The sequence below is a fragment of the Rhodococcus sp. SG20037 genome (genome assembly GCF_031763325.1).
GTDB lineage: Bacteria > Actinomycetota > Actinomycetes > Mycobacteriales > Mycobacteriaceae > Rhodococcus_F > Rhodococcus_F qingshengii.
Window position 1 is genome coordinate 401404 of the sequence record NZ_CP134497.1, and the last position, 115343, is coordinate 516746.

Sequence of the window (115343 nt, forward strand, 5' to 3'; positions counted from 1 at the left end):
TTCGGTTGATCAGCCATGGCTATACCTGACCTCGAGGTGAGCGGTATGGGAAGTATCGCGGTCCGGCAGGCGAACCCGGTTCGTGGCTGTGAGACTTCCGAATGCCTAGCGTGCTGGCATGAGAACAGAACTCGAGCACGCGCGTGATCGCGCGGAGGCGATGATCGGTACGCGGGAAACGCGAGAGTTGGGAACGGTGCGTCCGGCGGAGTCGGTTGCGTTTGCGGTTGCCACCGCCGAGACGGACCCCCGGTTTCTCGACCCGGAGCACCCGGCATTTGCCGTCCATCCGATGTATCTGCCTTCGCTTTTGCGAGGACCGCAAGGTGGCTCCGATCGAGAGTACCGAGCAGACGGCATGTTCCGTGACGAAGTGCCGGGCACAGACGGTATCGACGTGCGCTTGATGGCCGGCGGGCAGAGTGTGACTTTCTTGCGACCTGCCCCGCTGGGTGAGGCTGTCGTCGTAGGGCGAGTACTCGATACCGTGACGACCAAGGGCCGGGCTCCGGACGAGTTTCTGCTGCTCTCGGTCACCAAGACTTACCGGGGTGCGCAGTCCGGCGCATTCGCCGAGGTCGTCGAGAAGTTCATCGTCCGATGACCGAAACAGTAGTCGTGGGCACGCCGATCGAATCGGTGACCTTGGTCTGCGATCCGGTTCGGATCCTTCGATTCGGGGCGTCGACGCACAATTCGCACCGTATTCACTACGACGCCTCCTATGCGCAGACGGAGGGGTTGTCCGCACCGGTGGTCATGGCCCAGTTGCAGGGCACGCTGTTCTTTCGTGCCGCGTCACACTTTGCCGGTGGATACGAAGGAGTTGTGTCCGTCTCCTGGCAGAATCGTGCGCCCGCGCCCGTCGGAACCACACTCGAGGTGTCGGGTGAAGTGTCCCAAATCAACAGTGACCAACTAACTTTGGCATTGCGGGAGCATTCGGACAATGGCGTGCTGTGTGCCGTCGGAACCGCTGTGGTGGTCCGGGTCTGCTGAGCGAACCGAATCCATTGGCGTAGACCGCAATCTCACCCAAGATCTGTTTCATTCAAACGTTCAGTGTCGAGAGGACTTCACATGACTGGTGTCGAGGCGTCGGAAGCCACGTTCGCGCTGCCCGAGCGGCCACGAGCGGCCGGTCGGCAGGATTGGACGGCATGGCCGGGTTACAACGCAGCCGGCAGCGGATACCGCGGTTACTGGTACCCGGTCACGTGGTCGAACCACATCACCAAAGACCCCAAGAGCTTCACCATCTGTGGTGAAAAGCTGGCGATCATCCGCGACGCAGGCAAGGCATATGCCCTGCACGATCGGTGCCCGCACCGCGGCGTTCCGTTGTCCGAGGGCGATCAGCAGTTCCCGGGAACTGTCAGCTGCCCGTACCACGGCTGGACGTACCGGCTCACTGACGGCAAGCTGGCCGCGGTCATCACCGACGGTCCGGATTCCAAGATCTGCGGCAAGCTGAACGTCCAGACCTATGCGATCGAGGAGCGACTCGGTCTGGTGTGGGTGTACATCCCGATCGCCAACGAGCCGGCGCCGTCCATCGACGACCAGTTGCCGCGTGAGCTGGTGGAGAACAAGGGTATCGTCGGTGGTCGGATTCAGCCCCGAGAAGGCAACTGGCGCTTCGCATGTGAGAACGGTTTCGACGAGGGACATGCGAAGTACCTGCACCGCACCGCATTGTGGCGTCTGTTCAAGCCGATGCCGACGTGGAACATCACGAGCATCGTTCCGGAGGGACGCTGGATCTACCGCGTGCAGGAAGAGGTGTACTGGGAGGCGGAATTCCCGGGCGTGGGAACCTGGACGAACAAGCGGTGGTGGAAGAAGAAGCCGGACGAGACCCAGATTTCGCAGATCGGAAACGTCGGCGCCGGTCTGGACGTCAATCCTGTGATCGCAGCTCAGAACTTCCCCGGTTTTGCTTCACTGTCCATGCCGGGTGTCCTGCGCATCGCGTACCCCAAGTTCATTCACTACGAGTTCTACGTCCCGGTGGACGAAGACAACCACAAGTACGTCGGCCTCATGGTCAACTTCGTCTCCGGCGCAGCAAAATTGGGCTTCTACGCCAAGTACCTCGGCGCGATCCGCTGGCTGTTCCACGGTCAGTTCTCGGGTCAGGATGCGTGGATGGTCGAGGTCACCGACGCACCGCCGGAGAAGCTGTACCGACCGGACGTGTCGCTGACGACGTGGCGAAATCTGGCAGAGGAAGAGTACGCCGAGAAGATCGCCGACGCGGCCAAGCACACCCCCAAGGCGCCGGTCAGGCCCACCCGAGAGCGCCGGACGCCAACGCCCCGCTCGGCCCCTGTCGCCGACGCTCAGATTCCCACCGGCACCAGCGAATAGGAGAGATACATGTTCAAGATTCTGACGGCTGTCGCTATCGGTGCCGCTGTTGCAGTGGCAGTTCCCAAGCTGTGGCAGCTGGCCGGCGAGCGCAGCAATACTCAGGTACATCAGGTCAATCCATGAGCACTGCGAGGGCCGATGCTCTCGCAGGCCTAGGCGACGAGCGCCGGGAATGGGTCGAGCGAGCCTACGCCCATGTCGATCGTGCGCGATTGCGGGATCTCGCCACTTCGGTGGTCAACATTCCCAGTCCGACGGGTGACGAAGCACCGCTGGCCCGCCACATCACGGCGGTCCTGGCAGCGTCGGGCATCGAGGCCCACACAATGGATCTCGATGATCGGCAGGCGAACTCGTGGGGAAGGCTCCGCGGTGACGGGTCCGGACCGGACCTGTTGCTGTATGCGCCGATCGACACCGTCACGACCGGCGATCCGGCGGAAGACCTGCCGTGGGTGGGAAATGAGCTGCGAGCGGATCTGACGCCGCACGCCCAGTTCGACGAGAACTACGTGATCGGATTGGGTGCGTCGAACCCCAAAGGCCACGCCGTCTGCATTGTCGCGGCGGCCGAAGCAATTGCCGCAGCCGGTATTCCGCTCCGCGGTGACCTGGTGCTCGGATTCGGCGCCGGTGGTATGCCGACCAATGCCCGCCCCGGTGTCGGAAACCCCCGACGCAACACCGGCCAGGGCGTCGGCTGCTCGTTCCTCCTGGAACAGGGAGTGTGGGCGGACTGCGCGTTGATCGCCAAGCCCGGCTGGACGGTTTCCTGGGAAGAAGTGGGACTGGCCTGGTTCGAGATCACGGTGCACGGTCTGCACACCTACGTCGGCTCGCGCCACCGGTTGCCGTACCGCAACGCGATTACCGCAGCCGGCGAGGTGGTCGCCAAGTTGGAGGAATGGTTCCCGAAGTACTCGGCGGCGCATCAGGACGGTTTGGTTGCGCCTCAGGGGATCGTTGCCAACATCCGCGGCGGGTGGGAGCGAACAGCGTCGTTCACCCCCGAGCAGGTGCGCCTTACCGTTGATCTACGGCTCAGCCCGCGGACGACGCCCACCGCGGCCAAGCGCGAACTCAAAGCCGTCGTTGCGGAGATCGCACAATCGCTGGATCTGCAGATCGACGTCGAACAGGTTCTTGCCATCCCCGGTGAGGGTTCCGACCCTCGAATGTGGTTGCGCCGCGCCGCAGTCCACGCGTGGGAAGCTGCCGAAGGAGAGCCGCATCAGGACTTCTTCGACGCGAGTGGAGCCACCGACGCAAACATCCTGCGCAGCCGCGGCATCCCGACGATTCGGGTGGGTATGCCCAAGGTGGTCGACGCACCGTTCGAGGTGGACTTCGCGATGGGGATGAACACTGTGGACCTGGCTGCGGCGGAGAGATTTACGAAGTATCTGATCCGAGTGGCCCTCGACACCGTCACCCGCTCGCTCGAGGAAGTAGGAATCGACTGATGGCGAAGATAGTTCTGGGTATCGGTGCCTCCCACAGCACCTTGATGAACACCCATTGGGAAGAGACGACGCACAAGGCGGAGGCCGAACGCTTCCGGGACGCGCTGTATCTGAGCCGGGAGAAGATCGCGGCGTCGAAACCCGATGTTGTCTTGATTCTCGGCTCCAACCACTTTCGCGGTTTCTGGCTGGATCTGATTCCGGCGTTCACTCTCGGCGTCGGAGAGTGCATTTCCAGTGGCGAGTCAGGAACACCCAAGGGGCCGCAACGGGTCGACGTGGAGTTCGCCAGGCACCTTGCAAACGAGCTGATCGAAGGTGGCCGGTTCGATCTTGCCTACTCGGCGCGATTGCAGATCGATCATGGTCAGTCTCACGCGATTCAGTACCTTCTCGACGGAATCGATGTTCCGATAGTTCCGTTGGTGGTCAACGTATTCGCGCCGCCCCTCCCGACGTTCAAGCGATGTGAGGAAGTGGCGAAGGCCCTGCGGGATGCCGTTGCGTCGTATCCGGCGGATACCCGGGTCGTGGTGATCGCGTCCGGTGGATTGTCTCATCGTCTGCCCTGGCCGGACTGGCGGGATCCGCACGGTGAGGACGAGGATTTCATGGTTCAAGCCTGGCTGGACGGCCGGGAGAACTGGTCCGACTACGACGTCCGGCGACGCCAGATCATCCGCGCAGCCGATGCCGCGATCACTCCGGAGTTCGATGACCGAATTCTTGATCTGTTTGCCAGCGGCAAGGCAAGTGAGCTTGCCGAGTTCACGACGCAGCAGATCGAAGACGAGGCGGGCAACGGTGCGCAGGAGTTGCGGACCTGGCTCATGATGGCCGCGATGCTCGACTACGTTCCGGGTGAACGCCTTGCCTACGAAGCGATTCCCGAGTGGCTCACCGGTATGGGTGTCACGATTCTCGATCCAGCTGGAACAGACAGCGCAACAACATAATCTGCACCTTCAGTAAAGGAAGTTTCTCTGATGACAATCTGGAACGAACTTGCCGGGCTCGATTTCGAGTTGACGACCGTCGACGCCGGCGGTGTGCCCACGCGCTCTCTGCAGGCAGGATCCGGTGACGAGGCCGTGATCTTCCTGCACGGCACCAGCGGACACCTCGAGGCATTTGCACGCAATATTGCACCGCACGCCGAGTCTTACCGGGTTCACGCGATCGACATGCTCGGCCATGGTTACACCGGCAAGCCTGACTACCCGTACGAGATTCCGCGCTACGTCGAGCATTTGGTGAACTACCTCGACGCGGTCGGACTGGACCGTGTGCACTTGGTGGGTGAAAGCCTCGGTGGTTGGGTCGCTGCCTACCTGGCCAGCGAGCAGCCCGAACGTGTTCTGTCGCTGCAGTTGCTGGCAGCAGGCGGAACAGTCGCGAACCCGGTAGTCATGGAGCGCATCAAGACGTCGACCGCGAAGGCCGTCCAGAGTGACGACATCGAATTGACCCGCGCACGTATGCAGTTGCTCATGCATGATCTCGCCGATGCAACCGAGGAATTGGTTCAGGCTCGTCACCGGATCTACCATCAGCCTGACTTTGTCGCCAACATCCACAACCTCCTTTCCTTGCAGGAGATGGAGGTTCGCCAGCGGAACCTGCTGCGCCCGGATCGAATGGCACTCATCAAGGCGCCGACTCTTGTGGTCTGGGGTCAGGAAAATCCGTTCGGTGATGTTCCGGAAGCGAAGAAGATGGCCGAGGATATTCCGGGCGCTCAGCTCGAACTCTACTCGGAGTGCGGTCACTGGCCGCAGCACGAGCAGGCAGCGAAGTACAACCCGCTGAGCCTCGAGTTCTTGGCAAAGGCATCAGCCAGCGCGAAGGCAGCTATCTGAGAAGTTCCTGCCAAATATGCTGCTGCGTAATGGAGCCGGTCTCTCGATTGGGAGGCCGGCTTCCGCGTTTTCGAAGGTACAGTCATCGTCTTACAGCGAAGGAGTTCTCGTGAAGAAAGTACTTCTGCTGACGGCCGACGCCGACAACGGACTCGGTACCGCAATCCGTGACGCCGTCAGGGGTGAGGCGGAGGTAGTTCGATTACCTGAGCGCACCACGGGGGCGCTCCGTGCGGAGTTGCCGACATGCGACGTCGTGGTGGGGGACTGGAGTGGTGATCTGCCACTGGGCAAGGAGGAAGCAGAGCTCGGCCGGAATGTGCTCCTCGTCCAACAGCCTGGTGCCGGAACCAATTTCATCGATGCCGAAGCCTGGCGCGCCGCCGGAGTTCCGGTGGCGAATACTCCCGGTGCAAACGCGAACTCGGTTGCGGAGTGGGCAGTGCTCGCGGCAGGTGTGTTGTGCCGCTCCATGTTCTGGGCGCACAACGAGGTTACCGATGGTCGATGGCCACAGGAATCCATCCTGACGCGCGATTGCCGCGATCTGGCGCAGCGCCGGGTCGGCGTCGTAGGTGTTGGTTCGATCGGCCGCCGGTGTGCAGAATTGTTTGCCGCCTTCGGTTGCGACGTCTACGTCACCGCGCGTTCGAGACCGCGTGACACTGTGGCTGCGACGTTTGTGTCACTCGACGAGTTACTGCCTCTCGCGGATGTCCTGGTGCTGGCCGTCCCGCTTACGGAATCAACTCGGGGACTGATCAATTCCCATCGAGTTGCGCAGTTGCCCACCGGAGCGATCGTGGTCAATGTGGCGCGCGGCGCTGTCGTCGACGACGCGGCATTGGCGCGTGCCTTGCGTTCCAGGCATGTCGGCGGCGCTGCCCTCGATGTGTTCGACGTTGAACCACTACCGATTTCGAGCCCGCTCCGTGGATTCGATTCGACCCTCCTGAGCCCGCACGTCGCCGGCGGCAGCGCCGGAGCGCGTGCGTCGATCTATTCGATGACGGCGCAGAATGTCGCCAGTGCGCTGCGCTCGCAGACAATTCGGTGGACATTGTGATTCGGTGGACATTGTGATCGAGGGCCGTGTTACCGAAGTATTTCGGTCCGCACGTTCCTCCAGGTGCAGTGTTTCGCCGAGGTAAGTTCCTGTCCCCGGTCCGCACGGTGGACCCGGTTGGTTCTCGGGTGTAGGTACACACAGCTAGGTTTGCTCTCCACGACCCGCAACTGCGGCACAGATCACAAACAAAGGTGTGAGTAGATGGCCTCGCTGTCAAAGTTTGGAAGGACTGCTCTTGTTTCGGCTGCGCTGCTGCTGACCGTTGCAACCGGCGCATGCAGCCGCCCGGCGACGCAAAGCACAGCTGATTCTGCCGGAAGTGGACCACTGCGTATCGCAGTCGGAATCGATGCTTCCTACGCTCCGTTCTTCGTAGCGGATCAGGAAGGCATGTTCGACGCTGCCGGTTTGGACGTCGAACTCGTCCAGTTCGGTCGTGGTGGCGAGGCCGTCGACGCACTCTCGACCGGGCAGGTCCAGATCGCCGGTAGCTCCGATACGACAACGATCGCCCAGTTGCGTCAGAATCCGTCGTTGCGCGCGATGTACTCGTACGAGGCGTCGGGTGACTACATCAAGGTCGTGCTGCGTAACGGTGTCGACTCACCGGCTGCGATCAAGAAGATGGGCATCGTCCCGGGTCTCAGCCAGATTTCGACGGACAAGTACCTCGCTGCCAACTCCATTGCCCCCGGTTCGGTCGAGATGATCTCGGCGACCCCGACGGACATGCCCGCACTGCTCAGTCGCGGCGACATCGACGGGTTTGTCCTGTGGGAGCCGTGGCCGGCCACCACCCTGGATCAGGGAACCGGCCACGTGGTGGCAGTAACCGGAGACTACGGCTGGTTCTATCATCATTGGGCGATCACGACGGCTCCGTGGTTGTCGGCCAACGAAGAGACAGCGCGAACCGTCGCGAAGGTGCTCGACGAGGCAACGCGCAAGGTCGAGTCGGATCCGGGCGTGGCAGCGTCCGCGACCAAGGCGGCTGTGAACGTCAGCGAGGATCAGACTATTGCCGCGGTGGACGAGATCGACTTCGCCGTGGTGAATCTCGAAGCTGCGGATGTCGAGTCGGCTCAGTCGATCGTAGATTTCTACAAGTCGATCGGTGTTCTCAGCGACCAGCCGGATCTCGAATCGGCAATGCTTCTGGATTGGTACAAGGATGGTGCACAGTGAGTATCGCAACAAGTGGTTCAACGACCAGCTCGACGAATAGCGCGGGGACAGCCGGCCCCGGCAAGAAGAACACCGGTGTTGCCATCGACGTGGTCGACCTCGGAATCAGCTTCGGCGCGGCGGAGATCGTCGCCGGAATCGACATGCACGTGCAGCCAGGTGAATTCGTCTGTCTGCTCGGTCCGAGTGGCTGCGGCAAGTCGACGCTGCTGTCGTCCATGGCCGGCTTCGTGGAACCCAGCGCCGGCGAGATCGTGTGCGACGGAGATGTCGTCGCCGGCAGTAACCGCCACGCCGGCATGGTGTTTCAGAGCTCCGAAGCGTTGTTCGAATGGATGACCGTGAGCCAGAACGTGGCCTACGGCCCCAGGATGCGTGGAGCGAACCGCAGCGAGCAGGCGAGTATCGCGGCCGAGTACCTCGCGATGGTCGGCTTGCCCCACGCGGGTGCGAAGTTCCCCTCGCAGCTGTCCGGCGGTATGCGGCAACGTGTTCAGATCGCACGAGTTCTTGCCAACCAGCCGTCGTTGGTTCTCATGGACGAGCCGTTCGGTGCGTTGGACGCTCAGACTCGTCAGGTTCTGCAGACCGAACTCGACCGTATCTGGCGGCACACCCGCTGCACCGTGGTATTCGTGACTCACGATATCGACGAGGCACTGACGTTGGCTGACCGTGTGATCGTGATGTCGGCCGGCCCGCGGGCCCGGATCAAGAGCGTCTACGAGGTCAATGCGGCTCGTCCGCGAGACCGCAACGATCCCGAGGTGATCGAGCTCTACGAGAAGCTGCGGGACGACATTCGGGCAGAAGTGGTTGCGTCGCTGCGGAACCAAGGCATTGAGGAGGACGAGCTGTGACGGCTGTAGTGACCGGTGGTTCAGCCGGTGTGAGAACAGCGAAGGTGGCGGAGACAAAAAAGCGTTCGTCGGCGCGGCGATCCAAGATTGTCAAAGCGACGCTGATGTATGCAGCCTCAGCGGCAATCGGTTTGGGCATCTGGTCGTTCCTGGCGTGGTGGTACGGGCCGACCACCATTGCATCACCGGCCGAAGTATGGTCGGCGGCACAGGAACTGTGGGAGAGCGGCGTTCTGTGGTCGTCGATCACCGCATCGGGTCAGCGAATTCTCATCGGCTGGTTCCTGGGTGTCGTGATCGGTGCTCCCGTCGGAATTCTGATGGGCCGCATTTCCATCGTGCGACAGCTCCTCGATCCGTACATCGAGTTCTTCCGGTTCATTCCGCCTATTGCGTTTGTCACTCTCGCCGTCGTCTGGTTCGGCATCGGTGAGACGTCGAAGGTTGTTCTGATCTTCTACACCTCGGTATTCATCGTCACGGTCAGCACGATTGCCGCGACTGTAGCGATCAGCGAGAACAAACTGCAGGCAGCGGCAAATCTTGGTGCCAACAAACTTCAGATCATGAAGACGGTGGTCTTGCCGTCGTCGATCCCCGGCATCGTCACGGGCGCTCGCCTGGCGATGGGCAACAGCTTCCTCACCATCGTGTCGGCGGAGATCGTCGCCGCCGACCAGGGTATCGGTTCGATGATCTGGCAGGCTCGAAACTACGGCCGGATCGACTGGACGTTCGTCGGCATCATCGTCCTGGGCATCATGGGCTTCATCTTCGACCGGATTCTCCGCATTCTGTCCTCGCGGTACCTCGCCCGTTACGGCGTCAAATAGTCAGGAGCGCAGCATGAATCACCCGCTGAGCATTGCCGAGCAGGCCGGAATTCCGGGACCGCCCGAGTTCACCGATATCGAGAGTGAGCGGCGTCGTCGCAAGACCGCTGTCATCGGCGGGTATCGGATTTTGTCGAAATTCGGTTTGGACGAGGGAATCTCGGGACATATCACCGCCCGAGACCCAGAAGATCCGGAGACTTTCTGGACTGCGCCGTTCGGGCGGCACTTCTCCCAGGTTCAGCCGGAGGAATTGCTGCATGTGGCGTCGGACGGCGCGGTCATTTCCGGAGACGGACCGCTCAACCGAGCAGCGTTTGTCATCCACAGCAAGGTTCACGAGGCTCGTCCCGACGTCATCGGAGCTGTTCACGCTCACGGTTTGAACGGTAAGGCGTTCTCCTCGCTGCACACCCGCCTAACGCCGATCACTCAGGACGCGTGCGCCTTTCACGAGGATCACTCGATCTACGAGGAGTATCACGGGGTGGCGCTGGACGAAGAGGAGGGGATTCGCATCGCGGATGCCCTCGGATCGAACAAGGCCGTGATCCTCACCAACCACGGTCATCTGACCGTCGGAACTTCCGTGGAGAGCGCAGTGTGGTGGTATGTGTCGATGGAGCGGTCGATGCAGGCGGAGTTGACGGCGCGAGCCGCCGGTGATCCGGTTGTCCTGCACGAGAAGATCGCGGCGCAGACCTACGAAGCAGTCGGCACCGAGAAGGTGGGGTGGTTTGCGTACTCGACCATCATCCAGAAGATCGCAGCAGACGAACCCGAGGTATTCGCGCACTGAATTCTTCGCGCACTGAATTCCTGCGAGCATTGGGCCCGTCGACCGAGAGGTCGGCGGGCCCTTTTCGTGCTGTCCCGCAACTGTTACCGAGGTCTGTTGAGCGGACCGGTTTCATTTGCGTGAGTCCGTCGGCGCAATACCGTATCGAGTGTGAACAAAACGTCTTCCACGGCGACCGACAACGAGATCGGCGTCGATATTCTGATCATTGGTGCCGGCCCCGCCGGGCTGTACGGCGCGTACTACGCAGGCTTCCGCGGCCTCTCGGTTGCCGTGATCGATGCCCTTGCGGAACCGGGGGGACAGGTCAGTGCGATGTACCCGGAGAAGGCGATCCTCGACATCGCGGGATTCCCTTCGGTCAAGGGACGCAACCTCATCGAGGGTTTGATGGCGCAGGCTGCCCCGTTCGATCCGGTGTACCTTCTGGGCATGCAGGCTCGTGAGCTGTCGCATGACGACGACGGCCGGGTGCGGATCACCACCAGCACGGGCCAGGTCGTGGTGGCCGGCGCGGTTGTCATCACCGGCGGCATCGGAACCTTCACCCCGCGTCCGTTGGCGAAGGGTTCGGAGTTCATGGATCGGGGGCTGAGTTACTTCGTCCCGGATTTGTCGGCGCACACCGGGAAAGACGTTGTCATCGTCGGTGGCGGCGACAGCGCGTTCGACTGGGCCGTTCACCTGGAACCGATTGCCAAGTCCGTCACCCTGGTTCACCGGCGAGATCGTTTCCGCGCGCACAAATCCACAGTCGCCAAGGTGCAGGAAAGCAGTGTCCAGGTTCTCGTCAACGCCGATGTCTCGGCGGTACGTGGAAACGGGTGGATCGGCGAGGTCGACATCACCCACAAACAAGACAAGAGCACGTCCACGCTGCCCGCTCAATCCGTCATCGCTGCATTGGGATTCACGGCCGACCTCGGTCCGATGATGGAGTGGGGAATCGAGATCGACAATCGCCACATCGCGGTGAACACACGGATGGAGACGAATGTTCCGCGTGTGTATGCCGCCGGGGACATCACGGACTATCCCGGCAAGGTCCGCTTGATCGCCGTCGGTTTCGGCGAGGCCGCGACTGCGGTGAACAACGCTGCGGCAGTGCTGGATCCGGAAGCAGAAATCTTCCCTGGACACTCCACCGAACAGGAGAGCTAGGCAATGGCATTTGTCATCGGTGAAGCATGCATCGACTACACGGACCGATCGTGCATGGAAGAATGCCCCGTGGATTGCATCTACGAGGGTGATCGCAAGCTCTACATCAACCCGAACGAATGCATCGATTGCGGCGCTTGCGAATTGGCCTGCCCGGTGGAGGCGATCACCGTCGACCGGAAAGCAGACCCGGATTTCAAGGAAGACAACAAGCGCTTCTTCCTCGAGGTCTTGCCTACCCGTAGCGAGCCCGTCGGAAATCCGGGTGGTTCGGCAAAGATCGACATCGTCGGCGTCGATACCCCGATGGTTGCGGCGTTCTGATGGCTGGCGGCCTGCAACTCGGATACGTTGATTCGTCTTTCGGGCAATTGCATTACGCGCAGCAAGGTTCGGGTGAGGCGATTCTCCTGCTTCATCAGGCGCCCCGGTCGTGGGACGAGTTCCGCGAGTTCATTCCACTCCTTGCCGACGACTTCCGCGTTGTCGCGATGGACATGCCGGGGTACGGCAACAGTGCTCCGGTGCCCGGCCCGCAGACCATCGAGACCTATGCGCGAGGCGCGTGGGAATTGCTCGACACCCTGGGCGTCGATCGAGTCACGGTCATCGGTCACCACACCGGTGCGGCAGTGGCGCTCGAGATGGCGGCATCACGCCCCGAGAGGGTGCACGCTGCCGTGCTCTCGTCGTGCCCGTGGACCGACCGCAACTACCGCGAGGGGCACTCGGGACCCGGTGGGATCGACTGCGTCGACCGGGCCGCAGACGGTAGCCATCTCACCAGGCTGTGGGAGATGCGTCGCCCCTACTACCCCGAACCAGGCACCGCACTGCTCGACAGGTTCATCCGAGACGCGCTTGCCTACCGGGTAGATCCGGCGGAGGGGCACAAAGCCTGCGCCCGCTACGTCATGGAGGCGAGAGTCGGTTCGGTGACTGCGCCGGTTTTGCTGATCGGCGCGCAGAAGGATCCCTTCTCGATGCCTAACATTGCGCCGTTGCGTGCACACCTGACGGGTGCGGCAGTGGTGGAAACGGAGATCGTCGAATCGGGGACCGTCGCACTCGTCGAGGAGCACGCTCCGCAGATTGCATCCGCCGTCCGCATGTTTCTGGAGAATTACGCAGGTAGGCGCCCCGTGTAAACTCTGCGGGACGGGTTCACTGAGCGGACCGTGTGGCGTGCGTCTCATCGTGTCGTCACCATAGTGTCAGTCTCGAAGCACCTGCACCTAACGAGGACCCCGACCGATCTCGGTCGTTGTGGCACTCGGTCTCGGCAGGCTGTCACAGATCGTTCAGGAGGACACTCATGGCCGCTCCACAACAATCCGTCGGGTTCGGATCCGTACTACCCATCGCGTCGGAAACGACCGCTGCATCGCAGCCTGCAGGTGAACTGTCCTCGGTCCTGGGCAAGGCTCGAATGATCTTGGACGCTTTCGACACCGACCACAGTGACCTGTCTCTGACGGAGCTCACCCGGCGCAGTGGGGTCGCGAAAGCGACGGTTCACCGGTTGGCCGGCGAGCTGGTCGAGTGGGGATTGCTCGAGCGCGCGGGTACCAAGTACCGGCTCGGCCTGCGATTGTTCGAGCTGGGCCAATTGGTGCCGCGTCAGCGGATTCTGCGCGACGCGGCGCTGCCGTACATGGAGGACCTACTACTGGCGACGCAGGAGACGGTTCACTTTGCGGTTCGTGACGGCATCGACGTCCTCTACATCGAGAAGATCATCGGACACCGCGGGCTCAATCAGCAGTCGCGGGTGGCCGGTCGGCTCCCGCTGTACTGCACCGCCACCGGCAAGATCATCCTTGCCTTCTCCCCGCAATCGGTCTTCGACGAGGTAGTCGAGCAGGGTTTCACCGCCTTGACCAGTCGAACGACGATGTCCGTCAGCGTGCTGCGCCAGCAAACCGAGCGGATGCGTAAGGAACAACTCGCGGTGGAGGTCGAGGAGACACGGCTCGGGTACATGAGCGTCGCAGTGCCGGTGTTCAGCGGCCCGCGCACTCTGGCCGGCGCGTTGTCTGTGACAGCGCCGACGGCTCGCCTCAACGTCAGCCGCATCACCGGGGCCCTGCGCACTGCCGGCGCCGGAATCACCCGAAAACTTCATGCCATGAAGTGCACACATTCGCCGAGCGACCCGCTGGCTCTGCGCACGATCTGCAGTCCGGTGATGTGTTCGTTCAACGGTTGCGGCAAGTAGCGAGGCGCGGTCTATCGCCGGGCGCGGAACACGCTCTTCTCGCAGTCCCAGGTGTGTGGGCCGACGCCCCTCTCACGTAGCACTGCTTTCTGTACCTTGCCGGTTTCGGTGAGTGGCAACGTGTCCACGACGTCGATGTACCGGGGAAGTGCAAAGTACGGCAGCTGTTGCTGGGAGAACTCCAGAATCGAAATGGGGTCGAAAGATACTCCGGGGCGCAGTATTACAGTTGCCATGACGTCGTCCTCGGCCAGATCCGACGGTACCGGGAAGACGGCAACCTGACCGACCGACGGATGCAACGCCAGAACGGTTTCCACTTCGGCCCCGGAAATATTTTCACCGCGGCGCCGAATCACGTCTTTGATGCGATCGACAAATCGGAACCAGCCGTCTGCTTCCCGAATCACCCTGTCACCGGTCTGTATCCAACTCTCCGTCGCCGGAATCTCCTCGCCCAGATAGCCCAGTGAACAGGCGCCGGGGATCGTGCTGCGGACCACCAGTTCGCCGGGCTCCCCGTCTGCGGCCGCAGTACCGTCGTTGACGACTGCGGCGTCGTAGCCACTCATCACCCGCCCCATGTACCCGGCCCGCCGATCTCCCGGAAGTGTGCCGATCACGAGATTGGTTTCGGTACTTCCGAATCCGTCCACGAGTTCTACACCGAATCTCTGGGCAAACGGTTCGATCAGATGAGCCGGCGTTGCGGGGGCAAGTGCCACGTGGACGCTGTGCTGTCGGTCTTGCGGCGATGGGTCCGCGTTCATCAACATGGCCACCATCGCACCCAGCAGGTAGTCGACAGTTGCGCCGATCTCGCGAACTTCGCGCCAATGATTGCGGACCGAAAAGCGTTGTCCCAGGAAAAAAGTAGACCCGGCCCAAAGGGACTGAACAAAGGCATTGAGAGCATTGGTGTGAAACAGCGGCAGGCAGTTGTACAGCACATCGTCCCCGGTGAGCCCGAGTGAGGCGCCGACGCCTTTGCCCCACTGCAGGAACTGCGCGTGCGGGCATCGGACGCCTCGGGGCAGACCGGTGGTGCCGGAGGTGAAGAGTATCGCGGCCAGGTCGAGCGGATCGAGGGTCTCGGGCTCACAGCCCGGATGCGAACCGGCAGTGGGGACGCACTGTTCACCCATGACCCACACGGTGCCGTCGAATCCGGCTACAGCGCCTGAGTATTCGGGTGAAACCAGGATCCGTTGTACACCAGCCTGTTCGAGTGCGCCGGCAACACTGTCGGCTCGGAGGGCCGTATTGAGTGGGACGACAACCGCACCGATCCACGCGCATCCGAGAACAAGGTCTGCCAGTTCGATCCTGTTGCCGGACAGTGCCGCCACGCGCTCCCCACGGCCGACACCGTGATTACGGAGATCCGCCCCCATCGACGCTGCACGATCCCGCAATTCGCGGTAGGTGACCGTGATCCCGTCGACGACGAGCGCCGGGTGCTCCGGACGCTCCAAAGCTCGCCTCCGGATCAAATCCGGAAGCGAGCGCGGAATGGCATGTGCGTCGTGGGGCATGGGTAATTGTATCCCTCAGGGTACGACGACGGCCCGGCCGGCAACCTTGCCCTCACCCATCAACTGCAGTGCCGTTGCGATGTCATCCAGCGGAAACTCCTGCACTGCAACGGAAATCTTGCCTTCGATGAGCAGCCGGATCATTTCAGGTGCCAGTTCGGCTTGCCGGGCAGTCTTGCGAATCATGTTGACGGGCAGGATCCGGACATCGCTGAGCAACCAGTTCGGCAAGTCCAGGGTGAGGCTCTTACCCAAGGTATATCCGATCAGGGCAGCCCGGCCACCGGGGACAACACTCGCCAGAAGGTGCGGCAAGCCGTCGCCGCCAAGCGTGTCGATCACGGCGTCGACGGAAGGCTCGGATCCCACCACTCCGGCAAGTTCGTCGCCTTGCCCGACGACGGGACGCACACCCTCCGGAAGCAAGGCAGCCTGATCTTCGCGCGGTACAACACCGATTACCTCGGACGCTCCGGCAAGCAGAGCGAACTGTGCTGCCATCGATCCGACAGCGCCGGATGCTCCGGCGACAACAACTCGTTCGCCGGGAGCGACGGCTGCAATGTCGTTGACGGCAACATAGCCGGTTGTGCTGGGCAGGAAGAAGGTTGCGGCGACGGCCGGCGACAGTGCGGGATCAAAGGGTGTGAACGCCTTGTCTGCCGCTACCAGATACTCAGCCCAGCAACCGTTCTTGAACAGTCCGACTCCGCCGCCTCGGACCAGAAGGCGGGTGCCAGGCTCATAGGTGTCGGATTCGATTACCGTCGCCGCTCCGTCTGTTCCACCGATATGTGGCAGGTTCGGCTTGACTCCGAAGTTTCCGCTCGCGACGGTGATGTCGAGATGGCCGAGCGCGGCAGCGTCGATGCGCACGAGCGTCTGACCGGATTCACGTGTGGGAATGTCGATGTCGTCGATGACCGGTGAAGTGCCGAACTGATGGAGTCGGGCCGCGCGCATTGTGTCTCCTAGTAGCGATCTGTGAATGGATGTACTGAATATGAGTGAGGTCAGGACAGGATCGACTGGTCGCGAAGTCCGGCGATCAGTTCGTCGCTGTATCCGAGCACCGACTCGAGGACGTCGTCGGTGTCCGCGCCCAGCACCGGCGCAGCGCGTCGGATCGAGCCGGGTTCGGAGTTCCGGCGAACGGGGATGCCTTCGTGGAGGAATGTTCCGGCGAGGGGATGTTCCTGTGCCGAATAGAAACTGCGTGCCCGAAGATGTGGATCGCTCTCGACCAGGTCGCGTCCGTCCTGGACGGTGCCGGCCGCGATACCCGCCGATTGCAAGCGTTCCATGACGGTTTCGGGTGACAGAGTCCTGGTCCAGTCGGCGATGGCGTCGTCGATACGTTCGTGATCGGCTTGGCGGCTTTCTGCACTCGCGAAGTCAGGATTGCCGATCCATTTCTCTGCTTCGATGATGCGGCACAATGCATTCCATTCCGTGGTATCGCGAACGGCAATCGAGCACCACCGGTCGCTGCCGAGGCACGGGTACACGCCGTGTGGTGCCAGTTCGTGATGGCTGTTGCCGATCGGATCGGGGGACTGTGACCGGGCGGCTCGGAGAACGCTGGTACCCATGTGCGCTGCCATGGCTTCGAGTTGTGACAGGTCTACGTGCTGTCCCCGGCCGGTCCGGTCGCGGTAGTCGAGGGCTGCCAGCATCGCGACGCCGGCTTGCAGTCCGGCGACGATGTCGCCATGGCCGTAGATGACTCCGACAACGTCATCGGCGTTCCAGCCGGTCAGTGCGGTCAAACCGGTACTTGCCGAAACGATGTCGGCATACGACACCCAGTCCTTGCGAGGACCGGTGTGACCCATCCCGGACATCGACACGTAGATGATGTCCGGTTTGAGCTCCCGGAGTTGTTCGTAGCCGAGCCCCATCTTGTCCATGACCGACGAGCTGAAATTCTCGACCACGACGTCGGAGTTCCTGATCAGGTCGCGCAGTACCGAAAGGCCCTCTGCGGATCGGGTATCGAGTGTGATGCTGCGCTTGTTGCGGTTGACGTCGTTGAAGTACCCGCTGGTGTTCGGATTGTCGTGCGGTCCTCGCGAGAGATGCATGAAAGGTGCAAAGCGAGTCGGGTCCGGGCGTCCGATCGATTCGACCTTGATGACATCGGCACCGTGGTCGGCAAGGATTCTGGTGCCGTACGGGCCCGCCAACACCCACGTGAGATCCAGGACGCGGACACCTTCGAGGCTGGGCGTGCTGCCACCGCTGAACTCGTGGGTTTCGTTCACTGCCACAGGCGAGGTGGCCTTCAAGAGTTCCTGATGCTGGCCCAACCGGGCAGCCTCGAGCGTTCCGATGCGCCGGCCTTCGGGGAAAGCGAAGCCGAACCCGAGATCGCGGTAGGTACCGTGATCTCCGGTCACGTCGGTGAAGAAGTCCCGGTCGTTGAGTTGCGGGTTACGCAGCAGTTCTTCGGGCCGGTCGACCGCTGCCCACGGCAACTTGCGTGACTGCGCGCTGACCGCGAATTCTTCCTTCGGCCACTTCGCGATGAAGGCGGACAGAACGTCGAAAATGTGTTCCTGATGCGTCTTTCGGTAGACCGCGTCGGACCACTCCGGTTGATCGAGATCGTCCTGAGCATCGTTGTCGATCAGCCAGGCCAGCATGCCGTCCCACATGCGGGGGCTACCGCCGAGGCCGCCACCGACATAACCGTCGGCGGCCTGGAACAGTCCGTGCGGAACGAGCGGATGTACCCGGCCCGGACGCGGTGGTACGCGGTCCTCGTGAATGTAGGCAAGAGTGCCCGCTTCCAGCGCGGCGGCAACACATTCCTGAGCGCTGATCTCCAGCAACGGGTTGTGGCCCTTGGATTGCGAACGCAGTCCGAGAAGCACGCCGATTGCGGCATTGATTCCGGCGAGCTGCTCAGCCTGGAGTTCGGGGAGCAGCAGTGGAGGGTGCTCGGGATCGCCGACCTGGGCCATCATCCCGCCGAGTGCCGCGACGGTCAGATTTGTTGCCTTCCAGTCACTTCGCGGTCCGGTTGTGCCGAAGGGTGTCACTCGTACGTGAACGAGAGATCCTCGGTTGTCGCGTAGAGCGCCGGTCGCGCTGCCGTCGAGCAGGACGTCGGCACTGCGCAGCAGTGCTTCGAAAGCGAGGCGATCGTTGCTGTCGTCGATATCGAGGACAACGGACTTCTTGCCCGCATGCCAATGCAAGTACGAATCACCCTGGGACTCGGTGCGACTGGGGTCACCGGTGGGTGGTTCTACCAGAATGACCTCGAAACCCAGCCCGACCAGGATGCGCCCGGCGAATCGCGCAAACGGACTGGAAATCTCTACGACCCGTACCGGGGGATGCACCACAACTACTCCGTTTCAATCGAAAGATATCGCCGAACCGACTGGAGTCGAACGTAGTTCTGCGGGCCGGTGGGCGACATGATTTCGGTCTGCCCACCGGACCCGTTCTCACTCTCCGCTCAGGCGGCGTTCTGCTCGAACCATCCCGAGAGGAGGACAGCGGACGGATCGATGTCCGCGGAGATCTTGCCCTGCTCGCGGAAGAATGCAACAAGTTCGTTTGCGCGCTCCACGTCGTCCTCGGTGAATCCGCGTCCACCGAAATCGATTTGGGTCACCCGGTCTGCGGCCTCGGCCGGGTCCATCTGTATAGACGCGGCAATTGCGGTTGCAGCCCGATCCGGATCCGAGTTCACGATTGCCGACGCTTCCGAGATCACCTTGAACACCTTGCCTGCGGTTTCTTCGTTCGCGGACAACCAGTTGTCCGAAGCGATGATCCATTGGGCGTACTTGGCGCCGAAGTCGCCGGTCGTGGCAACAACGCGCCCGCCGGTATTGACACTCTGCGTCACCCAGGGGTCGAAGGACAGGAAGCCGTCGATGTCACCGCGCGCCAGCAAAGCAGGCTGTTCGGGCGGGCTTGTGCTCACGAGTGTGACCGTCGTGGGGTCGATGCCGAGACTGGCCAGGTACTGGTTCGTGAAGTAGAGGCCGATGCCGGGGAAGACGCCCATGGTCTTGATCGACTTCGGCTCGACGCCATTCCTCAGTACAACCTGGAAGTATCGGTCGGATTCCTGAAATACGCCCAGCGCCCGCAGGCTCGGATTGGCGGCCATGACGGACAGTGCCGTCGAGTCGGCATTGCCGGAGAGTTCCGAAGTTCCGGCTACGACGTTCTGGGCGCCCGCCGCCCCGCCTTCGGTCTGGATGACCTGGACGTCGAGGCCGGCGGCCTCGAACATGCCCTCGTGGTCGGCCAGGAAAATCGGGGCGTACGACGGGTCTACACCCACCGCGATCCGTACCAGGTCACCACTTTCCGCGGAGTTGTCGGTAGCGGGCCGGGTGCATCCGCTGACCGCGATCGTCAGGGCGGCGAGAGAAGCGACTGCGCCCACCCATTTCTTCTGAAATTTGTTGAGCATGATGGCCTCTCGGTAAATGGGAGCTGTCAGCGTCCCGTGAAGGTGGGGGACCGCTTGTCGAGGAATGACTGAAGTCCCTCAGCAGCGTCGTCCGTCTTGATCAGGTCGAGCACTGCCTCGAATTCGAGATCCAGCGCTTGATCGAGCGGCAACGACATGCCCTCGTCGACAATGCGTTTGATCATTCCGATGGTGGCAGTGGGTTTCGTCGCGAGTTCGCGTGCGAGGTCAGCGCAATGCGCATCGAGGTCGGCGTCCGCAACGACGGTGTCGACCAGGCCGATATCGAGTGCATGCTCGGCGCTGAGGCGCTTGCCTTCGATCATGAGCACTTTGGCTCGGTGAGCCCCGATGAGGCGTGGAAGTCGCTGGCTGCCACCGGCACCCGGAAAAAGCCCAAGTCCGATCTCGGGGAAGCCGATGGTCGCCGACTGCGCCATGATGCGGAAGTCGCAGGCCAACGTCAGTTCTGCTCCGCCGCCGAGTGCGTGCCCGTTGATCTTCGCGACGACAGGTTTGGGAGCCGACTCGAGGATCCGCTGTACGTCGACCCACGGGCGCATCGCGCGCTGAGTTTCTTCCGTCAGCTCGCGCATCACGGTGATGTCCGCACCGGCGACGAAGAACCGTCCAGTGCCCGTCACGACAATGACGCGGACGGTCTGGTCCGACGCGAGTACCGGCAGTATCTCCAGAAGCTCGGCGATCATGCTGGGGTTGAATGCGTTGGCTGGAGGTTTGTCGATAGTCACGGTGGCAATCGAGTCTGTGACGTCGACGGTGACGAAGTTGTAGGTCTGGCCGGTCTGTCTCGTCAAGTGAGCTCCTGTCAGCGGGTTGGCGGGGTAAACCGGTCGAGCCGGGGGATGTGTAGTGGGAAGTATGGTGGGGACCCTCACGCGGCGGTACCGCTCGGGTTCGGTCAGTAGACCAATGCGGATGCTGATCGCGTAGGAACTTTCTTCGCTGTGATCACGGCGATATTTGCTCCTGTGACAGGATTGAGCCCGTGACTTCTGCAGTACCGACACCGCCCGAGCCCGTCGTCGACAAGCGTCCCGAGTCGATTTTCACGATAGGGACCAGGCTCGAGGACCGGCTCGGACGAACCGGAACCATCCACACACCGCACGGCGATATCGCGACGCCGTCGTTCGTGGCCGTCGGAACCAAGGCCACGGTCAAGGCCGTGCTGCCCGAGTCCATGAAGGAACTCGGTGCGCAGTCGTTGCTCGCCAATGCGTACCACCTGTACTTGCAGCCGGGACCCGACATCGTCGACGAGGCCGGCGGGCTGGGCAAGTTCATGAACTGGGACGGGCCCACCTTCACCGACAGCGGTGGCTTCCAAGTCATGTCGCTTGGTGTCGGGTTCAAGAAGGTGCTCGCGATGGAGGCCGTCAGTGTGCAGTCCGACGACGTCATCGCGAAGGGCAAGGAGCGTCTCGCGACAGTCGACGACGAGGGCGTGACGTTCAAATCGCACCTCGACGGCAGTAAGCATCGCTTCACCCCCGAGGTGTCGATGCAGATCCAGCATCAGCTCGGCGCCGACATCATGTTCGCGTTCGACGAGCTCACAACGCTGCTCAACACCCGCGGCTACCAGGAGCGATCGGTCGAGCGCACGCAGGCGTGGGCGATCCGCTGTATCAATGAACACGAGAAGCTCACCGCCGAACGCGCTGACAAGCCCTATCAGGCTCTCTTCGGCGTGATCCAAGGCGCGCAGTACGAAGATCTGCGACGTCAAGCCTGCCGCGGACTCGAGTCGATCGAAGGCGAGAACGGATACGGCTTCGACGGCTACGGCATCGGCGGCGCCCTCGAGAAGCAGAACCTCGGAACGATCGTGCGTTGGTGTAACGAGGAACTACCCGAGAACAAGCCGCGTCATATGCTCGGCATCAGTGAACCGGACGACTTCTTCGTCGCAATCGAGAACGGTGCGGACACCTTCGACTGCGTCAACCCGTCGCGTGTTGCTCGCAATGCTGCGATTTACGTCCGCTCCGGCAGGTTCAACATCAACACCAGCCGATTCCGTCGTGACTTCACGCCTATCGACGACGAGTGCGACTGCTACACGTGCGCCAATTACACCCGCGCGTACATCCATCACCTGTTCAAGGCGAAGGAAATGCTCGCGTCGACGCTCTGCACCATCCACAACGAGCGATTCACCGTGAAGTTGGTCGACGATATCCGAGCCAGCATCGAAGGTGGGTATTTCCACGACTTCAAGGCGGACATGCTCGGAAAGTTCTACGCGGCGAAGACGCCTGCACCTCAGGCGTAGGTCGGTTCGCGCTTCTTCACGTATGCGATGACGCGGTAGGTGATCGGCATGACCAGAACCTCGACAAGCGTCTTCCACAGGAAGCCGACCAGCACGTAGTTGATGAAGTCTTCCCATGTGCTGATGCCGATGACACCGGCCGCGATGGAACAGAAGATGAGGGTATCGGCGAATTCGCCGACGACGGTCGAGCCGATCAGCCGCGCCCACAGATGCTTCTCCTGCATGCGCTTTTTCATCATGACCAGAACCAGTGAGTTCAGTAGCTGTCCGACGAGGTAGGCGGCCAAGCCCGCGACCAGTAGCCGGGGAATGACACCGACCACGGTTTCGAGGGCGGCCTGGTTCTCGTAGAACTCTGCCGACGGGAGTTGCACTGCAATCCAGAAGCACGCAGCGGCAAGAATCAGTGCGCCGAAGCCCAGGTAGATCGCGCGTCGGGTCGCTTTGAAGCCGTAGACCTCGCTGAGCACGTCACCGAGGACGTAGGCGAGCGGGAACAAGAAAAATCCACCATCGGTGATGATGGGCAGAATCTGCAAGGGACCGAGCGAGAAGTCGGAATCCGCAAAGAAGGCGACCCCCTTGGTCGCCGCCACGTTCGAGATCAGCAGCGTTGCGGTGAAGAGCGCGACGATCGTCGGGTAATAACCCCGGCTGACGTGCGCAAATTTGGTTTCGTGGGTCGATTCGTCTTGCTGATCCTGAGCTGTCACGTCCGTCATCCAAGCACCACAAGGCGCTCGGATGCGAGTTGGCGACCGTCCAGTTGCGCAGAACACACCGAAGGCCCTGCGGTTTCACGTGGAACCGCAGGGCCTTCGGTGATGCAAACGAACGGATCAGGCAGCTACATGGCCGCCGGTCAGCACGCGGTATGCGTAGGTGCTGGCGATCAACGCGACGGGCGCCGTCACCAGAAGACCGATTCCACACAGCAGCGCACCGACGATGTTGATACCGATCAGAGCGAGCGCCAGCAGGACCAACGTTCCGACGTTCGACGAGGTCAACGCGTAACTCGATTTGATGCCCGAAATCGCATCCTGATTCTTGTCCACGATGAAGGTCAGCGTGTAGTAGAGCAGGAACGCCGCGATGATGCCGGGAATGATGCAGAGAGCCAAACCGACGTAAGTTGCCACTGCTACCAGGAAACCGCCGAGAACAACTGCGCCGATGTTGGTGAATTGGAAGAAGGTGCCGAAAGCCGGCTTGATTCCATCCAATTCGCTCAACGCTCCACGAAGGAATGCGGCTTGGATGATGTAGCCGACGATAGCGGTGACCAATCCACCCACAATGGACAGCGCGCTGAACTCTGTGTTGGTGTAGTCGAAGCCGTTGAAAGCGCCCTGGATCAGTCCGGCGATCAAGAACGCGATGATCGAGATTCCGATCCAAACCAATGCGTTGTCTTTGAACTTGTTCCAGCCGTAGGTAATTGCCGCACCCACAGAAAGCTGCGGTCCACCGAATCCTGCGCCGTAGTCGTTGGCGGGCGGCGGTGGGAAGTTACCGCCTCCGGGAGGTGGCGGGTATCCACCGGGCGGTGGGTAGTTGCCTCCGGGAGGGGGATAGCTTCCACCCTGCGGAGGCGGCGGATATCCACCTGGCGGCGGGTAATTGCCACCTTGAGGAGGTGGGGGGTATCCACCGGGCGGCGGGTAGCTTCCGCCCTGCGGAGGCCCCGCCGGCGGGGGATAGCTCCCAGGAGGAGGCGTTCCCTGCTGGCCGTAGGGATCCTGGGGCGGGAATTGCTTTCCGTCCTCGGGATTCTGGTTGGGGTCGTGCCCACCGGTTGTCATATGCGCACCTAACCCTTGACTACCTGAGTTCCACCAGCGAGCTCGTCATGCTTGCCCTGCTTGGTGGGGCTGTTGTTGATCGTGACCGCGATGACGATGTAGGCGACCAACGCGAGGATTCCGCCGATGATCGGAATGATCGAGAGCAACGTGAAGGCGTTGCGAATCGCAGACTGCTGGACGGAGGGGCGAGGTGCGCCACCCGGACCGTGTACTGAAAGGCCCAGAATCATCTTTCCCAAAGTCCGACCCTGCGTTACTTCCATTGCGATGAAGTAAGCGAAGGTCAGAATTCCCGAGAACAGTCCCGAGACCAGAATCAAGCTGTCGGAGTCACTGACCAATAGAGCCAGAATCGCGGCGATGACGCCGACGATGATGCCGTCGATGATGCGGGCACCGAGTCGAATCCACAGATCGCCCGGCTGAGCACCCGAAGGCAGCCGGTTTCCTCCGCCGTACGCACCTTGGTCGTTGAACTGCGGAGGCGGCGGGAAGTTTCCGCCCTGGGGCGGCGGCGGGTATCCACCGGGAGGCGGGTAGTTGCCACCCTGAGGGGGCGGGAAGTTTCCGCCCTGCGGGGGCGGGTAGCTTCCGCCTTGCGGGGGGCCTGCGGGAGGGGGGTAACTTCCGGGAGGAGGTGTTCCCTGCTGGCCATATGGATCCTGGGGTGGGAATTGCTTCCCGCCTTCTGGATTCTGGTTGGGGTCGTACCCACCGGTTGTCATGTGTTCCCCTCAGTCGTAAATATCGCGCTCGAGTGTGACAGTGGATATGACCCTACTGGGATCAAAGAGCGATGTGGATGACATCTGCTCACTTGGATTCGGAGGTCACCTGTGGTTTAGGCTGCGTTGTATGACGAGTTCCGGGGGCAACAACGACGATTCTTCGAGCGATTACCAGGCAAAACCTGGGTACGGAGAATTTCCGAGCCTGCCTCCTGAGGGGTACGGCGTGTCCCCGTCCGAAACGCAGTCTTCACCTGAAGTTCCCGGATATACCACTCCCAACGAGCAGTACCCGGGTTATCCACCGCCGTCGTACAACCCGCCCGGTAATAACCCCCAGCCGGGCGGAATCGGTGAACCGAACCCGTACCTGCCGCCGCAGAATTTCGGACCGCAAAATCAGTATCAGCAGAATCAATATCAGCAATCCGGACAATACGGACAAGCTCAATACGGACAGCCTCAGTACGGCCAACCTCCGAACCCGTACGGTCAACCGAATCAATTCGCGGGTGGGTACGCACCGCCGATGCAGCCGGTCGGCACCAATGGTCTCGCAATTGCATCGCTGGTTGTATCGCTTGCGGGTGGTTGCTTTTACAGTCTCGGCGGAATCGTCGGAATCATTCTGGGAATTGTCGCGCTCAATCAGATCAAGCAGACAGGTCAACAGGGGCGCGGGCTTGCGATAGCCGGAATTGCGGTCGGCGCGGCCTTCTTGGCAATTTTTGCCGTGATTCTCGTGGTCGCACTCATAGCGAGTGCATCGTCGTCGTACTGAAGTGTCGTCGTGCTGAAGTGGCGAGCGCTCACACGGGAGTGACGACGGACGACGCAGGAAGTGGCTTGCCGAAGTAATAGCCCTGGCCCATGTCGCAGCCGGCCCGCAAGACGTTGGCTGCGTGTTCCGCGGTTTCGACGCCCTCTGCGATCGAATCAAGCCCTAGCTTCCGAGCGATGTCGGCGATGGACTCCATGACCATGAAGGCACGGTCTCCAGCACGACCCGCTGCGCTGACGGCCCAGGTCAAGGATTGGTCGATCTTGAGAATGTCGAGCGGCAATTCCGACAATGCGGAGAAAGACGCGAAGCCCGCCCCGAAATCATCCAGCGCGATTCGAATTCCCTCGTTGTGCAAGACGTGAAGAGTCTCGGCGGCATGCCGGCCTACGACGCCGAGTTCGGTGACTTCCACGATTATTCTGCTCAGTGGCGTTTGTGAACTGTCGAGGGCTCCGAGGATCTCGTGAGCGGCGTGCGGGGTAGCGAGTTGGCGAGGTGAAAAGTTGACCGCGACCATCATGTGCTCAGGCCACGACGCTGTTTGGGCACAAATCATTTCCAGAGCTTGTAGCCCGATGGGAATGATGAGCCCAGAGGATTCGGCGGAGCGCATGAAATCTTGAGGTTCGATCAACCCTCGCAGCGGATGACGCCAACGCAAAAGAGCTTCATAGCTGATAATTGCTGACGAGTTCAGATTGACCTGGGGTTGATACAACACCTCGAATTGATGGTCGTCGAGTGCCTCGCGAAGCTCGCGGACCATGCGTATTCCTTTTCGTCCTGAGTCGCCCGTGCCGCACGTGCGTGTCAGCGTGGATGCTGCAAGTGGGTACTGTGGTCGGATTCCAGGTTCAGATCCCGGGCGTGGTTTTGCAGGAACAACTCGCCCGGAATTTCCTTCGCCAGTCTCGACCGTACTTCACTATTCGAGAATTGCCAACGAATAGCTATTGCGGACGGCTTTGTCATATCGGACAATCGTAGTTTTGTTCCGACGAGGCACCGATTGATACGTCACTTACTTCGCCGGGAAAATCCACGGGGTCCGGGGGATCTTGCGAGAGTCGAATCGATCCGCCAATTGGGGTGATGTGACAACCTCGCCGGGTTCGGCGAGACCGATGCTCGACGCGATCATCGTCAGAACCTGCTCGGTACTGCGTCCGGCCTCGAGTTGATCTGCCAGAGTCACTGCGCCGTCGCGCTTCGCGAGTCGCTTGCCTTCACTGTTCAAGGCAAGAGGAACGTGGGCGTACGACGGTGGTTCGATGTCGAGCAGCTGGGCAAGGTATGCCTGACGTGGAGCCGAGGTCAGGAGGTCGTCGCCGCGAACCACCTGGTCGATGTTCTGTGCACCGTCGTCGACGACAACGGCAAGGTTGTAAGCGGGCACCCCGTCTCCGCGGAGCAGGACGACGTCGTCGACTGGTCCCGTCACCTCGCCGAACAGTTCGTCATGGACGGTGAACGAGTCGATGCCGGCCCGTAGCCTCAGCGCGGGAGATCGGCCACTTGCCGATTTCTCGGCGCGTTCGGCCTCCGAAAGGTTCCGACACGTGCCGGGGTAGGCGCCGTCTGGAGCATGGGGCGCTGACGGTGCCTGCAGGATCTCCTTGCGTGTGCAGAAGCAGGGATAGGTCAGGTCACGCTCGCGCAATTGGTCGATAGCCTTGTGGTACAAGGGAAGACGGTGTGACTGCAATACGACTGGGCCGTCCCACGTGAGGCCGAGCCTGCGCAGATCGTCGAGTTGTCGTTCCATCGCGCCGGGGCGGACACGGTCGAGATCCTCTACCCGAATGAGGAAGTCGCGCCCGCTGGTGCGGGCGAAAAGCCAAGCCAAGAGGGCGGTTCGGAGGTTTCCCAGATGGAGATCGCCAGACGGGCTCGGCGCGAAGCGTCCTGCTCCTTCCACGTCAGCTGGCGAGCCCGACGGAGGCGAGCGGGTTCTCGGCGTCGTGCAGGGTGAGGCGGATCTGGGTTTCCAAAGCGTGATCGAGGTACTGCGGCGGATACATGGCGGGGCTTCCGAGTGCGTCGAGTGCCAATCCATTGACGGTTGAAAGCAGAAGTGCCGCTCTGGTTTCCGCTTCGGGAGTTCCGATGCCGATCAGAACTGTCGAGATGCCGGTGCGGATTGTGAACAGGGTTGTCCGGCGGATTTCGGAGAGTGACTCACTGGTTGCGGCACGCACGGCAAACGCGGCGAGCACATGTGCCTCGCGCGTGCGTTGCTCGTCGAGGGGCAGGAGTTGCGAGAGTGCCTGGAACAGGGCGGTATGCGGGTCTGCGTCGGCGGACGATTCGGCCAGTCGCGTCAACAATCGATCGACGAGTGTTCGCAGTGCGAATGCGAACATCTCGTCCTTGGTCGAGAAATGATGTTGCACTGCGCCGATCGAGACACCCGCCCGTTTTGCGACCTCGCGAACGCTGGCATTTTCCAGTCCGGATTCCGCGGCGACATCGAACAATGCCGCCGCAAGCAGGTCTGGACTCGTGGAGGATTTTCGGCGTTCCGGCATACCGCGACATTACATGCGTATGGAAGTAATGCCCACGTCAGGGGTGCTTTTTCACGCCTTCCGGCCGAGGAAGGCAAGGAGTTTCGTCGCTTTGTCAGCGTTGTCCGGAACCTGTATTTCCGGGCCGCACACACCGCTCATGCGGATCGACTCGCCCAGGCCCGCGGCGATCTCCGACACCCACTCCACGTCCGCGTCTCGCATCGTCGTATCGGTGCCGGTTGCGGCCGCGAGGTCCCAACCGTGGATGACCAGATCGAAACACAAAAACCCTTCGACCGTGGCCCCGAGGTTGGTCCTGCCGAAGTGTCCGTCGTATTCCAGGGTGGACTTTGCCGGATCGTCCAGAATTTCCTGCATCGAATCGCGGACGGCCGCCCAGGCTGCCGACGGGTCGTCGTCGACCGACGGACCGGGTGCCAATTCCAGGCCGACTACCTTGACCATGTCTCGTTCGCTGTCGAGCACGTGTCTCACCACGTCGCGGGCGGTCCAGCCCTCGCAGGGGGAATCGTCGTCCCAGCGGTCGGCGGGTACGGCGTCGATCCGGGCCGTGAATCCGGCGGCCAGATCCCGATAACGCTGGGCGGGGGAGATCTCTGTTGAAGTCATGACAACAATCCTTCACCGCCACAGCGCATCGTGATTGATTATTTCGGACATTCACTCGATCTCCGGGGCTTCCGCCCAGATGTCCATCGGTACAACCCCGGCACTCTTGCCCTCGTCGTCGAGAAGTCGGCCCACCCTCTTCATCGATCGCAGCACCACTGACCTGTTCAGCACCACCAGGCCCGGTGCCTCTTGTGCGAGTTGTACTTCGGTAATGGGAGTTTCGCGAAGGGAGTGTGCGGCGATCGCGAGCAGTGTGTTGGCGCGTCCACCGGATATCCGCATGCACACCCGCGTTCCCGGCACTCGCTCCACCAGGGCACGAATCGTCGACCGGTCCGTGGGATCGACATATCCCCACACCCAGGTCACGAGGGGCCAGCCGGACAGTGGCAGAGACACGTCGCAGCGGAACACGATCTGGTTGCGCGACGTCAATTCGGCAAGTCGCCGCCTGACCGTACTTTCGCTGAGGCCGGTACCGACCGTGAGCTCGGCAATCGAGGATCGACCGTCCTCGCCCAGCTTCAATATCAATTGGCGATCGACCGCGTCGAACGTCTTCCCGTGATGGCGCTGATCCGTCGGCGCGTATTTGTATCGCACAGGCCGGTCTGTCATCGTCGCTCGCTGCGCGGCATCGAGTACCTGCAATTTCCAGTCGTCTCCGATCGCGAAGACCTCGGTGACGAGGTGTGCACGCGAACTGACGATCCCGGGTACCGACGCGAGCGACCGAAGCAGGAAGCGCGACAGGAAAGCCATGTCTCTGACCTCGACGAGAAGTGTCAAGTCGCCTGGGCCGCTTGTGTGTTCGACGCTCAGTACGTGCGGCCAGCGGGCAAGTCGTTCTGCAATCGTCAACGCGTTCGAAGTCGTGCAGTCGACTTCGACAAAAGCCAGACACGACTCCGGACGGCCATGGCCGGTTGCCCTGGCAGAGACCCAGGCGGTGCCGGAATCCTGTAACCGCTGCCAGCGGCGAGCCACGGTAACCGGATCCACTTTGAGCGCGTCGCCAACCGTGCGCCACGACGCTCGCGGGTCGAGTTGCAGGCAATTGATCAGGGCGAGGTCGACGTCGTCCAGTACGGCGGAATCCTGCGTTTCTTCGATCATGGTGCAAGTATCGTGCATCTTCATTGTGTCTGGGATCACTTCATTCATGCTCGAAGGGCAGAACGCGGTGGCGAGTGCCCACCGCGTTCATGCTGTGAAAGGAGAAACCAGATGTCATCGACCACGTTGCCCGCTGTTCCGACAGAGAGAAGCCTCGAGTGGGTGCAACGCCTCATCGGAATCGATACGACGAGTGCCGTGAGCAATCGACCGTTGATCGATCTCATTGCGGCGGAACTACGTCGCCATGGGGTCGAGCCGGTACTTGTTGCCGATGACGAGGGAACGAAGCTCAACTTGTTGGCAACGTTCACTCCTCCTGACGGAAGTACTGCCGGCGGTGTGATGTTCTCCGGCCATACAGACGTAGTGCCGGTCGACGATCAAGACTGGAGTAGCGACCCTTTCGCGCCCGACGTTCGCGACGGAAGCCTGTACGGACGTGGCACGTGCGACATGAAGTCGTTCATCGGGATCGTCGTCGCTGCGATCCCCGACATCGTTGCTCGGCCGCTGGCGAAGCCGATTCACTTTGCATTCTCCTACGACGAGGAAGTCGGCTGCATCGGTGCGGCCGGGTTGGTCGAGGAGGTTGTTTCCCGGAACCTGCGCCCTGATGTGTGCGTCGTCGGAGAGCCGTCGGAGATGCGGGTCATTCGCGCACACAAGTCGATGAACGTCATACGTGTTGATCTGCATGGTGTTTCGGCGCACTCGTCGCTTACTCCGAAAGGAGTCAACGCGATCGAATACGGCGCGGAGTTGATTCGATTCGTCAGAAGCGCGGCCGACGAGCTCCGTGCGTCCGGCCCGTACGACGACGCATTCGACGTGGCCTGGACGACGTGTTCGGTCAATCTCGTATCCGGCGGGATCGCAGTGAACACTGTCCCCGAGGATTGCTCCATCACTTTCGAGTTCAGGAGCATCAGCTCAGCTGGCGCCGCAGATTTGCTCGAACGCTTTGCCGCCGAGACGAATCGGATCGAGAACCTGATGCGGGAAGAAAACCCGTCAGCCTCCGTGACGATGCACGTGTCGGCCTCGGTCCCTCCCCTGGAGACGGATGCGAATGCTTCGGCGGCCGCACTGGTCGAACAATGGGGTGGTCGGGCATCGGACGAAAAGGTCGCGTACGCCACCGAGGCCGGGATGTTCGCGACTATCGGTATCCCCACTGTCGTGTGTGGGCCGGGAAGCATCACTCAGGCGCATGCACCTGACGAGTACGTGACACTTGACCAATTGGCACAGTGCGAGCAGTTCGTTCGGAACGTCATCGCTCACGCCCGCGCCTGACCCACCCTGACCCCCTAAGGAAAACCATGTCCACGGCAACTACGCCAACCTCCGGAACAGTCACCCCGGAACGCCTGGCCGCTGCTCGCAAGGCGGTGATCAGCAGTTCGCTCGGCGCTGCGCTCGAATGGTTCGACGTCATCGTCTACGCATCATTCGCAGTGGTGATCGCCCATAATTTCTTTCCCGGCGGCGACAACACGCTCGGTTTGATACTGACGTTCGCGACGTTTGCGATCTCGTACGTCATCCGGCCGCTTGGCGGGATGGTTCTCGGTAGCTACGCCGATCGTCGCGGGCGCAAGAACGCCTTGACGTTGACGATGATGCTGATGATGATCGGCACGCTCATCATGGCCGTGGCGCCGACGACCTCGATGATCGGACCGTGGGCCGGCGTCGTCATCCTTGTTTCGCGTCTCATTCAAGGATTCTCCGCCGGCGGTGAATTCGGTACTGCTACAACCTTCCTCGTGGAGACTGCGCCACACAAGAAGGCGTTCTACTCTTCCTGGCAAGTTGCCAGCCAGGGTGCCTCGGTTTTCCTGGCATCGCTGTTCGGATACGTGCTCAACACCCACCTTTCGCATGAAGCGCTCTACTCGTGGGGCTGGCGCGTTCCGTTCTTCTTCGGCATCATCGTCGGGCCGGTCGGACTCTACATCCGTGCCAAGCTTGACGAAACGGACGATTTCAAGACGAGCGTTCCGGAAAGGGCTCCGCTGAAGACGACGCTGACCAGGCATCTCGGCCGGGTGCTGACCGGTGCCGCAGTAGTGGGCGTCGCGACGATCTCGATCTATCTCATCTTGTACATGCCGACGTTTGCCGTGAAGAACCTCGGAGTATCCGCCTCGGCCGGCTATCTCGGCGGCATCGTCGCCGGACTGGTCACCTTGATCACCGTGCCGTTGATCGGTCATCTAGCAGACCGGGTCGGACCGGCGAGAGTTATGACCTGGGCCGCCGTTGCGGCAATCGTCTTGGCCTGGCCGCTCTTCAAATTGATGGTCGATCACCCGTCGACTCTGACCCTCGTCCTGGTTGTTTCGGTCCTGGGTGTCATCATGGCGTTTGCCTTCGGTCCCTTGCCCGCCCTGATGAGTTCGCTGTTCCCGGCAGAGATCCGGGCTACCGGAATGTCATTGTCGTACAACCTCGGAGTGACTTTGCTCGGCGGAATCGCGCCGTTGGTCTTGACCTGGTTGATCAGTACAACAGGCTCGCTCGACGCCCCCAGTTACTACTACATGACGGTCGCAGTTCTTTCCCTCGGTGGGCTGTGGTCGGCAAGGACGCTTTTCAGCCAGAAGTGACGGCGGGGGAGCGCGGTCGGGATTACGCGACCGCGTCTCCCTCCGCCAGCGCGACAACGGTATCCGACCCGTGCCAGTCGGGGGCTTGGGTGCGGAGTAGAGCCGCCGGGGTCAGCGACGAGATTCGGCGGCATTCACGGGTCAAGTGGGCCTGATCGCTGAATCCGCAGTGGGCGGCGGATTCAGCGAGTCCCAGCGCGGGTCGACTGCGAGCGAGCGCCATGAAGCGCTGGAGGCGCAGGATCGAGCGCAGCGTTGCCGGGCCGTATCCGAAGGCGTCGTTGCATCGACGTTGGAGTTGGCGCGAAGTCAGTGCCGCCGCGTCGGCGAGAGAGCTGACATTCCACGAATGTTCGGACAGTGCGGTGCGAACGTGGTTGATCACCGGATCGTGACGGAAACTCGAACTTACCCAACTCCGAACAGCGCTTTCGAGGATGGAGACCTGTTCGTGGTCTTCGGAATTTTCCAAGCGGTTCAACAGTATTCGTTCCGTGCGTGCGTCGGTTACATCGCTGAGATCGGCGCGAGAATCCCGAAGCTCGGACGCCGAGGTTCGCAACATCGGCGATGCCGATCCAGGGCGGAATCGAACACCCACGGAGCGTGTTCCGGGCGGAAGAGTGAATGACCATGCAGCGGTTTCGGGGCCACAGACGCGTATGCCGACGCCGCGTATCCACAGCACGTCCATGCAAGCATCGGGCACGAGGAGGTGTTCTCCTTCTGCGCACGCCGTCCAGCCACACACCAGGATGTCGGAGAGATCCGGGGCGACCGATTGTGGTGTGTACCAACCCATGACAAGAGCTTATCGAGCGGCACCGACACGAAGGCGACTTCAGTCGACCGGGCCGAAGCGGTATCCGAATCCCCTGATGGTTTTGATGTACTTCGGTTTCGCGGGATCGGATTCGAGTTTGGACCGCAGGCTGAGAATGGTTGCGTCGACTACACGCGTCCTTTCGTGGTCGGAACCCCACACGTTTCGGATCAGGTGATCACGTGAGTACACGCGCCCAGGCTCGGTCGACAGCTCCAGGAGTACCCGCCATTCGGTCCGACTGAGGACCAGCAGCTTTCCGCCCATCGTCGCCGTCATCGCACGTCGATCGAGGAGCAGGTCACCGTGACGTTGGTGTTTGCCGGGGGCGGGATGTGCGGTTTCACGAAGGATTGCGGTGACCCGAAGATCGAGCGCGTGAGAATCGATCGGGTTCAGCACAAAGTCCGAGACAGCGCGATGTGGTGCTTCGTCGATGTCCTCGTAGGTATCCACCAGCATCATGATCGGCATCGAACTGCGCAAGCGGATCTGCCGTGCGATCTCGTAGCCGTCGATGTCCGGCAGAAGGAGATCGATCACGGCGATATCGAAACTGTCGGTGTCCAGGTCATCGAGTAGTCGACGCCCGGTGCGGACGAGCTGTATCTGGTGCCCGAAATGTATTAATTCGGTACCAAGCGTCTGGGCAAGCTCCGAACGATCGGTAGCTGCAAGTATCAAGCTCACGTGAAATCCTCCCCCCGAAGGTGTTACTAGTCGTAACAGCTTGCATTGTGGCAGATCATCGACCGCGGGACCAGACATAGGGCGGCCGATCGGAAGTCGAGGGGACCGGGGGCGTTCGTCGCTAGACTTCTTTCATGGGCACTCTGTTCGCGTTGACGCTGCCAGGCTTGCTCGTGCTGCTGGTCCTGTTCGCTTTCGCCGAGACTCTCTGGAACCGGCTCACCGGCGGCCGGGCACTGCCGTGGACTCGGGGACGTACGACTCGTCCGGTCTCGGCCGCGGGCTTCGAAGAGGTTGCTGCCCTGTTTCAGGAGTCCAAGCATCATGAATTCGAACAGCGTCAGAGCGCATTGATGCATCGTGAGGACGGAACGGACGGTGACCCGCCGTGGGTGTCTGTCGATCCGGAAGCTAACAAGGTCGTTCTCCGTCGACGGAGTTGACAGTCGTCAACAGTCGACGGAGTTGACAGTCGCCGACAGACGACGGAGTTGACAGTCGGGTTCAGGCCCAGTGGCTGGGGCGGGTCAGTGAATCGGGAAGTGTGGTAGCCGAATCGCCGATCGCCCCGTTGATCTGGAACTGAGTGAGAAAGATACTGCCGCGGAGTTTTGTGCCGCGAATGTCGGTGCCGCGTAAGTCTGCACCGATCAGATCGGCTCGATCGAGTTCGCAGTCGCGGAGGTCTGCACCGATCAGGTAACTCCCGCGAAAGTTGGCCCCACGTAGATCGGAACCACGAAATTTGGCGCCGATGAGGTCTGCGCCGCGGTGGTCGAGTTTTCGACCCTTCTTGGTTGAGATCGGTGAGCGCACAAGGTTACTCGTCTGCAAGAGCAGTGTGTTAACTGCCGCTCGGTGTGCTGAGACGTCGACGGTTTGAATCTGCGAAGGTGTGCCGTTGGTCAGGCTTTCCGTCTCTGCGAGTGCAGCGTCGAGTTCCTTTCGTATCGAGTGGGTTTGCTTCAGCGAGCGGGCTTCGGCGAGATACCAGAGGAGTTCGTGCAACTGGCGTACGACAGGGAAGGTTTCGAACATGTCCGACGCGGTCTCCGGGGCATCACGCCAGCTGATGCCGTCGTAGGTCTGCTGTGAAACCTTCTGTCCCGCACCGAAACAGTCGTAGACGGTGCAACCGGTGAAGCCCTTCTTTCGCAATCCGGTGTGAATGCCGCAACGGAAATCCTGCTGCAGGTTCTTGCAGGGGGCGCCGGCATTCTTGTTGGTCGCGAAGTCGGAGGACTTGGAAAAGGGGAGTGCGACGCAGCACAGACCGAAGCAACTGCTGCAATCTGCGAGCAGATTGGTCTGGCCGGCAATCACGCGTACTCCCGATGGTTGGGTTGGACGGAAAGTCTGTCCTCGGGTTTGTGAGTCTGTCAAACGAAATTGCGTGGTTCGGCAGCAAGAAGTCCAGCGGCTCCGAGGTCGTATCCCGCGCAATTGCGGGGTACCAATCCGGCAGACGTGATTCTGGACCACGCTCGTGAAGTAGGTCGAAAATCGGGTGGACGGCCCAGCTCGCTGCAACCAATCGCCGTGCGGTACCCGGCGGCAGAACCAGTGCGCCGACGAAGACCACAAATGTTGCGGCCACTGCACTCCATTCGCGAGTGGGAATGGAAACGTCGATCGTGCGCCCAATCGCCACCTAGCCCATCTGCGACCTGGCGAAAATCACTCCCCATCCAGATCGAGGAGCGATACCCCCCGTGCCGTGAGCCGGAAGCGCAGCGGTCTCTTCGTAACCGTCTCAATGATCCCGGCATCGTCCAGGCGCTGAAGTCGCGGGCGGGCGAACTGGCTGGATCGACCCACCACCTCGACCAGGGTGTTCAACTTGATGGCGCGGTTCGCCTCGAAGCAGTGGGCCTGACCCAGGGTGAACAGGACTGCGCCGATGTGGTTGCTATCAACCGGCGGCGTCGACTCGCGATCGAGTCCCAAGTTCAGCGGAAATTCCTCATCCTCCACCAGAACGCGGATACGCGCCTCGAGTGTGTCGATCTTATGCCGCCTCTCGGAGAGGTCGAGCAGCAGTCGATGTTGCGCCTCGGCGATGATCTCCAGCATATCGATCAGGTAGGGCGTCAGATCTCCGCGGTTCAATGGATTCTCCGCGTCAGAGAATGCTTTGTAGTAACGATCCTTGTTGTCGGCGACGGTCGCCGACAATGCCAGGCTCGCATACGGAGCCAACACCTGTCGAAGGTCCAGCGCGAGAAGGTAGCGTCCGGTTCGGCCGTTGCCGTCGTAGAACGGGTGCGTGTACTCGAAGATGAAGTGCGCGACCACTGCCCTGATCAGTCGTGGAATCGAGTCGTCGCCCCCCTGTCTCAGCATGAGGGTCAGCGCGTCGTCGATCGCTGACTCGGGTACCACACCGGTGTGCACGACCTTGATTCCTGACGTGATCGATACTGGCCCTTGCCGGAACCGCTTCCCATCGGGGGCGTCCTCGTCGCGAATCTCGCCCCGAGTTACCGCGTCGTAGACGTCTCGGATGTCGTCGAGCGTCTGCGGACTCTCGGCCTGGTCGTTGCCGATATTGAGATAGAGCCGCACCATCTCGGCGAACCGCTTGTTCGCGAGGGGTTGCTCCGCCCACACCATCTCGATTGCCTCGCTGATCTCCTTCCGGGTTGAGCGGACCTGTTCGATCTCGTTCGTTGCCTGGATCTCGTCGATCACCATGCGATGCAGGTAGTGGGTGCGCGCGAGGGCCGGCAGCCCGTTCCACTCAGCCCGGATCTTCGGCTCGAAGCTCATGATCCGTTCGATCAGCGCTGCGACTTCGGGTGTCATCAGTGCGAACGTCGAGTGTTCGCCGATCAGTAGGTCCCAGTGGACGGCGGCGGGAGAATCGCGTCGCGCTCGCTCCTCAGCATCGGCACCAGCACGATCTCGTTGGTGAAAGATCGATTTCAACGTCCTGTACGCCATCTGGTCTCTCCCCGTATCCACGCTATATTGCCGCCTTGCTTTCCATGCCTATCTTATCCAGAATGGGATCTGGATAAATAAGACTTGCGGCGCGGGTGTCATTTCATGACCAACGCGGGCTGCAGGAGCAGATGTGGCCATAGCTTCCCGAATCGGGTTCGGGCCATCGGCGGGCCACTCGAAATCACGCAGCAGCATTCCGATTCGGCGCGCTGCGGGATCGAAACCACCACGAGTCGGCAGACCGTCTGAGCTCGCAGAACATCGAGCTGAACCGAGACCCTGTTGCATTACTCGTTGCATGAGGACAGAAAAGAACCCCTGTGAACCGCTTCTCAGCAGTTCACAGGGGTTCCTTTGGCGGAGGATAGGGGATTTGAACCCCTGAGGGCGTTAACCCAACCCGCGTTCCAGGCGAGCGCCATAGGCCACTAGGCGAATCCTCCGTGGAGCAGCATACCCAATTGCGGGCGCGAAGCGTTAAACGGGTACCTGACCTGCGAAGAACCGGTGGGACTCGAGGTTTGCATCTCGGCCCCGGTAGGTGGTGTGCAGCGGCCGGAGAAAGCCGTCTACACTGTTCATTGGATCCCGCGCGGCGCGCATCCTGTGAACTCCCCCAGGGCCGGAAGGCAGCAAGGGTCAACGGGCTCTGCCGGGTGCGCGGGGTCCTCTATTTTTTCACATACCCGACCCCGCCTCGTCGGTGAAAGGCCGCTCCGGATGCCTATCCAAACCCAGATCGGGTTGATGAGCCATGAAGAACTCACCTCCGAGCATGAGAGCCAGAGCGCGAAGTACACGCAGCTCCAGGCGCAGAAGCTCGCACTCGATCTGACCCGCGGTAAGCCTTCCCCGGAACAACTCGACCTTTCCGCAGAGCTGCTGACGCTGCCCGGCGACGGTGATTTCCGTGACGGAAGCGGCACCGACTGCCGTAACTACGGCGGACTCACCGGTCTGCCGGAACTGCGCGCCATCTTCGGTGAGCTGCTGGGTATCCCCGTTGCGAACCTTCTCGCCGGCAACAACGCGAGCCTCGAGATCATGCACGACAACGTCGTGTTCTCACTGCTTCATGGCACACCGGATTCGGCCCGGCCGTGGGCACGCGAAGAGAAGATCAAGTTTCTCTGCCCGGCACCGGGCTACGACCGCCACTTCGCGATCACCGAGTCCCTCGGCATCGAGATGATCGCGGTGCCGATGAACCACGACGGCCCGGATGTCGTCAAGATCGCCGAACTTGTTGCGTCAGATCCGCAGATCAAGGGCATGTGGGCGGTTCCGGTTTACGCGAACCCCACCGGTGCCGTGTACTCCGAAGAAATTGTCCGTACGCTCGCGTCGATGCCGACGGCCGCGCCCGACTTCCGCCTGTACTGGGACAACGCGTACGCCGTACATCCGCTTGTCGGCGAGACTGCGCCTTCCTACGACATTCTCTCGATGGCAGCGGAGGCCGGACACCCCAACCGTCCGCTCGTGTTCGCGTCGACGTCCAAGATCACTTTCGCCGGCGCTGGTGTGAGCTTCTTCGGTAGCTCGGCGGAAAACCTTGCCTGGTACCAGAAGTTCCTGGGCAAGAAGAGCATCGGACCGGACAAGGTCAATCAGCTTCGCCACCTGCGCTTCTTCGGCAATGCCGACGGCGTTCGTGCGCACATGGAGAAGCATCGCGCGTTCCTCGCGCCCAAGTTCGAGCTCGTACTGCGGATCCTCGAGGATCGTCTCGGTGCATCGAAGGTCGCGTCTTGGACCGAGCCGAAGGGCGGATACTTCATCAGCCTCGACGTGGTCGACGGCACGGCCAAGCGGGTCATCGAACTGGCGAAGAACGCGGGTATCGCGCTCACCGCTGCCGGATCGGCTTTCCCGTACAGCACGGATCCGGATGACCGGAACATCCGGTTGGCCCCGAGCTTCCCGTCCAAGGCTGAACTCGAAGTTGCCATGGACGGCGTGGCTACGTGTGTTCTGCTCGCAGCTACCGAATCGCGTCTCTCCGAGATCTGAGTTCTCGAAGCGGCGTGCCCGGTCGGTACTTTTCGGTCTTGTCTTGTACCGTTCGGAGCATCAATTCCCGACATAGGGTGTAAATCCCGGAGGTTGTAGTGACGGGCGCGATCAACGCTTCGGATGGGCCTTCTTTCGAGGCGCACACCGCGAACTCGGAGTCGGTCATCGAAGCTGACATACCGCGACGCACCCTCCGTGTCGGTGTTCTCGGATTCTCTGTACTCGGTGTTCTGGCAGTCGCGTCCGTGCTGATGGTTCTTTTCGCCGTGCCGATGAATACGCGGTACTGGGGGATCTTCGAAAATTTCCTCGATCTCGACGTCTACCGCCACGGCGGCAGCGTTGTGGTTCAGGGCCTTCCGTTGTACGACGGGCCAGTCCTGGACGGAATGATGTTCACGTACACCCCGTTTGCGGCTTTGCTGTTCACGGTGTGGGCGGTGCTCTCGTTCAAACAGGCGATTGTTGTGTGGACGGGTTTGAACATCGCTGCGTTGTTCGCAGTGATCTTGTTGTGCTGGAAGTACCTCGGTTATCGGCTCGACGTGAAGGCGTACGCCGTGAGTGCGTTGGCGACGACGATCTTTCTGTTCATGGAACCGATACGTACGACGCTCTGGCTCGGGCAGATCAACATCTTCCTGCTGCTCTTGATCGTGTGGGACCTCGGTCGGGACGAGAAGAGTCGGCTCCGAGGAATCGGGGCAGGCATCGCCGCCGGCGTGAAGCTCACTCCGGCCTTCTTCTGGGCGTACCTCTTCATCACTCGTCAATGGCGTGCGTTGGTGACGGCCGTCGTGACGTTCGCTGCGACCGTTGCGATCGGCTTCGTCGTGATCTACAACGATGCGTACAAGTACTGGACCGGCACTCTTGTCGACAGCGAACGCGTCGGACCGACGGATGCTCCGAGCAACCAGTCCGTGTCCGGTCTGATCGCTCAGCTCACTCACACTCCGACGCCGTCGCGGGTCCTGGTTCTAGTCTTCAGTGCGCTGGCGGTATGCCTCGGACTCGGTGCCGCGTGGATTGCTCACCGGCACGGCCAGAAATTGCTCGGCCTCACCATGACGGGGTTGACTGCGACCACTGTCTCGCCGTTCTCGTGGGGCCATCACTGGGTGTGGTTCGTCCCGCTGGTCGTCCTCGCCGCGCACTACGCGATGGTGTCGAAGAAGCGTTGGGCGTGGGTGGCGCCGTTCGTTTTCCTGCTCCCGGTCTTGAACTGGTCTCACACCTGGTGGGACCCGTCGGTCATTCCGGGTACGGATCGCTTCATCGGAATGGGCCTGTTCATGTTCGTGCCGCCCGAGTATCTGCGGATTCCGACCGTCGGCGTCTACCTCTGGGTCTTCACGCTTGCCGCGGTCTCGACGGTGGTTCTGTTCGGCTGGAAGAAGTGGAAGATTCCGGCCCCGGATGCGTCGGCGCCGGTCACAACTGCCGCCTGACGTGGCAGTATCGGACTCATGGCACTTCAACTGAACCTTGTCGGTGACCCCGAAGCTGATGCTCTCCTCGCCGAGGACCCGTTGGCGTTGTTGATCGGAATGCTTCTCGATCAACAGGTTCCGATGGAAACGGCCTTCCTCGGTCCGAAGAAGCTGGCGGATCGGCTCAGCGGTATCGACGTCAGGCGTATCGCCGACATGGACACCGACGAGTTCATCGCCGTCTGTGCCGAGCCTCCGGCTGTGCACCGATTCCCCAAGTCGATGGGCGAGCGTATCCAGCTCATGTGCCAGTTCATCGTCGAGAACTACGACGGCGACACCGCGGCGATCTGGACTTCGGGAAATCCCGACGGCAAGGAAGTACTGAAGCGGCTCAAAGCCCTACCCGGTTACGGGGATCAGAAAGCCCGGATCTTCCTGGCGTTGCTCGGAAAACAGATCGGCGTCGAGCCGAAAGGTTGGCGCCAAGCGGCCGGCGACTACGGGCTCGAAGGTTCGAGGCGCTCGATTGCAGACGTGGTCGACGAACAGTCTTTGCTCGAGGTCCGCGAGTTCAAGAAGGCCGCAAAGGCAGCAGCGAAGGCCGACAAGAAGTAAGCCGCTTTCAGGATTTCCGGGACCCGCTCGCACGCACTACTTTCATCAGGTCTCCTGCGGGACCCTCGAGCTGACGCGGGGGACGCCACACTGCGCGCAGGGATCGGTCGAGTTCCAAGCCTTCGACGGCTACCACCCGAAGTTCTCCCTGCTTCACCTGGTCCTCGACGGCCAGCGTGCTCAGTACCGCCGGGCCGACGCCACCGAGCACGCTGGTTCGAATCGCGGCCGAACTACCCAGTTCCAACAACGGTGCACCGCGCTCGTATTCGTGTAACGCCAGGTCGAGAGTCGTTCTGGTTCCCGATCCGGGCTCGCGCACCAGCAGCGGCGTCGCTGCCAGTTCGGCGACGGTCAGCGGCTTTCGTCGACGCGCCCATGGATGATCCGGATGAACGACCACGACCAGCGAGTCACGCGCGACGGTGACGCTGGACAGGCTCTTCGGAACGGTCGGTGACTCGACGAATCCGAGGTCGCACATTCCCACCTCGACAGCCTCGAGGACGCGGGTCGAGTTGTAGACCTGAAGGTGGACGGTGACACCAGGATGTAGTGACCGAAAGATACCGAGCCAGGCCGGAATCAGATGTTCGGCGACGGTCATGCTGGCACACACGGTCAATTCCGCGGATCGTTCGGTCCGCATCCCTTCGGCGACGTCGAGAAGCTGCCTCGAGTTGGCGAGGACGCGGCGCGCCCAGTGGACGATGACGGTCCCCTGCGGAGTCAAAGTCGCCCCCGTCGACCTTCGGTGTATGAGTGGCATCCCGAGCTGCCGCTCGAGGGCTTTGACGGCGCGGCTGGCATTCGGCTGCGCAATGTTTGCTGAACGGCTTGCCGCACTGAGACTTCCGTGATCATCGATGCCGATGAGTAGCTCGAGAGTGGTGAGGTCGGGCCACCGTCTGGTCATGCAAACAGGCTATACCGAACTTCACGTTCATATCGATTTGATATGCCGTGATGGTAGAAATCGCCCTACCGGAGCGATGGTGGCTCAAGGACGCTGGATGAGTGAACCGTGATGTGAAGTCCGTGGCCGAGAAACCCGCAGTCGCACCTTCGTCAGAAGTACGACGGTGGTCCAGTGTGGCTGCATTGGTGCCCGGAGTTGCGTTGTGCGCCTTGGGGGCCACGGTCGCGCTGATAGCCGGTCAGTTCACCTCCGCCGTGAGTCCGTTGCTGATTGCGATCGTGGCGGGTGCGGTGTTGGCGAATACCGTCTCTTTGCCGGCGAAATTCCAACCTGGCCTGGCATTCTCGGCGAAACGGCTACTTCGGGTGGGTATCGCTCTGCTCGGGCTGCAATTGATGTTGTCCGACATCGTCGGTTTGGGCTGGGGAGTGATCGCCGTTGTGGTGGCGATTGTGTTCCTCGGTATCGCCGGGACCATGTATGCCGGAAAACTTCTCGGATTGAGTTGGTCGCAGAGAATTCTGATTGCCTGCGGCTTCTCGATCTGTGGCGCTGCCGCCGTGGCTGCTGCGGACGGTGTGGTGAATGCGCGAGAGGAAGAGTTGCTCACCGCTGTTGCGTTGGTGGTGATCTTCGGAACTCTGATGATTCCGACAATCCCACTGTTGGCCAACGCTTTCGGTATGAACGAGGTCGGTGCAGGCTTGTGGGCCGGTGGGTCGATCCACGAAGTGGCGCAAGTGGTGGCTGCCGGCAGCGCTCTCGGCGCCACCGCGTTGGGTGTCGCGACCGTGGTGAAACTTGCGCGCGTGTTGATGTTGGCGCCGGTCATGGCATTTCTGAGTATCCGGCAACGCAGGATGGTCGACAGCACTGCCGCCAAGCGTCCCCCGCTGATTCCGTTGTTCGTCGTGGCATTCATCGGCTGCATGGGCTTGCGCTCCACGGGCATCTTGCCGGATGAGCTTCTGGGGCTGGCGAAGACGGTGCAGACGGCGCTGTTGGCGGCCGCGATGTTCGCACTCGGGCTGGGGGTGCGGTTGAGCGTCATTCGTGGAGTTGGCGCCCGGCCATTCGTGCTGGCCGCGATTTCCACTGTGTGGGTGGCAACGATCGCCTACGTCGGAGTCGTGCTGGTCAGCTGATCGAGCGCTGAGTCCGCCACGCGCTCGGGCTCATCGAGAACTGAGTGCGAAACCAGCGCGAGAAACTACCCTGCGTCGAAAACCCGAGGTGCACAGCCACTTCGGTCAACGAATAGCGAGGGTTGGAGACAAATCGTTCCGCGAGGGAGCTTCGAACCGAATTGAGAACGGCCGTGAACGTATCTCCGGATTCGGCGAGATGACGGTGCAGTGTCCGCCGGTCGAATCCGAGACTGCGTGCCACCTGCTCGACAGAGCAGCGGCCGGTCGGAAGCAGAACTTCGATCAATTCCTTGGTGCGGCTGAGGGTATCGGAGGTTTCCGAGGCGGGAAGCGAGTCGAGGAACTGGCGAGCGTACGGCCGGAGTAACTCGTCGGAAAGTTGGTTAGCCGCATCCAGGTCGGCGGCGAAGAAAACGATACCGGTGAACTCGTGATCGAATTCCACCGTCTCGCCGAGGATTCGCCGATGCGTGCTCGTGTCTTTCGGGGCATTGTGCGTGAATCCCACGCTGACCGGTTGCCATCGAGAACCCAGGAAACTCCGCAGGATCTGCAGTGTCGCGCCGACTGCGAGTTCGACGCTCTGTCTGGTGTCGACCGGTTCGCCGACCTCGAGCGAGATTCGCAGGGTGGCGAGTCCGTTGACCTCGTTCAATCGAATGCGTAATGACTCGTTGTACGTGTGCTCGTATCGCATCAATACGTCGAGTGCGCTCCTGACGTCTGGCTCTTCCCTGATGACCAAGCTGAGGGGGCCGAGATTGGACAGTCGACGCAGGCCGGCGAGTAGAAGCCCGAAGTCTTCGTGTCCGGACTCCGCTGCCGATCGCTCCAGGAGCGATGCGATGGAGGCGGCCGGTACCCATTGGTCGGGGTTCGCCAGGCTTGCCGGGCTCAGGCCGACACTTCTCATGAGGGCCACAGCGTCCACGTCCACTGTTCGGCACAGGTCGACGTATCGGTTCAGTGACGCGTAGCGGGCGAGTGGCTTCATAGGTCCCCCTTTACTCGATGTCCCGAAATGTTGTGTTGTGTGTCTCGTCAAGTTAAGCATGTGAGCCGGATCTCACATAGTTTTGTCCACATCAGTTCGGCACGACCACGAAGCCGAGCACCGACTTCTGGAAGTTGTTGCGTGCGAATACTGCTCGACCGTAATCGAGTCGAGCCCGCCCACAGAATTGGAGAGCAATGATGGCAAACGCCATTCGGTTCCACGAGATCGGCACACCGTCCGTCATGCGTTGGGAAGAGATCGAGGTAGGACGACCGGGCGCCGGAGAGGTTCGGGTTCGTCATGAAGCGGTGGGGTTGAACTTCGCCGACACCTACTTTCGAAGTGGCCTCTATCCTGCTCAATTGCCTGCCGGGATGGGCGTCGAGGGCGCGGGTGTGGTCGAAGAGATCGGCGAGGGAGTAGTCGATTTTGCAGTGGGGGACCGTGTGACCTACACCGGCAGTCCGCTGGGTGCGTACGCCACCGAGCGGATCATGGCGTCGTCCGACCTGATCGCGCTACCCGACGGCATCGCCTTCGACACCGCGGCCGCCATGACCATGCGAGGACTGACTGCCGCCTACCTTCTACGTCGCATCTACCCATTGAAAGCGGGAGACACCGTGTTGCTACATGCTGCGGCGGGCGGGGTTGGACTGATCTTCACCCAGTGGGCAAAACTGTTGGGAATCAATGTGATCGGAACGGTGTCGAGCGACGAGAAGGCGAGCGTTGCCCGAGCTCACGGTTGCGATGAAGTCGTCATCTACACCCGCGAGGACGTCGTCGCGCGTGTCAAGGAGATCACCGGGGGCGTCGGCGTGCCGGTTGTCTACGACAGTATCGGGCAATCCACGTTCGACATCTCTCTCGATTGCCTTGCCAGGCGGGGGCTGCTGGTGTGCTTCGGAACGGCGTCCGGACCGACTCCGCCGATTCAGGCAATGCAGTTGGCAGTCAAGGGATCACTCTTCCTCACACGTCCGGCTCTCGCCGATTACATCGCGGATCCCGAAGAACGTGCCGAACTGGCGGGCGAACTGTTCTCACACGTCGAGTCCGGGCGAATCAAGATCGAGATCAACCAGCGGTACCCCCTCGAAGATGCGGTGCGTGCGCACCACGACATGGAGTCCGGTCGCAGTATCGGTTCCTCCGTCTTCTCCGTCTGAACCGAAACAGCACTTCCCAGAGGAATTGTCATGACCAACACCGCAACGCTCACAGAAAACCTTCCCTCGTCGAGGAATACGATCCGCGTCGAGAAATTGACCTGTTCGATCGGGGCAGAGTTGTCCGGGGTGGATCTCGGCGAGGTCGCGCGAGATGATGCACTCTTCGCCGAAATCAAGGCATTGTTGCTCGAACACAAGGTTCTGTTCTTTCGCGACCAGACCTTCTCCAAAGCCGAGCACGTAGAACTTGCCCAGCGATTCGGTGAACTCGAGGATCATCCGGCTCTGGGCAGCGACCCCGACCACCCGGGCCTGGTCCGCATCTACAAGGATCTGGACAGCCCGCCGGAGCATTTCGAGAATGCATATCACTGCGACGCCACCTGGCGCGTTAACCCGCCCATGGGATGTGTATTGCGTTGTGTGGAAACACCTCCTGTCGGCGGCGACACGATTTGGGTGAACATGGCACTCGCCTACGAGAATCTGCCGGCGCGGGTCAAGGAGCAGATCAAGGATCTGCGTGCCAGGCACAGTATCGAGTCGACCTTCGGCGCTCGGATGCCGATCGAACAGCGGCACCAGCTGAAGGAACGCTTTCCCGACGCCGAACATCCCGTGGTACGAACACATCCGGAGACCGGCGAGAAGATTCTCTTCGTCAATTCGTTCGCCACACACCTCGTGAACTATCACACGCCCGAGAACGTCCGCTATGGAATCGATTACGCCCCCGGCGCCGGGAATCTGCTCACTTACCTGGCGAGCCAGGCTCAGATTCCCGAGTACCAGGTTCGGTGGCGTTGGACCGAAAACAGCGTCGCGATCTGGGACAACCGTTCGACACAGCATTACGCGGTGCAGGACTACTGGCCCGCGGTTCGAAAGATGGAGCGCGCCGGAATCATCGGCGACGCACCGTTCTGATCTCTCTTCCCAGCCCCGAAGATAAATTCATTCACTCGATCGGAGTCACGCTATGCATTTCCACGACGATTCACTGTTCCCCGAAACCCAGGACAAGCTTGTCATCACCGTTGCTCCCTACGGACCGGAGTGGGAGCCGGACGATTTTGCAGAAGACCTCCCTCTGTCGATGGACGAGCACGTCCAGCAAGCCGTCGACTGTTTCAACGCCGGTGCCACAGTTCTCCACATCCACGTGCGTGAACTCGACGGCAAGGGCTCGAAGCGTCTGTCGAAGTTCAACGAGCTTCTCGGTCGCTTGCGTGAGGCCGTTCCCGAGATGATTCTGCAGGTCGGCGGGTCGATTTCGTTTGCCCCGGAGGGGGAAGGTGCCGATGCGAAGTGGTTGTCCGACGACGTGCGTCACATGCTGGCGGAATTGGAGCCGGCTCCCGATCAGGTGACGATCGCGATCAATACCAGCCAGATGAACATCATGGAACTGATGACCGACGACGACATCGCGGGTACGTCGATGCAGCGTCCGGAATTGGCCGATACGTATCGGGAAATGACTGTGCCCGCCGGTCCGGAGTGGGTGGCAGAGCACCTGCGCCGGTTGCAGGCCGCCGGAATCCAGCCGCATTTCCAGTTGTCCAGTATTCCGCAGCTCGAAACGGTGGAGCGGTTGATCCGACGCGGCATCTACACGGGTCCGGTCAACCTCACGTGGGTCGCAATCGGCGGCGGCTTCGACGGACCCAACCCGTACAACATGATGAACTTCGTCCAGCGTGTTCCCGACGGTGCGTGCCTGACGCTGGAAACGCTGATGCGTAGCGTCCTGCCGGTGAACACGATGGCCATCGCGATGGGCTTGCACGCTCGCTGCGGCAACGAGGACACCATCTGGGGCCGCAAGGGCGAGAAGATGACGTCGGTGCAGCAGATCGAGCAGTTGGTGCGCATTGCAGGCGAATTGGGCCGCGAGGTGGCTTCCGCGAAGGAAGCTCGGGACATCTACCGGATCGGTGAGACGTATGCCGACACCGACGAGACGTTGGCGAAGCTGGGTTACGCGCCCAACCGCCGGATCGGCCAGCTGGGATTCACGCAGCACGCCTGAGTTCGCACCCTCTCGTACAACAGTTCCGGGGGTACGAACCGCGACGGTTCGTACCCCCGAATCCCCCCGTCTACCTCGAGTACTTCCTAGGAGAGTCATGGGACTGCAAGCTCCCGCCACGCCACGTGTGGACACCGCGCTCGGAATCGGCGGACGACGAAAGTTATACCCGTGGATCGTTTTCGCCCTGGCTTTCGGTCTTCTGCTCTCGGACTACATGTCGAGGCAGGTGCTCAGTGCAGTCTTCCCGATCCTGAAAGCGGACTGGGATCTCTCCGATTCGCACCTCGCCTCCCTGAGCAGCGTGGTGGCATTGATGGTCGGGCTGTTGACGTTCCCGTTGTCGCTGCTCGCGGACCGCTGGGGCCGCGTCAAGAGCTTGATCTTGATGGCGGTGTTGTGGAGTGTCGCGACGTTGCTGTGCGCAATCGCTCAGACCTACGAACAGATGTTGGGCGCCCGGTTCCTGGTCGGTGTCGGTGAAGCGGCGTACGGCAGCGTGGGTATCGCCGTGGTCCTCAGTGTGTTTGCGCCCCGCGTGCACGCAGCTCTTGCAGGTGCCTTCATGGCCGGTGGATCGTTCGGTTCGGTCATCGGTGTGGCAATCGGTGGGTTCATCGCAGTCCAGTTCAGTTGGCGGTGGTCTTTTGCCGCCATGGCGATCTTCGGTCTGATTCTGGTCGCGCTCTTCCGTGCCCTCGTCACCGAGAAGAAGCTCACCGCTTACGCCGTCGAGGCCGCGCCGGATGCCGCCGGGGAAGCGGTGAGACACGACGGTTTTCGTGCGCCGGTGTCCTCGCTGTTCACCAATCCAGCCGTATTATTCGCCTACATCGGTGGTGGTCTCCAGATGTTCACCGCCGCTGTACTTCTGGCGTGGTTGCCGAGCTTCTTCAATCGTTACTACGATTTGGCCCCGGACAAGGCCGGCGTCACGGCTTCCGTGTTCGTCCTCCTGGTCGGAAGCGGGATGGTGGTCTGCGGTTTCATCACAGATAGATTCAGCCGCGACGATTCGGCGCGAAAATGGACCACCGCCATCGTCTACTGCGCCATCTCGTTGGTGACGCTGAGCATCGGGCTCCGGTTGGGCACGGGGACAGCACAACTCGTGTTGCTCGGTATCGGTGCATTCTTCTCCGCCGGTTCGTCGGGGCCGACGGCAGCGATGGTCGCGAACCTTACCCATCACTCGATTCGAGCGTCGGCCATGGGAACGCTCACCGTCGCCAACAACCTTCTCGGGCTGGCGCTCGGTCCCTTCGTTGTCGGCATCCTCGCCGATCACCTGGGTCTTCTCGGCGCTCTACAGCTTTCGCCCTTCGTCTATGTCGTCGCGGCCCTCGCGTTGGTAGCCGGCAAGCGTGCCTATCCCGCCGGGATGAGGCGGCTGGCGACGTTGCAGAATCGGCCCGAGATCCCCGGCGCCACTGAAGTAACAGACGTTCGGAGCTCATGATGAATGAATCAACTACGGTAGTAATGGTTCCCGGTCTGCGGGATCATGTCGAAGATCATTGGCAGACTCACCTCGCGCGCAGGCTCGACAACGTTCTGACGGTTCCTCCCCTCGAGACCGACAAGCTCAGTCGCGATGCGCGGGTTGCGGCATTGAACGAGGTGCTGACAAGTGTCTGCGGGCCGGTGGTCCTGGTCGGGCACAGCGCCGGAGTCATGACAGTTGCTCACTGGGCGAGGGCGCATCATCGAGAGGTTGCGGGCGCACTTCTGGTCACGCCGGCGGATCTCGAACTTCCGCTGCCCGAGTCTTATCCGTCTCTCGACGATCTCGACCGACACGGGTGGCTACCGATACCGCGTCAGCGTCTGCCGTTTCCGAGCACGGTCGCGGCGAGTCGGAACGATCCGCTCGCCGGGTATCGCCGAGTTGTGGGTTTGGCTGAAGGATGGGGGAGTCGGTTGCTGGATCTGGGTGAGGTCGGACATCTCAATCCGGCGTCCGGATACGGGTATTGGCCGCGGGCGGAATCGTTGGTGCGGGAACTGCTCGAGTCGGTGTCGCGCGCTGCCTCGTCTCATGCCACGGATTCCGATGCGCAGGAGGAACACAGTCATGCTTGATCTTGCTGCTCTGCTGGAAGACTCGGCCCGGCGGTACCCGGAACGGGATGCGCTGGTTCTCGGGGAAGCGAGGCTGACGTATGCGCAGTTCGACGCGTACGCGAATCGCATCGCCCATCTGCTCGTCTCGCGGGGTGTCGAGCCAGGTGACAAGGTGGCGTTGTCCTGCCCGAACGTTCTCGAGTTCCCGATCGTCTACTACGGCATTCTCAAGGCCGGTGGCGTCGTCGTTCCTCTGAACATCCTGCTCAAGGGGCGCGAAATTGCCTATCACCTGGCTGATTCGGAAGCGAAGCTGTACTTCTGTTTCGAGGGAAGTCCCGAATTACCGATCGCCGAGTACGCCATCGCCGGGTTCGAGCAGAGCGAGACCTGTTCGGCCCTGATCGTGATCAGCGCCGAACCGGGTGCACCGTCGTCGATCCTCGGAGTCGAGACTCTAGGCGAAGCACTGGCATCCGTGTCGGCACGGAAACGCCTGCAGCCGCGGTTGTTCGTGAACCGACGGACACCGCGGTCATTCTCTACACCAGCGGCACTACCGGAAAGCCCAAGGGCGCCGAACTCACTCACTGCAACATGGTCTTGAATGCACTGTCGACCAACCGGTTGTTCGAGAGCGTTCCGTCCATGCATGAGCGTTATCTCCTGACTTTGCCGTTGTTCCACTCGTTCGGCCAGACAGTGACCATGAATGCGGGAATCTGCGTCGGTGCCACCTTGGTGTTGATGCCGCGCTTCGATGCGACCGCGGCACTCGAGATCATGGAACGCGAAAAGATCTCGGTCTTCGCGGGCGTCCCGACCATGTATTGGGGACTGCTCGGCGTGCTGGACGAGGTAGTGAAATCCGGGGTGGATATCGAGACCGTTGCACAGAACATGCGGTGCGCGATCTCGGGTGGCGCAGCGCTTCCCGTCGAAATCTTGACACAGTTCCGGGAACGCTTCGGTGTTCAGATCCTCGAAGGGTACGGGTTGTCCGAGACCTCTCCGCTGGCCTTGTTCAGTGCCCCGGAGAGTGACCCCCGGCCCGGTTCGATCGGCGTGCCGATCTGGGGCGTCGAAGCGCGGCTTGTCGACGACTCTTGGCACACGATCGCCGGCCCCGATGAAGTGGGAGAGTTGGCCATTCGCGGGCACAACGTCATGAAGGGCTATTTCAACCGACCAGAGGCGACGGCGGAAGTCATGCGCGACGGATGGTTTCGCACCGGGGATTTGGCACGGGTCGATACCGACGGAAATTACTACATCGTCGATCGCGCGAAGGACATGATCGTGCGGGGCGGATTCAACGTCTACCCACGCGAAATCGAAGAGGTTCTGCTCACCCACCCAGCCGTCTCACTCGTCGCCGTCGTCGGGGTGCCGGACTCGAGCCTCGGCGAAGAAGTTGTCGCGTTCGTGATCCGAGAGCCGAGTGAAGAGATCTCCGAATCGGATCTCGTGGAATGGTCGCGGGAACAGATGGCCGCCTACAAATATCCGCGTCGCATCGAGTTCGTGCCGTCGCTGCCGATGACGGCAACCGGAAAGATTCTCAAACGTGAACTGAATCAAGCATTTTCGATGGTCTGAGGAGATCGATGACTGACGTTCGAGCAAGTGAAGCTTTTCCCGTAACCCAGGCCATGAAGGATTCGGGTGGCTGGAATCCGTTGTGGGACGGACTTTCGGAGCTGGATCCCGAGTGGACCGAGCTGTACATGAAGACAGCGATGCAGCCCTGGAACAGCGGGGTGCTGTCACCTCAGGTGATCCAGTTGCTGTGCATAGCCGTCGATGCGGCGAGCACACACATGTACGCGCCCGGCGTACGACGCCATATTCGCGCCGCGCTCGACATGGGAGTGACCCCGAAGGAGATTCTCGAGGTGCTGAAACTGACCACCGTCGTCGGGATTCATTCCTGCAATGTCGGCGTTCCGATCCTGATGGAGGAAATCGCGAACCGGTGAGGGCGGTCAGTCCCGCTCGCGGTTCTCCCGTTCCTCCCGCTGACGCTGGAGGAACGGGCTCGGGTTCTGTCCGCCGATCGGACCGTGGCCGAGGACTCCGTGCTCGTAGGCCGACTCCGCGTGCAGGGCAACGTCGATTCCGCGGGCCTCGTCTTCACGCGAAATGCGGAAGCCGAAGGTCTTGTCGATGAGCTTTCCGAGACCGTAGGTCACACCGAAGGCATAGAGCGCGACCACGACGACGCCGACGAACTGCTTGCCCAACTGCGCGAATCCACCGCCGAAGAACAAACCTTCCGGACCGCCCGTCATCACGGCCGTCGCGAGGAGTCCGATCAGCAACGAGCCGACGATTCCGCCGACGAGGTGCACGCCGACGACGTCGAGGGAGTCGTCGTAGCCGAGCTTGTGCTTCCATCCCACGGCGTACGAGCAGACGATGCCGGCGATCAGACCGATGACGAGCGCACCGAACATGTTCACCGTTCCGCACGACGGGGTGATCGCGACCAGACCGGCGACGACGCCCGAAGCTGCGCCGAACGTCGTGGGGTGTCCGTCACGATTCTGCTCGACGAACAGCCAGCCGAGTAGTCCGGTGCAACCGGCGACGAGTGTGTTGAGGAAGATCTGCGAGGCCATACCGTCGGCCGCAAGGGCCGAGCCGGCGTTGAATCCGAACCAACCGAACCAGAGCAGGCCGACGCCGAGCAGGACGAACGGCAGATTGTGCGGACGCATCGACTCGGCCTTGAAACCCATCCGCTGGCCGAGGACCAGTGCCAATGCCAGACCCGACGCTCCGGACACGATTTCGACCACGAGGCCACCGGCGTAGTCGAGTGCGCCCATCTGGGCGAGCCATCCCTGCGGATTCCACACCCAGTGAGCAACGGGGACATAGACGAGCAAGGACCAGATGGGGACGAAGATCATCCAGGCGGAGAACTTCGCGCGGTCGGCGATCGCACCACTGATGAGTGCTGCAGTAAGGATTGCGAACGTCAATTGGAAGGTTGCGAACAACACTTCCGGGACATTCCCGTGCACGGTCGACGGGTCGATGCCCGCCATGCCGATGTGTTCGAGTCCGCCGATGATGCCACCGTGATCGTCGCCGAACACGAGGCTGTAGCCCACGAACAACCACGCGACCGTGACGAGTGCGATGGAGACGAAACTCATCATGATCATGTTGAGTACGCCCGTCGAGCGGACCATGCCGCCGTAGAACAGTGCGAGTCCTGGCGTCATCAGAAGTACGAGTGCAGTACTGACGAGCAACCAGGCAGTCGCTCCGGCATCGATGGTGGCGGGCACAGTTTTCTCCTCACGCACGCGGACCAGCCCGCGTGCACGGAACCCACGATGAGTGCGTGCGGTTTCCTCCGCACTGCGATTGTGTTGCGAACATGTTTCGGGAGAAGTCGGCGTTGCACCCGCACCGGACCACCTGTCGTGGGTCGCCGGTAGTCTTTGCGCGTGGCCCTGTACCGGAAGTATCGACCCGCGTCCTTCGCCGAGGTGGTGGGGCAGGAGCATGTCACCGCACCGCTCAGCACGGCCCTCGACACCGGACGCATCAACCATGCCTACCTGTTTTCCGGCCCGCGCGGCTGCGGAAAGACGTCGTCGGCGCGAATCCTGGCGCGTTCGCTGAACTGTGAGCAGGGACCGACGTCGACGCCGTGCGACGTGTGCGACTCGTGCGTTTCGCTGGGCCCGGGCGGCACAGGCAACCTGGATGTGACGGAACTCGACGCCGCAAGTCACGGTGGCGTCGACGACACCCGAGAACTCCGAGACAAGGCGTTCCACGCACCCGCTGCTTCTCGCTACCGCGTCTTCATCATCGACGAGGCACATATGGTGACGGCGGCGGGTTTCAATGCGTTGCTCAAGATCGTCGAAGAGCCGCCGGAACACCTCATCTTCATCTTTGCGACGACGGAACCGGAAAAGGTTCTCCCGACCATCCGTTCGCGTACACACCATTACCCGTTCCGCCTGTTGGCGCCGTCGACCATGCGCGGACTCCTGGAAAAGATCTGCGCCCAGGAGGGCGTACCGGTCGAGCCTGCGGTGTATCCACTGGTCATCAAGGCCGGCGGCGGTTCCCCTCGTGACTCGTTGAGTGTCCTCGATCAGCTGCTCGCGGGCGCAGGAGAAGAAGGTGTCACGTATCCGCGCGCGCTCTCTCTTCTCGGAGTCACCGACGTCGCGCTCATCGACGAAGCAGTAGACGCCCTGTCTGCCAGTGACGGGGCCGCGTTGTTCGGCACTGTCGATCGCGTGATGGACGCCGGTCACGATCCACGCCGATTCGCGCTCGATCTTCTCGAGCGCCTGCGTGATCTCATCTTGATGCAGGCTGTTTCCGACGCCAGCGAACGAGGATTGGTCGACGCTCCGGAAGCGGAGCTGATCACGATGCGTGAGCAGATTCAACGAGTCGGCCCGGCCACGCTCACCCGCTTCGCCGAGACTGTCCATGCCGGACTCAGCGAAATGCGTGGGGCGACGGCGCCGCGGCTGCTGCTCGAAGTGATGTGCGCGCGAATGCTGCTGCCGTCGGCCTCCGACACCGAGTCAGCTGTATTGCAGCGGCTGGAGCGCCTGGAACAAGGTATTCCGGCTGCCGGAGTCGCGGCTGCTCCTCGCGCGGCAGCAACGCCGGCACCCACCGTGCCGCCGCTCGAACCGGAGATTGCTTCCAAGTTCCAACGGCCCTCTCAACGCAAGGCCGAGCCTGAGGCACGGCCGGAACCAGCCGCGCCTGCTCCAGCTGCGGCGCCGCCGGTTGTGGAGGCTCCTGTCGTCGAACCTCCGGTAGCGGCAGTTCCCGTCGTCGAGACTCCCACTGTCGAGATCGTGGAACCGCCGGTTGCCGAAGCTCCGGTGGTTGAAGCTCCGGTTGCCGAAGCTCCAATAGTTGAAGCTCCTGTGGTTGAACCACCGGTTACTGCTTCTGTCGAGGCGGAAGAGCTGATCGGGCTTGCCGAGCCGGAACCCGACTACGAGCCCGAGCCCGAGTTCGACGAGCCGGCGGTTGCCGAAGCGGCGCCGGTCTCGGCAGGCCCCACAGTCGAGACTCTCCGTGAATCGTGGAACACCTTGCGCAACAAGGTCGGTGAACGAAACAAGGTTCTTCCGGCCATGCTGTCCGCTGCGACGGTTCACGACGTGCGTGGACATGTCGTTGTCATCGCTCACGGCTCACCGGTTCTGGGTGCTCGTGTGACGCAACCGCACAACGCGGCGGTCATTTGCGAGGTCCTTGCCGAAATGTTCGGTGGCACTTGGCAGGTCGAGTATCAAGAAGGTGCGCCTACAGCGCCGACAGTATCGAGCGCAACCAAGGCGACGGAAGCTCCGAGCCGCCCTGCCGCTGCGCCCCGCTTCTCGCGGCCCAGTCAGGAGCGCGCAGCGCAGCAGCCCAAGGCCCCGCAGCCCCAGCGCGGAGATTCGGACGACATTCCGCCGCCCGAGGCCCCCGACTATCCGGAAGACCCTGGACCGGCCCCTGCTCCTGAGGTCGACTACGAGGCAACTCCTCCGCCTGCAACGCCGGAGGACGAGGACGAGATGTTTGCGGAGGCGGCTGAGCCCGCTGATCCGACTGCCAGACGTGATCCCGAGGATGTTGCAAAGGAACTCCTCAAGGACGTCCTCGGAGCTCGCCGCCTCGAAAGCTGAGTTGCCGAGTCGGTCCGTGTGCGTGAAACAGCTGTCGGAATCCAGCTGCACCACTGTGTGATCGAATTGTTATAAGTGCCGTTCTCTTTGTGTGCGCGCGTCTCGAAAGCGCGCCGGCTCGGCCTCGCAAAGCTGAATTGTATGTGGCTGGTTTGCTGGCACATTCGTTCGCTCAGTTCCGGTGTAACGAAACGTCGATTCGGACGATGGTCGCCGAAGAATATCTGGAATTTCTCGTTGTCTGATGGGCATTCGAGTGCTGCTGTTAAATTTCGGTGTGTCACGAATGTTCAGATTGATAGTTGTCGGATGTTTGATTTGCGGGGATCGACCAATTTGGGACATTCGGCGAATTGGCCACATATTCGGCATTGCGGCATTTCGGTGCATATTCAACTGAATATTTGCCGATCGCGAGAAAATGGCGGCCGTGAAACCGGGATCCGGTACGGATGTTCAAGCAGGAGCATGACCGGTTACGAAGCAAATAGGTAACTCCGAGTTACAGCTAACTCTCGATTGCTGTCAAATTGCTGAAACACGTTCATTGCGCCGAACAACCTTTGTTATTTGTTTATGCCTTGAGGTGAATCTGCGTTTTACACACCGATGAGGGCGTGGTTAGTCTTCGGTCGATTGAGTCTCCCGTGGATGCGCGCGAAAATAGGAAGTGTAAGATGACTGAAGATTCAACTAATCCTGCGATTGCGATAGTCGGGATGAGCATGTGGTCCCCCGGTGCACATGATCTGCAAGGATTTTGGGAGAACGTCCTCGCGCGTCGGATGCAATTCCGAAAGTTTCCGGAGTCACGGATGTCCCTCGACGACTACTGGAGCGCGAGCCCTGACGACGTCGACAAGACATACGCCGATCGCGGCGCGTTCATGGATGGTTTCGAATTCGACTGGGTCGGTCGCCGGATACCGGAGCGGACCTTCAAGTCGACAGATCTCACACACTGGTTGGCTCTGGAAACAGCACTCGGGGCTTTGACGGACGCGGGCTACAGCCGAGGATCGGTACCCACTGGACGCAGCGCCGCAATCGTCGGCAACTCCCTCACCGGTGAAGAATCCCGGATGTGGTCGATGCGTTTGCGTTGGCCTTACGTCAAGCGCGCACTCGCTGTGGCAGCCGAAGCGCGCCAGTTGGACAGTTCCGTCGCCGATGCTCTCGCCGAGACGATGGAAGAGGTCTACAAGGGCCCATTGGTGGAGCCGAGTGAAGACACTCTCGCCGGCATGTTGTCGAATACGATTGCCGGCCGGATCTGCAATTATCTCGACTTCAACGGCGGCGGGTACGTCGTGGACGGTGCGTGCGCGTCCGGAATGCTCGCGGTGGCGACTGCAGCCGAAAAGCTGGCGTCCGGCGCGGCCGACTTCGTCTTGGCAGGGGGAGTCGACGTCAGCTTGGATCCTTTGGAACTGGTGGGATTCGCCCGTTTGGGTGCACTGACCCGTGGCGACATGAACGTGTACGACGCAAGCCGAAGCGGATTCATCCCGGGTGAAGGTTGCGGATTCGTGGCCTTGAAACGACTCGAGGACGCCAGGGCGGACGGCGACTACGTGTACGCGACGATTCGCGGCTGGGGCATCTCCACCGATGGCAAGGGTGGAATCACCAAGCCCCGCGCCGAAACTCAGGCCGAGATGATCCGTCGCGCATACTCGCGAGCGGGATTCGCGGCCAGCGAGGTTGCCTTCGTCGAAGGACACGGAACTGGTACTCCCGTCGGAGACCCCGTCGAACTGGCCGGCGTCCAGCAGGCCGCTCAGACGGACGGGCCCGTCGAGGCTCGTAGCATCGGCATGACGTCACTGAAGTCGTTGATCGGGCACACGAAGGCGGCGTCGGGCATCCTTGCGCTGATCAAGGCGACCATGGCCGTCAATCAACGAATCCTTCCGCCGCTCGCCGGTTGCACCGACCCGAACCCGGCGTTCGGAACCGAAGCGCCGGCACTCTTTCCGCTCGTCAACGGTGAGATCAGAGATCCGTCCGAGAAGATGCGTGCCGGTGCGCAAGCCATGGGTTTCGGCGGTATCAACTGCCACGTCGCGATCGAATCGGCTGATGCACCATCCAGCAAGCTGACACCCTCGCAAGACGTCCGCACGATGATGGCGTCGTATCAGGACACCGAGGTTTTCGTACTTTCTGCAGATTCCGCGGTGGACTTGGCGACCCGAGCGCGGGATGTTGCAGATCTGGCGGTTCCGTTGAGTGTTGCCGAGCTGCTGGACTTTTCGGCGAAACTCTCTCGAGTGATCTCGCCGACCGCGCCCTTCCGTGCCGCAGTGGTGGCCGGACGTCCCGCGCAGTTGGCCGAACGCATGCGTCAGCTTGCCGTGATCTGCGAGAACTCCGCTCCTGCATCCGGTCAGGTGAAGGTCGTGAGCAACGAGATCTCGATCTCGAACGCCGTCCACCACGACATCGGATTCCTGTTCCCGGGACAGGGATCCCAACAACTAGAGATGGCGCGCGTGCTGATCGAGCGCTTCGAGTGGGCACGCGAACTGGCGACCGAGGCGGACGGCTGGTTGGAGGGAGTTGGAGCGGAGGCGATCACGCCTCGAATTCTGCGGAACCCGGTCAAGAGCGCTGACGCTGCGGAATTGGCGAAGTGGAAGCGGGATCTCGCCCAGACGCAGTTCACCCAGCCTGCCGTCGCTTTGGCTTCGCTGCTCTGGTTCGAGTACCTCCGCCGATTGGGTGTCACACCCAGTGCTGTCGCCGGCCACAGTCTCGGCGAGTTGACCGCGCTCTACGCGGCAGGAGCTTACGACCAGAAGACGCTGATCACCTTGGCTGCGGCGAAGGGTGCGGCCATGGCTGTCAGTGGTGGTGGAAACGGCGCGATGGCGAGCCTGACCTGCGACCGATCGACGGCTGAGGCGATCATCGCGGAAACAAAGGGTTACGCGACCGTCGCGAATCTGAATACGCCTACACAGACCGTGGTTTCGGGCACCAAAGACGCGGTCGACGATGTGGTTGCCATCGCGAAGACGCGCGGAGTGTCGGCTCAGGCGCTTGCCGTGTCGAATGCTTTCCACTCCGAGATGATGAACGAGGCCGAGCGGGAGCTGAAGTCCACTGCGCCCGTTGACGAGCAAGTCGATTCGCTGACTTGCCCCGTGTATTCCTGCGTCGAAGGGAAACGCGTACAGACGCCACTGGCACTTCGCGAATTGGTCACCAAACAGGTTGTCTCACCGGTCGACTGGGTCAAGACGGTAAGTGGAATCTCGCAGGACGTGGACCTGCTCGTCGAGGTCGGTCCCGGCCGTGTGCTGACCGGGCTCACCAAGGCGATCAATGGGACCGACGGCGTGCGCTGCTTCCCCGTTGCGTCCAAGTCCGGACGCGACGAGGACTTCAATGTCGCACTGGCCGCGATGTACGTACACGGCGCTCAGGTCCGATGGAACGAACTTTTCGACGGCCGGTTCGTGCGCGAATTCGTTCCTGCCGATCAGAAGGTGTTCATCGAGAACCTGGCCGAGGCGAAGCTGACGGTTACCTCTGCTCCCGAACCGCTCGCACTTGGTACGTCCGGCGGGGATCCGGCTGCGGCGCTGGCCGATTACCTGAGCCGACGCGGGACCTTCCTCGTCGACGTGATTCGTGCTGATGTAGGCAGTGGAGCGTCTTCTCCATCTGCTCCGACTTCGCGGGCAGTCACCAACGGCCACGAATCCGTGGCAGCGAAAGCTCCTTCGCCGGTTTCGGCTCCGGTAGTCGAAGAGCCCGCTGACGCGGGCGCTGGGTCCGTCGAAAGTGAGCTGATCAGGATCCTCGCCGATACGACGGGATTCCCCGCCGAGTCGATCACGACGGATCTGCGTCTGCTCGATGATCTGAATCTCGACTCGATCAGTGCGGCAGAGGCTATTTCGAAGGTTGCGCATCAGTTCGAGGTTGTCGACCTCGACCCTGCCGAGTTGGCCAATGCCACGATCGGAGAAGCAGCATCGCTGATCCTTGCGGCATCACCGAATCTCGGTTCTGCCGTTCCAGCAGCGAGTTCGGTGCAGTCGGACGTGTCGCGAATACTGCTCGAGGTAATCGCGGAGGACACCGGATTTCCGGTGGAGTCTCTCGATGTGGATCTCCACCTGCTCGACGACCTGAACATGGACTCGATCAAGGCTGCCGATGCGATAGCAACTGTGGCAACGCGATTGGGTGTTCAGGGTGATCTGGATCCGGCCGAACTCGTCAACGTCAGCCTGGGTGAACTGATCGAAGTGCTCGATCGATCCGCGAAAGAGAAGTCGGGGCAGCAGCAGCCGGTTGCGCGGGCGCTGCCGGTGAAGGCAAAGGGTCTATCAGCCGACAGCTTCACCTGGGTTCGCGATTACACCCTGGAAAAGGTTCGGAGCGAGACAGCGTTGCACGGAGTCCGAGACCTCACGGACACGACGTTTGTCGTCATCGGTGACGACGCCGGTTTGGTCGGAAGGTTGGAATCCGAACTACGAGGGCGTGGTGCTCAGGTCGACATTCGCACATTCTCCGACGGCGCTCCTGCGAATGCACAGCACGTGGTTGCCGTAATGCCGCGTGTGACCGATGATTCCGTCACCGAAATCGGCTTGCGCCGTGGGATCGAACACATGTACAAGATGGTTCCGGCGCAGCAAAGTGGAGGCGCACGAACCACATTGGCAGTGATTCAGTTCACCGATGTCGAGTTGGGCAATCCGGCGCCGGTACCGAGTGCGGCGGCTTTTGCCGCTTCGGTGCATCACGAGCGCCCCGAACTGGATGTCCGCGTCATAGGATTCGACGGCTCGACTGCGGACGCGGTGGTGGCAACCACCGTCGTCTCCGAGTTGGATTCGGTTGCATCCTATGTGTTCGCGACTTACGACACCGAGATGGGACGCACGGCACTGCAACCGCGGGTTCTCGCCTCGAGCGACTACACCGTCCGCGAGAGCGGGTTGGGGAGTTCGGATGTAGTGGTCGTGACCGGTGGCGCGAAAGGCATCATGGCGCAATGCGCTCTGGCTCTCGGCCGAAAGACAGGCGCCGAACTAGTGCTGATCGGAAGCTCTCAGCGACAAGCGGGTGACGAAATCGCTTCCACTCTTGCGGACTTCACGTCTGCCGGTTTGAGCGCTCACTACTATCGCTGCAACGTCACGGATGCTGCGGCGGTGGCCGGCGTCGTCGCCCAGATCGAGGTCGAGGTTGGGCCGATCACCGGGTTTGTCCACGGTGCGGGGGCGAATGTTCCGCGGCGGTTCGAGAGAGTCGACAGCGCTGCGGCTTTCAAGGAGGTTGCACCTAAGGTCCTGGGCGCAGCCAACTTCGTCGAAGCGCTCGCTGATCGTGACCTGAAGCTGTTCGTGGGCTTCTCTTCCATCATCGGATTCACAGGTATGCCCGGAAACAGTTGGTATGCATACGGAAACGAGCTTCTCGACGAAATGGTGGTGCGGTATGCCGCCGGGCACCCGAAGACTCGGACGTTCTCGCTCGCGTACAGCGTGTGGGGGGAGACCGGCATGGGCGCCCGCATGGGCAGTGTCAACCACCTCGCGAAGATGGGTGTCATGCCGATTTCGACGGCTGCGGGAGTGGATCATTTCCTTCGCCTGGTCGACAGCGGACCCGAGGCGAGTCGTATCGTCGTGACCAGTCGACTCGGCGGTCTGGACACCTGGGCGCCGGCAGCACCGGCTCTGCCGGCGGTGTCGCGCTACATCGACCAAGTGGTGACCTGCGAGCCGCAGGTAGAACTGGTTACCCGGACGACGTTGTCCACCTCGGCAGATCCTTTTGTCCTCGACCATGTCTGGAAGGGATCGGCGCTGCTTCCGACGGTGTTCGGGCTCGAGGCGATGTCGCAGGCGGCGGCCTATGTCACCGGACGCGTGACTCTGGGCCGCGTCCGCATCGACGACATCAAACTGGATCGACCGATCGTCGTCGACACCGTCGAGGGCACCAGAGTCGAGATCAAGGCAAGCGTCGTGGAGCAGGATCGTGATGCCGCAGGAACGCGGGTGCATGTCACGATCGGCACCGAACGGACCGGGTACGGGCGGCCCCATTTCTCGGCCGACTTCATCTTCGGACTGGACGAAACACTGCCGGAGTTCGAGAAGGAGTTGCCGCGACCGGTGCTCGACATCGATCCGTTGGACGATCTCTACTCGTGGTTGCTGTTCCAGGAGGGCGATTTCCGCCGACTCGAAGAGATCTCGAGCCTCGATTCCGAGCACATCCTCTTCAGCGCTATTTCGCGAGCCGACCGTAAGCAGCACCTCCTCGGTGATCCCTACTTCCTCGATTCCCTGCTCCAATCGGGCCAGATCATGGTTCCGCGGGAGATCTGCCTTCCGGTCAACATTGCGCGAATCGACATGTACGACGGACGATTCGAGGCTCGTTCGTTCACCGCGTACGCCTACGACAAGGTGCAGACCGAGACCCACATGCAAGCCGACGTGGCGGTGGTGAAGGACGGACGAGTGGTGATGCAGCTCGAGGGATATCGCTCCCAGATTCTCTCCCACGACGAAAGCCGTCCTACGGCTGAGGAAATCGCGGATCCGACTGCGCGCGACGCACAGATCATTCTCGACAAGCTCGCGCAACACAGCCGGGCGTTGGGAGTGAAGAGCCCGCGGGTTGTGGTCGCGCATACCCCGGGGATTCACGAGTTGACCAAGTCGGAACGCCACGAGCAGGAGAAACCGATCGCCGAGGCGGCCGTGAACATTCATCTCGATGAGGATGTGGTGATCAAATGAGTAATGCCTTTGCCATCGAATGGCAGGAAACCGGAAAGCCCGTCGTCGTCGGTGATATTCCACCCTCTGTGGATGTCTCGCTCTCGCACGACGGCAGTAAGTCACTCAGTTCGGCCGGCGACTGGCCTCAGGGATGTGACATCGAACCGATTCGCTCCCGAACCGTCATGCAGTGGAAGGCGCTTCTGGGTTCGGCGCGGATTCCGCTGCTGGACGAGTTGATCGCGGGCGGCGAATCACTCGATCGTGCGGGAACCAGGCTGTGGGCGGCGGCCGAGGCGATCCGAAAGGCCACGGGGCAGATGTCGGTTTCTCTGGCGATGGGCGCCAGGGAGGACGACGCAGTGACCTTCCGCGGCGGCGCAGACGGAAGCGTGGTGGTTCTTACTTTTCCAGCTCTGTTGACCGACAACGAGGAGCGGATTCTCGCGTTTGTGACTCATGAGGAGGATGCGGAAGAACCGGCGCAGGACCCGGCACCACAGTTCGACTCCGGCCCGTTGTCGGCGAAGTCTCTCGCGCAGTTCGATCCGATGGCCTACGGCTCCGACGTGCATGTGGTGGCCCGGAGCGGCTACCCGGCGGTGTCGATCCGGTTCCCCGTCGGGTTCCGGGACGCGTGCAACGTCGGTGGATCAGTGGGGTTCGCGAGCTTCGCGCTGTGGTTGGGCGCTTTGCGAGAGAGGGGAACCGGACCGATCTCGAAGCAGATCGTGGAGGACATGGCGACGGGTCGTTGGGGCATGGTGACCAACAACTCCGAGGTGTTCATCGATGCGAACCTGTACACCGACGACATTGTCGAGGGGACGATCTGGATCACCGAGCTCACCGGTCCGGATCGGGCAACCACCAATCTGCATGTCGAATGGTGCCGGGTCGACGGCGAGACGCGCACTCACATCGGGTGGAGTGCGATGCAGACGACGTGGGTGGAAATCCTCTCCCACGGTGTGGTGGCGGCACGGCCGATGCCGCAGTACTTCCACGATTTCATCGAGCCGATGACGATTCCGACGGGGACGAAGAACATCGCTGTTCCCACCGAACCGAAGAACGTCGATCGTGGTTCCGTGATCCGCTCGGCTCCGATGGTGCCGCGCAATCCGTACCTGCTCGAATCCGAGGTGTTCTCGACGACGTTGCAGGACGGAAACGTCGTGGGCAACATCTACTTCGGCAACTATTACATCTGGCAGTCGAGGGTTCGGGACAAGTTCCTGGTCCGTTCTCAGCGTGAGGCCATGGCGGCCAGAGGCGCTCTCGGGGAACTTCGTTGTGTGCACACCAGGGTTGAGCATCTGCGCGAGGTCATGCCGTTCGACGACGTCCTGGTCACGATGTCCTTGTCTGCCCTCTACGAGAGGGGGATCGACCTCGAGTTCGAGTACTTCAAGGTCAATGAGGACGGATCACGGGAGAAGCTCGCGATCGCTCGGCACAGAACTGTCTGGACGATGCCGGGCGCTCCGGGAGAACTGGAAATCTCTCCGCCGTCGAAACTTCCACAGTCGCTGATCGATTCGGTGCTGGAGGCGATCGACGGAAAGTAGACGGGGGATTTTCCGAGATCGAAGTGGAGAGACGGGTTGCGTTTTCCTTGCGGGAGAACGCAACCCGTTTCGATGGGGAGGGGAATGTATGGGTATCGGGGTTTCCAGAAGGTCGGTTCTGAAAGGGTCGGTAGTCGGCACAGCGGCTGTTGCTTTGGGTGCAAAGGCAGGTGCTGCTCCGGCGGGGAGTGTGGATATCGAGTCTCCGTTGATTTTTCATTCGCCGGAGTTCGAGCCGTTCTGTGACGAACTACATTCGTTGTCAACGCTTTCCGGAAACGAGATCACACTGACAGCGCAAGTGGGGCAACATGCCTTTCATCGGGATTTTCCCCCGTCCCCAGCACTGTCGTACCGCAGCGGAGAGATCGGTGGCGGTTATCTGGGCCCTACCGTCGAGGCGCATTCCGGCGAGCCGATCATGTTGACGTTCGAGAACGATCTGACCGGACATCCGTTGGCAGCGGACATGGATATGACGCTGCACGGAATGCAGGCCGACTTTCGTGCGCACCCGCCGACGTCGTTGCACTTGCACGGGGGAGTCACTTCACCTGAGAGCGACGGCCATCCGGAGCTGCTGGTGATGCCGGGACAGGCTGCGATGCATCACTTTTTGCACGGTCAGGAAGCCGCCCACCTCTGGTATCACGATCATGCGATGGGCATCACCCGGCTCAACGTCTACGCCGGTCTGATCGGCAACTATCTGATCAGGGATGAATTCGACACCGGCGAACTGGGAAATCCGTTGGGGTTGCCGGCCGAGGAATTCGAGATCCCGTTGATCCTGCAGGAGAAGATCTTCACGCCGACAGGCGCCCAGAACGGCCGATCCACCATCTTGATCCCGGAAGGATCGTGGGAAGGCGGCGCGGTGGGCGACGTCGGCTTGGTCAACGGCAAGGTGTGGCCGGAACTGTCCGTGGCTCGGGGCCTTTACCGCCTCCGCATCGTCAATGCGTCGTCGGCAAGTGTGTGGAATCTTCACTTCTCGAACATGATGACGTTCTGGGTCATCGGCAACGACGCCGGAATGCTCGACGCACCCGTCGCGGTCAATGCCTTCCGCTGCGCACCGGGGGAGCGGTACGACCTCCTCGTCGATTTCACCGGACTGTCGGAGGGATCGACGGTGGAGCTTCGCAACGACGAGGCGCCCCCGCTACCCGCCGCTGTCATCGGTGAAGTGACTATGCCGCTGTTCTGCCGGTTCCGCGGTGACGCCAGGCGCGGATTCACCGGTGGTGTTCCGTCGCAACTGCGCGGTGGGCGCCGGCAACGTGACGTTCTCGCCCCGTTGGAGCAGCCGACGGTAATTCGCACGGTGACGGTGAGCCAGCAACTGGAACTGCGGAATCCACCGGCTCAGATGACGCTGAACAACCTGACGTTCAGCACCACGGACGTCGAGAGGCCGCGGCAAGGCACCGTCGAGCAGTGGAACATCGTCAACACCACGCCGGACCCGCATCCGATACACCTGCACCTGGTGAATTTCCGGATTCTCGGCAGAACACCGATGCGGACGCTGGAGTACTTGATCCGACATCCGCAGCCGGTGATCGGCAACAAGTGGACTCCGTCGCCCGAAGGGTTCGAGGCGGGGCCGATGATCGCGCCGGCGCCGTGGGAAGCGGGAATGAAGGACACCGTCAGGGTGGACGGCGGCACCGTCACCCGGATCATCGTGCGATTCCCCACCGCGGATGAGCTGGGTTTCGATCCCGACGCGATGTTCGATCGTCTTCCGAGCGGTGGGATGACGGGCGGCGGGATGACGGGCGGCGGGCGCCACGATATGGCTGATTCTGGTCGACTCCAGGGATATGTGTGGCATTGCCATCTACTCGATCACGAAGATCACGACATGATGTTGCCGTATCGCATCGTGCCGTGAGTGCTTCCGGGGGCGCACCCGAAATGAACCGAAGCGGGCAGGCGTTCGCGCACCTGATCACCTCGGTCACCTAGCAGGATCGCTTCGGTCCTTCCCATGAATTTGGAACACGTTCTACAGTGAAAGGGCTGAGGTCTGTACCTCGGCCATGCGCCACCACCGAAGGTGGCGCGGACGATCTGCAGACCGGTTCGACGAATTACACGGAAGGAACACCTCACAGTGACCACAGAGGCATTCATTTATGAAGCCATCCGTACCCCGCGAGGCCGCGGCAAGAAGACCGGGTCGTTGCACTCGGTCAAGCCGATCTCGCTGGTCACGGGTCTGATCCAGGAACTGCGCGTGCGCTTTCCCGACCTCGACGAGGACCGGATCTCCGACCTCATCCTGGGCGTCGTCACCCCCGTTGGCGATCAGGGAATGGACATCGCCCGCGTTGCAGTCAACGATGCAGGACTGCCCGACACCGTCGGTGGCGTTCAGCTCAACCGTTTCTGCGCTTCCGGCCTCGAGGCCGTGAACATGGCTGCTCAGAAGGTTCGGTCCGGCTGGGACGAACTGGTGATCGCCGGTGGCGTCGAGTCGATGTCCCGCGTTCCGATGGGATCCGACGGTGGACCGTGGGCACTCGACCCCGCCACCAACTACGACAACTACTTCGTGCCGCAGGGCGTCGGCGCAGACCTCATCGCCACCATCGAGGGCTTCTCGCGTGACGACGTCGACGCATACGCCGTGCGCTCGCAGGACCTCGCCGCCAAGGCGTGGACCGGCGGATACTTCGCCAAGTCGGTAGTGCCGGTCAAGGACATCAACGGCATCACCATCCTCGACAACGACGAGCACATGCGTCCGGGCACCACGGCAGAGAACCTCGCCGGCTTGGCTCCCGCGTTCGGTGTGATCGGTGAAATCGGCGGATTCGACGCCGTGTCGCTGCAGAAGTACCACTGGGTCGAGAAGATCAACCACGTTCACCACGGCGGTAACAGCTCGGGAATCGTCGACGGCGCTGCCCTCGTACTCGTCGGTAGCGAGCAGGCCGGCAAGGACATGGGTCTGACGCCGCGCGCTCGCGTCGTCGCCACCGCCACCAGCGGCGCCGACTCCACCATCATGCTCACCGGCCCGACGCCGGCGTCGAAGAAGGTTCTGGCAGCTGCCGGCCTGACGGTCGACGACATCGACCTCTTCGAGATCAACGAGGCATTCGCTTCCGTCGTCCTGAAGTTCCAGAAGGACCTGAACATCCCGGACGAGAAGCTCAACGTCAACGGCGGCGCTATCGCCATGGGCCACCCCCTCGGTGCAACCGGCGCGATGATCACCGGAACGATGGTCGACGAGCTCGAGCGTCGTGGCGGCAAGCGCGCCCTCATCACCCTGTGCATCGGCGGCGGTATGGGCGTTGCCACCATCATCGAGCGCGTCTGACGCGGCGTCCGTCCTTCCAACGAGGCTTACCAGGAGTCAAGCAAAGTGACTGATCAGAACATCATCAACTGGGACCAGGACGCCGACGGCATCGTCGTGCTCACCATCAACGATCCCAACCAGGGCGCAAACACCATGAACGACGCGTACATCGCGTCGATGAAGGCCACCGTCGACCGTCTGGTCGCCGAGAAGGACTCCATCACCGGTGCCGTCATCACTTCCGGCAAGAAGACCTTCTTCGCCGGTGGCGACCTCAAGAACATGATCAAGGTCGGCCCCGAGCAGGCCGAGGAGATCTACAACCACAGCGTCGAGATCAAGGCAGACCTGCGTCGTCTCGAAACTCTCGGCAAGCCGGTCGTCGCCGCCATCAACGGCGCGGCGCTCGGCGGCGGTCTCGAGATCGCTCTCGCGACCCACCACCGCATCGCGGCAGACGTCAAGGGAGTCAAGATCGGCCTGCCCGAGGTCACCCTCGGCCTGCTGCCCGGCGGCGGCGGCGTCGTGCGTACCGTGCGGATGCTCGGCCTGCAGAACGCGCTCATGGGCGTCCTGCTCCAGGGGCAGCAGCGTGGACCCGTTCAGGCCAAGGAAGTCGGCCTCATCGACGAGGTCGTCGGCTCGGTAGAGGAGCTGGTTCCGGCTGCGAAGGCATGGATCAAGGCCAACCCCGAAGGCGGCGTTCAGCCGTGGGATGTCAAGGGCTACAAGATCCCTGGCGGAACTCCGTCCACTCCGGCATTCGCTGCCAACCTTCCGGCGTTCCCCGCGAACCTGCGTAAGCAGCTCAAGGGCGCTCCGATGCCGGCTCCGCGCGCCATCATGGCCGCAGCCGTCGAGGGTTCGCAGGTCGACATCGACAACGCGCTGCTCATCGAGGCTCGCTACTTCACCTCGCTGGTGACCGGCCGCGTCGCGAAGAACATGATCCAGGCGTTCTTCTTCGACCTGCAGTCGATCAACGGCGGCGGTTCACGTCCGGCAGGCATCGAGAAGTCCACCATCAAGAAGGTCGGTGTCCTCGGCGCGGGCATGATGGGCGCGGGCATCGCGTACGTCTCCGCCAAGGCAGGCTTCGACGTCGTGCTCAAGGACGTCACCATCGAGGCTGCGAACAAGGGCAAGGCGTACTCCGAAGGCATTGAGGCCAAGGCGCTCTCGCGCGGCAAGACCACGCAGGAGAAGTCCGACGCACTCCTCGCCAAGATCACCCCGACGGCTGACCCGGCAGATTTCGCCGGCGTCGACTTCGTCATCGAAGCAGTTTTCGAGAGCCAGGAACTCAAGCACAAGGTGTTCCAGGAGATCGAGGACATCGTCGATCCCAAGGCACTGCTGGGCTCGAACACCTCGACGCTGCCCATCACGGGTCTCGCCACCGGCGTGAAGCGTCAGGAAGACTTCATCGGCATCCACTTCTTCTCGCCCGTCGACAAGATGCCGCTGGTGGAGATCATCCGCGGTGAGAAGACCTCCGACGAGACTCTGGCTCGCGTGTTCGACTACGTCCAGGCGATCCGCAAGACGCCGATCGTGGTCAACGACTCGCGTGGCTTCTTCACCTCGCGTGTCATCGGCACCTTCATCAACGAGGCCATCGGCATGCTCGCCGAGGGCGTCGAGCCTGCCACCATCGAGCAGGCCGGTATGCAGGCCGGTTACCCGGCTGCGCCGCTTCAGCTTTCGGATGAGCTCAACCTCACCCTCATGCAGAAGATCCGCAAGGAATCTGCCGACGCCGCCAAGGCCGAAGGCAAGGAACTGCCGGCAGATCCGGCCGGCGAGGTCATCAACACCCTCGTCGAGAAGTTCGATCGTAAGGGCAAGCTCGGTGGAGCCGGCTTCTACGATTACGCCGAGGGCAAGCGCACCGGCCTGTGGTCCGGACTCCGCGAGAACTTCAACTCCGGAACCTCCGACGCCCCGATCCAGGACCTCATCGACCGCATGCTGTTCATCGAGGCGATCGAGACGCAGAAGTGCTTCGACGAGAACGTCCTGATCACCACGGCGGACGCCAACATCGGCTCCATCATGGGCATCGGATTCCCGGCCTGGACCGGTGGCGTTCACCAGTTCATCGTCGGTTACGAGGGCGGCACGGCCGGCTTCGTCGCTCGTGCAAAGGAACTCGCTGCGCAGTACGGCCCGCGGTTCACCCCGCCGGCTTCGCTAGGGGCATAGCCCCCGTGCGCCTTTTTGGTAGTTACGGCTACCAAAAAGGCGCACAGGGGTTCATCCCCAGCTGGTGAGTTATCCACAGACGAACTCCGACAGCGAATTTCACGTCAGTCCTGTCGGAGTTCGGCCTGACGCTTGGTGCCATGACTACGTCTCATGGTGGAAGCGAGTTTCTCCGGATTCTCGATGCGCAATCCGGTCTGGTACGGCAACAGCAACTCTCGTCATTCGGATACAACCGAGGGATGCTGCGGAACTTTCTGGACCGCGGCGAATGGCAGCGCGTTCTACAAGGCGTGTATGCAGTGACCGCTGGCCCGCTCACCAGAGAAATGATCTTGAACGCCGCTTGGCTTTATGGTGGCGCGCAAGCGATTCTGAGCCACGACACTGCAGCTGAGGAATGGGGAATGCGTCGCATCGACGCAGACAAGCCAGTCCATGTCACCGTGCCCTACGGCAAGTCCGCTCGCTGTCAGTCCGCGACAATCCGCCGAGTTCCAGCGCGAACGTCGGGTGCACTCGAGTGGGTGGCGTGGTTCACCCCGGGGTAGTCGTCCACCGATCCCGAGCCCACCGATACATCGGCGTGCCGTCAGTCATACCTCGAACGTCGCGGGCGGATACCGCGATTGATCTTGCGACCGCCGAATCCACAGCGCGAAGCGCCTACGTTTCACTCATCACCACAGTGACAAATGCGCGAATTCCGTTGAACGATGTGCGTCGTCGGATTGACGAACGAACACCACATCGATTCAAGGGTGCGCTTTCCGATGCGGTACGCCTCCTGGCAGACGGGGTGCAGTCAACGCTCGAATACCACTATGCGGTCGACGTGGAGCAGGCGCACGGGTTGCCGTCGGCCAGACGCCAGTCACCGGTTCGCGTCGACGGTCGCACGTTGTACGAGGATTGCGACTACAGCGAATTCGGTGTGCCGCTGATCGTGCGTCTCGACGGTCGGTGGGCGCATTCCATGGCCGAGGTGGCATTCCGTGATCGCCGCCGTGACAATGCGGCAGAGCTGGCAGGTCGTCCGCGGTTGGTCTACGGATTCGACGAGGTGATGAAGACCCCGTGCCAGGTTGCGCACGAGGTGGAGACGGTCTTGCGGCGCGGAGGCTGGGTGAGGACGCAGTCGGGTGCCTGCGGCACCTGTGCGCCTTTTTGGTAGTGCCGACTACCAAAAAGGCGCACAGGGGCTTTGCCCCTAGGCCTTCCACCACGGGCGAAGCGGCACATGCGCCTCACCCTTGGGGCCGAGCTTCACGGCCAGAACCTGGTGCAGCTGAACGACATTGCGCTCGAACCCGAGTCGTGAGCCGGCCATGTACAGGCCCCAGACGCGGGCGGTTCCTTCGCCGACCTCGGCGACGCACGCGTCCCAGTTGTCGACGAGATTCTGGCACCATCCGGCGAGCGTCAGTGCGTAATGCTCGCGAAGGTTCTCTTCGTGACGCACCTCGAGGCCGACGTTCTGGATTTCGGAGATGATGCGACCCGAACCGGTGAGCTCCCCGTCGGGGAAGACGTACCGGTCGATGAATCCGCCTGCCTTGGCGCTGCTTCGGTTGTCCGGACGGGTGATGCAGTGGTTGAGCAGACGCCCACCCTCACGCAGCTTGCCCTTGAGGAACTCGAAGTACGCCGGGTAGTTTCCGACGCCGATGTGCTCGGTCAGGCCGATGGAGGACACTGCGTCGAATCCGGTCTCGGCCACGTCGCGGTAGTCGGAGAAACGGACCTGGGCGAGATCGGCGAGGCCCTCGTCCTCGATGGCCTTCTGTGCCCAATCCGCTTGCTCGCGAGAGAGAGTCACGCCGATCACCTTGACGCCGCGCCTGGCCGCGTAGCGGACCATCGAGCCCCAGCCGCAGCCGATGTCGAGAAGTCGATCACCCTTCTGGAGTCCGAGCTTCTCGAACACCAGGCGGTACTTGTTCTCCTGGGCTTCTTCGAGCGTCTGTTCCGCATTGTCGTAAGCGGCACAGGTGTACGTCATGGACGGGCCGAGGACGTACTCGTAGAAGGTGTTGGAGACGTCGTAGTGGTGATGGATGACTTCGGCGTCACGAGTCTTGGAGTGACGCAGTCCTTCTGCGACGCGACGCCACCGAGGGAGATGTTCCTGGGGCGGCGGGGCGATGGGCCGCAACAGATCCCAGCCCAGGGAGCGCGTGATGCTGGCGAGCGTCAGTGCGGACGGGCGCTTGAGGTGGAGTTCGTCACCCATGATGCGCAGGATCTCGTACGGATCACCGGGGTGGACGCCCTCGGCTTCGAGATCGCCGGAGACGTACGCGCGGGCCATGCCGAGGTCACCGGGAGCTGTTGCGAGATAAGTGGTTCCGCGAGTCGACTTGAGGTGCAGTCCGTAGTCGGCATCTTCGGGGCCGGCGGTGCTGCCGTCGTACGCGGTGAATCGAAGCGGCAGCATGCCGTCGGAAAGCGTCTCGAGAATCTCGGCAATAGAGAGCTTGTCCTGGCTTTTGGAGTCTTTGAACGTGGTCATTTACGTTGCACCGCCTTAGAGAATAGATCCAATAAACGGGATTTCGGGTCGTAGCGTTCCTTGAGTCCGATGTACCGGTCGCCGCCGTAGTACAGCTCCTCGAAGTCTTCCTTCGAGTAGTAGGAGTCGGAGTAGAGCGATTTGTGTCCGTCGAAATCGCTGACCTTTTCTTCGATCAGTCGATTTGCTGCCCCCTCGCGCTCACCGGGAACGATCGGCACCGAAGACCAGAAGCCGATGTTGACGTAGGTGCGCTTGGGTTCGAGGGGGTAGAGGGGCCACGGCCGTGATGCAGAAGCGGCGGCAGGGCTTGGCTCGCGAAGACGCAACGGGCACAACCACAGTGGTTCGATCGGGATTTCCTCGAGGAACCACGAGACGAAGTCCGCGGTTCGTTCGATGGGTACCTCGACGTCCTGGACGACGCGTTCGCGCGGGGGCTTGCCCTTGCGCTTTTCGAGGCGATCTCCGATGTCGTACTTGTGGTCGAGGGCGATCAGCTTCCAGTAGAAGCTGCTGCGCAGGTACTGCTTGGGCCAGAAGCGCCGGATCTTCGGGTTCTGTGCACCGAAAGCTCGTGAGCACCAGAACCAGTCGGTGTCCCAGCGCCACAGGTAGTCGCGAATGGTCAAGCGATCCGTCTTGGGCTGGGTGAGTGACGAATGCTGGATCGACCGGTAGAAGATGTCCTGGTCGGTGTAATCGCTGACCGGGCCTTCCTCGTCGGTTTGCACGCCGAGTGTGAGGTAGCTCTCGGAATCGGTGAAGACCACCCCGTCGAGATAGTCGACGGCGATCCCGTCGTACTCGCGTTCGGTGACGATGCGATCCATCGTTTCTTCGAGCTTCTTCAACGAATCGAAGCGCACGTGGCGCAAGGCGACGTACTTCTTGACGGGTTCGAGTGCGATCTTCAATCGCGTCGAATAGCCAAGGGTGCCGTAGGAATTGGGGAAACCGAAGAACAGTTCGGCGTGTTCGCCGTCCGGTGTTGCGGTGATGATCTCGCCGCTTCCGGTCAGTACGTCGATTTCGAGTACCGACTCGTGCGGCAGGCCGTTGCGGAACGAGGTGGACTCGATGCCCAGGCCGGTCACCGCACCGCCCAGGGTGATGGTCTTGAGTTGAGGCACGACCAGGGGCGCCAGCCCGTAGGGCAGCGTCGCGTCGACGAGGTCCTCGTACGTGCACATGCCGGCGACGTCGGCTGTGCGCGCCTGCGCATCGACGGCGATGACACCTGCCAGACCGCTGACGTCGAGGCCGGGGGCCGACGTCTTGGCGCGAGCGCGGAACAGATTGGATGTCTTCTTTGCCAGGCGTACAGAAGCATCGGCGGGAATGGCGCGGTATGACGCGAGTAGGCGTTCGACGCCTTCTCTGTGCTGCTCGAACCCCATTTCACGCGCAGCATCGGAACCCGGGCCTTGCTTTGTCCGGATTCGATCTAACTTCTGAACTACCCCATTGAACGAGAGAGTCACACCTTGACGCTATCGGTAGTTGCGTGTGCAAGCTATCCGGAGGGGTATTAATGCCCGAATTTGATCGAGTTGTTGCAATCGAACTCGGTAAATGCTCCGAGTGGTGAACCAGCTCACACGGAATGGGTAGATGGTCGAGATACCCGGGCGCAGCAGGCAGTATGGAAAGGAATATCTGCGCAGTTCGAGGTGCGGATTCGGGTAGTCATTCGCGGTATCGAGCCGCGTTGGTCGAGCAAGGAGACGTAGGGCATATGGGTCAGGTCAATGCAATGAGTTCGACAGTCGTCACAGCAGCACCCGACAAGGTGCTCGCGGCGCTCTCGGACTACGAGACGGTTCGCCCGCGAATCCTGTCCGAGCAGTACCTCGACTACAAGGTCGTCGAAGGTGGCCAGGGTGACGGAACCGTCGCGCAGTGGACGCTCAAGGCGACGGAAAAGCGCTCGCGCAACGTCAAGGCGACAGTGACGGTCGACGGCAACGTCATCACCGAGAAGGACGCGAACTCCAGCCTCGTCACCACCTGGACCGTTGCCCCCAACGGCACCGGAACGACGGTGACGACGCTCACCCAGTGGCAGGGTGCCACCGGTATCGGCGGCTTCTTCGAGCGCACGTTCGCTCCGAAGGGTCTGCAGCGCATCCAGGCCCAGGTCCTGGACAACCTCAAGCGCGAACTCGTCTAACCGATCCTGCATCACCGAGATGGCGTCGTACCTTCACCGGTACGGCGCCTTCTTTCACGGGCCGGTAATGATCCGTCCGAATTCGGTGAGTGCGGGGTTTCCGCTTTCCCAGTAATCGCTGTGAACTCCGAACCCAGGCTCCCCGGGAGATCCGGTGAATACCTGCGCGCCGAATTCCGGATCCGACGGGTCGAACCCGTGGACTCCGAGGATCTTGGGGATCAATTGGACCGGATCCCAGAAGGCCGTCGTCGAATGAACATGGTGAGCCACCTCGTCCGAGTCGACGCCGTCCAGGCTCAGTTCGTTCACGCGCTCGGCATCGACGCCGGGGCTTGCGACAAAAACCAGTTCGTCGACGTCGAGAGAAGCGCCACGGGTAGTCGCAGCACCGATCACGGTGCTGCCGTAGGAATGACCGATCACCACGTTGTGCGAAGGCGGACCGTCATGCGAGGTTCGTAACCCGTCCTGGAAGCCGTCGAGCCTCGGCGCTGCGGAGTTGGCGTACCGATCCGAGGCTGCGTCGGGAATGCCTGGGGGAGCGTCGTATCCGGACCACAGGATCACTGATGTGGCTTCCGTTGGCGCCGCCCTGACCGCCGCGTCGTACATGGCCTTGGTTCGTTGCAGGTCTCCGCCGACGCCCGACAGCCCGGAGCCGGTTCCGGGGACCAGTGTTGCGACGTTGCCGGCGGCATCGGGATTACCGACTGCCACGACGGCATGCCCAGCCGTGACCGAGAGAAGGAACGTGTCCGGTCGAAGTTCGCCGCGCACGGCCGTGTATCCGGCAGCTACCGTTCGATCCGGCAACTGCTCGAGCGCAGAGAGGTACCGCCGGTTGTAGTAGTCCCGGTCGAGAGCGGGAAGGCCGTCGCGGCTACCGATGGACGGATCCCACCTCGCCAACGCGTCTTTCTCGTTGGGCGTGAGCAATTCCCAGAGTCGGTGTAGCTCCGTGGGTGTCCCGGGGAGTGTCGACCTCCCGTCGAGGATGTCGACGACAGTGCGGTCGAGGCGATCAGGCTGATTGCCAAGGAGTGATCCGATCTCTCGGAATGCCGCACGCAGAGCAGTCGCGGCCCGGTTGTCTTCGTCGTCGAGTGCCGTCAATGCAGTGGAGATCTTCTGCTGAAAAACCTGTGCAGCCGTGGCGTTTTCGGAATCTTGCATGGCGTCGGCCAGATTCCATGGCTGCTTCGTCTCAGGTGCCGATACCGCTCCACTGTCTGACACCGTCAAGCCGTGTTCGAGAGTCGCCTCCTCGACCAGGTCCAGAACTGATTTTCGCGCCGCACCGATCGTATTGGACGCTCCGCCATACAGATCCGCAACTACGCGAACTGCAATCGACAGCCGGGACGAGGAAAGCGAGATGCCAGACCACTGCACTGCCGCCGCGCTCGACGCTTGTCCCTGCCAGAATTCGCGGACGGCGTCGATGCTGCGTCCGGCGTCATTGCCGAGAGCTTCGATCTGCCGGTCGATGTCGATCAGTTCCGAAGCGCTTGTGCGCAATTTCTCCGGTGACCACGTTCGAAGCTGAGAGACGGTGGGCCGCATCAGTAGGCTCCGCGCAGTTCGGACACCACTTCGCCCTCGGCAGCGTCGTACAGACGTGCTGCGGCAGCGGTTCCCGACGCCATGAGTCCCAATTGCGTAGCCAGGTGCCGGTACGCGTCGGCGATGACGCCGGCATTCCCAGTCGACACAGCCGCGACAGCGGACGAGTTCAGGGCCGCCGCGGCTTCGAAAATCGGGCCGGCGGAATCGATCCCCGAGATCTGATCCGCAATTCGAGACAGATCAGCTGAAAGTTGCTGCAGAGCAGCGAAATCTACCTGAAGTATCGGCCCCATGGCAGAACCGTATCCAGGTGAGCGGGCTACCTCGGCGGTGCCGACATACCTGTGGACAAGTGGAATTTCTCCACAGAAGACAGGTCAGGGGGTTGTGAGGAAGGCGGTGACTCCGCTGGTGACGGCGGACGCATATTCCTGCTGACCGTCCGGGCTCGTCATGCGCGCTGCCTCGTCGGCATTTCGCATGTTGCCGAGTTCGACCAGAATCGACGGCCGCTGCGACAGATTGAGTCCCGTCAGATCGGCGCGTGGTGCCAGCCCGTCGTCACCGATGTAGGTCGACGGGGTGAGTCCGGCTGTGACGAGTGAGTCGCGCATGGTTTCGGCAAAGGTGACGGACGGGCCGGCCTGCACCGCGTTCAGCGGGGGCGCGGAGTAGCAGACGTGGAAGCCCTCGGCTCCGGCTGCTGCGCCGTCCGCGTGAATGCTCACCACTACGTCGGCGCCGGAGGAATTGGCAGCTTCGGCGCGTGCGTCGACGCAAGATCCGACGCTGATGTCGTCCGGTCGACTCAGGACCACTGTGGCGCCTTGGCCTTCGAGTTCGCTCTTGACCAGGCTCGCGACTTCCCAGTTGAAGGTGTGCTCGGGGAACCCGGCATCGGTGTTGGTGCCGGTGGTCTGGCAGTTCTTGGTGCCGCCGCGGCCCGTGGGGACCTGGGTGTTGATGCTGTCGTCGTTCGCCCCGCTGTGCCCGGGATCGAGGAAGACGACCTTGCCGGTGAGCGCAGCGGGGACGTCAGCGGCGACAGTGCTCAGCGGAGACACCTCGACCGAAGTCGTGGCCTCGGCAGTCTCGGTCGGAATCGTGCACGCAGCGCTCAGAAGCCCAGCCCCGACCACGGCGATCAGGGCAGTGGAGCGGAACACACGTGATGCCATGTTTGACCCTCTTGACGGTTTTACGGTGTCTGACTGGTTCCGGCGCACCCGCTCACGGTAGCGCGCACCGACTACGCTGGTGGGGATAACTCTGTAGAAAGGACCGCTCGTGCAACCAGGTGGAGCACCCGACATGTCTGCTCTGTTGGCTCAGGCTCAGCAGATGCAGCAGCAATTGATGGCGGCGCAGCAGGAAATGGCTCAGGCCGAAGTGACCGGTCAGGCCGGTGGCGGACTGGTTGTCGCCACGGTCAAGGGCACCGGCGAGGTTGTCGGTCTGCAGATCGATCCCAAGGTCGTCGACCCCGAAGATGTCGAGACGCTGCAGGATCTGGTGATCGGCGCGATCGAGGACGCTTCGCGTAAGGCACAGGAAGTCGCTGCTGAGAAGCTCGGCCCGTTGGCCGGCGGACTCGGCGGAGGCCTTCCCGGTCTCCCCGGCTTCTAGAAACGAGAACGCGTGTACGAAGGTCCGGTTCAGGATCTGATCGACGAACTCGGGAAGCTTCCCGGAGTCGGGCCGAAGAGCGCTCAACGCATCGCTTTTCACCTGCTCTCCGTGGAGCCTCCCGAGATCGACCGTTTGAAAAATGCATTGCAGCGCATCCGTGACGGCGTTCAGTTCTGCACGGTGTGCGGAACTGTCTCCGATCAGGAGAAGTGCCGCATCTGCGCCGACGCACGTCGCGATCGCACGGTGATCTGCGTCGTGGAGGAACCGAAGGACGTCCAGGCCGTCGAACGCACCCGTGAGTTCAAGGGTCGCTATCACGTGCTCGGCGGTGCGCTCAATCCGCTCTCGGGGATCGGGCCGGACCAGTTGCGTATCCGGGAGTTGTTGGCTCGCATCGCAAATCAGGAGGACGGCGTCGACGTGTCCGAGGTCATCATCGCCACCGACCCCAACACGGAGGGTGAGGCGACAGCTACCTATCTCGTTCGCATGATGCGAGACATTCCGGGGCTGACGGTGTCTCGGTTGGCTTCGGGTCTTCCGATGGGTGGCGATCTCGAATTCGCAGACGAGTTGACGCTGGGTCGCGCATTGTCCGGCCGTCGCGAATTGTCGCGGAACGCTTGATGAGCGGCACGGAGCAAGGTCAGCAGGTGCGTCGTACGTCCGAGCAGACGCGTGCGCAGATCATCGCGTCGGCCGGGAAAGCATTCGCGACTCGGCCGTACCGCGAAATCACGCTCAAGGACATCGCCGAAGACGCAGGCGTCAGCGCACCGCTGATCATCAAGTACTTCGGTTCCAAAGAGCAGTTGTACGACGAGTTGGTCGACTTCCGGGCAGCGGCAGTCACGGTCTTCGACGCCCCGAACGACTCGCTCGGCGAGCGCATGGTCTCGCTGTTCACCAAGCCGTTGGAGTCGTACAAGCCGCTGTCCATGAGCTTGTTGTTCATGAGCGGCGTCAGTGAAGAGAGCAACCGCAAGCTGCGCGAGAACTATTCGACGCAGATGATCGACACCCTCGCCGCTCGCCTGTCCGGCCCCGACGCGAGATTGCGCGCGGAACTGGCGATGTCGATGGTGGTCGGAGTGGCGATCATGCGCCGACGGATGATGGCCGGCCATGCCACCGGCACCCAGGACGAGGTGGTTGCGCTGTACGCACCGCTGGTGCAAAAGCTGCTCGACGGGTGAGCGGCGTCACAATTCTTGCTAGGTAAATATCCGTTCACCTAATGTAGGTGAACGGATATTTACCTAGTGAGAACAGGCGGTGTGGGGTGACGACGCTCGACCGTCCGCCGGGCACGCCTGCAGTCACCACCTCCGATGCGGGACTCGCGCAGCCGCGCTCCCGCTTCCTGTTCCCCATCGTTGTCGCCGCCGCAGTGTTCCAGGCTGTTCTGCAGACGGTCATCGTTCCACTGCTGCCGGAGTTGCCGCACTTCACCGGCGCTGGACGCACGGCCGTGTCCTGGCTGGTGACCGTCACGCTGCTGGTCGGCGCTGTCGTCACTCCCATCTTCGGTCGACTCGCCGACATGTTCGGCAAGAAGAAGATGCTTCTGGTTGCTTTCTCGATGATGACCCTCGGCTCGATGTTGTGTGCGCTGTCGTCGGACATCGCTGTACTCATCTTCGCGAGAGCGTTGCAGGGGGCCGGGTCGGCGGTCATCCCCATCGGAATTTCCATGCTCCGTGACGAATTGCCACGCAACAAGGTCAACGGCGCAGTGGCCATGATGAGTTCGACGCTCGGCGTCGGAACCGCTTTGGGCATACCGTTTTCCGCGATGATCGCGCAGTACTCGAATTGGCACGTCCTGTTCTGGGTAACCACCGCCATCGGGCTGTCCGTGACTCTTGCTGCGGTGCTGTTCATTCGAGAGTCCGAGCCGAATCCGTCGGGAAGATTCGACGGCGTCGGGGCGGTTGGTCTGAGCGCCGCGATGATTGCTCTGCTTGTGCCGATCACTCAGGGGTCGAGTTGGGGGTGGACCAGTGGAGCGGTGATCTCCATGCTGGCCGCGTCGGCGGTGCTGTTCGCGCTCTGGGTAATTCAACAGCGGCGCAACGTCAATCCGCTGGTCGACGTCCGTGCTCTCGTGAAACGTGCGGTGTTGATCCCGCATCTGGCGGCTCTGCTGGTCGGGTTCGCGTTTTTCGGGAACACGCTGATCACGACACAACTGCTGCAGGGGATGAAGGGGCCGGGTGCCGGGTACGGCCTGTCGATCATCGCGGCAGCGCTCTGCCAGATTCCGGCGAGTATCGCGATGGTGCTGTTCTCACCGGTTGCGGTGCGTATCACCGACCGCTTCGGTTCACGGACCGCGATGTTGACCGGCGCCGTGTTCCTCGCCGGCGGGTACGGGATTCACGCCGTTGCCGGTAAGCCACTGTGGGGGGTGGTTGCAGCACTGGGTATCACAGCGGTCGGGACTGCCATCGTGTACAGCACGCTCTCGCTGCTGATTCTGGTTGCCGTACCTCGTCAGCGACTGGCGGCCGCCAACGGGGTGAACTCACTTCTGCGGACGTCCGGAAGCACGATCTGCAGTGCGACGGTGGCAACCATTCTCGCTGCATTCGTGATCAGCGGTTCGGAACATTCCACGTCGTGGACCGGATTCTCCGTCGCCTACCTGGTGTGCGCGGGCTGCGCGGTGGTCGTGTTCGCGGTGTCGATCCTGTTGCCGCAGGGACGAACCCCGAAACATCTGGATTTGCCGGATCTGGTCAGGCGACCCTGAATCCCGAGAGGAAGAGCGTGATCATCAGATCCGCGAACTCGTCGGTGGTGTACTTCTGGCGATCCGGCCAATGCGTTGTCGACCACAAGGTGTCTCGTACCGATCGATAGAAAATTTCCGGTGCCACGTCTTTGCGGAAGATTCCCTGATCGACGCCTTCGGCAATCGCTTTCATCCAATGCTCGCGGACTTGGCGGGAAGGCCCGTCGACGGATTGCAGGAGATCGTTGTCGCGAAGATAAGCCCGATCGTTCTGGTAGATCGCCGTCGGGTGCGGGTGTAGTTCGATGACGACCAGCGTCTCGCGGATCAAGCCGCGCAGGACTTCCTCGGGGTCGTTTGCCGTCTTCTCCACCTGATCGAAGCGGAGCTGAATGTCGGTGATGAAGCCGCGCATGAGCTCGGCAACTATCGCATTCTTCGACTTGAAGTAGTGGTAGAGGCTGCCCGAGAACACACCGGCGGCGTCGCCGATCTCGCGAACGGTCGTGGTGGCGACACCCTTCCTGGCAAACAGCTCGGCTGAGCTCTCCAGGATCTTCTCCCGACGATCTGGTGATGCCACTGAAATCTCCACTGGTTGTCGGTCCTGCTCAGGGCAGGGTTTCGGGGGTGCCGGGCTGCCGGCGTCGAACGTAGCGCAATCCTGCCCGATAGCTCCGGCTCGAACCAATTCGTCGGTGAGATCGCGTGTTTCCACTTCCGGATTCCTATGCTAGCTTCAAAATCAAGCGCTTGCTCAACTTTCGTTCACGGAGGATTTCAGTGCAGAGCCTGCAGACGCAGTTTCCGAATTTCATCGGCGCAGAGGCCGAACCACCCCGCGTCGCCCGCTACGCCGTCAACGAGGCGATGATCCGCAACTGGGTCGAGGCGCACGACGACCGCAACCCGATCTACGTCGACGCCGAAGCCGCTCGCAGTACCGGTCGTCGAGACGTCGTCTGTCCGCCCGCCATGATCTCGACCTGGGTGATGGCGGGTTACCGACGTTATAGGCAGGTCCAGCAACTTCGTGCCGACGGAGTCTCCGAGGACTTCGCCTATTCACGACTGCTGGCGCTGTTGGACGAGGCCGGATACACCTCCGTTGTCGCGACCAACGTCGAGCAGGAGTATTGCGCGGAGCTGAGCCCCGGTGACCACGTCACCGCGCATTTCACCATCGAAGCGATCTCGCCGTTCAAACAGACGGCTCTCGGTCACGGGTGCTTCATCACTCTGTTCAAGAAGTACGTGGACCAGGACGGAAAGACGCTGGTCGAAGAGCGCTTTCGACTGCTCAGATTCAAACCAGATGCCCAGACAGATACCAAGCCCGAAGCCCAGGAGGTAATCGCATGAGCGAGACTGGCTCCCGCCACACCGCGGTGCCGAGACTCACCGTCACCGACGACAACGATTTCTTCTTCTCCGCGGCCAAAGAGGGTCGCCTCGAGATCCAACGGTGTGCGGATTGCAAGACTCTGCGCCACCCGCCAGCGCCCGCCTGCCCGGAATGCCGCTCGTTCAGTTGGGACACAGTCGAATCCACGCGGCGATGCACGTTGCACAGCTTCACGGTCATCCATCACCCGAAGGATCCTGCTTTCGAGTACCCACTCGCCGTCGGACTCGTCGATCTCGAAGAAGGCACGCGTCTGGTTGCCGACATCGCGGGGATCGATCACGAGGAACTCGACTTCGGCTTGGAACTCGAAGTGACCTTCTCCGAGCACGCTCACGGCGAGATGCTGCCGCAACTGAGGCGACGGGGTTCGGTGCAATGACGAAACTGATTGACTGCGAGATGGGTTCGGTCCTCCCCAGCCTCGAATTGCCGTTGGATCGAACGCTGATCGTCGCCACTGCGATCTCTTCTCAGGATTTCGAGGACGTGCATCACGATCCGGGCAAGGCCCAGGATCGCGGAACTCCCGACATCTTCATGAGCATCAACACCACCAACGGGCTCATCGACCGCTATATCACCGACTGGTCCGGCCCGGCATCACGGATCGTCAAAACATCACTACGGCTTGGTGTTCCGAACTATCCCGGAGACACCATGACATTCACCGGCGAGGTCACCGCCACAGACGGCCGGGCGCTCACCGTGACGGTTCTCGGGAAAAACGCCCGTGGAACACACGTGACGGCCGACGTGACTCTCGAACCGGTGGAAAGGGTAATCGCATGACACGAGGATTTTCGAGGCAAGCAGCCATCGCCGGAATCGGCGCAACCGAGTTCTCCAAGAACTCCGGCCGTAGCGAATGGCAGTTGGCGTGCGAATCCGTGATCGCCGCACTCGACGACGCTCACATCGAGGCAGAAGAGGTGAACGGATTTGCGCTGTTCACCATGGAGAACAATCCCGAGATTGCGGTCGCACGCGCCCTCGGGATCCCGGAATTGACGTTCTTCAGCCGAATTCCACACGGCGGCGGCGGTGCCTGCGCACCGGTTCAACAAGCAGCGCTTGCCGTCTCCAGCGGAGTTGCCGACGTTGTGGTCGTCTACCGTGCCTTCAACGAAAGATCAGGTCACCGATTCGGCGCCGGCCCGCCACCTTTTGCGTACAACGCGTCGACGGACCAGGAGTATCGGAACTGGATCAACCCGTACGGGCTTCTGACCCCGGCGCAGCAGGAAGCCTTCCTCGCCAAGCTGTACATGCACAAGTACGGGGCAACAAGCGCCGACTTCGGCCAGATCTCGGTCCTCTCACGCAAGCATGCGGCGAACAACCCCAAGGCCTGGTTCTACGAACGCCCGATCACTATCGAGGACCATCAGAACTCACGCATGATCGCCGATCCCATCCGCCTGCTCGACTGCTGCCAGGAAAGTGACGGCGGACAGGCGCTGGTCATCGTCAGTGCGGAGCGCGCCCGCGACCTGCCGCACAAACCTGCGGTCATCAGTGGCGCTGCGCAAGGTGTAGGTCCGCAACAGATTTCGATGAGCAGCTACTACCGCGACGACATCGACAGCATGCCGGAAGTCGAACTCGTGGCGCGCCAACTGTGGGACCAGGCCGGTATCGGGCCGGACGACATCGATGCCGCAATTCTCTACGACGCTTTCACCCCGATGGTTCTGCTTCAACTCGAGGAGTACGGATTCTGCGGTCGGGGCGAGGCAAAAGACTTCATCGCCGACGGCAATCTCGAGCTGGACGGTCGCCTGCCGATCAACACCCACGGCGGTCAACTCGGTGAGGGATACATCCACGGCGTCAACGGTATTGCCGAAGGTGTTCGCCTGATCCGCGGCACCTCCACCAATCAACCGACCAAAACTCTGGACAACGTGCTCGTGACCGGCGGCTCTCCCGTCCCGCACAGTGCGCTCGTCCTCTCGGCAGATCGCTGAATCTGCCGCCTATTCGAGAAAGCAGGAACAAGATGAGCGAGCGGATCACCTACGCCAGGGCCACCCACGGCGAGGAAGAAATACAGGCTGTTGTCGACGTCTTGCGCAGCGGGCATCAAGGATTGCGCATCGGCAAGAACGTCTTCGAGATGGAAGAACGTATCGCGGCCTTGGCCGGCAAGAAGTTCGGTGTCATGTGCAACTCGGGATCCTCGGGTTTGTACTTGGCAGTCGAGCTGCTCGGACTGCCTGCCGGCAGTGAGATCATCACGTCGCCGTTGACGTTCTCCACCGACATCGCACCGATCGTGCGTGCCGGTCTGGTGCCGGTGTTCGTGGACGTGGAACCCAACACGTTCAACGTCGACGTCACCAAGATCGAAGCCATGGTCACCGCGAAGACCGGTGCCATCCTGATGCCGAACCTGGCCGGCAACTGCCCAGACTGGGACGTCATCCGTGATATCGCTGATCGCCATGGACTCAAGGTGATCGAGGATTCGTGTGACGCGATCGGCGCCACGCTCCGCGGTACTCCCACCGGGTCTCGGGCGGACATCGTCGTCACCAGTTTCTCGATGGCACACATCATCACGTGCGCGGGAACCGGTGGAATGGTGTGCGTCGACGACGAAGCCAGCCGTGACAAGGCTTTGCTGCTTCGCCGCTGGGGCCGTCGTAGCGAGCCGAACCTGTTCGGCAGTACCAAGTCCGGCCGAGTCTTCCGTGAAGAACTCGACGGCGTCGACTACGACAACGACTTCATCTTCGAGCTCATGTCGTGGAACTTCGAGCCCTCCGAACTCGGCGCAGCTTACGGCGTCGTGCAGCTCGACAAGCTGGAACAGAACTACAAGACGCGTAAGGCCACATTTGCGGCCTTCACGGCGGCATACGGCGCCCATCCTGAATTCTTCACGACGCCGGTAGAACTCGACGGTCTCGACACGGCGTGGCTGTGTTACCCGGTGATGATCAACGAGAACGCCCCCTTCACGCGCAGCGACCTGCAGGAAGCCATCGAGGCCGACGGTATCGACACACGAACTGTGTGGAGCGGCAACGTCACTCGTCATCCGATGATGAACAACATCGAGTTCCGTCAGCCGGCCGAAGGATTGCCGGAAGCCGACGCGGTTTTCGCCCGAGGAATGACACTCGGCATGAGCCACGGCCTGCGTGACGACGAAGTTGCCCGGATTGCGGAGAGCATCAATCGCTTCGCCTCGAAGTTCAAATAGCATGACGAGGCGCTTCGAAGGACGCCGAGCGCTTGTCACCGGTTCCAGCCGCGGAATCGGTGCAGGCGTCGCAGAGAGGCTGGCAGCGGAAGGCGCTGACGTCGCTCTCGTGGCCCGGACGCTCGGCACGCATGCAACCCTGCCGGGCAGTCTCGAAGAGACTGCTGCTCGAATTGCCAAGTACGGAAACAAAGTCGAGATACTTGTCGCAGATCTGACGGACGAGCAGCAGCGCGACACCGTTGTGCCGCTGGCGATCGAGAAGCTTGGCGGGACGATCGACATCCTGGTGAACAACGCGGCAGCGGCGATCTATCAGCCGCTCTCGGATTACCCACTGCGGCGGCGACGGTTGATGTTCGAGGCAAATGTCCATGCACCGCTCGATCTGATGCAAGCCGTGGTGCCGGGGATGGTGGCAAACGGACACGGCTGGATCGTGAACGTGTCCAGTGGCACCGTCAAACCGTGGCATGGCCCGCCGTTCACGTGGGTCGAACCGGGAACTGCCATGACCGTGTACGGCGCCTCCAAAGCAGCGCTCAACAGGATGAGCAACGGCATGGGCGTGGAACTCTACGGCCAGGGGGTTCGCGTCAACACGGTTCAACCGCGGGCAGCGGTGCTCAGTGAGGGCGCCAGAGTCCTGGTCGGTGAGACTATCCGGCCGGATCAGGTCGAATCTATGGAAGAAATGGTGGAAGCGGTCACAGCGCTGTGTGATTGCGACACCGAGTTCACCGCGCGCTCGAGCGTCAGCTTGGACCTGATCGACGAGTGGTCCCTGACCGTGCGTGGTCTGGACGGCGCAGCATTACCGGAGAACCCAGCATTACGAACCGAGGAGTTGGCATGAAGCCCGTCATCGTGGACGCAGCACGAACGCCGTTCGGCAAGCGTGAGGGTTGGCTGTCCGGAGTCCACGCGGCGGAACTGTTGGGTTATGCGCAGAAAGGCGTGCTGGATCGGGTGGGCGTGGATCCTGGCGCGGTCGACCAGGTCATCGGCGGCTGTGTGACGCCTCTCGGTGAGCAGTTCGGAAACATCGTGCGTACGTCCTGGATGCATGCGGGCCTTCCGTTGAAAGCGGGCTGCACCACGATCGACGCGCAGTGCGGAACCGCGCAGCAATCGGTGCAGTTGATTGCCGGGCAGATTGCCATCGGTGCAGTCGACGTGGGTGTGGCATGCGGTGTGGAACTGATGTCCCGCGCTCCGTTGACGTACAAGGTGGGTACCGGCCTCGGAACACCACGTCCGGAGTCGTGGTCACTCGATACCGTCGATCAGTACACCGCGGCCGATCGGATTGCTGTCAAGCGCGGTTTCAGCCGCGAGGATCTCGACTCCTTCGGGCTGCGCTCGCAGCAGCGAGCCGCAGCAGCATGGGAGGCAGGACGCTTCGACTCGCACATCATCGATGTGGTCGCTCCGGGCTCTGACGCTCCGGTCCATCGGGATCAGGGTCTGCGCGAATCGAGTCTCGAAGGACTCGCGAAACTGCGGACCGTTCAAGAGGGCGGATTGCACACCGCTGGAACGTCTTCGCAGGTCTCGGACGGTGCGAGTGCCGCTCTACTGATGTCCGAGGATCGAGCCAGGATGCTCGGCGTGCGGCCGCGGGCAAAGATATTGGCGCAGTGCGTCATCGGCGGAGACATCGAGTTCATGCTCGACGGCCCCGTGGACGCGGCAAACATCGTGCTCGGACGCACCGGTCTGACGATCGACGACATCGACCTGTTCGAGGTCAACGAGGCATTTGCTTCGGTACCGATGTCGTTCGCGCAGGTTCACGGCGTCGATCCCGAATTGCTGAACGTCAACGGTGGTGCGATCGCACTGGGCCACCCGGCCGGTGCAACCGGAATCAGACTGTTGGCCAATGCCATCGACGAACTGGAGCGCCGGGACAAGTCCATCGCGCTGATCGCGATCTGCGCGTCCGCCGCAACCACCTGCCTGATTCTCGAACGCATCTGACAAGAACCGAAGATTGAGGAACCTGCCATGGCACTGCCCCTGCTCGAAGATCACCGTGACCTGGCGGAAGCGGTAGCCGCATTCGCGAACCGCTTCGGTGGAATCGCCGATACGCGCAGCAACGTCAAGCGGTACGCCGCCGGTGATCGGCCGGACTCGTGGGATGGATTGGTCCGTCAGGGACTGCACGCAGTGCACCTGCCGGAGCAGTACGGCGGTGACGGGGCAGGTCTTGCCGAACTGGCGGTGGTAGTCGAGCAATTGGGTGATGCGCTTTACCCGGGACCGTACGTTCCGACGGTCATTGCCAGTGGGATCCTCGCAAAAGCTGCCGGCCCGGCTGCGGAATCAATGCTGACCGAATTGGCTGCCGGTGCAACCGGAGCAGTCTGCACCGGCGTGGGATTGCGCGCGGCTCGCAGCGATGCAGGGTGGACCGTGAGCGGTTCTGCCGACCCGGCTCTAGGTCTGCCCGGAGCCGATGTCGTTCTCGTGCAAGCGAACAGCGACGACGGCGAGTTGTGGTTCCGGCTCGAGCAGTCGTCTTCCGCTGCGGTGGAGGTCGAAGACGGAGTGGATCTGACACGCTCGATCGGGACACTGACGTTGACCGACCACAAGGTCGACGCTGGGCTGATCGTCGAGGGTCTCCAGGCGCACCGAGTCGAACTGATCGTCAACACGGTGTTGGCTGCGGAGGCGAGCGGTATCGCCGGGTGGGCGCTACGCACCGCGGTCGACTACGTGAAGTCCCGGCAGCAGTTCGGCCGTCCGGTCGGAAGCTTCCAGGCAGTTCAGCACAAGGCGGCCATGATGCTGGTCCGCTCCGAGATTGCCTGTGCCGCAGCGTGGGACGCGGCTCGGTCCGAAGAGCACGGCGAGGATCAGCACAGACTTGTCTCGGCTCAAGCTGCGTTGGCCGCTTTGCCGGTCGGCATCGAGAACGCCCTCGAATGTGTCACGTTGCTCGGCGGAATCGGATTCACCTGGGAACATGACGCGCATCTGTACTGGCGCCGGGCAATCAGTATCGCTGCGGTGGCGGGTTCCGAGGTGAAGTGGGCACACACGTTGGGAGACCGGTCCGCCGATTCGGAACGGGATTTCTCCTTTGTAGACCCGGACATGCTGCCTGAACTACGAGAGCAGGTTCGCAGGGTTCTGGACGAGGTTGCGCTGCTGCCCGACGACGGAACCACCAGCGCCAGTTGGGCGCCGGCCAAGGGGAGCGCTCGACGCGCCCGATTTGCCGACGCCAAACTGGTAGCCCCGCACTATCGGGCGCCGTACGGGCTGGGAGCAGGACCGAGAGAACAGGCCGTCATCGCACACGAATTCGCGATGCGAGGTTGGGCTCAACCGTCCACGGTGATCGGGGAATGGGTGCTGCCCACGATTCTCGAACACGGCAACGCCGAGCAGCAGGACAGGTTCGTCGAGCCTTCGCTGCGCGCCGACATCATCTGGTGCCAGCTGTTCAGTGAGCCGGGCGCGGGATCAGACCTGGCCGGTCTGAGCACGAAAGCGCGCAAGGTCGACGGTGGCTGGGTCCTGTCGGGTCAGAAAGTGTGGAACTCGGGCGCGCACGAGGCCGATTGGGGAGTATGCCTGGCGCGTTCCGACGCCGACGCTCCGAAACATCGTGGGCTGTCGTACTTCCTGGTCGACATGACCTCGAAAGGTATCGACGTACGTCCGCTGAAACAAGCCACCGGTAAGTCGGAGTTCAACGAGGTATTCCTCGACGACGTCTTCGTCCCGGACGACTGCCTGGTGGCGGAGCCGGGGCAAGGGTGGAAGCTTGCTGCGACAACGCTGTCCAACGAACGCCTGAGTATGGGCAGCACGCTGCACCACGGTTCGAGTCGGCTGTTCCGTCAGGTTATCGCCGACGCGAGCCACGACTGCTCTCGCGAAGACGCAGTGGAGGGCCTCGGCCGCAGTATCTCTCGTGAGTTGGCACTGTCCGCGATGAATCTACGCGGGGTGTCGGCGCGACTGGCGGGTCAGGAACCGGGCGCCGAGATCAGCGTGTCGAAGGTGTACAACGCCCTGGCGCAGCGTGAGGGCTCGCGGGATCTGTTGCGACTGCTCGGACCTCGTGCCGCCGTTGTCGACCCGTCGGCGAATTACGCGATAGACCACATCGGACTTCCCTCGATTCTGTTCGGCGGCGGAACCGTCGAAATTCAACTCAACGTCATCGCGCAGCGCGTACTCGGCCTGCCGCGTTCGTAGATCTTAGGAGTTTCACCATGTACTTGGATTTGTCGGAGGAGTCGAAGACTCTGCGCAAGGAATTGCGGGCGTACTTCGCGGAGATCATCAACGACGAAGACCGCCGTGCTCTCGTGGATCAGACCGAAGGCGGCCCCGTCTTCGATCGCATCCTGCGCCGGATGGGTAAAGACGGTTGGCTGGGCTTGGGGTGGCCGGAGGAATTCGGCGGTCGGGGCGAGAACCCCGAAGCTCTGTACGTGTTCTACGACGAGGTGATTCGCGCCAATGCGCCGCTGTCGCTGGTCACGCTGAACACCGTCGGACCCGCTCTGATCAAGCACGGGACGCAAGCTCAGAAGGACTTCTTCCTGCGTCCGATCCTGGCGGGCGAGTTGATCTTTGCCATCGGCTACACCGAACCCAATGCGGGCACCGACCTCGCGGCACTCGAAACACGCGCCCGCATCGAGGGTGACGAGCTTGTCATCAACGGCAACAAGATCTTCACCAGTGCCGGTGTGTTTGCCGACTGGGTCTGGCTTGCCGTTCGTACTGATCCTGACGCGCCGACGCATCAGGGTATTTCCGTGGTCCTGGTGCCGACCAGCTCGCCGGGTTTCTCGGTAACCGAAATTCACACCGTGGGTGGAATCAGCACTTCGGCAACCTATTACGAAGATGTTCGGGTACCGATCACCAATGTCGTCGGTGAGCTCAATCAAGGGTGGAAGCTCATCACCAACCAGCTCAACCACGAACGTGTTGCCCTGGCCGCACGCGGTGGCATCGCCAACGAACTCTTCGCCGAGGTGGTCGAGTGGGCAAAGACGGAACCCGCCGGTGACGGCCACGTCTACGACATCGGCTGGGTACGTGAGAAATTGGCGGAAGTCTACGCGCTGCTCAGTGCTGCCGACCTGATGAACCTGCGACTGGTGGCGGACGTCGCCGCCAACACCTTGGGCGGCGGGGATTCGGCCGCGGCCAAGATTTTCGGTACCGAAGCCGTCGTCAGTGCGTACGGCATGCTGCAGGAAGTGCTGGGCGCCAAGGGCTTACTGCGCCCCGGCGCACCCGGAGCGGTACTGGAAGGGCGGGTCGAGAACCTGGGTCGACGCGCCCAGAACAACACCTTCGGCGGTGGTACCAACGAAGTGATGCGTGAAATTGTCGCCGCAAAATGTCTGGGCATGGCGCTTGCTGCGCGTCGCCGGCCCGCTGCACAGAACGAAAAGAGCTGACATGGAATTCGAATTCGACGACAACTTGTCCGCCGTGCGGGATCTGAGTGAATCGATCTTCTCGGCGAAGTCCGGAGTGGACCGCCTGCGGGAAGTGGAGGGCGCCGGCGGTTTCGACGCCGAACTGTGGAAGCTCCTCGCCGACTCCGACGTTCTGGGAATTCCTCTGCCAGAGGAAGTCGGGGGAGCGGGACTCGGAATGCTAGGCCTGGCAGCGGTGCTCGAACAACAAGGCCGCCGGGTCGCCCAGGTGCCGCTCTGGTCGGTGATTTCGACGGCAGCGCTGCCGATTGCCGAGTTCGGCAGTACGGAGCAGAAAGCGTCGTGGCTTCCGGGACTGCTCGACGGCTCGGTGATCGTCACCGGCGCCTTCGACACCGGCTACAACGCCGAGACGGCAGTTCGCGCCGAGCCGGCTCCTGACGGCTGGGTTCTGTCGGGCCACGTCGACTCCGTACCGGCCGCCGAGTTCGCTGCCGCACTGGTGGTTCCGGTGACGATGCCGGACGGCAGTGTCACCGTGATGATCGTGCCGACGGACCGGGACGCGCTGGTGCGTACACCGCTTGCGGTGACGAACCGCGAGAGCAACAGCGCTGTGCAGTTCGACGGGGTTGCGGTTACTGCAGCTGACGCACTTCCCGCGGACGGCGCGGTGGTTCGAGACTGGACGTTACGACGTGCGCGGGTCGCTCTGGCGGCCCTGGCTACCGGCGTCTGCGAGGAAGCGCTGGCGATGACGGCGAAATACACCTCCGAGCGAGTGCAATTCGGTCGTCCACTCTCGACCAACCAGGCAGTTGCCGTCCGGGCCGCCGACGCGTACCTCGACACCGAGAGCACAAGATTGACCACCCACCGCGCTGCCTGGCTGATGGACAGCGGAGTCGAGAGTGAAGCGGAAGCAGCGGCGCTGGTCGCCAAATGGTGGGCGTCGCGCGGCGGTTTGCGCGTGGTGCACGCGACCCAGCACATGCACGGCGGAATCGGCGCGGATGTCGACTATCCGATTCACCGCTATTTCCTGTGGGGACGGCAGATCGCCTTCACTTTGGGGAGCGCGGGGGCGATAGGCGCCGAACTCGCCGATCAGTTGGAGATCCGAGCCCAGATCGGGGCGTCGGCGTGAATATCTGAGACGACAGGTTCCAGTCACGGGCAGCGCGTCGGCAATCATCGCGCTACTCTGCCCTTCGTGAATCGCACCAGTTCGTTCATCAGGCCGTTGGTTCCGCGGGACCCGCACGAGCCGCACCGGGTGGCGACGCCGCTCGAACTGCTCACCGACCTCTGCTTCGTCGTGGCGGTCGCTCAAGCGGCCACCGGCCTGCACCACGCGATCAGCGAAGGGCACGTGGCTTCGGGCGTCGGGCACTTCGCGATGGCGTTTTTCGCGATCTGGTGGACGTGGCTGAATTTCACGTGGTTCACCTCGGCGTACGACAACGACGACGGAATCGCCCGGCTGCTGACCATATTCCAGATCCTCGGATCGCTGGTCCTTGCAGCCGGCATCGTCCGCTTCTTCAACGACGACGCCCTGCTGATCATCGTCGGCTACGTCATCATGCGAATAGCCCTGGTCATCCAATGGCTCAGGGTCTCGCGGAACGACCCCGAGCATGCGCTCACGGCGCGTCGATACGCTCTCGGAATCGTGTTGGTCCAGATCGGTTGGATCGGTTTCTACTTCGTGCCGTCCGCCGTTTACGTCCCGACGTTCCTGGTGTTGGTTCTGTGCGAATTCGCGGTACCGATCTGGTCGGAGAAGCCGGGCATGACGCCGTGGCACCCGCATCACATCGCGGAGCGGTACTCGTTGTTCTTCATCATCGTTCTGGGCGAGACGATCCTTTCGACCACCATCGCGATTCAGGACGCCGTGGACGGTGAGCATCCGGCAGCGCAGGTCACCTACGTCGTGATCGGCGGCATTCTGATTGTCTTCAGCCTGTGGTGGTTGTACTTCCAACGCAATGCAGGCGAAGTGATCGGCGGTGACAACGTCTCACCCTTCGTCTGGGGGTTCGGTCACTACTTCATCTTCGCCGCCGCTGCCGCCATCGGTGCGGGGTTGGCCTCGCGCGTCGACTTCTGGACTCATCACGGTGACGGCAGCGCGTTGGTGACGGGTGCTGCCGTCACCGTTCCGGTCGCGGTCATCCTTGCCGCCTTGTGGTTCATCCACATTCGACTACACGACTCCTCGGTACGCACCCTCGTGCCGTTCTCGGTCGCGATAGTCGTCGTGCTCGGTGGTACCTACACCGCGGTGCCCGAACTGGTCGCGGGACTGGCCTGCGCCGCGCTGTTGGCCGTGGAACTGATTCTGACCGAGGGCAAATCCGAAACCGTCTGAGCGCTCATTCGGCGGCAAGGAATATCGCCTTGGTGACGGCGACGGTTTTCAACGGTCCCTTCGACGGTCCGACCAGCACGGTCCACCGATCTTCGGAACGATCTATCGGATAGCTGCTTTCGGACCACACGATGGGGGTATCCGTCCCTTGCCCTCGGCAGGAGTAGGCGCCCGCCAGGCTTGGGTTCGATTCGGGAGAGGGCCACGAACCGCCGTGCCGGACGCGGCAGAGGAGGCCGTTCTCGAGTTCGAGCCCGAAGGGAGTCGGGTCGGCGGGCGGCGGATAGGCCTCGACGCCGTCCACGCCTCGAGCGGTGATCAGTTCTGTTCCCCAGGGAAATTGCAGGCAGAGAATCGAATCGGGCTCCGGGCCGACCCAACACGCGTCCGCGCCGTCAGCGGTGATTCCGCAGGTGATGACTCCCGGCGTGACAGCCGACTGTGATGCTGCGTAGCACTCGCTGATCTTCATGGCCGGCGTTTGGACGCTCCAACCGGATTTGGGTTTGCCGGAACCGTCGACGGCAACAAGATTCACGATCTCGGTCGGGGTACCGCCTGCCGATGATCCCGCAGTCGTAGGCAAGCATCGGCAGAGGACTATGCGGGTGATCGTTCCCTCATCCGCCTTCTTGCCTTCGGGTGTGAAGGTGATGCGATAGCCGGTTCCCGCTTCGGTGTCGGCCGGAAAGACTGCGACCGATTCCCCGTCGGAATTGGTTGTGGCAGTGAAGGGACCGTAAAGTTCGGCGGCACGCTGCATCTTCTGGCCGACGGTCAGTCCGTCCAGTGTGGCAGCGCCGGTCCGGGGCGCGATTTCGACGAGAACGCCGTCGGTGAAGGTCAATTCGCAGTCCTGCCACTGGACGACCACTGTTCCGGTCTTCGATACCGGCCCAAGATCGCCGGCGGCTTTCCGCGTTTCCTCCTCCGTCATGCCGATCCGAAGGTTGCGGAAGCCGCTGGTGGAGAGTCGCTCCCGTGCGGATTCGGGATCCGAGGCAACCGCCAGCCGTGCGGTGAGTTGCGCCGCGTTGGCAGCGTCGATCGCCATGCCCCCGGTTGCGTCGGCGATGCACTTCAGCTGGGCGGACGCAGCGGCGTCGAGCTTGAATCCGATGGTGTGGATGGTCAGGTCAGGATCGTGGGGCATCGCTTGGGTGGACTCACACGGAGGTTCGGTCGAGCAGGTGTCCTCCCCGTCGGAGACGAGGATGATCGTGCGCTCACCATCGGCGGGGAGTGCGGCGGCGGCTTGTTGAAGCGCAGCCATGATCGGCGTGTATCCCGACGCGGACAGCCCGTCGATTCCCGCTGCGAATGCATTTCGATCGAGTGGTCCGAGTGGCACGACGGTCTTGATGTCGCGGCAACCCGCGAACTTCTCGGCGTCGCTGCTACCCGTGGCGGTGCCGTACGCGATCAGACCGAGCGCAGCATCGTCTGGGAGGCCACTGACGAGAGTGTGAATCGCGTTCTTGGCGGCATCGATTCGAGGACCGGGAGCGTCGTCCTGCTTCATCGACCCCGAGGCGTCCAGCACGATGACGGTAGGCGCCGTTGCGCTCGCTTCTGAAGCCGGATCAGCAGTGACACTTACCTGCTGGGTCCCGCCTGCTTCTTTGGGCCCGCCACTGCCCTGCGTCGAACACCCGACGGCAATGATCGCAGTCGCCGCAATACAGATCGCCACACGAAGACGCATGGAACGAGGCTACGAGCTGACGTGGTCGGTCAACAGTCGTCCGAACGGACGACACTGGCTCAGCGAATCGCGAGTCGCTCCTTGCGGAGCTTGTCGACCTCGGGCAGATGCAGGGGTTCAAGCTCGTTCACACCCAAGGCGCGCATGAGCAGGAGGTCCGCGAGTTCGGGGTTGCGAGCCAAAGCGGGTCCGTGCATGTACGTCCCGATCACCGAACCCTGCACGACGCCTTCGAATCCGTCGCCGACGCCGTTTCCGACACCATGGGTGACACGTGCGAATCCAGAGGCTGAGCTACCCAGAGTTGTTCCGCCGCGGTGATTCTCGAAACCTGAGAGGGGCGCGGTGAGTCCGTCGATCAGCGGCTTCGTGATGACTTCGCCGATGGAACGCTTCTCCTGCGGCGAGGTCGTGACGTCGAGCATCGAGACACCGTCGACGCGTTCGCCGCTGGAGGTTTCGTACCAGTTGCCGAGCACCTGAATGGCAGCGCAGATCGCCAGAACCGGTGCGCCACGCTCTGCGGCGCGTTGCAGACCAGGGTATTTCGCGAGGTGACGCGTTGCGAGGCGCTGAGCGGAATCCTCGGCGCCACCCAACGTGTACACGTCGAGCGAATCGGGGACCGGATCGCTGAGGGTGATGTCCACGATTTCGGCGTCGTAGCCGCGCATCCGCAGACGCTGACGCAGGATCAGGGCATTGCCGCCGTCGCCGTAGGTGCCCATGACGTCGGGGAGTACCAGACCGATGCGAACTGTCGAGTCAGACATTGCGAGACTCCTTCGCGATGGCAGTGTTGAGGTCACGGAAGGCCGTGTAGTTCGCCAGTACCTCCACACGTCCGGGAGGGCAGGAAGCGATGGCGCGCAACGGGTCCGGGTCGAGAGTGTGCTCGACGCCCGCGTACGTGAGGCGAACTGCCAGATCTGTTCCGCGTTCACCGGCGGCCACTACCTTGACACCTTCGAAGTGCTCGAACTTCACGTCCCACAGCCAGGAGAGGTCCTCGCCGTCCGGCACCTGACCGTTCACCGCGATGACCAGACCGTCCACCGTGGGATCGATCATCGACAACGCTTCCTGCCAGCCGGCGGGATTCTTCGCGAGCAGCATGTGAACGGAGTGCGGTCCGACCTCGACGGTGCTGTATCGACCTGCGACTTCTTGAACCGTCGATGCGGCGGCAACTGCCCCGACCGGATCTGCACCCAAAGCCGCTGCAGCCGCTACGGCCTGAGCTGCGTTGCCGCGGTTGGCTTTTCCGGGGAGGGTCAACGTCATCGGAATCTTCAGGCCGTCGGGGCCGTAGAGATTGTCGTCGTCGAGCCACCAGGTCGGCTCGGGCCGCGCGAAGTCGGAACCGGTACTGCGCCAGTGCTTTCCCTCCCACACGATGGGTTCGCCGGTGCGCGGGCAGCTGACGGAATCGCCGGCCCAACCGCCGCCGGCAGCAACCCACACGACGTTGGTGGCGTCGTATGCCACGGAGGTGACCAGTACGTCGTCGCAGTTGGCGACGATCACCGCATTCGGATGCGCGTTGACGCACGCGCGCAGTTTCCGTTCGATCATGTTGATCTCGCCGACCCGGTCGAGCTGATCGCGGCTGAGATTCAGCAGCACGATCACTTCCGGGTTCACGGCGTCGGCTACGTGGGGGACGTGCAGTTCGTCGACCTCGAGTGCCGCCAGCGTCGCATCGGTACGCGCGGCCAGGGCGGCCACGATCCCGGCATCCATGTTGGCGCCGTCGGCCTGCGTGGCGACGTTACCGAGTGTCGCGAGCGCTGCGGCGGTCATACGCGTGGTCGTCGACTTGCCGTTGGTGCCGGTGACCACGACGGTGCGCTTGCCGCGTCCGAGCTGAGTCATGAGCGTCGGGTCGATCTTGAGGGCGATCAGCCCGCCGATCATCGAACCCTTGCCGCGACCGGCCTTCTGCGATGCCCAAGATGCTGCTGCGGCAGCTCGCATGGCGAGCTTTCCGCGCGCTGTGATCGATAGTCCAGTTCCCACGGCCCGAGTTTGGCACAGGGCGTCGTCAGACGCCGAGTCGCGCCGGTGGTGAGGCTGCAGGTGTGTCCGAGAAAACAGTGTTCGCGGGCTTACGTCTCATCTGTGCGGCGCTCGCTCCGGCGATCACGATGACCGCCCCGACCAGTGACAACAGGCTCGGATCCTCGTGCAGGAACAGCCAGGACGCGCCGATTCCCACGACTGGCACCAGCAAGGAGAGCGGCGCCACCATGCCGGCGGGATAGCGGCCCATGAGCATCGTCCAGAGCCCGGATCCGGCGATGGTGCCGAGCAGAATGATGTAGGCCAGCCCGACCAGCGACGGCCAGGCGTCGGCGCTGAATGCGGTGCCGAGTGCGTGCCAGCCGACTGTGGGGCCCTCGACCACGGCTGACAGTGCGAGCATCGGCAACGGCGGGATGACACACATCCACAACATCAAGCGCATCGGTGCAGGCTCGCCGACGGTGTTCGCCGCGGCCAAGCGGCTGCTGAGATTGCCGAACGCCCAGGACAGGCCGCCGAGGAGCGTGAGGATGACGGGCAACAGTGCCGCGTGGTGCGAGCGGTCCCAGCCGATCAAGGACATCCCGCCAACGGCGACGGCGATACCGGAGACTTGCCAGACGCTGAGCTTCTCGCGGAGCAGGAAAGCGCCGAGTAGGACGGTGAACGGTGCTGACGACTGCAGGACAAGTGATGCAAGGCCCGTCGGCATCCCCGAATGCATCGCCCAGAAGAGGAAGACGAACTGGCCGAATCCGAAACCGAATCCGTAGAGCAGCAGCCAGCGGAGCGGCACCTGTGGACGCGGCACGAAGATGACCACCGGAATCGCGATGATCAGAAACCGCAGCGCTGCGAAGAAGAACGGCGGGAAATGATCCAGGCCGACGCGAATGGCCAGGAAGTTCAGACCCCACAAGACGATCACGGTCAGGCCGAGGAGACGGTCGCGGGGAGTCATGCGTTAATCGTGAGCCTTACGAAGCATCAGAACAAGCGAATATAGATGCACTATCCATGTAGTTTTGCTACATGGATATTCGTCACCGTATGGATGCCACGCGCTTGCGAATCCTCCGCGAGCTCGCCGACCGAGGAACCGTCGGCGCTACTGCTCTCGCCCTCTCGATGACGCCGTCCGCCGTCTCGCAACAACTCAAGATCCTCGGACGAGAAGCGGGGGTCTCGCTCCTCGAACCGGACGGGCGCACGCTGCGCCTCACCGACGCGGGTCGAGCGCTGGTGCTTCGCGCCGACGACGTGGTGGCGGCGCTAGACCGGGCGGCGGACGAGATGGCGTCGTACCGAGGCTCGCCGCGGGGGAAGGTGCGAGTCGCGTTCTTTCCCTCCGGCGCGGCGCTCCTGCTGCCCGGTGTCCTGACGGCGCTGAAGAACTCGGACGTGGACATCGACGCCTACGACGTCGACAAACCGGCGTCGGCCGTCCCTGGGCTGTTGGCCGATCACGATGTGATCCTCACTCACCGTGACGAACGCGGAGCCGAGACGTCGTTTCCCCGGGTCAGCGTGCAACCGCTGATGCGTGAACCGATCGATCTGGTGCTGCGGCCTGATCATCCACTCGCCGAGCAGGATTCGGTCCGGCTGGAACAATTGGCCGACGAGAACTGGATAAGCGTGCGCGGCGGGTTTCCGGTCGACGACGTTCTGCTGTCGGTTGCGTCGGTAACCGGCGTCCAGCCTCGCGTCGCTCATCGGATAAACGATTTCCGCGTCATCGAAGAACTGGTGGCGGCGGGCCACGGCGTGGCTTTGATGCCGCGATACGCGATCACGCATCCCGGAGTTTCGAGGAAACCGGTGGCGGGAGTGCGCGCTGCACGAGTTTATGAATTGGCAACTCGGTTACACGCCAACCGCAGTCCGGCTATCGGAGTCGTGCTCGACGCCTTTCGTGACGTCGCGCGTGCTGTCGGTGAATGAAGGCTGTCGGTGAATGAAGGGCCGTTGGTGAATGAACGGCTGTCGGTGAATGAGCAGCTGTTGGTGAATGAACACAAAACGGGAGCGACACGATTAGTGTCGCTCCCGTTTCGGTAGTGCAATCCTCACGGTTTAGTGAGGGTCGCTTAGTGAGGGCCGGTATCAGGCGAGAGCCTTGGCCTTCAGTGCTGCGAATTCTTCTTCACTGATGGTGCCGGCGTCGAGAAGTGCCTTTGCATCTGCGATGGATTCGGCCGGGGACTTTCCGGCAACCTCACGGATGTAGCTGTCCTGTGCGTTCTTGACCTGCTGCGCAGCCTCGAGGGACCGCTGTGCCATTCCGTCACTGCGAACGATCAGGTAGACGAGCGAGGTGAGCAGCGGAATGAAGAACAGGAAGACGATCCAGATTGCCTTCACCCAGCCGGAGGTCTTGTGATCGCGGAACAGGTCGGTGATGATCGAGAAGAGCAGGATCAAGTACGCGATGAACGCGAAGCTGATGATGATCAGCCAGAGGAAGTCCCAAAAGGAATCCATTGTCGAGCTCCATTTCACAAGTCGGATTTGTCTGAGCTGACTATCTCACGCGCACGTGGCGTCTGCATCATCCTCGATGGGTGAATTCTTTTTGTTAACTTCGCTAACCGACTCTTTCGGGACCAATGTCATGCCGAATCGAAAACATCGACCGAAAATCTTCAGTGCTCTGAAAACGACCCTGGCCCCACCCGAAAATCGGGTGAGACCAGGGATTGTTCACGAGTCAGGAGCTGAGTGTCAGCTGGCGCGGTTCACTGCCGAGACCACAGCGCGCAGCGAGGCCGTCGTGATCGACGTGGCGATACCCACACCCCAGACGACGGTGCTCTGACCCTCCGGGCCCGTCACGGCGCACTCGACGTAGGCCGCGGCCTGGGCGTCGTCACCGGCGGACATCGCGTGCTCGGAGTAGTCGAGGACACGAACGTCGAAGTTGATGCTTCCCAGCGCGTCGACGAAGGCAGCGAGCGGGCCGTTGCCGGTTCCCGAGATCTCCTGCTCCTTGCCGTTCACCTTGACGATCGCGGTGATCGCATCGGTGCCGCCGTCCTCCTCGGACGCGGTGACCTTCTGCTTCATGCGCTCGAGCGGGGTGATGGGAGCGAGGTACTCCTCGTGGAAGACATCCCACATTTCCTTCGGCGAGACCTCGCCGCCCTCGCCGTCGGTGATCTTCTGGACCGACTGCGAGAACTCGACCTGCAGACGACGCGGCAGCACCAGACCGTGATCGGCCTTCATGATGTATGCGACGCCGCCCTTGCCGGACTGCGAGTTCACACGGATGACGGCCTCGTAGCTGCGGCCGACGTCCTTCGGGTCGATCGGCAGGTAGGGGACCTGCCAGAGAATGTCGTCGACGTCGGAGTTCTGGCTGTCGGCGTCGACCTTCATGGCGTCGAGGCCCTTGTTGATCGCGTCCTGGTGGCTGCCGGAGAACGCGGTGTAGACCAGGTCGCCGCCGTACGGATGACGCTCGTGGACGGGCAGCTGGTTGCAGTACTCGACCGTGCGACGGATCTCGTCGATGTTCGAGAAATCGATCTGCGGATCGACGCCGCGCGTGAACATGTTCAGAGCGAGAGTGACCAGGCAGACGTTGCCGGTGCGCTCACCGTTGCCGAACAGGCAGCCTTCGATGCGGTCCGCGCCGGCCTGGTAGCCCAGCTCGGCTGCAGCGACACCCGTGCCGCGGTCGTTGTGGGGGTGCAGCGACAGGATGACCGAATCGCGGCGGGCCAGGTTGCGGTGCATCCACTCGATGGAGTCGGCATACACGTTGGGTGTAGCCATCTCGACGGTGGCGGGCAGGTTCAGGATGACCGGGTTGGCCGGCGTCGCACCCAGGGTTTCGGTGACGGCGTCACATACTTCCTTGGCGTACTCGAGCTCGGTGCCGGTGTAGGACTCGGGCGAGTATTCCCAGCGCCAGTTCGTGTCCGGGTACTTCTTCGACTCGGCGAGGACCAGTTCGGCGGCGTCGGTGGCGATCTTCTTGATCGTGTCCTTGTCGGCGCGGAACACGACGCGGCGCTGCAGAATCGAGGTGGAGTTGTAGAAGTGCACGATCGCGTTCTCGGCACCTTCACAGGCCTCGAACGTGCGCTTGATCAGCTCGGGACGCGACTGCGTCAGCACCTGGATGGTGACGTCGGACGGGATGGCGCCGTCCTCGATGATCTCGCGAACGAAATCGAAGTCCGTCTGGCTCGCGGACGGGAAGCCGACCTCGATCTCCTTGTAGCCCATACGAACCAGGAGATCGAACATACGACGCTTGCGCGCCGGGCTCATCGGATCGATCAGCGCCTGGTTGCCGTCGCGCAGGTCAACGGCACACCACTGGGGTGCTCGGTCGATGATCTTGTCCGGCCAGGTGCGGTCGGGCAGCGTGACCGTCTCGACCTCTTCGGCGAACGGGCGGTAGCGGAACGTCGGCATCGACGAGTTCTTCTGCGTGTTCCACGCAGGCTGGTCGGACGGTGCCGGCTTCGTGGGCGGGGTGATGGTGCGAGTGCCGGTGGTGAATGCGTCAGCGGGGGACATGGGTGTGATCTCCAGGATTGTGGACCCGGCCTGTTGACCTGTTGGTCAAGACCATGAGTCCGGAAGGCTTGGTCGACCGGCGCACAAAAACCCCGCGGCGGGAGGCCAGTCTGGATCAGACCCCGTCGCGGCAACCAAGAAGGAGTGCGCGCTGCATGCACAGCACTCTACTCCTGGATTTCGCGAGAAATCGGTGGGGTTCGCCCTCATGTCCAATTTGTCGCCGAATTGTGCTGCCGTTTCGGCCCCGAAAATGGTGGACTGTCGTCCATGGATCCCCGAATCGCCGTGGCGAGCACGTACCTCGACGCGCTCCGCAGTCACGATGGCAGTTCCGTACCGCTGGCTCCGGACGCGGTACGCCACGAGGTCGGGCTCAAGACCGGATTTTCGGGGAATCATTTGCGGCGCAGCCTTTCCGGAGGTCCTCAGTATCGCGTGATCCGCGACATTCGTGAGGTGGAGTGGACGGTCGACGGGGACGACCTGACGGCTGACTACCTCCTCGACGCCGGGTTGTTCGGGCGGAACCTGATGACCGTTCGGGTTACCGAGACCTTCCGGATACCCGCTGACGATCACCGCATTCACCACATCACCGCGAAGATTCGACCGGCGCGCGCCAAGCACACGTGATGCGCTCGATCCGCTGGATCGTCTGTTCACTGCTGATCGTTCTCGCTGGTCTCGGTGCTGCCGGCTCGGTGCTCGCGCTGTTCGTCCACACCCAGGTGAACGACACCGACAGTTACGTCGAGACGGTTGCCCCGTTGGCTTCCGAACCTGCTGTCCAAGCGGCTGTCGTTGATCGGCTGACCGAGGAACTGACGCAGCGGTTGGACCGGTTTCCGCAGGTGGTGACGAGACAAGCCGAGAAACTTGTTCGGGAGGCGGCTCAGTCGTTGGTCTCCAGCGACCAGTTCGCGACGCTCTGGACCGCGGCCAACCGTCAGGCGCACGCGCAACTTGCTGCGATGGTGACCGGCAGAGCCACCGACGGCATCGTTCGGTCCGACGACAGCGGAACAGTCACCTTGTCCCTCGAGCCGATCATGACAGAACTGCGGACGAACCTCCGCGATCGCGGATTCACCGTCGTCGATCGTCTTCCGACGTTCGATCCGCAGTTCGAGATCCTGCAATCCGACGAGCTGGTGCGGGCCCAGGACCTCTCGAACACTCTCGACCGGGCAGCGGCCTGGCTGCCGTGGGTGTCGCTGGCCTGTGCGATCGCGGCCGTCGCAGTTGCGCCGAGGAGAATGCGCGCACTGTCCCTGGTCGGGCTGGCGACGGCGGTGGCGATGATCGCCCTGTTGGTGGCGCTGGCCGTCGTGCGGCGAGTCTATTTACAGAATTCAGACATACCGTCATCTGAGGCGGCAGTCGCGGTGTACGACGCGCTGGCAGTTTCGCTGGTCAGCAGTATCCGCGTGCTTCTCGCCTGCGGAGTTGCCGTCACGGTGGTCGGTTACGTTGCCGGTGGCTCGCGTTCTGCGACGTTGATGCGAGCGCGGATCTCGCAACTGATCCCGCGCGGATCTGAGGCGAACAGCAGTACGCATCGGGAAGTCCCAGGACCACCTCGGTAAGCTCGACCTCTGGTATCTGTAAACAATTTCGACCTGGAGGTAGAAACGCGTGGCTCTCGTCGTCCAGAAGTACGGCGGATCCTCGGTGGCAACCGCCGAGCGCATCCGACGAGTCGCTGAACGGATCGTCGAGACCAAGAAGGCCGGCAATGATGTCGTCGTCGTGGTGTCAGCGATGGGCGATACCACCGATGAGCTGCTCGATCTGGCTCAGCAGGTGTGCCCTTCCCCGCCGGCCCGTGAAATGGACATGCTGCTGACCTCGGGTGAGCGCATCTCCAACTCCTTGGTAGCGATGGCAATTCACTCCCTCGGCGCCGAAGCTCGTTCGTTCTCGGGCTCACAAGCCGGAGTCATCACGACCGGCAGCCACGGAAACGCCAAGATCATCGACGTCACGCCGGGCCGTGTTCGCACTGCGCTGGACGAAGGCTCGATCGTTCTGGTCGCCGGATTCCAAGGCGTCAGCCAGGACAGCAAGGACATCACGACGCTCGGACGCGGTGGCTCGGACACCACTGCCGTGGCGTTGGCAGCTGCACTCAACGCTGACGTCTGCGAGATCTACACCGACGTCGACGGCGTTTTCTCCGCCGATCCGCGCATCGTCCCCGACGCTCACCGCCTCGAGACGGTTTCCTTCGAGGAAATGCTCGAACTCGCAGCGTGTGGTGCGAAGGTGCTCATGCTCCGCTGCGTCGAGTACGCCCGTCGTTACAACGTGCCTGTGCACGTCCGTTCGTCATACACCACCAAGCCCGGAACAATCGTGTCCGGATCGATGGAGGACATTCCTGTGGAAGAGGCCCTGATCACCGGAGTCGCGCACGATCGCGGCGAAGCCAAGATCACCGTTGTCGGATTGCCGGACACACCGGGACACGCTGCCAAGGTGTTCCGCGCAGTCTCCGATGCCGAGATCAACATCGACATGGTGCTGCAGAACATCTCCAAGGTGGAGACCAACAAGACGGACATCACCTTCACGCTTCCGACGGCCGACGGCCCCCGCGCCGTCGAGATCCTGACCAAGCGTCAGGAAGACATCGGCTTCACGCAGATCTTGTTCGACGACCACATCGGCAAGGTTTCCCTGGTCGGCGCCGGAATGCGGAGCCACCCGGGCGTCACCGCCACGTTCTGCGAGGCGCTGGCCAAGGCAGACATCAACATCGACCTCATCTCGACCTCTGAGATCCGCATCTCAGTGCTGGTCAAGGACACCGAATTGGACGACGCTGTACGTGTCATCCACGACGCTTTCGGGCTCGGTGGCGAAGAAGAAGCAGTAGTACACGCTGGAACGGGACGGTAATTTCTCATGACGACTATCGCTGTTGTCGGTGCGACCGGTCAGGTCGGCATCGTCATGCGCACTTTGCTCGAAGAGCGGAACTTCCCCGCGGACAAGGTGCGGTTCTTCGCATCTGCACGCTCCGCCGGTAAGAAGCTGCCCTTCCGCGGCGAAGAGATCATCGTCGAGGATGCGGCCGCCACATCGGATGAGGACCTGAAGGGCATCGACATCGCCCTGTTCTCAGCCGGTGCGACGCTCTCGCGCGCCCAGGCTCCGCGCTTCGCTGCTGCCGGCGCGACCGTTGTCGACAACTCTTCGGCATGGCGCAAGGATCCCGAGGTTCCCCTCGTGGTCAGCGAGGTCAACCCGCAGGACACGAAGAACCTGGTCAAGGGCATTATCGCGAACCCCAACTGCACCACCATGGCAGCGATGCCGGTGCTGAAGGTTCTGCACGATGAAGCCGGTCTGCAGCGTCTGATCGTCTCCAGCTACCAGGCCGTGTCCGGTAGCGGCATCGCCGGCGTCGAGGAACTCCTCGGCCAGGTGCGCGCCGTAGTCGGAGACGCGGAGAAGCTGGTTCACGACGGCAGTGCCGTCGACTTCCCGGCCCCGAACAACTACGTCGCCCCCATCGCGTTCAACGTCCTGCCGCTGGCAGGTTCGCTGGTCGACGACGGAAGCGGCGAGACCGACGAGGATCAGAAGCTCCGCAACGAGAGCCGCAAGATCCTCGGACTTCCCGATCTGTTGGTTTCGGGTACGTGCGTGCGCGTTCCCGTCGTGACCGGGCACTCGCTCGCGATCAACGCAGAGTTCGCCAACCCGCTCTCGGTTGCTCGCGCCAAGGAGATCCTCGCCGACGCTCCGGGCGTCGAGCTGATCGAGGTTCCGACGCCGCTGGCCGCTGCCGGTGGCAACGCGTCGCTGGTCGGTCGTATCCGTCAGGATCCGGGTGTCCCGGAGGGACGCGGACTCGCGCTCTTCGTTTCGGGCGACAACCTGCGTAAGGGTGCCGCGCTCAACACGATTCAGATTGCCGAGCTGTTGGTCGGCTAGATCTTTCGTTCGGTACCGGCCCCGCACCTAGGTGTGGGGCCGGTGTCGTTTCGACAGGCGCTCTAATCGAGTTCGGAAATGGCGACCAGGCCACCGAGGTACTCGGCATCCGAATACGCTTTGGCGAGTAGCGCTCCGAGCTCACCAAGAGCTCCGTTGTCGCTGCCGTACGCAACAAACATGCCCGCTTCGGGATCGGTGCCGAAGCGGCCCTCCAGATGCGGTGCATCGCGGCCTACCACTGCGTGGGCGACCGACGCCCAGTCGTAACCGGAGCCTTCGAAACCCTCTACCTGCTCGAATATCGATGCCACCTTGCCGAAATGCTGGTCGGTGAGCATCAGTGACCAGTTGCCCGGAGACGTTTCGAAAAGCTGTAGCGGTTCGATCGATGGTGATGTCATGCGTGTATTGAAGCAGATCCGACCGACAGGTTTCAGTCGGCCGCTAACGCCCGACCGATTGTGCGAGAGCCACGGCAAAACTGGAAAGTCGTTCTCGGGTATAGGTTTCGGGATCACTGACGGCCAGTCGTCCGAGCATTTCGGCGAACGACATCATGGTGTGTGCGAGGAGAACCGGATCAAGGCCTTCGAGCTTCGACTCGAGGGCAATCCCGGCGCGGGCCAGTTCTTCGGCGCGGGCGAAGACAGCTCCGCGAGAGAGCTTCAACAAGCCGTGATACTCGCTGGGGGCGTTCTCGACAGACGTCAGAATCAGGCGCCAGCGCGTCGGGTTCTCCAGTACGGCGTCGACGAAGGCGCCGACGGTCCCGGTGTACGACGCCGCTGGGCCGAGTTCGCTCAGATCTGTCGGCATGGTTTCGAGCACCTGAGCGATGGCTCGCTCGTGCTCGCGGCGCAGCAGTGCAGCGACGAGATCGGTCCTGGTATCGAAAATCGTGTAGAGGACGGGCTTGCCGACACCGGCTTCGGCAGCGACGGATTCCATGCTGAGGTTGTGCAGGCCAACGCGGCCGGTGACCTCGAATGCTGCGTCGAGGAGCTGCTCGCGACGTTGCTCCGGCGCCATGCGAGGGGCGTACTTGCGCCGCGGTGTATCCGTTGCGTCAGCTTGTGACCTGGTCATCGTGTGCATCACCTCCGCTCTCACCCTAATCTGCCTGCCACTTCTTCGTGAATAATACGCAACCGTTGTATTCATCGTCTGCAATTGTTACGGTGGCGTTGTATTCGAATGGTGCTCAGTGAGGCGCCTCTGCCGAGATCTCGAGGAGAACAACCGCTATGACAGCGTCGACCTCTTTAGTGCCGAATGATCTGCTGCTCCATCCCTCCACGTACGATCGGCCGGAGTTCGACGCGACCACGCGGAGACTGCTGGGCGCGACCGTCGACTGGTTCGAGGCGCGTGGAAAGAACCGACTCCTGGCCGACTATCACGACAAGATCTTCTACTCCGATTTCCTCGATTTCGCGGCGAAGGAAGGTCTGTTCGCCACATTTCTGACGCCCGCCCGCGACAGTGGTGGCGACTCTGACAAGCGCTGGGATACCAGTCGTATCGCCGCGCTGTCCGAGATCCTCGGCTTCTACGGACTCAACTACTGGTACCCGTGGCAGGTGACCATCCTCGGTCTCGGGCCGGTGTGGCAGAGCGACAACGAGACGGCAAGGGCGCGAGCAGCTTCCGCTTTGGCTTCCGGAGGCGTTGCGGCATTCGGACTGTCCGAGAAAGAGCATGGCGCGGACGTCTACTCCACGGACATGGTCTTGACGCCCAACGGCAGCGGCGGGTACCTGGCCAGCGGTTCGAAGTACTACATCGGAAATGGCAACTGCGCCAACACGGTCTCTGTCTTCGGCCGTGTCGACGGAGTGGAGGGCACTGATCAGTACGTCTTCTTTTACGCCGACTCGGACCATCCGGCATTCACCGTGGTGAAGAACATCGTTCCGGCCCAGATGTACGTAGCGGAGTTCTCACTCGTCGACTATCCCGTTGCGGCAGAGGATATCCTGCATACCGGCGAGGCAGCATTCAGTGCCGCACTCAACACCGTGAACATCGGAAAGTTCAACCTGTGCTTCGGCGGAATCGGTATGTCGACTCATACCTTGTACGAGACGATTACCCACGCGCACAATCGAATCCTGTTCGGCAATCCCGTCACGGCGTTCCCACACGTACGACGTGAATTCGTCGACGCGTACGCGCGCCTGCTGGCGATGAGGCTCTTCTCGGATCGTGCGGTGGACTACTTCCGCACCGCATCGCCCGAGGACCGCCGCTACCTCTTGTTCAATCCCGTCACCAAGATGAAGGTGACAACCGAGGCACAGAAGGTGATCGGACTGCTCTCCGACATCGCTGCGGCAAAGGGCTTCGAGAAGGACAGCTACCTCGCGGTGGCCAAGATGGATGTCGACGGGCTGCCCAAGCTCGAGGGGACCGTCGCCGTCAATCTCGCCCTGATCGCCAAGTTCATGCCGGCGTACCTCTTTGCCCCCGAGTCATTTCCGGCGATTCCGACGCGCAACGATGCAGCCGACGACGAGTTCCTGTTCCGTCAGGGCCCGGCACGGGGGTTGTCGAAGGTTCGATTCGACGACTGGCGAGCGGTGTACGCGAAGTTCGCGGATGTTCCCAACGTTGCACTGTTCATGGAGCAGGCAGAAGCGCTCGTGACCCTTTTGGCCGAAGCTGCACCGGATGCGGCGCAGCAGGTCGACTTGGACTTCGGCCTGGCGATCACCGAACTCTTCACCCTCGTCGTCTACGGCCAGTTGATCCTCGAACAAGCCGAGATCTTGGGATTGGACGAGGGGCAGCGGAGCGGTGGGGTGCTGGATCAGATCTTCGATGTCCTGGTCCGCGACTTCAGTGCTGCAGCGGTGGAGTTGTACGGAAAACCCAGCGCCAGTGAAGATCAGCAACGGTTGGCACTGGCATCTATTCGGCGCCCCACGTTCGCGGCGGAGCGATTCGAGTACGTCTGGCAGCAAGTAGTCGCCTTGTCTGGTGCCTACGAAATGAACGGTGCCGGCTCAACGAACGGGGAGGAATGAAATGTCTGAACTGACGATGAATCGACCGCGTGAGGATTACGGCTTCTTCGGCCCAGGATCACCCAGTTGGAAGATCTGGGCCGCGCCGACAGCGCTGATCGGGTTCCAGCGGTCGGTGGTGCTCGAGCACTTCGACCCCTTCTTGGCTGCCGCAGTGGCAGACATGAGCGGGATTTACAGCGATCCGGCCGGGCGACTCGACCGAACCTTGGCGTACTTCCTGACCGTCGCCACTGCCGACGGGCGGACAGCACTGGCGCTGTCCGACCACCTCATGACAGTTCATGCTCAGGCTACGGGCGTTGAACCGATCACCGGAACTCGTTACAGCGCAAACAATCCGGCGTCACAACTCTGGATCCACGTGACGGGTTGGCATTCGGTGCTCAAGTGCTACGAGATGTATGGGCCGGGCCCGCTTTCAGCTGTCGAAGAGCAGCGGTACTGGGAAGAATGCGTGATCGCTGCCGAACTACAGACATGCAAGACCTCCGACGTTCCACGCTCCCGAGACGAGGTACGTGAGTACTTCGCTGAAGTCAGGCCCAGATTGTGTACCTCCGAGCGTGCCAACCGGGCGATGCACTACTTGTTGAGAACACCGAGAGCGCAGGGGAAGACGAAGTTCGCGACATTCAGCCGATTGGTCGCGCCGGCCACTATCGCGACTTTGCCCGGCTGGATGCGAACGATGGGTGGGTTCGATCAGCCAGCGTTGTTGGACAGAGCAATTGCGCCCGCGGTGCGAACGGCAGTCCGGTTGGGTAGTTCACCGAAGAACATGACCACTGCTCTGAAAGTCATTGCGCCGATGACGGGCAAGGTGTTGGAGCGCCACCTGCGTGACGAGCAACCCCTGGACCCGAGAGTTGTCACGCCAGCGGAGATTCGGGAGCGATTCCCGCGAGCCGCCAAGGTTGCGCAGGCCGTCTGACGGGTTCGCCACGGCCTGTTGGCACCGCATCGGGGGGATCCCTTCGATGCGGTGCTCGGCCGTGTTCTGTTGTGCCTGAGGTTCGTTCTCAGGTTTTGAATGTGGTGTTCGCTGGGCGCGGTTGCTGCCCGGGGTCGATCGAGGGCGGCGGGATGAACCAGGGTTTGTTGTCGACTCCTATTCGGATTTCCCATTTCCCGACGAACCCGGATTTGCGGTGCATCAGCCGGTGATGTGAACGGCACAGCAGGACCAGGTTGTTCATCACCGTCGGGCCACCGTTTGCCCAGTGCCGGATATGGTGCGCATCCGTCCAGGCGGGCACGCATGTGCAGCCCGGGAAGGCGCAGCCTTTGTCTCGGGCGATGAGGGCGACGCGTTGTTCGGCGGTGACCAACCTCTTCCCTGGTTGCGCATCCAAGGGCGCGCCGTGATCGTCGAGCAGAACGGTCGACAGGAAACAATCACACCCGAGAAGCCTGGTCTGCGACACCGAGAGTGGCCCGAGCCAGGGCATGTGCCCGACATCAAGATCCGACAGAGACTCTTCACCATCAGCAGTGGAGGGTGTGGCGGCGCAGTCTCGATGCTCAGCGAGATCATGGGCATTGATGTGCACGTTCACGTGCGGACGTTGGCCACCGTCTTTGCCGGTTTTGGCGCAGTCGAGGTACCGGCGGATCAGTTCGGTGAACCCGTCCGCGGTCCGCTTCGCTGCCGACCGGGCGTCGGGGGTTCCGTCCGGTGCCGGGGTGGGCATCGTCAGATTCGACAACGCGGAGAGCAGCATTTCGCCGGTGAGGGCGTCGAAATCGCCGCGCACCACCACCCGACCGTTCAATGTCGAGGCGATCCGCAACTCGTTCCGGTCGACATCTTCGGCGGGCGGGATCTCATCGGATTCGAACAACCGCTCCAAGGTCGCGATCACGTTCCGCACCTTCGTCGTCGTCGCCTCCACCCCCGACGCAGCCGCAAGCAGTAGGTCGATACAACGAGGGAGCGCCTCCTCCGGCATGCCTTTCGGCGGTGACTCACAGAACGCCACGATCAACACGGCATGATCGAACGAGCAGTCCCCGTCATCGAACCGAGCTGCCACAGCCGGAAACGGCCGCAAAGCTGCACCTAGGGCGGCGATCTTCTTCCCGTCCCGGACCTGCAGCATCGTGTTGGCCGCCAACCAGGACCCCACTCCGCGGCTGGCAATCACCTGATCATCCGGGCGCAACGACAACTCGTCCACCACGGCCACTCGAACCGCCTCGAGGCGCAGAATCTCCGCACTCGCCTCGACAGCAGCCTCACGCAACTCAGCAGCAGTCAACTGCCACAGACGTCCGCGCAACCCCACCGCAGAACCAGACACCACATCCGACAACAAGACACTCATTGAATCCCCCGATCCCCTCCCCAAATCATACTCGAACATGCGTTCGAGTCAAGAGCGTTTTCGAATCTTCGGCTTCTCGCAAAGCTGCAAGAGTGCATCCGTTGTCCGCAAACGTGTTTCGTCGGGACGGAGGAGGTCGTCGAGTACGGCGACCGGTGCGGTGGGGTAAGGTCGCCGATTTTCGAGCTTTGGTTGGAGAAGGTGGTCGGTGTTTGACCGTGCGGGCACACGGGTAACCCGCTCCGGATGCCGTCAGCGTGAGGGGGCCGTGAGTGGACGAGTCACACAAGATCCGTCGCCGATCATTTGTTCAAGGGCTTGGCCTGCTGGCCGGTCTGAGCGCGTTGTCCGCTGGATCAGCGACGGCTCGACCACCTGATGTCGATCCGCTGCGCCCATTCCAACTTCCGTCACCCCGGCTGGAACCGTTTCGGGAGACCCTTCCTGTCCTGCCGGGCATTTCGGGTGGCAACCTGGAGCTTCGTGCGGCATCGTCGATGCACCGATTCCATCCGGACCTACCGTCGTCGCCGTCGCTGGGTTACGGCGGAATGGATTATCTGGGCCCCACCATCGAAGCTCACGTCGATCAGCTCGTCACAGTCCGATATGCCAATGACATTTCTGCGTATCCACTTGCCGCGGATGTCGATCCGGGTCTGCACGGCGTCAGCGACCTCGACCGCACACAGGTCCCCACCTCGCTTCACCTGCACGGAGGAGTTACTGCACCGCAGTTCGACGGGCATCCGGAGCTGATCCAGCGTCCGGGCGAAGGTTTGGTTCACGAGTACACGAATGGTCGTGCAGCCGGCAATCTTTGGTATCACGATCACGCCATGGGAATGACGCGCCTCAACGTCTACGCCGGGCTGGTCGGGATGTATTTTCTCCGTGACGACGCAGATACAGGCACCACCGGGAATTCTCTCGGCTTGCCGTCCGGCGAATTCGAGCTTCCGATGATTCTGCAGGACAAGGTCTTCACCTCCGACGGTCAACAGAGTGTCCGTTCCACGTGGCTCACTCCGCAGGGTTCCTGGGATCCGGCGACTCCCGGTGACGTGGGTGTAGTGAACGGCGTCGTATGGCCGAAAGTGGAGGTGGCTCGCGGACTGTACCGATTGCGACTGCTCAATGCCGCAACCTATTCGGTGTGGAATCTGCACTTCGCAAATCGTATGCGGTTCTGGGTGATCGGTTCCGAAGGAGGATTTTTGGCCGCTCCTGCGCCGACGGATCACGTCCGGCTGAGTCCGGGTGAACGCGCTGATCTGCTTGTCGACTTCAGTATGCTCGAGCCGGGCACGACGGTGGAATTGCGCAACGACGAACCGGTACCCCTTGCGGTGGCGCAACGCGGCACGCAGGTGATGCCGGTCTTCTGTCGGTTCGACGTGGGCAGCGCAAAGGGATTCACCGGCTCGATCCCGCAGCAGCTGAATTCCGTTGCTGCCGAACCGGCGTCCCCGGATGTGGTGCGAAATCTCACGATCATGCAGCTGTCGCGTCCCTCGGATTACCCGTCGATCACCATGTCGCTCAATAATTTGCGGTTCACTGATTCAGATATCGAACTGCCGCGTCAGGGAACCATCGAGCAATGGAATTTGATCAACATCACCACGGAACCACATCCGATTCATCTGCACCTGGTGGCGTTCCGCGTTGTGGGGCGCCAGAACATCGACACTGCAGCGCTCATGCAGCGGTACCCGGTACCTGATCTGGGGGTCCGGTGGACGCCGTCGGCAGAGGAATTCGTGACCTCCCCGCTGCGGCCTCCCGAAGTTTGGGAAACGGGGGAGAAAGACACTGTCATCGTGGATGCCAACTCGATTACCCGCGTGATCGTGCGCTTTCCGACGGCCGACGAGTTGGGCTTCGATCCGGATGCAACTTTCGCGAGAGGTTCCATGGCAGACCACTCGGCACACGGAGAAGTCGGCATGGGGGACCTGCAGGGGTACGTCTGGCACTGCCACATGCTCGATCACGAAGACCACGACATGATGTTGCGATATCGGGTGGTGACGTAGCCTTCAAGGGGAGAAAAGTCCCCAGAGGAGGCAGCTGTGTCGGAAGGTGCGCCCACCGGGCCCCTGGACGGATATCGGGTGATTGAACTCGGAACCTTGATCGCCGGGCCCTTCGCCGGGAAACTGCTCGGCGACATGGGCGCCGACGTGATCAAGATCGAATCGCCGGACCGCCCGGACCCGCTTCGTACCTGGGGTCAGGCCGAGCAGGACGGTCATCGATTCTTCTGGACGGTTCACGCCCGCAACAAGCGGTGTGTGACGTTGGACCTTCGCGTCGACGCGGGACGAGACCTGTTTCTGAATCTGATCGAACATGCCGATGTGGTGGTCGAGAACTTCCGGCCGGGCACCCTCGAGAAGTGGGGCCTGGGATTCGACGTTCTCAGTGCGCGCAATCCGAAGTTGGTGTTGGCCAGGGTATCCGGTTACGGGCAGAGCGGACCGCAAGCCAAGAGCGCCGGCTACGCCTCGGTTGCCGAAGCGGTCAGCGGATTTCGGCATCTGAACGGTTATCCAGGGCAGGCGCCTCCGCGTATTGCCCTTTCGCTCGGAGATTCTCTCGGCGGGATGTTCGCCGTTCAGGGAGTGCTGGCGGCGTTGCTCTCACGAGAGCGGACCGGCCGTGGTCAGGTGGTCGACGTTGCCCTCACGGAATCCTGTCTGGCGGTGCAGGAATCCACGATCCCGGATTACGATCGGGGCGGGATCATCCGGCAGCCCTCGGGAACGAGATTGGAGGGTATTGCGCCGTCCAACATCTATCAGACCTCTGAAGGAAACTGGGTGGTGATCGCAGCCAATCAGGATACGCTCTTCGTGCGTCTGTGCACCATCATGGGGCGACCGGAACTAGCGCATGACGACCGCTTCTCCAATCATGTTGCCCGTGGCAAACATCAGGACGAGCTCGACGAACTGATCAGCGCCTGGGTCGCGCTCCAAGATCCCACCAGCCTGGTGGAACGCCTCACCGAAGTGGGAGTTGTTGCCGGGCCGATCAATACGGTTGAAGATGTCGTCAAGGATCCGCAGCTGATCGAGCGGGGGATGCTCGTCGACCACTACGACGAGCGGATCGGTGAAAACGTCCTCGGCTTGGGCGTCGTGCCTACCTTCAGTGAGACACCCGGATCCGTGCGCAACGCGGGAGCGTCGGCGCCGGGTCACGACAACTCCTCGGTGTGGGGCGGGCTCCTCGGACTCTCGGACAACGAGCAGGCAGAACTGAAGATGAAGGGCGTGATCTGACATGTCGGTACCTGGCGTGGGTATTCCAGCAGTCAGTATTCGTGAAGTCGGACCACGGGACGGGTTGCAGATCGAAGACCCGGTGTCGCTGGCGGAGAAACTTCGTCTTGTCGATGCTCTGGCTGCGACGGGTGTTTCGCGTATCGAGGCGACGTCGTTCGTCTCACCGCGCGCTGTGCCGGCGTTGGCCGACGCGGAATTGTTGGCAGCAGAACTGCACCAGTGGCCCGGCATCGAGTTCTCGGCATTGGTCGCCGGAATCGGTGGAGCGAAACGGGCCGTCGCCGCAGGAGTGAAAACCGTCGAATATGTTGTGTCGGCATCGAATGGCCACAGCGAGGCCAACACTCGGTCGACGACGGAGCAAGCGACCGAACGTATCGGAGAGGTCGTCCGGATCGTCCACGACGCCGGAGGACGGGTGGAGGTCATCGTGGCCACAGCCTGGGACTGTCCGTTCGACGGTCCAACCGACCCGGATCGTGTTCTGCGGATTGCGGAGCAGGCCAAGGAGTTCGGTGCTGATCAGTTCTCGATCGCAGATACCATCGGCACTGCCACGCCGGGACGTGTCGGACGATTGATCGACGCTGTGGGCGAAAGAGTAGGTGACTTCGGCTTGGGTGCGCACTTCCACAACACGCGTGGCGCTGGTCTTGCGTGCGCGTTTGCGGCTGTGCAGCACGGTGTTCGAAACCTCGACGCGTCCACCGGAGGTCTCGGTGGTTGTCCGTTCGCTCCCGGTGCCAGTGGCAACATCGCGACGGAGGAACTGGTCTACATGCTCGAAGACATGGGCATTGCGACGGGTATCGACCTGGATGCGAGCATTCGTGCCGCTGCCGTTGCAGAGGAGATAGTGGGCCATACGGTTCCCAGTAATCTTCTCCGCGCCGGCGATCGGAAGCGGTAGGGACCTTTACCCTTCTCGGTTGGGTGATGCCAGCTGCAGTTTGACCAGCTGCTCGTGCGCCGCGGCCGGCCAACCGATGCGCTGCTTCTCCAGATACCAGGCACCGGCGGCAAATGCGATCGCGAGGACGATCCAGATCGCGACGCTTCCGATCTGAGAGCCCAGGTCGCTCGACGAGGACACTTCGCCTGTGCTGTAGTCGTATTCCGTTGTCGTGGTGATTCCCTCTACTGCGAAGGTCCACAGAATCGGAAGGGCACACAATGCGGCGAGGGCACGCGCGACATGCGCTGGACGCAGTTCGAAGATCATTCATTTCTCCTGGTGATCGACCCGGTGAATCTCACTCTCCTCGAAAGCTATTCGGGTTCGACGGCGCTGTCTGTAGTCGGATCGACGGACATGGACGAGGTGCCGAGCTCTCCCCGGTCCCCCTGCCGTAGCAGCTGCATGCCGTTGTGATCGAACTCGATTCGTCGAACGTCTTCAGTGTCGACCAGCATCGTGGCCATAGCGGTACGCCGAGGTGGAAGGATCCGTATGGTCACTTTTCCTCGCGTGATCGCGGTGAGTTCCCGGACGATGCTCGAGTGGATTCGGTCGCGCACGTCGGCGTTCGCGCCATCCATTCCGTGGTCGTCGAGCAGGACTACTTCGACGCCGCGGTTTCGAGCGGCACGCACAGCATCGATCACGTGATTCTTCTGAAATCCCGGCGCTCGGAGCGAGTCACGTAGTTGAGCTTCGAGTAATTCACATGCCAATTTCTCGGTGGAATCCATTGGCACGCCTGAAGCAATCCGCTCGAGCAGAGGCCGGGCCAGTATGTTGAGTCTGTCGAGTTGGGCGTCTCTTTCTTCGATGACTGCCGACGTGGCTGCTCCTGCGGCGATGCGTTCGGTAGACGCTTGGCGTAGTTCGAAGATCGTCTTGGCTCGTGGCCGAATCGTAAGTGCGAAGACCGTCGACATTAGAACTGGTCCGACGTTGGCGAAAGACTCGGCGAAGCCGTACAACGGTCCTTGACCTGTCACAGTCGCCCAGGCAACCGAGGAGGCAATCAAAAGAATCACGCCAAGCCAGGCGTAGCCCGTCCTTCCCCGCACACACATGAAGGTGAAGACGACAGTACACATTCCGAAAGGCCAGAGTTGGGCCGGATTATGCACAGGTACCGGCAATACCATGAACACCGCGCCGCAGGCGACTAAGCCGGTAGCACTGAGCAGGATGCTCTGGTGAAGGGGCATGGGGTCCCCGTCAGTCAGGACGATGGAGAAAGCAGCTGCTGACCCAACGAGTACCGCGACTGCCAGCGGCCACGAGGACCTGACTCCGCTTGTCCCGTACGCGGCGGAAATCGAATACGTGACGGTGAAGCAGGCAACGAGAAGGAGAGCGGATCTACTACGCATTCCGAGTAGGTCGCGGATGTCTTTGCCTACGGCGATGTTTCCCGCATCGAAGTTCATCGAGGAGCCATCTCAGCTCGTTGCCAGGACAGAGTGACTTTGGTTCCTGCTCCTGGAGAAGACGCGACGTCTGCTGCCCCTCCGGGGATACTGCGTACCCTGGCATGAATGCTCACGGCGATGCCGAGTCGATGCGTCGGTACGGTGCGAGGATCGAAACCGATTCCGTTGTCACATACCGTCACCTCCATTCGAGTTTCTTCGACAATTGCGTCGACCGAACGACGTGCGTCCGGCCCGGCGTGTTTCTTACTGTTACGCAGTGCTTCACTCAAGGCTCCTGCGAGAGCACTCACCGGTTCCGACGGGAACTCGGCATTGTTGGCGTTTGACTCCACGTGTGATGTGAAGGTGACATTCTCATCGACTTCCGAGGCT

At 61.9% G+C, this 115343-nt stretch carries 102 protein-coding genes, 1 tRNA gene, 1 other RNA gene and 2 pseudogenes (2 of these 106 only partly in view); 66 read left to right on the forward strand and 40 right to left on the reverse strand.

Annotated features, from left to right (window positions below):
* Positions 1-17, reverse strand: the beginning of a protein-coding gene (locus RHP72_RS01900) for an alpha/beta fold hydrolase (RefSeq protein ID WP_007731641.1). It extends 835 nt beyond the left edge of the window; the window shows 17 of its 852 coding nt (coding positions 1-17); its start codon is at positions 15-17; the stop codon falls past the left edge of the window.
* 101 nt (positions 18-118) lie between these two features.
* On the opposite strand from RHP72_RS01900, the gene RHP72_RS01905 reads away from it, so the two are divergent.
* The 15 genes from RHP72_RS01905 (at position 119) to RHP72_RS01975 (ending at position 13820) form a co-directional block, all read left to right on the forward strand.
* Positions 119-604, forward strand: coding sequence for a MaoC family dehydratase N-terminal domain-containing protein (locus tag RHP72_RS01905; RefSeq protein WP_007731639.1), 486 nt, complete (start codon positions 119-121; stop codon positions 602-604).
* The gene (locus RHP72_RS01910) at positions 601-999 is read left to right on the forward strand and encodes a hypothetical protein (protein WP_007731636.1); all 399 of its coding nucleotides are present in this window, start codon (positions 601-603) and stop codon (positions 997-999) included. The genes RHP72_RS01905 and RHP72_RS01910 overlap by 4 nt, the downstream gene beginning before the upstream one ends.
* Before the next feature lie 81 nt (positions 1000-1080).
* The gene (locus tag RHP72_RS01915; protein WP_007731634.1) at positions 1081-2370 is read left to right on the forward strand and encodes a Rieske 2Fe-2S domain-containing protein; all 1290 of its coding nucleotides are present in this window, start codon (positions 1081-1083) and stop codon (positions 2368-2370) included.
* 122 nt (positions 2371-2492) lie between these two features.
* Positions 2493-3836: a M20 family metallopeptidase gene (locus RHP72_RS01920; RefSeq protein WP_058038206.1), complete on the forward strand. Its 1344-nt coding sequence runs from the start codon at positions 2493-2495 to the stop codon at positions 3834-3836.
* Positions 3836-4792 (forward strand): 3-(2,3-dihydroxyphenyl)propionate dioxygenase, encoded by a 957-nt coding sequence (locus tag RHP72_RS01925; protein ID WP_007731630.1) that lies wholly within the window; start codon positions 3836-3838, stop codon positions 4790-4792. Before RHP72_RS01920 ends, RHP72_RS01925 begins: the two co-directional genes overlap by 1 nt.
* A gap of 30 nt (positions 4793-4822) precedes the next feature.
* Complete coding sequence (locus tag RHP72_RS01930; RefSeq protein ID WP_311094239.1) at positions 4823-5695, forward strand: alpha/beta hydrolase; 873 nt, start codon at positions 4823-4825, stop codon at positions 5693-5695.
* Between the two features lie 109 nt (positions 5696-5804).
* Positions 5805-6761, forward strand: coding sequence for an NAD(P)-dependent oxidoreductase (locus tag RHP72_RS01935; protein ID WP_019746501.1), 957 nt, complete (start codon positions 5805-5807; stop codon positions 6759-6761).
* Between the two features lie 204 nt (positions 6762-6965).
* Positions 6966-7949 (forward strand): ABC transporter substrate-binding protein, encoded by a 984-nt coding sequence (locus tag RHP72_RS01940; RefSeq protein WP_125050212.1) that lies wholly within the window; start codon positions 6966-6968, stop codon positions 7947-7949.
* The gene (locus RHP72_RS01945; RefSeq protein WP_007731623.1) at positions 7946-8809 is read left to right on the forward strand and encodes an ABC transporter ATP-binding protein; all 864 of its coding nucleotides are present in this window, start codon (positions 7946-7948) and stop codon (positions 8807-8809) included. Before RHP72_RS01940 ends, RHP72_RS01945 begins: the two co-directional genes overlap by 4 nt.
* Complete coding sequence (locus tag RHP72_RS01950) at positions 8806-9642, forward strand: ABC transporter permease (RefSeq protein ID WP_019746502.1); 837 nt, start codon at positions 8806-8808, stop codon at positions 9640-9642. The genes RHP72_RS01945 and RHP72_RS01950 overlap by 4 nt, the downstream gene beginning before the upstream one ends.
* Positions 9643-9655: 13 nt before the next feature.
* The gene (locus RHP72_RS01955) at positions 9656-10441 is read left to right on the forward strand and encodes a class II aldolase/adducin family protein (RefSeq protein WP_054188628.1); all 786 of its coding nucleotides are present in this window, start codon (positions 9656-9658) and stop codon (positions 10439-10441) included.
* Between the two features lie 150 nt (positions 10442-10591).
* The gene (locus tag RHP72_RS01960) at positions 10592-11602 is read left to right on the forward strand and encodes an NAD(P)/FAD-dependent oxidoreductase (protein WP_050655582.1); all 1011 of its coding nucleotides are present in this window, start codon (positions 10592-10594) and stop codon (positions 11600-11602) included.
* 3 nt (positions 11603-11605) lie between these two features.
* A complete protein-coding gene (locus tag RHP72_RS01965) occupies positions 11606-11926 on the forward strand; it encodes a DUF362 domain-containing protein (protein ID WP_007731605.1) in 321 nt (106 codons plus the stop codon).
* Entirely contained in the window at positions 11926-12750 is an 825-nt protein-coding gene (locus tag RHP72_RS01970; protein ID WP_007731603.1) for an alpha/beta fold hydrolase, read from the forward strand. Before RHP72_RS01965 ends, RHP72_RS01970 begins: the two co-directional genes overlap by 1 nt.
* Positions 12751-12917: 167 nt before the next feature.
* Positions 12918-13820, forward strand: coding sequence for an IclR family transcriptional regulator (locus RHP72_RS01975; RefSeq protein ID WP_007731601.1), 903 nt, complete (start codon positions 12918-12920; stop codon positions 13818-13820).
* 11 nt (positions 13821-13831) lie between these two features.
* On the opposite strand, the gene RHP72_RS01980 is transcribed toward RHP72_RS01975, so the two are convergent.
* The 5 genes from RHP72_RS01980 to RHP72_RS02000 all read right to left on the reverse strand — a co-directional run bounded on the left by RHP72_RS01980 (position 13832) and on the right by RHP72_RS02000 (position 20614).
* The gene (locus RHP72_RS01980; RefSeq protein WP_064073555.1) at positions 13832-15355 is read right to left on the reverse strand and encodes an AMP-binding protein; all 1524 of its coding nucleotides are present in this window, start codon (positions 15353-15355) and stop codon (positions 13832-13834) included.
* Positions 15356-15370: 15 nt separating this feature from the next.
* Complete coding sequence (locus RHP72_RS01985) at positions 15371-16318, reverse strand: zinc-binding alcohol dehydrogenase family protein (protein ID WP_007731598.1); 948 nt, start codon at positions 16316-16318, stop codon at positions 15371-15373.
* A gap of 50 nt (positions 16319-16368) precedes the next feature.
* On the reverse strand, positions 16369-18705 hold the full coding sequence (locus RHP72_RS01990; protein WP_257217648.1) for a CoA transferase: 2337 nt from the start codon (positions 18703-18705) through the stop codon (positions 16369-16371).
* 119 nt (positions 18706-18824) lie between these two features.
* On the reverse strand, positions 18825-19796 hold the full coding sequence (locus RHP72_RS01995; RefSeq protein WP_311094242.1) for an ABC transporter substrate-binding protein: 972 nt from the start codon (positions 19794-19796) through the stop codon (positions 18825-18827).
* 26 nt (positions 19797-19822) lie between these two features.
* Positions 19823-20614 carry an enoyl-CoA hydratase/isomerase family protein gene (locus RHP72_RS02000; RefSeq protein WP_020723626.1) on the reverse strand — a complete coding sequence of 264 codons (792 nt, stop codon included), beginning with the start codon at positions 20612-20614 and terminating at the stop codon, positions 19823-19825.
* A gap of 191 nt (positions 20615-20805) precedes the next feature.
* Here RHP72_RS02000 and tgt point away from each other — a divergent pair, with 191 nt between their 5' ends.
* Complete coding sequence (gene tgt / locus RHP72_RS02005) at positions 20806-22095, forward strand: tRNA guanosine(34) transglycosylase Tgt (RefSeq protein WP_311094243.1); 1290 nt, start codon at positions 20806-20808, stop codon at positions 22093-22095.
* Here tgt and RHP72_RS02010 read toward each other — a convergent pair.
* The 3 genes from RHP72_RS02010 to RHP72_RS02020 form a co-directional block, all read right to left on the reverse strand.
* Complete coding sequence (locus RHP72_RS02010; protein WP_030535741.1) at positions 22086-22820, reverse strand: queuosine precursor transporter; 735 nt, start codon at positions 22818-22820, stop codon at positions 22086-22088. The genes tgt and RHP72_RS02010 overlap by 10 nt on opposite strands.
* Before the next feature lie 117 nt (positions 22821-22937).
* Positions 22938-23903: a hypothetical protein gene (locus RHP72_RS02015; RefSeq protein ID WP_223304518.1), complete on the reverse strand. Its 966-nt coding sequence runs from the start codon at positions 23901-23903 to the stop codon at positions 22938-22940.
* 8 nt (positions 23904-23911) lie between these two features.
* Positions 23912-24631 (reverse strand): RDD family protein, encoded by a 720-nt coding sequence (locus RHP72_RS02020; protein ID WP_047271549.1) that lies wholly within the window; start codon positions 24629-24631, stop codon positions 23912-23914.
* 130 nt (positions 24632-24761) lie between these two features.
* Between RHP72_RS02020 and RHP72_RS02025 the strand changes: the two genes are divergently transcribed.
* Positions 24762-25415, forward strand: coding sequence for a DUF4190 domain-containing protein (locus tag RHP72_RS02025; RefSeq protein ID WP_047271551.1), 654 nt, complete (start codon positions 24762-24764; stop codon positions 25413-25415).
* Positions 25416-25443: 28 nt separating this feature from the next.
* Here the strand turns inward: RHP72_RS02025 and RHP72_RS02030 are convergent, their stop codons facing one another.
* From RHP72_RS02030 to RHP72_RS02050, 5 genes are all read right to left on the reverse strand, one after another.
* Entirely contained in the window at positions 25444-26184 is a 741-nt protein-coding gene (locus RHP72_RS02030) for an EAL domain-containing protein (RefSeq protein ID WP_003943863.1), read from the reverse strand.
* Between the two features lie 255 nt (positions 26185-26439).
* Positions 26440-27336, reverse strand: a complete 897-nt coding sequence (gluQRS, locus tag RHP72_RS02035) for a tRNA glutamyl-Q(34) synthetase GluQRS (protein WP_261256873.1) — start codon at positions 27334-27336, stop codon at positions 26440-26442.
* A gap of 1 nt (position 27337) precedes the next feature.
* Complete coding sequence (locus RHP72_RS02040; RefSeq protein WP_019746515.1) at positions 27338-27946, reverse strand: TetR/AcrR family transcriptional regulator; 609 nt, start codon at positions 27944-27946, stop codon at positions 27338-27340.
* Between the two features lie 51 nt (positions 27947-27997).
* Positions 27998-28558: a TIGR03086 family metal-binding protein gene (locus tag RHP72_RS02045; RefSeq protein ID WP_007731584.1), complete on the reverse strand. Its 561-nt coding sequence runs from the start codon at positions 28556-28558 to the stop codon at positions 27998-28000.
* Positions 28559-28609: 51 nt separating this feature from the next.
* Positions 28610-29677, reverse strand: coding sequence for an Lrp/AsnC family transcriptional regulator (locus RHP72_RS02050; RefSeq protein ID WP_064073653.1), 1068 nt, complete (start codon positions 29675-29677; stop codon positions 28610-28612).
* Positions 29678-29788: 111 nt separating this feature from the next.
* Here RHP72_RS02050 and argE point away from each other — a divergent pair, with 111 nt between their 5' ends.
* Together argE and RHP72_RS02060 are read left to right on the forward strand one after the other, a co-directional pair.
* On the forward strand, positions 29789-30976 hold the full coding sequence (gene argE, locus RHP72_RS02055; RefSeq protein ID WP_234551114.1) for an acetylornithine deacetylase: 1188 nt from the start codon (positions 29789-29791) through the stop codon (positions 30974-30976).
* Between the two features lie 26 nt (positions 30977-31002).
* Positions 31003-32292 carry an MFS transporter gene (locus RHP72_RS02060; RefSeq protein WP_030535736.1) on the forward strand — a complete coding sequence of 430 codons (1290 nt, stop codon included), beginning with the start codon at positions 31003-31005 and terminating at the stop codon, positions 32290-32292.
* A 22-nt stretch (positions 32293-32314) separates the two neighbouring features.
* Here the strand turns inward: RHP72_RS02060 and RHP72_RS02065 are convergent, their stop codons facing one another.
* Complete coding sequence (locus RHP72_RS02065; protein ID WP_003943809.1) at positions 32315-33094, reverse strand: helix-turn-helix domain-containing protein; 780 nt, start codon at positions 33092-33094, stop codon at positions 32315-32317.
* 39 nt (positions 33095-33133) lie between these two features.
* Positions 33134-33805, reverse strand: a complete 672-nt coding sequence (locus RHP72_RS02070) for a response regulator transcription factor (protein ID WP_007731581.1) — start codon at positions 33803-33805, stop codon at positions 33134-33136.
* Positions 33806-33939: 134 nt separating this feature from the next.
* Here RHP72_RS02070 and RHP72_RS02075 point away from each other — a divergent pair, with 134 nt between their 5' ends.
* Positions 33940-34248, forward strand: coding sequence for a DUF6191 domain-containing protein (locus tag RHP72_RS02075; RefSeq protein ID WP_311094244.1), 309 nt, complete (start codon positions 33940-33942; stop codon positions 34246-34248).
* A gap of 61 nt (positions 34249-34309) precedes the next feature.
* Here the strand turns inward: RHP72_RS02075 and RHP72_RS02080 are convergent, their stop codons facing one another.
* The 3 genes from RHP72_RS02080 to RHP72_RS02090 form a co-directional block, all read right to left on the reverse strand.
* The gene (locus tag RHP72_RS02080) at positions 34310-35128 is read right to left on the reverse strand and encodes a pentapeptide repeat-containing protein (RefSeq protein WP_042921106.1); all 819 of its coding nucleotides are present in this window, start codon (positions 35126-35128) and stop codon (positions 34310-34312) included.
* Between the two features lie 354 nt (positions 35129-35482).
* The gene (locus RHP72_RS02085; protein WP_250718624.1) at positions 35483-36574 is read right to left on the reverse strand and encodes a Fic family protein; all 1092 of its coding nucleotides are present in this window, start codon (positions 36572-36574) and stop codon (positions 35483-35485) included.
* Between the two features lie 532 nt (positions 36575-37106).
* Positions 37107-37194 (reverse strand) — tRNA-Ser (locus RHP72_RS02090).
* Positions 37195-37330: 136 nt separating this feature from the next.
* Between RHP72_RS02090 and ffs the strand changes: the two genes are divergently transcribed.
* The 4 genes from ffs (at position 37331) to RHP72_RS02110 (ending at position 40818) form a co-directional block, all read left to right on the forward strand.
* An RNA gene (gene ffs / locus RHP72_RS02095) (signal recognition particle sRNA small type) lies at positions 37331-37430 on the forward strand.
* A 41-nt stretch (positions 37431-37471) separates the two neighbouring features.
* Complete coding sequence (locus tag RHP72_RS02100; protein WP_136471663.1) at positions 37472-38764, forward strand: aminotransferase class I/II-fold pyridoxal phosphate-dependent enzyme; 1293 nt, start codon at positions 37472-37474, stop codon at positions 38762-38764.
* Positions 38765-38862: 98 nt separating this feature from the next.
* Positions 38863-40218 carry a glycosyltransferase 87 family protein gene (locus RHP72_RS02105; protein ID WP_311094245.1) on the forward strand — a complete coding sequence of 452 codons (1356 nt, stop codon included), beginning with the start codon at positions 38863-38865 and terminating at the stop codon, positions 40216-40218.
* An 18-nt stretch (positions 40219-40236) separates the two neighbouring features.
* Positions 40237-40818 (forward strand): HhH-GPD-type base excision DNA repair protein, encoded by a 582-nt coding sequence (locus tag RHP72_RS02110; RefSeq protein ID WP_003943868.1) that lies wholly within the window; start codon positions 40237-40239, stop codon positions 40816-40818.
* Positions 40819-40825: 7 nt separating this feature from the next.
* Here RHP72_RS02110 and RHP72_RS02115 read toward each other — a convergent pair whose 3' ends face one another.
* Complete coding sequence (locus RHP72_RS02115) at positions 40826-41734, reverse strand: LysR family transcriptional regulator (RefSeq protein WP_003943906.1); 909 nt, start codon at positions 41732-41734, stop codon at positions 40826-40828.
* A gap of 101 nt (positions 41735-41835) precedes the next feature.
* Here RHP72_RS02115 and RHP72_RS02120 point away from each other — a divergent pair, with 101 nt between their 5' ends.
* Entirely contained in the window at positions 41836-42882 is a 1047-nt protein-coding gene (locus tag RHP72_RS02120; RefSeq protein ID WP_311094247.1) for a putative sulfate exporter family transporter, read from the forward strand.
* On the opposite strand, the gene RHP72_RS02125 is transcribed toward RHP72_RS02120, so the two are convergent.
* Positions 42875-43879 carry an AraC family transcriptional regulator gene (locus RHP72_RS02125; protein WP_007731570.1) on the reverse strand — a complete coding sequence of 335 codons (1005 nt, stop codon included), beginning with the start codon at positions 43877-43879 and terminating at the stop codon, positions 42875-42877. The two genes, RHP72_RS02120 and RHP72_RS02125, sit on opposite strands and share 8 nt — an antisense overlap.
* A 200-nt stretch (positions 43880-44079) precedes the next feature.
* Here RHP72_RS02125 and RHP72_RS02130 point away from each other — a divergent pair, with 200 nt between their 5' ends.
* The 8 genes and pseudogenes from RHP72_RS02130 to RHP72_RS02165 all read left to right on the forward strand — a co-directional run bounded on the left by RHP72_RS02130 (position 44080) and on the right by RHP72_RS02165 (position 51132).
* Entirely contained in the window at positions 44080-45054 is a 975-nt protein-coding gene (locus RHP72_RS02130) for a quinone oxidoreductase (RefSeq protein ID WP_058227143.1), read from the forward strand.
* Positions 45055-45084: 30 nt separating this feature from the next.
* Positions 45085-45984, forward strand: a complete 900-nt coding sequence (locus RHP72_RS02135) for a TauD/TfdA family dioxygenase (RefSeq protein WP_007731564.1) — start codon at positions 45085-45087, stop codon at positions 45982-45984.
* A gap of 52 nt (positions 45985-46036) precedes the next feature.
* Positions 46037-47089, forward strand: coding sequence for a 3-keto-5-aminohexanoate cleavage protein (locus tag RHP72_RS02140; protein ID WP_042926507.1), 1053 nt, complete (start codon positions 46037-46039; stop codon positions 47087-47089).
* Between the two features lie 97 nt (positions 47090-47186).
* Positions 47187-48548, forward strand: coding sequence for an MFS transporter (locus RHP72_RS02145; RefSeq protein ID WP_007731563.1), 1362 nt, complete (start codon positions 47187-47189; stop codon positions 48546-48548).
* Positions 48548-49171, forward strand: a complete 624-nt coding sequence (locus tag RHP72_RS02150; RefSeq protein WP_042926504.1) for an alpha/beta hydrolase — start codon at positions 48548-48550, stop codon at positions 49169-49171. Before RHP72_RS02145 ends, RHP72_RS02150 begins: the two co-directional genes overlap by 1 nt.
* Positions 49164-49457: pseudogene (locus tag RHP72_RS02155) on the forward strand (AMP-binding protein); the annotation flags it as partial. The gene RHP72_RS02150 and the pseudogene RHP72_RS02155, both read left to right, overlap by 8 nt.
* A gap of 86 nt (positions 49458-49543) precedes the next feature.
* The gene (locus RHP72_RS02160; protein WP_397517613.1) at positions 49544-50752 is read left to right on the forward strand and encodes an AMP-binding protein; all 1209 of its coding nucleotides are present in this window, start codon (positions 49544-49546) and stop codon (positions 50750-50752) included.
* 8 nt (positions 50753-50760) lie between these two features.
* Entirely contained in the window at positions 50761-51132 is a 372-nt protein-coding gene (locus RHP72_RS02165) for a carboxymuconolactone decarboxylase family protein (RefSeq protein ID WP_020905896.1), read from the forward strand.
* Positions 51133-51138: 6 nt separating this feature from the next.
* Here RHP72_RS02165 and RHP72_RS02170 read toward each other — a convergent pair whose 3' ends face one another.
* Complete coding sequence (locus RHP72_RS02170) at positions 51139-52452, reverse strand: ammonium transporter (RefSeq protein ID WP_003943791.1); 1314 nt, start codon at positions 52450-52452, stop codon at positions 51139-51141.
* A 162-nt stretch (positions 52453-52614) separates the two neighbouring features.
* Between RHP72_RS02170 and RHP72_RS02175 the strand changes: the two genes are divergently transcribed.
* The 7 genes and pseudogenes from RHP72_RS02175 to RHP72_RS29380 all read left to right on the forward strand — a co-directional run bounded on the left by RHP72_RS02175 (position 52615) and on the right by RHP72_RS29380 (position 69858).
* On the forward strand, positions 52615-54828 hold the full coding sequence (locus RHP72_RS02175) for a DNA polymerase III subunit gamma and tau (protein ID WP_311094248.1): 2214 nt from the start codon (positions 52615-52617) through the stop codon (positions 54826-54828).
* 677 nt (positions 54829-55505) lie between these two features.
* Complete coding sequence (locus RHP72_RS02180; RefSeq protein WP_311094249.1) at positions 55506-61607, forward strand: SDR family NAD(P)-dependent oxidoreductase; 6102 nt, start codon at positions 55506-55508, stop codon at positions 61605-61607.
* Positions 61604-63160: a hypothetical protein gene (locus tag RHP72_RS02185; protein ID WP_064073538.1), complete on the forward strand. Its 1557-nt coding sequence runs from the start codon at positions 61604-61606 to the stop codon at positions 63158-63160. Before RHP72_RS02180 ends, RHP72_RS02185 begins: the two co-directional genes overlap by 4 nt.
* 88 nt (positions 63161-63248) lie before the next feature.
* Positions 63249-65060 carry a multicopper oxidase domain-containing protein gene (locus RHP72_RS02190; protein WP_311094250.1) on the forward strand — a complete coding sequence of 604 codons (1812 nt, stop codon included), beginning with the start codon at positions 63249-63251 and terminating at the stop codon, positions 65058-65060.
* 222 nt (positions 65061-65282) lie between these two features.
* A complete protein-coding gene (locus RHP72_RS02195) occupies positions 65283-66497 on the forward strand; it encodes an acetyl-CoA C-acetyltransferase (protein ID WP_007731553.1) in 1215 nt (404 codons plus the stop codon).
* 45 nt (positions 66498-66542) lie between these two features.
* A complete protein-coding gene (locus RHP72_RS02200) occupies positions 66543-68684 on the forward strand; it encodes a 3-hydroxyacyl-CoA dehydrogenase NAD-binding domain-containing protein (protein WP_030535720.1) in 2142 nt (713 codons plus the stop codon).
* Between the two features lie 140 nt (positions 68685-68824).
* A pseudogene (locus RHP72_RS29380) lies at positions 68825-69858 on the forward strand (type IV toxin-antitoxin system AbiEi family antitoxin domain-containing protein).
* Positions 69859-69894: 36 nt separating this feature from the next.
* Here RHP72_RS29380 and RHP72_RS02215 read toward each other — a convergent pair.
* The gene (locus RHP72_RS02215; RefSeq protein ID WP_003943932.1) at positions 69895-71196 is read right to left on the reverse strand and encodes a class I SAM-dependent methyltransferase; all 1302 of its coding nucleotides are present in this window, start codon (positions 71194-71196) and stop codon (positions 69895-69897) included.
* Entirely contained in the window at positions 71193-72596 is a 1404-nt protein-coding gene (locus RHP72_RS02220; protein ID WP_007731548.1) for an FAD-binding oxidoreductase, read from the reverse strand. The genes RHP72_RS02215 and RHP72_RS02220 overlap by 4 nt, the downstream gene beginning before the upstream one ends.
* 338 nt (positions 72597-72934) lie before the next feature.
* Here RHP72_RS02220 and RHP72_RS02225 point away from each other — a divergent pair, with 338 nt between their 5' ends.
* Positions 72935-73369 (forward strand): SRPBCC family protein, encoded by a 435-nt coding sequence (locus RHP72_RS02225; protein ID WP_003943959.1) that lies wholly within the window; start codon positions 72935-72937, stop codon positions 73367-73369.
* 54 nt (positions 73370-73423) lie between these two features.
* On the opposite strand, the gene RHP72_RS02230 is transcribed toward RHP72_RS02225, so the two are convergent.
* The 3 genes from RHP72_RS02230 to RHP72_RS02240 all read right to left on the reverse strand — a co-directional run bounded on the left by RHP72_RS02230 (position 73424) and on the right by RHP72_RS02240 (position 76116).
* Positions 73424-74935 carry an alpha/beta hydrolase gene (locus RHP72_RS02230; protein WP_311094253.1) on the reverse strand — a complete coding sequence of 504 codons (1512 nt, stop codon included), beginning with the start codon at positions 74933-74935 and terminating at the stop codon, positions 73424-73426.
* Positions 74935-75231, reverse strand: a complete 297-nt coding sequence (locus RHP72_RS02235) for a hypothetical protein (RefSeq protein ID WP_021332904.1) — start codon at positions 75229-75231, stop codon at positions 74935-74937. Before RHP72_RS02235 ends, RHP72_RS02230 begins: the two co-directional genes overlap by 1 nt.
* A gap of 84 nt (positions 75232-75315) precedes the next feature.
* Positions 75316-76116 (reverse strand): Rv3717 family N-acetylmuramoyl-L-alanine amidase, encoded by an 801-nt coding sequence (locus RHP72_RS02240; protein ID WP_003943843.1) that lies wholly within the window; start codon positions 76114-76116, stop codon positions 75316-75318.
* A gap of 109 nt (positions 76117-76225) precedes the next feature.
* On the opposite strand from RHP72_RS02240, the gene RHP72_RS02245 reads away from it, so the two are divergent.
* The 4 genes from RHP72_RS02245 (at position 76226) to RHP72_RS02260 (ending at position 79325) form a co-directional block, all read left to right on the forward strand.
* Positions 76226-76564 carry a YbaB/EbfC family nucleoid-associated protein gene (locus RHP72_RS02245; RefSeq protein ID WP_003943929.1) on the forward strand — a complete coding sequence of 113 codons (339 nt, stop codon included), beginning with the start codon at positions 76226-76228 and terminating at the stop codon, positions 76562-76564.
* Positions 76565-76576: 12 nt separating this feature from the next.
* Positions 76577-77197, forward strand: a complete 621-nt coding sequence (gene recR, locus RHP72_RS02250; protein WP_003943917.1) for a recombination mediator RecR — start codon at positions 76577-76579, stop codon at positions 77195-77197.
* On the forward strand, positions 77197-77766 hold the full coding sequence (locus RHP72_RS02255; protein WP_007731538.1) for a TetR/AcrR family transcriptional regulator: 570 nt from the start codon (positions 77197-77199) through the stop codon (positions 77764-77766). Before recR ends, RHP72_RS02255 begins: the two co-directional genes overlap by 1 nt.
* An 86-nt stretch (positions 77767-77852) precedes the next feature.
* Positions 77853-79325: an MFS transporter gene (locus RHP72_RS02260; RefSeq protein ID WP_054188607.1), complete on the forward strand. Its 1473-nt coding sequence runs from the start codon at positions 77853-77855 to the stop codon at positions 79323-79325.
* Here the strand turns inward: RHP72_RS02260 and RHP72_RS02265 are convergent.
* Complete coding sequence (locus RHP72_RS02265) at positions 79312-80025, reverse strand: TetR/AcrR family transcriptional regulator (protein WP_175280092.1); 714 nt, start codon at positions 80023-80025, stop codon at positions 79312-79314. The genes RHP72_RS02260 and RHP72_RS02265 overlap by 14 nt on opposite strands.
* A 65-nt stretch (positions 80026-80090) precedes the next feature.
* On the opposite strand from RHP72_RS02265, the gene RHP72_RS02270 reads away from it, so the two are divergent.
* The 11 genes from RHP72_RS02270 (at position 80091) to RHP72_RS02320 (ending at position 91726) form a co-directional block, all read left to right on the forward strand.
* Positions 80091-80669: a MaoC family dehydratase N-terminal domain-containing protein gene (locus RHP72_RS02270; protein WP_214924896.1), complete on the forward strand. Its 579-nt coding sequence runs from the start codon at positions 80091-80093 to the stop codon at positions 80667-80669.
* The gene (locus RHP72_RS02275) at positions 80666-81094 is read left to right on the forward strand and encodes an OB-fold domain-containing protein (RefSeq protein WP_311094254.1); all 429 of its coding nucleotides are present in this window, start codon (positions 80666-80668) and stop codon (positions 81092-81094) included. The genes RHP72_RS02270 and RHP72_RS02275 overlap by 4 nt, the downstream gene beginning before the upstream one ends.
* Positions 81091-81504, forward strand: a complete 414-nt coding sequence (locus tag RHP72_RS02280; RefSeq protein WP_311094255.1) for an acyl dehydratase — start codon at positions 81091-81093, stop codon at positions 81502-81504. Before RHP72_RS02275 ends, RHP72_RS02280 begins: the two co-directional genes overlap by 4 nt.
* Positions 81501-82682 carry a lipid-transfer protein gene (locus RHP72_RS02285; protein WP_030535711.1) on the forward strand — a complete coding sequence of 394 codons (1182 nt, stop codon included), beginning with the start codon at positions 81501-81503 and terminating at the stop codon, positions 82680-82682. The genes RHP72_RS02280 and RHP72_RS02285 overlap by 4 nt, the downstream gene beginning before the upstream one ends.
* A 32-nt stretch (positions 82683-82714) precedes the next feature.
* Complete coding sequence (locus tag RHP72_RS02290) at positions 82715-83923, forward strand: DegT/DnrJ/EryC1/StrS aminotransferase family protein (protein ID WP_218695391.1); 1209 nt, start codon at positions 82715-82717, stop codon at positions 83921-83923.
* 1 nt (position 83924) lies between these two features.
* Positions 83925-84779 carry an SDR family NAD(P)-dependent oxidoreductase gene (locus RHP72_RS02295; RefSeq protein WP_311094256.1) on the forward strand — a complete coding sequence of 285 codons (855 nt, stop codon included), beginning with the start codon at positions 83925-83927 and terminating at the stop codon, positions 84777-84779.
* Positions 84776-85906 (forward strand): steroid 3-ketoacyl-CoA thiolase, encoded by a 1131-nt coding sequence (locus tag RHP72_RS02300; RefSeq protein ID WP_050656971.1) that lies wholly within the window; start codon positions 84776-84778, stop codon positions 85904-85906. The genes RHP72_RS02295 and RHP72_RS02300 overlap by 4 nt, the downstream gene beginning before the upstream one ends.
* 27 nt (positions 85907-85933) lie before the next feature.
* Entirely contained in the window at positions 85934-88144 is a 2211-nt protein-coding gene (locus RHP72_RS02305) for an acyl-CoA dehydrogenase (RefSeq protein ID WP_311094257.1), read from the forward strand.
* Between the two features lie 17 nt (positions 88145-88161).
* Positions 88162-89367 (forward strand): acyl-CoA dehydrogenase family protein, encoded by a 1206-nt coding sequence (locus RHP72_RS02310; protein WP_260646296.1) that lies wholly within the window; start codon positions 88162-88164, stop codon positions 89365-89367.
* Between the two features lies 1 nt (position 89368).
* Positions 89369-90496, forward strand: a complete 1128-nt coding sequence (locus RHP72_RS02315; RefSeq protein WP_058227094.1) for an acyl-CoA dehydrogenase family protein — start codon at positions 89369-89371, stop codon at positions 90494-90496.
* Between the two features lie 66 nt (positions 90497-90562).
* Entirely contained in the window at positions 90563-91726 is a 1164-nt protein-coding gene (locus RHP72_RS02320; protein WP_030535704.1) for a low temperature requirement protein A, read from the forward strand.
* A 4-nt stretch (positions 91727-91730) separates the two neighbouring features.
* Here RHP72_RS02320 and RHP72_RS02325 read toward each other — a convergent pair whose 3' ends face one another.
* From RHP72_RS02325 to RHP72_RS02340, 4 genes are read right to left on the reverse strand one after another with little or no spacing between them, the layout of a single operon-like run.
* Positions 91731-93431 (reverse strand): VWA domain-containing protein, encoded by a 1701-nt coding sequence (locus RHP72_RS02325; protein ID WP_311094258.1) that lies wholly within the window; start codon positions 93429-93431, stop codon positions 91731-91733.
* A 59-nt stretch (positions 93432-93490) separates the two neighbouring features.
* Positions 93491-94204, reverse strand: coding sequence for a type 1 glutamine amidotransferase (locus tag RHP72_RS02330; protein WP_007731510.1), 714 nt, complete (start codon positions 94202-94204; stop codon positions 93491-93493).
* Positions 94197-95450, reverse strand: a complete 1254-nt coding sequence (locus RHP72_RS02335) for a MurT ligase domain-containing protein (RefSeq protein WP_064073531.1) — start codon at positions 95448-95450, stop codon at positions 94197-94199. The genes RHP72_RS02330 and RHP72_RS02335 overlap by 8 nt, the downstream gene beginning before the upstream one ends.
* Before the next feature lie 25 nt (positions 95451-95475).
* Complete coding sequence (locus RHP72_RS02340) at positions 95476-96417, reverse strand: EamA family transporter (RefSeq protein WP_311094259.1); 942 nt, start codon at positions 96415-96417, stop codon at positions 95476-95478.
* 89 nt (positions 96418-96506) lie between these two features.
* On the opposite strand from RHP72_RS02340, the gene RHP72_RS02345 reads away from it, so the two are divergent.
* Complete coding sequence (locus tag RHP72_RS02345; protein WP_003943476.1) at positions 96507-97400, forward strand: LysR family transcriptional regulator; 894 nt, start codon at positions 96507-96509, stop codon at positions 97398-97400.
* A gap of 162 nt (positions 97401-97562) precedes the next feature.
* On the opposite strand, the gene RHP72_RS02350 is transcribed toward RHP72_RS02345, so the two are convergent.
* Positions 97563-97940 (reverse strand): SHOCT domain-containing protein, encoded by a 378-nt coding sequence (locus RHP72_RS02350; RefSeq protein WP_003943489.1) that lies wholly within the window; start codon positions 97938-97940, stop codon positions 97563-97565.
* A 240-nt stretch (positions 97941-98180) separates the two neighbouring features.
* Positions 98181-99989, reverse strand: a complete 1809-nt coding sequence (gene leuA, locus RHP72_RS02355; protein WP_003943488.1) for a 2-isopropylmalate synthase — start codon at positions 99987-99989, stop codon at positions 98181-98183.
* 270 nt (positions 99990-100259) lie between these two features.
* Here leuA and RHP72_RS02360 point away from each other — a divergent pair, with 270 nt between their 5' ends.
* Genes RHP72_RS02360 through RHP72_RS02375 form a run of 4 tightly spaced genes read left to right on the forward strand, consistent with a single transcriptional unit; the run spans position 100260 to position 103934 of the window.
* Positions 100260-100625, forward strand: coding sequence for a hypothetical protein (locus RHP72_RS02360; protein ID WP_003943492.1), 366 nt, complete (start codon positions 100260-100262; stop codon positions 100623-100625).
* Positions 100625-101578 (forward strand): hypothetical protein, encoded by a 954-nt coding sequence (locus RHP72_RS02365; protein WP_209448284.1) that lies wholly within the window; start codon positions 100625-100627, stop codon positions 101576-101578. The genes RHP72_RS02360 and RHP72_RS02365 overlap by 1 nt, the downstream gene beginning before the upstream one ends.
* 49 nt (positions 101579-101627) lie before the next feature.
* Positions 101628-102893 carry an aspartate kinase gene (locus tag RHP72_RS02370; RefSeq protein WP_003943494.1) on the forward strand — a complete coding sequence of 422 codons (1266 nt, stop codon included), beginning with the start codon at positions 101628-101630 and terminating at the stop codon, positions 102891-102893.
* Positions 102894-102899: 6 nt separating this feature from the next.
* Positions 102900-103934 (forward strand): aspartate-semialdehyde dehydrogenase, encoded by a 1035-nt coding sequence (locus RHP72_RS02375; protein ID WP_311094260.1) that lies wholly within the window; start codon positions 102900-102902, stop codon positions 103932-103934.
* 62 nt (positions 103935-103996) lie between these two features.
* Here the strand turns inward: RHP72_RS02375 and RHP72_RS02380 are convergent, their stop codons facing one another.
* Positions 103997-104338, reverse strand: coding sequence for an Imm51 family immunity protein (locus RHP72_RS02380; protein WP_003943507.1), 342 nt, complete (start codon positions 104336-104338; stop codon positions 103997-103999).
* Positions 104339-104381: 43 nt separating this feature from the next.
* Positions 104382-105032 carry a TetR/AcrR family transcriptional regulator gene (locus tag RHP72_RS02385; protein ID WP_007731498.1) on the reverse strand — a complete coding sequence of 217 codons (651 nt, stop codon included), beginning with the start codon at positions 105030-105032 and terminating at the stop codon, positions 104382-104384.
* Positions 105033-105181: 149 nt separating this feature from the next.
* Between RHP72_RS02385 and RHP72_RS02390 the strand changes: the two genes are divergently transcribed.
* Together RHP72_RS02390 and RHP72_RS02395 are read left to right on the forward strand one after the other, a co-directional pair.
* Positions 105182-106963 (forward strand): acyl-CoA dehydrogenase, encoded by a 1782-nt coding sequence (locus RHP72_RS02390; protein ID WP_063315199.1) that lies wholly within the window; start codon positions 105182-105184, stop codon positions 106961-106963.
* Position 106964: 1 nt separating this feature from the next.
* Positions 106965-107897, forward strand: coding sequence for an oxygenase MpaB family protein (locus RHP72_RS02395; protein ID WP_081557256.1), 933 nt, complete (start codon positions 106965-106967; stop codon positions 107895-107897).
* 88 nt (positions 107898-107985) lie between these two features.
* Here the strand turns inward: RHP72_RS02395 and RHP72_RS02400 are convergent, their stop codons facing one another.
* On the reverse strand, positions 107986-109290 hold the full coding sequence (locus RHP72_RS02400) for a DUF222 domain-containing protein (protein ID WP_311094261.1): 1305 nt from the start codon (positions 109288-109290) through the stop codon (positions 107986-107988).
* Positions 109291-109562: 272 nt separating this feature from the next.
* On the opposite strand from RHP72_RS02400, the gene RHP72_RS02405 reads away from it, so the two are divergent.
* Genes RHP72_RS02405 through RHP72_RS02415 form a run of 3 tightly spaced genes read left to right on the forward strand, consistent with a single transcriptional unit; the run spans position 109563 to position 113493 of the window.
* Positions 109563-111329, forward strand: a complete 1767-nt coding sequence (locus RHP72_RS02405; protein ID WP_058227103.1) for a multicopper oxidase family protein — start codon at positions 109563-109565, stop codon at positions 111327-111329.
* Positions 111330-111365: 36 nt separating this feature from the next.
* Positions 111366-112580 carry a CoA transferase gene (locus RHP72_RS02410; protein WP_311094262.1) on the forward strand — a complete coding sequence of 405 codons (1215 nt, stop codon included), beginning with the start codon at positions 111366-111368 and terminating at the stop codon, positions 112578-112580.
* A 16-nt stretch (positions 112581-112596) separates the two neighbouring features.
* Positions 112597-113493 carry a hydroxymethylglutaryl-CoA lyase gene (locus tag RHP72_RS02415; RefSeq protein ID WP_372027823.1) on the forward strand — a complete coding sequence of 299 codons (897 nt, stop codon included), beginning with the start codon at positions 112597-112599 and terminating at the stop codon, positions 113491-113493.
* Positions 113494-113499: 6 nt separating this feature from the next.
* On the opposite strand, the gene RHP72_RS02420 is transcribed toward RHP72_RS02415, so the two are convergent.
* The 3 genes in view from RHP72_RS02420 to RHP72_RS02430 are tightly spaced (at most 47 nt apart) and all read right to left on the reverse strand, a layout consistent with a single transcriptional unit that may run on beyond the window.
* Positions 113500-113805 carry a hypothetical protein gene (locus tag RHP72_RS02420; RefSeq protein ID WP_054187015.1) on the reverse strand — a complete coding sequence of 102 codons (306 nt, stop codon included), beginning with the start codon at positions 113803-113805 and terminating at the stop codon, positions 113500-113502.
* A 47-nt stretch (positions 113806-113852) separates the two neighbouring features.
* The gene (locus RHP72_RS02425; protein ID WP_042922819.1) at positions 113853-114965 is read right to left on the reverse strand and encodes a hypothetical protein; all 1113 of its coding nucleotides are present in this window, start codon (positions 114963-114965) and stop codon (positions 113853-113855) included.
* Positions 114962-115343, reverse strand: partial view of a sensor histidine kinase gene (locus RHP72_RS02430; RefSeq protein ID WP_082920527.1) — the end only. It continues 833 nt past the right edge of the window; only the last 382 of its 1215 coding nucleotides appear in the window; its start codon lies beyond the right edge, outside the window — the gene reads right to left on this strand; the stop codon is at positions 114962-114964. Before RHP72_RS02430 ends, RHP72_RS02425 begins: the two co-directional genes overlap by 4 nt.

Excerpts from the sequence above, each read along its gene's own strand:
- RHP72_RS02360 (WP_003943492.1), top strand. The coding sequence starts at position 100,260 with ATGGATCCCCGAATCGCCGTGGCGAGCACGTACCTCGACGCGCTCCGC.
- RHP72_RS02235 (WP_021332904.1), bottom strand. The coding sequence starts at position 75,231 with ATGGGGCCGATACTTCAGGTAGATTTCGCTGCTCTGCAGCAACTTTCA.
- RHP72_RS01980 (WP_064073555.1), bottom strand. The coding sequence starts at position 15,355 with ATGCCCCACGACGCACATGCCATTCCGCGCTCGCTTCCGGATTTGATC.
- RHP72_RS02190 (WP_311094250.1), top strand. The coding sequence starts at position 63,249 with ATGGGTATCGGGGTTTCCAGAAGGTCGGTTCTGAAAGGGTCGGTAGTC.
- RHP72_RS01970 (WP_007731603.1), top strand. The coding sequence starts at position 11,926 with ATGGCTGGCGGCCTGCAACTCGGATACGTTGATTCGTCTTTCGGGCAA.
- RHP72_RS02145 (WP_007731563.1), top strand. The coding sequence starts at position 47,187 with ATGGGACTGCAAGCTCCCGCCACGCCACGTGTGGACACCGCGCTCGGA.
- RHP72_RS01925 (WP_007731630.1), top strand. The coding sequence starts at position 3,836 with ATGGCGAAGATAGTTCTGGGTATCGGTGCCTCCCACAGCACCTTGATG.
- RHP72_RS02045 (WP_007731584.1), bottom strand. The coding sequence starts at position 28,558 with ATGACTTCAACAGAGATCTCCCCCGCCCAGCGTTATCGGGATCTGGCC.
- RHP72_RS02140 (WP_042926507.1), top strand. The coding sequence starts at position 46,037 with ATGCATTTCCACGACGATTCACTGTTCCCCGAAACCCAGGACAAGCTT.
- RHP72_RS02220 (WP_007731548.1), bottom strand. The coding sequence starts at position 72,596 with ATGGGGTTCGAGCAGCACAGAGAAGGCGTCGAACGCCTACTCGCGTCA.
- RHP72_RS02255 (WP_007731538.1), top strand. The coding sequence starts at position 77,197 with ATGAGCGGCACGGAGCAAGGTCAGCAGGTGCGTCGTACGTCCGAGCAG.
- RHP72_RS02390 (WP_063315199.1), top strand. The coding sequence starts at position 105,182 with ATGACAGCGTCGACCTCTTTAGTGCCGAATGATCTGCTGCTCCATCCC.
- RHP72_RS02115 (WP_003943906.1), bottom strand. The coding sequence starts at position 41,734 with ATGACCAGACGGTGGCCCGACCTCACCACTCTCGAGCTACTCATCGGC.
- RHP72_RS02165 (WP_020905896.1), top strand. The coding sequence starts at position 50,761 with ATGACTGACGTTCGAGCAAGTGAAGCTTTTCCCGTAACCCAGGCCATG.
- RHP72_RS02065 (WP_003943809.1), bottom strand. The coding sequence starts at position 33,094 with ATGGGTTGGTACACACCACAATCGGTCGCCCCGGATCTCTCCGACATC.
- RHP72_RS01940 (WP_125050212.1), top strand. The coding sequence starts at position 6,966 with ATGGCCTCGCTGTCAAAGTTTGGAAGGACTGCTCTTGTTTCGGCTGCG.
- RHP72_RS02395 (WP_081557256.1), top strand. The coding sequence starts at position 106,965 with ATGTCTGAACTGACGATGAATCGACCGCGTGAGGATTACGGCTTCTTC.
- RHP72_RS02345 (WP_003943476.1), top strand. The coding sequence starts at position 96,507 with ATGGATGCCACGCGCTTGCGAATCCTCCGCGAGCTCGCCGACCGAGGA.
- RHP72_RS02425 (WP_042922819.1), bottom strand. The coding sequence starts at position 114,965 with ATGAACTTCGATGCGGGAAACATCGCCGTAGGCAAAGACATCCGCGAC.
- RHP72_RS02085 (WP_250718624.1), bottom strand. The coding sequence starts at position 36,574 with ATGAGCTTCGAGCCGAAGATCCGGGCTGAGTGGAACGGGCTGCCGGCC.
- RHP72_RS02130 (WP_058227143.1), top strand. The coding sequence starts at position 44,080 with ATGGCAAACGCCATTCGGTTCCACGAGATCGGCACACCGTCCGTCATG.
- RHP72_RS02295 (WP_311094256.1), top strand. The coding sequence starts at position 83,925 with ATGACGAGGCGCTTCGAAGGACGCCGAGCGCTTGTCACCGGTTCCAGC.
- RHP72_RS02240 (WP_003943843.1), bottom strand. The coding sequence starts at position 76,116 with ATGGCATCACGTGTGTTCCGCTCCACTGCCCTGATCGCCGTGGTCGGG.
- RHP72_RS02340 (WP_311094259.1), bottom strand. The coding sequence starts at position 96,417 with ATGACTCCCCGCGACCGTCTCCTCGGCCTGACCGTGATCGTCTTGTGG.
- RHP72_RS02030 (WP_003943863.1), bottom strand. The coding sequence starts at position 26,184 with ATGGTCCGCGAGCTTCGCGAGGCACTCGACGACCATCAATTCGAGGTG.
- RHP72_RS02110 (WP_003943868.1), top strand. The coding sequence starts at position 40,237 with ATGGCACTTCAACTGAACCTTGTCGGTGACCCCGAAGCTGATGCTCTC.
- RHP72_RS02100 (WP_136471663.1), top strand. The coding sequence starts at position 37,472 with ATGCCTATCCAAACCCAGATCGGGTTGATGAGCCATGAAGAACTCACC.
- RHP72_RS01905 (WP_007731639.1), top strand. The coding sequence starts at position 119 with ATGAGAACAGAACTCGAGCACGCGCGTGATCGCGCGGAGGCGATGATC.
- RHP72_RS02420 (WP_054187015.1), bottom strand. The coding sequence starts at position 113,805 with ATGATCTTCGAACTGCGTCCAGCGCATGTCGCGCGTGCCCTCGCCGCA.
- argE (WP_234551114.1), top strand. The coding sequence starts at position 29,789 with ATGTCATCGACCACGTTGCCCGCTGTTCCGACAGAGAGAAGCCTCGAG.
- RHP72_RS02230 (WP_311094253.1), bottom strand. The coding sequence starts at position 74,935 with ATGCGGCCCACCGTCTCTCAGCTTCGAACGTGGTCACCGGAGAAATTG.
- RHP72_RS02290 (WP_218695391.1), top strand. The coding sequence starts at position 82,715 with ATGAGCGAGCGGATCACCTACGCCAGGGCCACCCACGGCGAGGAAGAA.
- RHP72_RS02050 (WP_064073653.1), bottom strand. The coding sequence starts at position 29,677 with ATGATCGAAGAAACGCAGGATTCCGCCGTACTGGACGACGTCGACCTC.
- RHP72_RS02150 (WP_042926504.1), top strand. The coding sequence starts at position 48,548 with ATGAATGAATCAACTACGGTAGTAATGGTTCCCGGTCTGCGGGATCAT.
- RHP72_RS02125 (WP_007731570.1), bottom strand. The coding sequence starts at position 43,879 with ATGAAGCCACTCGCCCGCTACGCGTCACTGAACCGATACGTCGACCTG.
- RHP72_RS02280 (WP_311094255.1), top strand. The coding sequence starts at position 81,091 with ATGACGAAACTGATTGACTGCGAGATGGGTTCGGTCCTCCCCAGCCTC.
- RHP72_RS02375 (WP_311094260.1), top strand. The coding sequence starts at position 102,900 with ATGACGACTATCGCTGTTGTCGGTGCGACCGGTCAGGTCGGCATCGTC.
- RHP72_RS02025 (WP_047271551.1), top strand. The coding sequence starts at position 24,762 with ATGACGAGTTCCGGGGGCAACAACGACGATTCTTCGAGCGATTACCAG.
- RHP72_RS02305 (WP_311094257.1), top strand. The coding sequence starts at position 85,934 with ATGGCACTGCCCCTGCTCGAAGATCACCGTGACCTGGCGGAAGCGGTA.
- RHP72_RS02350 (WP_003943489.1), bottom strand. The coding sequence starts at position 97,940 with ATGGATTCCTTTTGGGACTTCCTCTGGCTGATCATCATCAGCTTCGCG.
- RHP72_RS02215 (WP_003943932.1), bottom strand. The coding sequence starts at position 71,196 with ATGACCACGTTCAAAGACTCCAAAAGCCAGGACAAGCTCTCTATTGCC.
- RHP72_RS02135 (WP_007731564.1), top strand. The coding sequence starts at position 45,085 with ATGACCAACACCGCAACGCTCACAGAAAACCTTCCCTCGTCGAGGAAT.
- RHP72_RS02010 (WP_030535741.1), bottom strand. The coding sequence starts at position 22,820 with ATGACGGACGTGACAGCTCAGGATCAGCAAGACGAATCGACCCACGAA.
- RHP72_RS02060 (WP_030535736.1), top strand. The coding sequence starts at position 31,003 with ATGTCCACGGCAACTACGCCAACCTCCGGAACAGTCACCCCGGAACGC.
- RHP72_RS02040 (WP_019746515.1), bottom strand. The coding sequence starts at position 27,946 with ATGCCGGAACGCCGAAAATCCTCCACGAGTCCAGACCTGCTTGCGGCG.
- RHP72_RS02225 (WP_003943959.1), top strand. The coding sequence starts at position 72,935 with ATGGGTCAGGTCAATGCAATGAGTTCGACAGTCGTCACAGCAGCACCC.
- RHP72_RS02385 (WP_007731498.1), bottom strand. The coding sequence starts at position 105,032 with ATGCACACGATGACCAGGTCACAAGCTGACGCAACGGATACACCGCGG.
- RHP72_RS01910 (WP_007731636.1), top strand. The coding sequence starts at position 601 with ATGACCGAAACAGTAGTCGTGGGCACGCCGATCGAATCGGTGACCTTG.
- RHP72_RS01975 (WP_007731601.1), top strand. The coding sequence starts at position 12,918 with ATGGCCGCTCCACAACAATCCGTCGGGTTCGGATCCGTACTACCCATC.
- RHP72_RS01965 (WP_007731605.1), top strand. The coding sequence starts at position 11,606 with ATGGCATTTGTCATCGGTGAAGCATGCATCGACTACACGGACCGATCG.
- RHP72_RS02300 (WP_050656971.1), top strand. The coding sequence starts at position 84,776 with ATGAAGCCCGTCATCGTGGACGCAGCACGAACGCCGTTCGGCAAGCGT.
- RHP72_RS02275 (WP_311094254.1), top strand. The coding sequence starts at position 80,666 with ATGAGCGAGACTGGCTCCCGCCACACCGCGGTGCCGAGACTCACCGTC.
- RHP72_RS02315 (WP_058227094.1), top strand. The coding sequence starts at position 89,369 with ATGGAATTCGAATTCGACGACAACTTGTCCGCCGTGCGGGATCTGAGT.
- RHP72_RS02020 (WP_047271549.1), bottom strand. The coding sequence starts at position 24,631 with ATGACAACCGGTGGGTACGACCCCAACCAGAATCCAGAAGGCGGGAAG.
- RHP72_RS02400 (WP_311094261.1), bottom strand. The coding sequence starts at position 109,290 with ATGAGTGTCTTGTTGTCGGATGTGGTGTCTGGTTCTGCGGTGGGGTTG.
- RHP72_RS01955 (WP_054188628.1), top strand. The coding sequence starts at position 9,656 with ATGAATCACCCGCTGAGCATTGCCGAGCAGGCCGGAATTCCGGGACCG.
- RHP72_RS02330 (WP_007731510.1), bottom strand. The coding sequence starts at position 94,204 with ATGTCTGACTCGACAGTTCGCATCGGTCTGGTACTCCCCGACGTCATG.
- RHP72_RS02380 (WP_003943507.1), bottom strand. The coding sequence starts at position 104,338 with ATGACATCACCATCGATCGAACCGCTACAGCTTTTCGAAACGTCTCCG.
- RHP72_RS02285 (WP_030535711.1), top strand. The coding sequence starts at position 81,501 with ATGACACGAGGATTTTCGAGGCAAGCAGCCATCGCCGGAATCGGCGCA.
- RHP72_RS02075 (WP_311094244.1), top strand. The coding sequence starts at position 33,940 with ATGGGCACTCTGTTCGCGTTGACGCTGCCAGGCTTGCTCGTGCTGCTG.
- RHP72_RS01915 (WP_007731634.1), top strand. The coding sequence starts at position 1,081 with ATGACTGGTGTCGAGGCGTCGGAAGCCACGTTCGCGCTGCCCGAGCGG.
- RHP72_RS02185 (WP_064073538.1), top strand. The coding sequence starts at position 61,604 with ATGAGTAATGCCTTTGCCATCGAATGGCAGGAAACCGGAAAGCCCGTC.
- RHP72_RS02365 (WP_209448284.1), top strand. The coding sequence starts at position 100,625 with ATGCGCTCGATCCGCTGGATCGTCTGTTCACTGCTGATCGTTCTCGCT.
- RHP72_RS01930 (WP_311094239.1), top strand. The coding sequence starts at position 4,823 with ATGACAATCTGGAACGAACTTGCCGGGCTCGATTTCGAGTTGACGACC.
- RHP72_RS01985 (WP_007731598.1), bottom strand. The coding sequence starts at position 16,318 with ATGCGCGCGGCCCGACTCCATCAGTTCGGCACTTCACCGGTCATCGAC.
- RHP72_RS02325 (WP_311094258.1), bottom strand. The coding sequence starts at position 93,431 with ATGCGTCTTCGTGTGGCGATCTGTATTGCGGCGACTGCGATCATTGCC.
- leuA (WP_003943488.1), bottom strand. The coding sequence starts at position 99,989 with ATGTCCCCCGCTGACGCATTCACCACCGGCACTCGCACCATCACCCCG.
- RHP72_RS02180 (WP_311094249.1), top strand. The coding sequence starts at position 55,506 with ATGACTGAAGATTCAACTAATCCTGCGATTGCGATAGTCGGGATGAGC.
- RHP72_RS02015 (WP_223304518.1), bottom strand. The coding sequence starts at position 23,903 with ATGACAACCGGTGGGCACGACCCCAACCAGAATCCCGAGGACGGAAAG.
- RHP72_RS01920 (WP_058038206.1), top strand. The coding sequence starts at position 2,493 with ATGAGCACTGCGAGGGCCGATGCTCTCGCAGGCCTAGGCGACGAGCGC.
- RHP72_RS02310 (WP_260646296.1), top strand. The coding sequence starts at position 88,162 with ATGTACTTGGATTTGTCGGAGGAGTCGAAGACTCTGCGCAAGGAATTG.
- RHP72_RS01995 (WP_311094242.1), bottom strand. The coding sequence starts at position 19,796 with ATGCTCAACAAATTTCAGAAGAAATGGGTGGGCGCAGTCGCTTCTCTC.